This is a genomic window from Stappia sp. G46H5W (genome assembly GCF_058448995.1).
In genome coordinates, this window is sequence record NZ_JBZFLL010000004.1 from 453223 (window position 1) to 564199 (window position 110977).

A 110977-nucleotide genomic window follows, 5' to 3' on the forward strand; every position below is an offset into this window, starting at 1 on the left:
AGCGCTTCTCCTGGCGGGAAAAGCCGGAGATCGTCTGGCAACCCAAGGACTGAGCCTCGATGTCGCTGCCTGCCCTGCGATCCCTGATCGTGCCTTGCCTCGCCGCGCTGATCGCGGCCGGCACCCCTGCGCGCGCCTCCGAGCCCGTGCGGATCGAGGGGGCGGAGGAGATCGCCTTCACGGCGAAGGCGAGCGGCGAGCCGTTCCACCTGTTGCTGTTGCGCCCGGACGGAGAGGCGCCGGCCGGCGGCTGGCCGGTGCTCTACAGTTTCGACGGCGAGGACAGTTTCGCGCTTCTCGCCGACATTGCCCGCACGCTCAACGGGCTCGCGGCCCGCACCGGCCGTTCTCCGGTCGCGGTCGCCGCCATCGCCTGGCCGAGGGGCCGCGCCAGCGTCGCCCGGCGCGTTTACGACATGACCCCGCCGACCGCGCGGGCGGACGGTGTCCACGTCATGCCGGAGCGGCCCAATGGCCAGCCCTGGCCGAAGCTCGGCGGCGGCGATGCCTTCCTTGCCCTCATTGAGGACGAGGTGAAGCCGCTGGTGCGCGAGGCGCTGGGCGGTCGGACCGGGCCGCAGACCCTGTTCGGCCATTCGCTCGGCGGGCTGATGGTGCTGCACCGCCTCGCTACCCGCCCGGACAGCTTCTCCTGCTATGCGGCCAGCAGCCCGTCGATCTGGGTCGACGACCGTCAGGTGCTCGCTGATCTGGAGCGGGCTATTGCCCGCCCGCCGGCAGCTTCCGCCGATGCGCCCGTGCCGGGCCTGCGCGTCACCGTCGGAGGCGCGGAGGAAGAGTTCGGCCCACAGGACGCGCGCGCCGGCGAGGAGGTGGAGGCCCGCCGCCGCTGGGTCGCCAACAACGCGATGGTGACCAATGCCCGCGCGCTTGCAGGCCTTGTCGAAGAAAAGGGCGAGGGGCACCTGCGCTTTTCCTACGAGGAATACGAGGGCCGCACCCACCAGACGTCCCGCATCCTTGCCGCGCTCGATGCGGTGCAACTCGCCATCGATTGCACCGAGTGAGCCTGCTTCGCCCGCCGACCGTTTCCCACATCCAACGGATGGATGACATGTCAGTTGCTCCCCGCTTCCGCTTCTCCCTGCTGTCCGCCCTTGCGGCCTGCGCCTTGTTGTTCAGCGCGGCCGCGCCGCTGCACGCCGAGACGATCACGGTCGAACATGCGCAGGGCACTAGCGAGGTGCCGCTCGGTCCCAAGACGATCCTCGTCTTCGATCTTGCCGCGCTCGACATGCTGGATACGCTGGGCGTTCCCGTTGCCGGCGTGCCGGAGGGGGTGAAGCCGGCCTATCTCCGCAAATACGATGAGGCCGCCTATCCCAAGATCGGTTCGCTGTTCGAGCCGGATTTCGAGGCGGTGGCGGCCGCCGCGCCCGATCTCATCGTCACCGGCGGGCGCTCGGCCGCCAAATATGCCGAGCTTGCCAGCATTGCCCCGACCGTCGACGTCACGGTCGATGCCTCCCGCTATATCGAGGACGCCAAGGACAAGGTGCGGCTCCTGGCGCGCATCACCCAGCGCGAGGAGGAAGCCGAGCGCCGCATCGCCGCGCTCGATGCCTCCATCGCCGCGCTCAAGGGCAAGGCGAAGGGCGCCGGCACCGGCCTCATCATCATGACCACCGGCGGGCGCATGAGCGCCTATGGTCCCGGTTCGCGCTTCGGCATCATCCACACGGTGTTCGGCGTTGCGCCCGCCGCCGCCGACCTTGCGGTCGCGACCCACGGCCAGGCGGTCTCCTACGAATTCCTCCTCAAGACCGACCCGGACACGCTCTTCGTCATCGACCGCGATGCGGCCATCGGCCGGCGCGGGCAGGCGGCCAGCGTCCTGCTCGACAACGAGATCGTCCGCAGGACCAAGGCCTGGACCAACGGCCGGGTGGTGTATCTCGATCCCGACAGCTGGTATTTGAGCGGCACCGGCCTCACCGCCATGCAGGCGATGGTGGACGAGATCGCCGCCGCGCTCGACTGAGCGTCCTGCCACGCGGCCCCTTCGATGAACAGCGATACCTGACATGGCGACACGACGTTCCGGCTCCCCGACCGGCATGGTTGCGGGAGGCCTTGCCGCAGGGCTGCTTGCCTTGCTGGCGCTGGCGAGCGTCAGCCTCTTCGTCGGCGTCGCCGACCTCACCCCCGGCCGGCTGCTTGACCCGGCAACGCGCGAGGCGGCCCTGGTCGCACTTCTCGAGAGCCGGCTGCCGCGCACCGCCGCCTTGATGCTTGCCGGCTCGTGCCTGGCGATTGCCGGCGTCATCATGCAGATGCTGACGCGCAACCGCTTCGTCGAGCCGACCACCGCCGGTACCACGGAGGCGGCCGGCCTCGGCATGCTGGTGATGCTGCTGTTCTTTCCAGGTAGCCCGGTGGTGGTGAAGTCGCTGGTCTCTGCCGGCTTTGCCTGTGCCGGCACGGCGCTGTTCCTGCGCCTGCTGCGCGCGATACCGCCCGGCTCGCCGCTTCTCGTGCCGCTTACCGGCATCATGTTCGGCGGCATCATCGGCTCGCTCACCGCCTACATCGCCCATCATTACGGGCTGATCCAGTCGCTCGGCGCCTGGCGCAACGGCGACTTCTCGGTGGTGATCGCCGGCCGCTACGAACTGTTGTGGCTCACGCTCGCCTTGAGCGTCCTTGCCTATCTCGCTGCCGACCGTTTCACCATTGCCGGGCTCGGGCGCGACATGAGCCGCAATCTCGGCCTCGACCATGGGCGCACGCTCATTGTCGGCCTCGTCATCGTCTCGCTGATCTCGGCTCTGGTGGTGACGACCGTCGGCTCGATTCCCTTCCTCGGGCTGGTGGTGCCCAATCTCGTCAGCCTTGCCATGGGCGACAACCTGCGCCGCTCGCTGCCATGGATGGCGCTTTGCGGCGCCGGCCTGGTGCTCGCCTGCGACATTGCCGGCCGCCTCATTGTCGCGCCCTACGAGATCCCGGCCGGCACCGTGTTCGGCGTGCTCGGCAGCCTCGTCTTCCTCTACCTCCTGCTGGGACGTCCCTCCCGTGCCGCATGATCGCGCTCTCCCGGCCGGGCCCTTTCGCGGCGGCCTCAAGGACAGCTTGCGCCGGCCCGCCGTGGTCCTGTCCCTGCTGGCGCTGGCGGTTCTCGTCGTCGCGGTTGCCTTCATGACCGTCGGGGTCAAGGGCAACTGGGAGTTCGCGCTGGCCTTTCGCGGGCGCAAGCTGCTGGCGATCTGCGTGGTGGCGAGCGCCATCGCCATCTCGACGGTGATCTTCCAGACGATTGCCGGCAACCGCATCCTTACCCCGTCGATCATGGGGTTCGACGCGCTTTATGCGCTGCTGCAGACGTGCTTCGTCTTCTTCCTCGGCTCCGCGCGGCTCGCCAGCGTCGACACCCGGCTGCTCTTCGTCGTGGAAACGGCGGCGATGCTCGCGTTCTCGCTGGCGCTCTATCGCTGGCTGTTTCTCGGCGCGCGGCGAGGCTTGCAGGTGCTGCTGCTGGTCGGCGTCGTCTTTGGCCTGCTGTTCCGCGGCACCATGGTGCTGTTGCAGCGGATCATCGATCCGAACGAATTCGTCGTGCTGCAGGACCGCCTCTTCGCCAGCTTCAACGGCGTCGCGCCGGACCTTCTGGGTATCGCCACGCTGGCGATCGTCGCCGTGTCGGTGGTGCTGTGGCGCCTGCGCGGCCGGCTCGACGTGCTGCTGCTCGGCCGCGACCAGGCGATCAATCTGGGCATCGACTACCGGCGCACCGTCTCGCTGATCCTGATCCTCGTCTCGCTGCAGGTCTGCGTCGCTACCGCCCTTGTCGGCCCGCTCAACGGCTTCGAGCCGGTCAGCTTCTTCGGCCTGCTGGTCGCCAATGTCGCCTATCTCCTGGTGCCGGGCTTCCGCCATGCGCATGTGCTGGCCGGGGCGGCGCTCATCGGCATCCTGCTGCTGGCCGGCGGCCAGCTGGTGCTGGAACAGCTGCTGGGCTTCGGCTCGGCGGTCGGCATCGTCACCGAGTTCATCGGCGGCATCCTGTTCATCGTCATGCTGCTGAGGGGAATGGCGCGTTGATCGAGATCGAGGGACTGACCAAGGCCTATGACGGGCATGTCGTCGTCGACGGCGTCAGCCTGACCATCCCGCGCGGCGGGCTCACCGGCATCATCGGGCCGAACGGGGCGGGCAAGTCGACGCTGCTCGGCCTGATCGCGCGGCTGCTTGCCGCCGATCGCGGCACGGTCACCGTCGACGGGCTGGATGTCGCCGCCACGCCTGGGCAGGAGCTGTCGCGCCGCCTGTCCGTCCTGAAGCAGGACAACAGCATCGCCGCCCGGCTCACCGTGCGCGACCTGGTCGCCTTCGGCCGCTATCCGCATTCGCGCGGGAGGCTGGGGGAGGCGGACCATGCGATGATCGGCCGGGCGCTTTCCTATCTCGGGCTGGAGCCGATTGCGGGCCGCTTCCTGGACGAGCTGTCCGGCGGCCAGCGCCAGCGCGCCTATGTCGCTATGGTGCTGGCGCAGGACACGGACTACATGCTGTTCGACGAGCCGCTCGCCAGCCTCGACATCCGCCATGCGGTGTCGATGATGCACCTGTTGCGCGATGCCTCGCGGCGCTTCGGCAAGGCGGTGGTGGTGGTGCTGCACGACATCAACATCGCTGGCAATTTCTCCGACCGCGTCATCGGCATGAAACAGGGGCGGGTCCTGTGCCACGGCAGCGCCGAGGAGGTCATGACCGGCGCCAACCTGACGGCGATCTACGACATTCCCATCGCGGCGCACCGGCTGGAGGGCCAGTTCGTGACCACCTATGCGCTGCCGGAGGGGGCGGCCGGCGCCTGAGACGGGCCGGCGCTCGGCGGCGGTACGGCCACGCCGATGGGCGAGGCTTCGCTTTGCGCTGCGTCGGTCACCTCGTTCAGCGGCAGCATGTTGGTCAGCACCGTGTCGAGGATCAGCAGGCAGGGGACGGCGATGAAGCCGCCCACCGGTCCCCACAGCCAGATCCACAGGGCGATGGCCAGCAGCACCACGAAGGGGTTGAGCGTCATCGTGCGGCCCAGCACTGCCGGGGTCAGGAACTGCGCCTCCAGCAGGTTGAGGGACAGATAGACCAGCGGCGGGGCGAGGATGCCGAAGGTCGTGTCCGACGTGGCCAGGCCGACGCCGGTCAGCAGCAGGGCCATGACCGCCGGGCCGATATAGATCACGTAGTTGAGCACGCCGGCGAGCAGGCCCCACAGCATCGGCGAGGGCACGCCCAGCACCCACAGGGCCAGCGACACGGCGAGGCCGAGGATGATGTTGACCGCGGTGATCGACAGCAGATAGCGCGACACCCGGGTCTCGATGTCCTCGAAGATGCGCCTTGCGCTGGCGCGCAGGGCCGAGGTCGGGCAGAAGGCGAGCACCGCTTCGCGGAACTGTTTCCGCGTGGCGATGAAGAAATACATGCTGGCCAGGAAGAGCACGATCTGCGCCATCAGCGCCGGGGCGAAATAGGCGACGCTCTCCACCGCCGAGGTGTCGTCCACCTCCACCTTCATGCCGGTCGTCTGGCCGAGCGCGGACCGCAGCTCCTCCTGTATGCCGCCGAAGGAGGCGATGACGCCCTGCCAGCTGGTCAGCTGCGACTGCAGCTTCTCCCAGATGTCCGGAAGCTTGTCCATCCAGTCCGATAGCGGCACCGCGAAGGCCGTCCCGGTGATAGCGATGAGGGTGAGAAAAGCGGCAACGACGCCGAGCGCCGAGATCCAGGTGGGAATGCCGAACTGCTCGATCGTGTCGGAGAGCGGGCCGAACATCAGCCCGATGACCACGGCAAGGAAGATCGGGGCGAGGATCATCTGGGCGTAGTCGATGGCGGTAATAGCCACGAGCAGACCGATCACGATTACCGACAGGCGCGCCGCATTGGCCAGCACCGTTTCCCAATCCGTCGCGGACAAGAGCGTCTCCATCCCCCGGGGTTTCCGGACCGCCCCGCCGGGCTTGCCCGCGATGCGTCGGTCCGGCCGTTCGCGCTGTCCCGATAACGGCGGCAAACGGCTTGCCTGTATCAACGCGGCAGCCGGCAAAAGGTTCCCGGAAAGGCGGGGTGTGGAGGGCCCTGTTCAGGCGTCGTGCAGCGGGATCACCATGCGCACGCTCATCCCTTCGGGCCGCAGCTCGCGCTCCAGCTGGCCGCCCAGTTCGCCGCGGATATTGGCGTCGATCAGGCGTGTGCCGAAGCCGGAGCCGGTGTTGAACCCACCGGCGGTCTCGATCGGGACCGACGAGGTTTCCACCCAGTCGAGCCGCAGCTCCCGGTGCTTGCGCCGGCCGGTCACCGTCCAGGAGATGCGCAGGTCGCCTTCGCCGGAGGAGATGCCGCCGTATTTCAGGGCGTTGGTGGCCAGTTCGTGGAAGGTCAGGCCGAGCGCCTGGGTGGTGCGTTCGTCGAGCAGCACCTTCGGCCCGTCGATCCGCTCGTCGAAGTCGGATCCCAGGACCTGTTTCAGCTCGGTGGCCAGCAGCTCGCGCAGGTCCGCCTGGCGCCAGTGCGAGCGGGTCAGCATGTCCTGGGCGTTCGCCATGGCGGACAGGCGGGCGGAGAAGGACTGGGAGAAATCGTCGATGGTCTCGGAGACGGCGGCGGTCTGGCGGGCGATGGCCAGCACCCTTGCGATGGAGTTCTTGATCCGGTGCTTCATCTCCTGAAGCATCAGGTCCTTTTCCTGGACCGCTTTGTGCGAGGCGGCCTGCAGCGCGCGCGCCGCCTGCACGGACTTGATCTGGAAGCGCGTCGACATGGCCAGCGCGAGCGCCAGCAGCAGCGAGATCGCGCCCGTCACCATGGAATAGAGATGCTGGACCCGGCTGCGGAACTCCGGCGTTGCATGGACATTGAAGGTCCACTGGCGTCCGGCCACGTCCACCACGCTCTGGGTCTTCAGGTTCTTGTAGGCCTCGCTCTCGCCATAGCCTTGCGAGCGGTACAGCGGGACTGCCTCCTCGCCCGTCGTGTCCAGGGTCTGGAAGGTCAGCGGCAGGCGGTCCGGGCCGCCGAGGGCGGCGGCATGAAGGTCTCCGGCACGGAAGGGGGCATAGACGAAGCCGGCGGCCGGCCCGTCCGCACGCGGGCGGAAGGGGATGTAGACGAGGAAGCCGGCCTGCTTGTCCTCGGTGATCTCCTGGGCCAGCTCGACGGGCGCGCTGGCGCGCGGGGCACCGCTTTCCAGCGCCGCCAGCATCGCCTCGCGCCGGTGCTGCTCGGCGAACATGTCCAGGCCGAGAGCGGCCCGGTTCATCTCGTCCGGCGGTTCCAGCATCACGATGGGGGTGCGCCGGTCCAGCGTCGTCTCCGGCCAGATCCTGCGCTCGATGCCATAGGCGGCGGCGATGTCGCGCTCGGCCTCGGCCTCTTCGCCGGCGCGGACCAGCCGGGCATAGCCGATGCCGCGGATGCCTTCGTAATCCTTCTCCAGGCTCAGCGAGGCGGTGAAGCGCGCGAAGGCATCGCGCGAGACTTCGCTTTCGTGAGCGACGAAGAAGGCGTGGGTGGAAACGAGCAGGGCGATGTGCTGGCGGGTGCGGTTGACGACGCGGTCTGCGGCGGCATGCGCGATGGTTTCGAAACGGATCCGGTCGGCGGCGTTTTCGGCCCGGTAGACGACCATTGTCATCCCTGCGCCGGCCAGGGCGACTATTATCAGAATGCTCGCAGGCAGAAGCCGGATCACGTCATTTTTCCATAGTGCCGAAATCCCTCGCTTGCGCAGCCTCGCCTGCGCTCCGCCCCACTACGGCCCCTGCGGGAACGGCACGTCTTCAGGCCCGGTCGGGAACCTTTCGCCCGACCAAGGGTTGATTTGATGCGAGGTTGGCTCGCATCGAACTACAAGGAGAGTTTCATGAACTGGAACCAGATCGAAGGCAACTGGGAACAATTCAAGGGCAAGGTCCAGGAGCGCTGGGGACACCTCACCGGCGACGATGTGGACGTGATTGCCGGCAATCGCAAGCAGCTGGTCGGCAAGATCCAGGAGCGATACGGCATGGCCGAGGAGAAGGCCCAGCGCGAGGTCGACGACTGGCTGAGCCGTTCGTAAGCTTCCGGCGCTTTGCATGAAATGCCCCGCGCCACCGATGAGGTGGCGCGGGGCCGGATTTGGACGGGTAACACCAATCAGGCTGCGGCTTCGACCGTCTGGTCGAAGAACAGCGCCTGGCTGATCAGGGCCCGCACCATGTCGGGATTGAACGGCTTGGTGATCAGGAAGGCCGGCTCGGGGCGCTCGCCCGTCAGCAGACGCTCGGGGAAGGCGGTGATGAAGATGGCCGGCATCGGCTCGCTCTTCAGGATGTCGTTCACCGCGTCGATGCCCGAGCTGCCGTCGGCCAGCTGGATGTCGGCGAGAATCATCCGCGGCTTCTTGCGCGTGAACAGCTCGACCGCTTCCTTGTGGGTGCGGGCAACGCCGCAGACCCGGTGACCCAGCTCCGTCACGATATGCTCGATATCCATGGCGATCAGCGGCTCGTCCTCGATGATGAGGATGTCCGTCGCGATCTGCTGGGAGATGTTGCGGGCCGCATCCGACAGAAGCGCCTCGACCTCTTCGACCGTCGCGTCGAGGATCTTGCCCGTTTCCTCGGGCGTGAAGCCTTCCACGGAGGTCAGCAGAAACGCCTGCCGCTCGGGGGAGGGAAGCATGGCGAGATTCGCCGTGGCCCGGCGTTCCCAGGCGAAGGGCGAATCGAGGGCCGGAATGTCCATCTGGACGGATCCGAAGACGGCCGCGAAAACCTTGTACAGGGATACGCGATCACTGCCGGTCTCGGGGAACGAGGAGACATCCGCGATCAGCGTCTCCAGCGTGGTGGCGACATAGGCGTCGCCTGACTGCTGCGACCCGGTCACCGCTCTTGCGTATCGACGCAAGTAGGGGAGATGGGGCGCGATGCGGTTCGAAAGTGGCATGTGGAACTCCCTGTCTGCCCGTCCGGGCGCTCAACACTCACTCTAACGTGGGCCGGGGAGAAAAGTTCCCTCCCTCGCACCATTTTTTTTCATTGCCAGCTATAGTGGGCGAAACGGACAAACCGGGTGCTGTGGAATGAACGGAACAAAAAAGACGGGAGCGGGGGGCGCTGCTGCTGCAAGTCAGGAATATATCACGCAGCGGCTGCGTGAGCTTTACGACACCGTGCAGGACGAGGGCACGCCGGGGCGGTTCCTCGATCTTCTTGCGCAGCTCGACGAGGCAGAAAAGGCGGCCTCGGAGAAAAACGACAAATGACGACTGGGCCGGCGCTCTCCTCGGCGGATTTCAAGCGCGAGATGTTGGCACAGCTTCCGGCCCTGCGAGCTTTTGCCGTCTCGCTCTGCGGGCGCGCCGATCTTGCCGACGATCTTGTCCAGGACGCGATCCTCAATGCCTGGAAGGCGAGGCAGAGTTTCATTGCCGGCACCAACATGCGGGCCTGGCTGTTTCGCATCCTGCGCAACTGCTTCTACAGCCTGCTGCGCAAGTCCTCCCGAGAGGTCGAGGATGAGGATGAAAAGCTCGCCGGGCAGCTCGCGGTGGCGCCCAGCCAGCACGCCTCCCTTGCCATGAACGAATTCCGGGCTGCGCTCGACGCCCTGCCGAGCGACCAGCGCGAGGCGATCGTCCTCGTCGGCGCTTCCGGCTTTTCCTATGAGGAGGCGGCCGAGATCTGCGGCTGCGCCACCGGCACGCTGAAAAGCCGCGTGCACCGGGCGCGGGCGCGGCTGCGCGAGCTCATGGTCCTTCCCGAGGGAGAGGGGAACGAGCCGGTCGGCTCCACGACCTGAGGCCGCGCGTCACTCCGCGTCGCTGTCGCCGCCGCCGCGGGTCGCCAGGATCACCGCCAGTCCGGCCAGGGCGGCGAAGGCCAGCCCCTTGCGCGACTGCAGCATCGGCAGCGCGGCGGCGATCACCGCCGTCGTTGCCAGGGTGCGCTGGCTGTCGTTCTTTCTCCGGCGGCGTCGCTCCACCGCATTGCTGATCGCAAGGCCCAGAAGGGCGAGTGCGGCCAGGCCCAGCTGCGACAGGCAGACCATCAGCGCCGCGGTTGCGGGCGGATAGTGCGCTGCGAGCGCCAGGCCGGCGGAGACGAGCGCCGCTGCATAGGCGGCCAGGGCGAACAGCCCGGCCAGTGCCCAGAACAGGGCGGAGCGGCGGGCTCGGCGCAGGGCTGCGCCGAGGTCCACCGACAGCATCGATGCCAGGATCGGGGCAAGACGCAACATTGCGGTCAACGCCGCGACAGCAGGGCGATCAGGAAGCCGATGCCGGCGGCGATGCCGAGCGACTGCAGCGGCTTGCGGCGAACATGCGAGGTCAGCGACCGCTCCAGGCGGTTGAGCTCCTCGGTCAGGCTGTCGAGCGTCTGCTGCGAGACATCGGCAATGTCCTTGCCTGCCTTGCTGGCGCGCTCGGTATATTCGCCGGTCTTCTCGGTGCCGTAGCGCGAGATCGACTTGGCGAGGGAGGAGATGTCGCCGCGCAGGCGCTCGATATTCTCCTGGATGGTCGCGGCTTCGTCCTCGGCGCGGGCGGCCTTGGCAGCGGTCTTGGTGTCGGCGGTGGTCGGCATGGAAGTCTCCTTGATGGAAGAAGCGCGCCCGCCGTCATGCGGCGGGGGCACGGACAAAGGAGGCGCCGACTGCGCCGGCGCCTCCCTTGACTGCCTGTGTCGCTCGATTACTCGACCGGCGCGGCGTCGCGGACACCGTCAACGGCGTCAGCAGAGTATTCCGGCATCGCCTCCAGGGTCTCCTGGGTCTGCGTGGTGTAGATGCGCGGGTCACCGTTCTCGTCGCGGCGAACCTCCAGCGAGGAGAGCTCCACGGCAACCGGCTTGGCACCGATGCCCAGGAAGCCGCCGACGTCGATCACCATCGCCTCGATCTTGCCGGCGCTCGACACGACCACGTCGGAAACCTCGCCGATGTCGCTGTCGTCAGCGCTGTAGACGGTGCTGCCGATCAGCTCCTCGGCGGTGGTCACGCCGACCTCGGCGAGAATGTCGCGCTCTTCGACGGCCGGAGCGGTGGCGGTGTCGCCGGTGGTCGCCGGAGCGTCCATGCTCGGGGTCGCGGCGTCACCCGCCGGAGCCGGCTGGGTCGCGTTCATCTCGGGAGCCGCCGGGGTCATGCCGGCATCGTCGTTCAGTTTCTGGTCCTGAGCGAGGGCGCCGGTGGTCAGAGCGGCGGCAAGGGCGGTTGTCGTCAGAAGCGTGCGGATCATGTCTTTAGTCTCCTGATTTGTTGGCTTGTGACCCAACCTGCGTGCCGATCTTGGGTTCGGCTCAGGTTTCGTTCCGGTCACGGTAGAAGAACCCTCTCGCGGGAGAAAGGTTCCGGCCGCGTTCCCGATTTTTCGATTTTTACGTGTGCTTTTCTTTTTCGCCTGATGTCCTGGCGATGCCTTGCCGTCATCGTGGTTGCGCCGGCCTGTAAGAGGAACGCGCGCACGCGCGCGCGATACACGCGCGTATAGGGGGACCCGTCTCGCCCCCGTTCCGGCGGGATGTTTTTTGCGGCGATTTTTTTTTGAGATCGCCGTTTTCGGAAAAACGCCGGCGGCAAAAAAAATCCGATCAAGGAACCGGCGGGCCGGTATGCGAGGGCGAGGGCGAGCGGAGGCGAAAACGGGCGCCAGGAAAAATCCGCAAGGTCGAAAGCGCATGAAAGACGCTCGCGCCGTGCCTCGAAGGCCGGCTGTCCTGGGCGCGGAAAAACAGCGCTCTGCAAGACGGGAGCGGCGATCCTTCAAAAAAAGTTCAGATCAGATTGAACAAATTCGCCGCTGGTGGGTTGACTTCATGACCATGCACGATGGTGCAAGCGTAAGGCAAGTGGGGTTGCTTCAGTAATCGGCCCGTTCTTGCCACCGCATGGGACATGAGTACCGGTTCCGTCAAGAAAGTTCGCGGCAATCGGGAAGCTGTTCAAAGGAGAAATAACATGTTCGGTTGGGCTCTGACCTTCCTGGTTGTCGCGCTTATCGCGGCGGTGTTGGGCTTCGGCGGCATTGCCGGTACGGCCATGGGCATCGCCAAGCTGATTTTCGTCGTGGCGATCATCCTCTTCGTGATTTCGCTGGTCTATGGCCTGATCAGCGGCCGTCGTCCCCCGACGGTCTGATCGCGGCCGATCGACCTGTCGACGCAGGCGGCCTGCTCACTCCTCCCTCGTTTGTCCGTCTGCTTTCTGCGCCGCGGGGCCTCCCTCCCGCGGCGCCTTTTTGTGGCTGGTGCCAAGGAATCTGGCCCGTGCGATTCCTGCCGGCCGAAACGCTCGCAGCCGACGGGCTGTCCCAGCGGTTGCAAGCAAGGCGCGCTCGAGGGCACGCCGTATGGTTGTGGGGCATGGCTGAGAGGCAGGAGGGTGGGAAGCAGCGCGCGGCGTTCCCGGGTTGCCGCGCCGCGCAGCCGTAACCGCCCTGCGGTCAGTGCATGGAGGCAGACGCCTGCGGCCCGGGAACCGGGTGCAGCGGGATCTCCAGCCGCGCCATGGCGTCTTCCATGCCGCAGGTCGCGTCGAGCTGATGCAGATAGGCATGGACCAGGCGCGAGCGCAGCGAGGCGGGTGTGCCCGTCTCGTTGCCGTCCAGCGTGTCGTTGATCTGGCTGGCGCCGGAAATCACCATGGCGATCCTGTCGGCCCCAGTCAGCTCTATGGTGAGGACCTCTCCCGGCAGCAGGCAGTCGAACCGTGGCGGCAGCAGCTCGGCCAGGATGAAGGCGAGCGGAATCGCGCGGTCGAGATCGATCTCCGCCGCGTTGGCGCCCGCATTGGTCTGGATCCGGACCCGGCCCTGCGGCAGCAATGCCGGTCCGCGCAAGGCCTCCACCACTTCATGCACCAGGGCGGTCAGTGCCACGTTAGTGCCCTCGGTCGAGGCGTAGGAGACGCGATAGGCGGCGGAGATCGCCAGGATCCGTTCCAGCGTCACCCGCAGGGCCGCTTTTTCGCGCGGGCCCGTCGCATCGCGTCGCTGCATGCTCACCAGGCTGATGATCATCTGCAGCGTGTTCTTGATGCGGTGATGCAGTTCGCGGCTGAGGCGGCGCTGTTCGGCCAGCGCGGCCTCGGTGTCGTGGGTGCGCCGTTCGATGCGGTCGGCCATCATGTCGAAGGTCACGCCCAGGAGGTCGATCTCGGGCGGTGCGGCCGCCAGCTGGCCGACGCGCGCGCGCGTGTTGCCGGTGCCGTATTGGCGGAAGGTCGAATAGATGTGGCTGAGATAGCGCAGCAGGAACCGCTGGATGCCGTAGCGCAGAACCACGAAAACCACCGCCAGCAGGATGAGCGGCGGCAGCAGGGCGCGTAGCACCGTGAGCCACAGTTCCAGCCGGTGCTCCGATGGCCGGCTGGCGGTGACCACCCGGTACTCGGTGCCCGGCAGCACGCTGGAGCCGATGAACCAGCCGCTGTCGCTTTCGGAAAAATCCGCCCCGTCCGCGCGCGTCTCGCCGACCACCTGCAGGAAGCTGCCGATGTCGTTCTCCTCATAGACATGGGAGGCGAGCACCGCGCTGTTCTTGTCGACCAGGGCAAAGCCGATATTCGTCGCCGCGGTCGCGGTGATCGGGGCGATCAGCAGCGTCTGCGGCCGCAGGCCGATGTCGATGCGGGTTCCGTTGGCCTCGTTGGTGCGGGAGATGGTGATCGTCTTGGCGGCGGGTCCGGTGACGGCCTCGCTCGGCGCGTCGAGCTGGCGCTGGATCATCTTGCCGTCTTCGCCCAGGCCGATGGCGCAGATGGTCGCCTCGCCGCGGAAGATGGTGAGCTCCGTCGCCTCGATCAGGTCCTCGCGCATGGCGGAGAATACGCGCCGGCACTCTCCCAGGGCCTGCGGGTCCAGGGAGGTCAGGGCGCTTGCATAGCCTTCAGCACGCGCAATTGCCTTCGCGCTGGACTGTCCGATCAGGCGGGCATAGTCCAGGAAGCGTCGGTGTTCATCCTGGGAGCGTCGCTCGAGATCGGAGTAGGACAGCAGGAAGGCAAGAGCGGCAAGGGGGATCAGGGCTGCCGCGATATGGGCGAACAGCCGTCGATCGAGCCGGGTGCTGTTGGGCGGCAATTTACTCCATGGCACTGATCTTCACCGTCGAGGCGGGAGAGAGGGCGAGAACAGCTTCCACGGCTCGATCCGGTCCGAACTCGCTCGTCGACTCTGTCCCCATGATGTCGGCCAGCCGGGCACGGGCGCGGTTGACGCGACTTTTTACCGTGCCGATGGCACAACCGCAAATTTCAGCAGCTTCCTCATAAGAAAAGCCGGAAGCACCAATGAGGATCAGCGCTTCACGCTGGTCGTCGGGGAGCTGGTCGAGCGCCCGGCAGAAGTCGTCGAGGTCGAGATGACCCGTCTGATTCGGATGGGAGGCGAGCGTTGCCGAGTAGCGTCCGTCCACGTCCTGCACCTCGCGCTTGCGCTTGCGATGCGTCGAGTAGAGCGTGTTGCGCAGGATCGTGAACAACCAGGCCTTCATGTTGGTGCCCGGCTCGAAGCGGCCGAGGTTGGACCAGGCCTTCATCAGGGCTTCCTGGACCAGATCGTCGGCGCGGTCGCCCATCCCCACCAGCGACGCCGCGAAGGCGCGCAGGCTGGGAATGCAGGACACCATCTCGTCTTTCAGCTCGAGACTGTGCTCGTTCATGACCGGGCCTCCCCCTCGGAACCGCTCTGTTCGTCCAAACGTTTCAGCAGGTCCTCGAACCTTTGGGGCAGAGGCTGGGTCAGCACCTCGTTGTAGTAGGTTTGCAGCTGATTGCTGATGCGAGAGTGGACGTCGGTGTCCGAGGCTTTGGGCGGCTCTCCGTTCCGGGGTTTCTCGCTGTAATTTAGCATAGGCAGCAAATCCTTCTTCAGCTCCGCACCGACAACGCACCAGTGAGGATTTGGTTCCACCTGGCCTTGAACTTTTTGCCGATACGAATTGCGTGGGGCGGTGACAGGCCTGAATCAGGCCGTTGCCGGGCGCGACGGACCCGCCACGAGCCACACGAGGAAGCCAAGAACGGGCAGGGCCAGGATGAGCACGATCCAGATGACCTTAGCGAGCGTGGAGGCGCCCGAGCCGATGATCTTGACGATGGCGTAAACGTCCAGAACCAGAATGACGAGGCCGAGCAGGCCCCCCACCTCGATACCCATGTTCGCACTCCTTTCATGGCCGCCGGAGCGGCATGTACTCTTGTCCGCCGGGCGCCTGGCGGGCCGGAGGTTCGGCCCTGCGCTGCGGCGGCGTACTCGGTAGTCGGGAGGTGAACGTCCGTCGGGGTGATTTGGTTCCCCGGACGTAGGGGAAAGTTTGCAAGCCGTGTCAGCGGCTTCAGGGTGGGTCTGGATTTGCCGGTTAAAGATATTGCGAGGGGATGTTCTCGCGGAAGATCAGGTCCATCTTCAGCGGCGGGCGCAGCCCCGCGGCCTCGGCCGGACGGGCGAAGCGGGCCAGCGTCTCGCCGATCACCTGGTCCGGGTCGGAGTTGATCACCGCGTCCATCGTGCCCTCGATCAGGAGGCGGCGGGTGTCCTGGGTCAGGCCGTGGCCGATGAACACCACCCGCTCGCCCATGCCTTTTTCGGCGAGTGCCCTTGCGATGCCGTCGGACGAGCCGCCGACATTGTAGATTCCGACGAGATCCGGATTCTGCTCCAGCAGCGAGCGGGTGTGGTTGTAGTTCTCGTTGCGGTCGTCGTGGCCCTCGCGCATGCCGACGATCCTCAGGTCCGGATAGGCTTCTTCCAGCAGGCCGAGAAAGCCCATCTCGCGTTCCGCATGGGCGCGGTAGGTGCGGCTGCCGGCGACCAGCGCGACGCTGCCCTCGCGTGCGCCGCAGAACCGGCCGAGCAGCAGGGCGGCGGTGCGCCCGGCCGCCTGGTTGTCGAGCCCGACATAGGTCTCGCGCGCCGGGTGCGGCAGGTCGGAGACGATGGTGACGAGCCGGGTGCCGGCCGCGCTCACCTCTTCCGCCGCCTCGCGCACCAAGGGGTGGTCGATGGCCATGAAGGCGATGCCGTCGGCCCAGCGGGCGTGGTGGCGCAGCGCGGCGGCCAGCGCGCCGGCATCGAAACTGTCGATGAAGAAGCAGCGCAAGGGAGAGGCGTCGCGGGTCTGGGTGTCGGCGACAGCGCGCACCTTCTCGCCAAGCAGGCGCAGATAGGGGTTGGTGCCCATCGGCAGCAGGAAGGCGACATTGGGCGGGCGCTGCCCGTCCAGCTTCGCGCGCTCCTCCGCGCTCATGTAGCCGAGCTCCACGGCGGCGGCCAGCACCCGGGCGACCGTGCGCTCCTTCACCCCCTTGCGGCGGTTCAGCACCCGGTCGACGGTTGCCAGCGACACGCCTGCCGCTTCGGCCAGGTCCGCCATGGAGGGGATCTGGGAGGGGAACTGGATCTCTCCTGAGGGCACCTCAAAATACCTCAATATTTGATGTTTGACGTGATGCTCACGGCTTCGTAGCCTTTTGTCAAGAGATACGGATTTCGGCGATCTTCAGGGAGTGAAGGCCGTCAAAATACCTCATGGCTCACCGAAATAACGAGCCTTGAAACCATCTTGGGAGGATGCAATGACCAGACAGCTGTTTTCCGTCACGCGGCGCGGCGCCCTTGCGCTCGGTCTCGGCGCGGGTGCCTTCGCCATGGTGCCCGGCCTTGCCCGTGCCCAGTCCGTGACCCTGCGCTACGGCCACAACAACGAGCCGGCCAGCGTCGCCGGCGCCCAGGCCGACTGGTTCGCCGAAGCGGTGGGCAAGCATTCGGGCGGCGACATCGCCGTGCAGGTCTATCCCTCCTCCCAGCTCGGCAAGCTGCAGGAGCTGGCCGAGGCGGTCTCGCTCGGCACCATCGCCTTCTCGCACAACACCGCCGGCGGCATCGGTTCGCTCTACGAGCCCTTCGCCGCGCTCGACACGCCCTATCTCTACCGTGACGTCGACCACCTGATGAAGGTGATGGACATCAATTCGCCGGTGATGCAGGAGCTCAACCAGGGCCTGATCCAGGCGGCGAATGTCCGCGTGATCTACGCCCACTATTTCGGCCGCCGCAATCTCACCGCCAACAAGGCCGTGTACAAGCCGGCCGACCTTGCCGGCGAGAAGATCCGCGCCGTGCCTTTCCCGATCTACCAGGCCGCCATCGAGGGCATGGGCGCCGCGCCCGTTCCGGTCGACTGGTCCGAGGTGCCCACTGCGCTCGCCACCGGCGTCGTCGCCGGCCAGGAGAACCCGGTCAACGTCATCCTCAACGTCAAGCTCTACGAGGTGCAGTCGCATCTCATGCTGACCGGCCACATGTCCAATGCCGAGGTCGTCGTGATGAACGAGGACGCCTGGCAGGCCCTGTCGCCGGCCCAGAAGGAGGCGGTCGCCGCCGCCGCGCTGGAGATCCGCGAGCGCGCCACCAGGGCGATCCAGGACAACGAGGCCAAGGACACCCAGGCGTTGCGCGATGCCGGCATGACGGTGATCGGCCCCGAGGACGGTCTCGACGTCGAGGCCTTCCGCGCCTCGGTCAGCAAGGTCGTCGACGAGCGCTTCGGCGAAAAATACGGTGCCCTCTACGAGAAGATCCGGGCGATCTCCTGATCGCCCGAACAGTGAGCGAGAGGTGCGGCCATGACCGGCACGACTGAACCCGTCCCGCCGGGCGGCAGGCTCCTTGCGGGTGCGGCGGCATGCTGCCGCACTCTCGCCGTCCTGTTGCTGGCGGCGATGAGCGTGCTGGTGGTCGGCCAGGTGCTCGGCCGCAACCTTCTCGATCTCGGCATGCCCTGGGCGGACGAGCTCGCCCGCTTCTGCGGTGTCGCGCTGGTCTTTCTCTGCGTGCCGCTGCTGGCGCTGCAGGGCCGGCATGTTGCGGTGGAGCTGGTGCCGATGACGCTGCCGGCGCCCGCCCGCCGCTGGACCGGCGTGCTGGTCGAGCTCTGCGTGCTCGCCTTCTCGCTCTTCTTTCTCTATGGGCTCTACCGTTTTCTCGGCCGGGCGTGGAAATTCGCCACCCCGACCCTCGGCATCCCCAATTGGGTGTTCTACGCGCCCGCCATCGTCGCCATGGTGCTGCTGGCGCTTGTCACCCTTGCCCGTCTTCTCGCCCTCCTGCGCGGCGACACGCTCCCCGGTTCCGATCAGGCCCTGCCATGAGCCTCGTGCTTCTCCTCGTCTTCGCCGCCGCGCTGCTGCTCGGCGCGCCGATCGCCGTTGCCCTCGGCCTTGCCTCGGCGGTGGCCATCGTCGGCTTCGACCTGCCGGTGCATGTCTTGGCGCAGCGCGGCATCAACGCGCTCGATTCCACACCGCTGCTGGCCGTGCCGCTGTTCATCCTGGCCGCCAGCCTCCTCAACGCGATGGGCGTCACCACCCATATCTTCGACCTGGTGCGCCTCGTCGTCGGGCGCATCCGCGGCGCGGTCGCGCAGGTGTCGATCCTCGTCAGCCTGATCTTCTCCGGCGTCTCGGGCGCCGCGCTCGCCGATATCGGCGCGCTCGGCAAGATCCAGATCGACCAGATGTCGGGGCAGGGCTACCGGCGCGACTTTGCCGCCGGCATCACCATCGCCGCGGCCACCATCGGGCCGATCTTCCCGCCCTCGATCCCGCTGATCATCTATGCCAGCGTCACCAATGTCTCGGCGGTGCAACTGCTGGTCGCCGGCATCGTGCCGGCGCTGCTGATCACGCTCTTCCTGATGGTGCAGGTCGCCGTCATGGCGCGCATCTACAACCTGCCGCGCGACACGGTCAGCCCATCGCTTTCCGCCGTCGCCCGCAAGGCGGTGATCTCGCTGCCGGCGCTGGTCGCCCCGGTGATCCTGATCGGCGGCCTGCTCAGCGGCTATTTCGGTCCGACGGAGGTCGCCGGCGTAACGGTCGCCTATGCGCTGGCCATCGGCTTCCTCGTCTACCGCACGCTGACCTTCGCGGCCGTGTGGGAGAGCCTGCGCGAGACGGTGGAGGCGACCGCGGGCATCCTCTTCATCGTGTCGACGGCGGCCGTCTTCGCCTGGGTGCTCACGCTCGACCAGGTGCCGGCGATGGCCGGCCAGGTGCTGCTGGGCCTCTCCGACAATCCGCTGGTGCTGCTGCTTCTGGTCAACCTGCTGCTGCTCGTCGTCGGCATGTTCCTGGAATCCATCGCGGCGATCCTGATCATCGCGCCCATCGTCGCCCCGGCGCTGCACCAGGCCGGCGTCGATCCGCTGCAGCTCGGCATCGTCTTCGTGCTCAATCTGATGATCGGGCTGCTGACGCCGCCCATCGGCATGAGCCTCTACATGGTCTCCATCGTCGCCAAGATGCCGGTCCACTCGGTCATTCGCGGCGTGCTGCCCTTCTTCCTGCCCCTCGCGCTGTCGCTGCTGGTCGTCTCGGCCGTGCCGGCGGTGTCGACGTGGCTTCCCCGACTTCTCTCGCAATAGGGTTCTTCATGAGCAGGTTTCTCGGCGCAATCCGCCAGCTCGGCTACGTGGTCGACGACATCGAAGCGGCGATGGAGCATTGGTACAAGGTCATGGGCGTCGGCCCGTGGTACTACAATCCCAAGGTGCCCATCGAGGACTACCGCTATGACGGCCGGTCCTTCGAGGTCCACAATTCCGTCGCGCTGGCCAACAGCGGCCCGGTGCAGGTCGAGCTGATCCAGACCCGCAACGACGCCCCGTCGATGTATCGCGACTTCCGGCTTGCCGGCCATCGCGGGCTGCAGCACGTCGCCTACTGGACGCAAGATTACGACGCGGATCTCGCCCGCATGGAGGCCGAAGGCTTCCGCGTGAAGATGAGCGGCAAGGTCGGCGCCAACGGCCGTTTCGCTTATTTCGACCGCGAGGCCCATCCCGGCACGGTGATCGAGCTGTCCGAGGTGATGGGGCCGAAGGGCCGCATGTTCGACCTGATCCGCGCCGCCTCGGAAGGCTGGGACGGCAGCGATCCGGTCCGTCCCTTCCCCGACCTTTCCGCGATCTGAGGCGGGCGATGCAGGCGATCCCCCTCAAACCCGACAGCGTCGAGGCGACCTATCTGATCGAGACGCCGCTCGCGCCGGAAAAGGTCGCGGCGATCATGGCGGGCGAGCAGAGCTGCGGCACCTTCGTGCGCGTGGCCGGCGAGAGCGACGAATTGCGCGCCCGTGCCGGCGCCGAGGTGCTGTCCGTCGAGGACTTGGCGCCGGCGAGCGCCCCGAGCCTTGCCAGCGCCTGGCTCGAGCGTCAGGGCACGCCCGGCCCCTGGCGGCGCGCACGGGTGCGCATCGCCTATCCGCTCGCCAATATCGGCACCAACCTGCCGACCCTTGCCGCCACGGTCGCTGGCAATCTCTACGATCTCGGCGAGGTCACGGGGCTTCGCCTCGTCGATGTCGCCCTGCCGCAGGCCTGCCGCACCCGGTTCGACCTGCCGCTGCACGGCGTTGGCGGCACCCGCGCGGTGCTCGGCGTGGCTGGTCGGCCGCTCTTCGGCACGATCATCAAGCCGAATGTCGGCCTCAGCGCCGAAGAGATCGCCGCGCTGGTTGCGGACCTGTGCGAGGCCGGCGTCGATTTCATCAAGGACGACGAGATCTGCGCCGACCCGGACCATGCGCCGCTGGAGGCGCGGGTCCGTGCGGTGATGGCGCAGGTGCGGGCCTATCGCGAGCGCACCGGCCGCAACGTCATGGTCGCCTTCAACATCACCGACGAGCTCGACGCCATGCGCCGCCATGCGGATCTGGTGGAGCGCGAGGGCGGCTCCTGCGTCATGGCCAGCCTCAACTGGTGCGGACTGTCGGCGATGCAGTCGCTGCGCCGGTCCACGCCGCTCGTCGTGCACGGCCATCGCAACGGTTACGGCGCCTTCGCCCGCCATCCGCTGCTCGGCATCGGCTTCGACGCCTATCAGGCGCTCTATCGCCTTGCCGGCGTCGACCACATGCATGTGCACGGCATCGGCGGCAAGTTCTCCGACGCGCCGCGGGAAGTCGAGGAGGCGGCGCGCCGCTGCCTGCAGCCGCTCGCCCTTGATGCGCCGGATGCCTCCGACGCGGTGATGCCCGCGTTCTCCTCCGGCCAGTGGGCCGGCACCCTGCCAGTGACCGCGTGTGCGGCCGGGTCCAGCGACTTCCTGTTCATGGCGGGCGGGGGCATCCTCGCCCATCCTTCGGGCCCGGCGGCTGGTGTCGCCAGCCTGCGCCAGGCGTGGGAGGCGGTGGCCGCGAACGAGGATCTGGAACAGGCAGCAAGCTCGCGGCCGGAGCTCGCCGGGGCGCTCTCCTTCTTCGGGAAAAAGGCCGGGTAACGGGCATGAGCGGCTACGTCTTCATCGGAGACGATTTCACCGGTGCGTCCGACACGCTGGCGACGCTGGCCGAGGCGGGCATCGCCGCCCGCCTGTGCGTGGAAGGGCCCTCGCTGTCCCGCCTGCCCGAGACGCCGCGCGGGCAGGGGGCGTTTCCGGCCGTCGGCATCGCCACGGACTTTCGTGCCTGCGCGCCGTCCATCGTCGAGCCGCGCCTGCGCGCCCTGATGCCGCTGGTGCGCGCGCGCCAGCCCCGCTTCGTGCACTACAAGATCTGCTCCACCTTCGATTCCGCCCCGCATGTGGGCAATGTCGGCGCGGCTGTCGCCGTGCTGGAGGAGGAGCTGTCGCCGGCGCTCACCGTCATCCTCGGCGGCCAGCCCAGCCTGCAGCGCTTCTGCCTGTTCGGCACGCTGTTCGCGCGTGCGCCCGACGGGGCGGTGCATCGCATCGACCGCCACCCGGTGATGAGCCGGCATCCGGTCACGCCGATGGGGGAGGCGGACCTGCGCCGTCATCTCGCCGCGCAAGGGCTCGGCGATCTGGCGTTGCTGGCGCGGCCCGAGCTGGCGGATGCGGCGGCCAATCTTTCGGCCATGGCCGAGGGCGGCGGGCGCCGCGTGCTGGTCGATGCGGTCGACGATACGGATATCGAGATGCTGGGCCTTGCCCTGTCGCTGCTGGAAACCCACGGCCGGCCGCTGCTGCTGGTCGGGGCCAGCGGCGTTGCCGAGGCGGTTGCGGGCAAGGCAGCGGGAACGGGGTCCGGTGCCTCGGCGCTCGGACCGGTTGCCGGGTCGCGCCTTGCGCTTGCCGGCAGCCGTTCTGCGGCGACGGCGGCCCAGGTCGCGGCGGCAACACGCTACACGCGCCTCGTCTTGCGCGCCTCGGACATTGCGGGCGAGGGGCGGGAGATCTTTGCCGCGCGCTGCGCGCAAATGCTCGCCGCCGGCACCAACGTGCTCGCCCATCTCGATCCGGAGGCGGATTACGGTCTTGCGCCCGATGCGCTGTCCGAAAGCCTTGCCGAGCTTGCCGCGCGCATCCTGGCGCTGCATCCCGTTGGCGCGTTGGCGGTCGCCGGCGGCGATACCTCGGGTGCGGTGGTGCGCCGGCTCGGCTTCGACAGCCTCTCCTTCGAGGCGCGCGCCGGCTCCGGCGTTGCCGTATGCCGCGGCCATGCGCCGGGCACGCCGCTGGAGGGCATGCGCTTGCTGCTCAAGGGCGGGCAGGTCGGCCCGCTCGACCTCTTCGACCGGTTCGCCGCCTGACGTGACGCGCGCAGGCGCGCGTCACCGTGCAGGACATGAGGCGCGGCCCTATGCGCCGCGCGGCAGGTGGATCGAGTTGGCGACCTCGATCAGGTGCGGGGCCAGTTCCCCGCGCACCCTCTCCACACTCCATTTCATGCTGGAAACCGAGCATTGCACCGTGGCGACGGGCCGGCCGTCGCCGGACATGATCGGTGCGGCGATGCCGATCTCGTTCATGATGTTCTCGCTGTGGGTCAGCCCGTAGCCATAGGCGACCGCCTCCTCGATGGCCTCGGCGATCTTGCTCCGGTCCGTCGTCGTCTTCGGCGTCAGCGGCTTGATCGGCCAGGTCTCGACCGCCTCCTTGCGCTCGGCCTCGCTCAGCCTTGCGATCATCGCCCGCCCGCTCGAGGTGGTCAGCGCCGACAGCCGGCGTCCGGCCACCATCGCGCCGAAGGCGGTGAGCTGGGTCGGGATGCGGATCACGTAGACGATCTCCTGGCCGGCGAGCCGCGCCACGTTGACCCGTTCGCCGAGCGTGCGGCCGAGCTCGATAGCCTTGGGCATGGCGAGCTGCACCAGCGGGTCGGCCCATTGATAGGCGTTGCCCAGCTCCAGGAACTTGATGGAGGGGCTGTAGCGCCGCGATTCCGGGTCCTTGTTGAGGTAGCCCGTCTTGTGCAGCGTGTTGGTCAGCCGCTGCGCCGCGCTCTTGTCGAGGCCCGTCAGCTCGGCGATCTCGGTCAGGCCCAGCACCGTGTTGTGCTCGTTGAACAGGCTAAGCACCCGCAAGCCTTTGTCGAGCGAGCCGACGAACAAAGTGTCCTGCTTTCCCTTCGGCATAGACCTCCCCTGTTCCTTCGTTCCGTCTTTCGCGCAAGAATCTTGCGGATAGCGTGAGGTTTGGATTCTTGACACGTTCCAAACTGGACAATACGCTCAACCATAATACGGTCAAACGTATTATTATATAATAATCGAAAACCAGAGGGACCGGTGCCGCGCCGGTTGAATGAGCAGATGAAGACACGCCTCCTGATGAGCACCGTTGCCCTGGCCGTCGTCATGACTGCCGGCAGCGCCATGGCCGACAAGGCCAATGACACGCTGAACGCCGCCTTCACCAAGGAACTGGAATCGGTCGACAGCTACTTCAATTCCGCCCGCGAGGGCGTGATCCTGCAGCGGTCCATCTGGGACGGCCTGCTCTATCTCAACCAGGAAACCGGCGAGTACGAGGGCAACCTCGCGACCTCCTGGACCTGGGTCGACGACACCACGCTGGAGCTGAAGCTGCGCGAGGGCGTCAAGTTCCACAACGGTGAGGAGTTCGACGCCGACGACGTGGTCTACACGGTCGAGTTCGTCGCCAAGCCGGAGAACGGCGTCGTCGTCCAGCGCAACGTCAACTGGATGAAGGGCGCGGAAAAGGTCGACAAGTACACCGTCCGCATCTTCACCAATGGCCCGTTCCCGGCCGCGCTCGAGTATCTCGCCGGTCCGGTCTCGATCTATCCGAACGAGTATTACGCCGAGGCCGGTCCCGCCGGCATGGCGCTGAAGCCGGTCGGCACCGGTCCCTACCAGGTCGAGAGCGTCGAGCCCGGCAAGCATTTCGTGCTGAAGAAGTACGAGGGCTATCACGGCGGCCCGAAGGGCATGGCGAGCATCGGCACCATCGACATCCGCACCATTCCCGACGTCAACACCCAGCTCGCCGAGCTGTTCAGCGGCGGCCTCGACTTCATCTGGGGCGTCCCGGCCGATCAGGCCGAGAAGCTGGCGATGATGGACCGCGTCAACGTGGTCAACGAGAGCACCATGCGCGTCGGCTATCTGGAGCTCGACGCTGCGGGCCGCAGCGGCGCCGACAACCCGATGACCAAGACCAAGGTGCGTCAGGCCATCGCCCATGCGATCGACCGCCAGGCCATCGTCGACAACCTGCTCAAGGGCGCCTCGAAGGTCGTGCACTCGGCCTGCTTCCCGAGCCAGTTCGGCTGCGACGTGGACGTGACCAAGTACGAGTTCGACCCGGAGAAGGCCAAGGCCCTGCTCGCGGAAGCCGGCTATCCGGAAGGCTTCTCGGTCGACTTCTATGCCTATCGCGACCGTCCCTATGCCGAGGCGATGCTGTCCTACCTCGCCAATGTCGGCATCCAGGCCAACCTGAAGTTCCTGCAGTACTCGGCCCTGCGCGACATGCGCCACAAGGGCGAGACCAGCATGAGCTTCCAGACCTGGGGCTCTTACTCGGTCAACGACGCCTCGGCGATCACCAGCCAGTTCTTCAAGCACGGCAAGGAAGACTTCGCCCGTGACGACGAGGTCCTGGAGTGGCTCAACGTCGCCGACACCTCGGTCGATCCGGCAGTGCGCAAGGAGAACTACTCCAAGGCGCTGAACAAGATCGCCGACGAGGCCTACTGGGTGCCGCTGTTCTCCTACAACGCGAACTACGTGTTCACGAAGGAGGCCACCTTCACCCCGACCCCGGACGAGGTCGTGCGCTTCTTCCACGTTCGCTGGAACTAAGCGCCAAGCCGCGAACCGCGCCCGGCCTTCCTCTCGCCGGGCGCGGATCGTGCCTTTCGCAGCTTGCCGTGACCGGCCGTCCGCACCCCGCAAGGGAGCGCGGTCTTCCGGGTATTGGCGAGCCCGTTTCGCTCCGCCCCCCGCGTGCCGCGGCCGCCTGACGATCGGAACCCGAGATGCTTATGTTCACCCTGAAACGGCTGGGGCTCGCCATTCTGGTGACCTTCACCGTGTCGCTGCTGAGCTTCAGCCTGCTGTTCATGTCCGGCGATCCAGCCTCGGCCATTGCCGGCGAGAACGCCTCCGCCACCGACATCGAGGCGATCCGCGTCCTCTACGGCTTCGACCGGCCCTTCCTCGTGCAATATGCCGACTGGCTGTTCGGCGCGCTGTCGGGCGATTTCGGGCAGAGCTACTATTTCCGCGTGCCGGTCGCCCAACTGATCGGCGAGCGCCTGTCGACGACGATGCTGCTCGGCGTGTGCGGCATCTCCTTCGCGCTGGTCACCGCCATTCCGCTCGGCGTTGCCGCGGCGATGCGCCCGAACTCCCTGATCGACCGTACCGCGCTGTTCCTGTCGGTGATGGGTCAGGCGATGCCGAGCTTCTGGTTCGGCCTGGTGCTGATCGTCGTCTTCTCGATCCAGCTCGGCTGGCTGCCGCCGTCCGGCTCGGCGACCTGGAAGCACTTCATCATGCCGACCGTCGTGCTCGGCTATTACGCCATGCCGGCGATCATGCGCCTGACGCGCGCCGGCATGCTGGAGGTGCTGAACGCGGACTACATCCGCACCGCGCGGGCCAAGGGTGCCAGCGAGACGCGGGTGATGTTCAAGCATGCGCTGCGCAACGCGGTGGTGCCGGTGGTCAGCCTCGCCGCCGTGCAGATGGGCTTCATGCTGGGCGGTTCCATCGTGGTGGAGTCCATCTTCGCCCTGCATGGCGCCGGCTATCTCGCCTGGGAGTCGATCGCCCGCAACGACCTGCCGACCGTGCAGGCGCTGATCCTGATCTTCTCGCTGTTCTACATCGTCTTCACGTTCCTGTCGGATCTGGTCAATGCCTGGCTCGATCCGCGCATCCGGGTGGGCTGATCCGACATGGCACGCACCATCGAAACCGTCGCGGAAGACCTCCGCACCCCGAGCCCGGCCGCGATCCTGCGCAAGCGCATCTTCGGTCACTACGGTCTCGTCTTCGGCGTCGTCGTCCTTGCGATCATCGTCGCGCTGGCGCTGTTCGCCCCGCTGCTGACGCCGCACGATCCGTATGCCCAGGACCTCCTGGCGCGCATGAAGCCGCCGTTCTGGATGCCGGGCGCCGACCCCAACCATCTGCTGGGCACCGACTTCCTCGGCCGCGACTATCTCGCGCGGCTGCTCTACGGCGCCCGCATCTCGCTCGCCATCGGCCTGTTCGCGGCGCTGATCTCCGGCCTCATCGGCACGGCGATGGGCGTTGCCGCCGGCTATTTCGGCGGCCGGGTGGACCTCGTCGTCACCTTCCTGATCAACGTGCGCCTGGCCATGCCGGTGGTGCTGGTGGCGCTGGCCGTCGTCGCCATCCTCGGCGGCTCGCTGCAGGTGGTGGTCTGCGTCCTCGGCCTGCTGCTGTGGGACCGGTTCGCGGTGGTCATGCGTTCTTCCGTGCTGCAGGTGCGCGACCTCGAATACGTCAACGCCGCAAAGGCCATCGGCTGCTCGACCCGGCGCATCATCCTGCGCGAGATCATGCCGAACGTGGTCAACAACCTGATCGTCGTCGCGACGCTGGAAATGGCCCACGCCATCCTGCTGGAGGCCGCGCTCTCGTTCCTCGGCCTCGGCGTGCAGCCGCCCACCCCGTCCTGGGGCCTGATGATCTCGGAAGGCAAGCAGATGATGCTGTTCGAGCCCTGGCTGATCGCCATTCCGGGCGTCGCGCTGTTCATCCTGGTTCTGGCCATCAACCTTCTCGGCGACGGGCTTCGCGACGTCACCGCACCGGAAAACAGGGGCTGAGATCCATGAGCGAACCTGTCCTCAAGGTAGACAACCTCACCATCGACATCCCGATGGCGCAGGGCACCCTTCACGCGGTGCGCGGCATCGACTTCGAGCTGAAGCGCGGCGAGACCCTGTGCATCGTCGGCGAGAGCGGCAGCGGCAAGTCGCTGACCTCGCTCGCCATCATGGGCCTTCTGTCGAAGAAGATGCGCTGCAACGCGGCCGGGCTGAACTTTTCCGGCATCGACCTGCGCAAGCAGTCGCCGCGGGCCATGCGCGCCCTGCGCGGCGACCGCATGGCGATGATCTTCCAGGAGCCGATGACCTCGCTCAACCCGGCCTACACTATCGGCGACCAGCTGATGGAGGCGCTCCAGCTGCACCGTCCGGTCAGCCGCGCCGAGGCGCGGGCCCGGGCCATCGAGCTGCTCGGCAAGGTCGGCATCACGGCGGCGGAAAGCCGGCTCTCCCAGTATCCGCACCAGCTCTCCGGCGGCCTGCGCCAGCGCGTCATGATCGCCATGGCGCTGATGTGCGAGCCGGAGCTGATTATCGCGGATGAGCCGACCACCGCGCTCGACGTCACAATCCAGGCGCAGATCCTGCGCCTGCTCGCCGATCTCCAGCGCGAGATGAACATGGCGATGATCCTGGTCACCCACGATCTCGGCGTCGTCGCCCGCATCGCCGACAAGGTGGTGGTGATGTATGCCGGCGAGGTGGTGGAAAAGGGCAGCGCCCGCGAGATCTTCGAGAACCCGCGCCATCCCTACACCCGCGGCCTGCTGCGCTGCATCCCGGTTCCGGGCAAGACCAAGCCCGGCGAGCATCTCGGCTCGATCCCGGGCATCGTGCCCTCGCTGATCGGCCAGGTGGAAGGCTGCGCCTTCCGCTCGCGCTGCGACGTGGCGGAGGCCGTGTGTGCCTCGCAGGTGCCGGTGCGCCGGACCGGCGAGGATCACATGTATCGCTGCATCCACGAGGTCCAGGCAGGAGCGCCGTCATGAGCCCCACCACGACGACCGAAGCCGGCAAGAGCGAAGCCCTCACGCCGGAGGCCGGCGCCGTTCCGGTCCTGGAACTCGCCGGCGTCACCAAGACCTACCGGGTCAAGCAGGGCATGTTCTCCGCCCCCAAGCCGCTGCATGCGCTCGGCGGCGTCAACCTGAAGATCCACCGCAAGGACGTGCTCGGCCTCGTCGGCGAGAGCGGGTGCGGCAAGTCCACGCTCGCCAAGATCCTGCTGGGTCTGGAGGCGCCGACCTCCGGCAAGGTGCTGATCGACGGGCGCGAGGTCACCGCGCGCGAGCGCACCGTGCTTGCCCGGCGCATCCAGCCGATCTTCCAGGACCCGTACTCCTCGCTCAACCCGCGCAAGAGCATCGAGGACATCATCGCCCTGCCGCTGGTGGTCCACAAGATCGGCGACAGCGCCTCGCGGGCCAAGTCCGTTGCACGCATGCTCGATCTCGTCGGCCTGCCGCAGCGCGTGCTGCGCGGCTATCCCAACCAGCTGTCGGGCGGCCAGCGCCAGCGCGTCGCCATCGCCCGCGCGCTGGTGATGAACCCGGAAATCGTCATCTGCGACGAGCCGACCTCGGCGCTCGACGTGTCGGTGCAGTCGCAGATCCTCAACCTGCTCGGCGACCTGCGCGAGGAGCTGGGCCTCACCTATCTGTTCATCAGCCACAATCTGGCGGTGGTCGAGCATCTGGCGACGCGCGTTGCCGTCATGTATCTCGGCAAGATCGTCGAGGAGGCGCCGGCGTCCGAGCTCTTCGCCGGCCCGCGCCACCCTTATACGCAGGCGCTGCTGGAATCCGTGCTGACGCCGGACCCGAACCTTTCGGTGCCCGACACCCATCTCGGCGCGACCTATCCCAACCCCATCGACCCGCCGTCCGGCTGCCATTTCCATCCGCGCTGCGCGAAGGTCATGGACATCTGCAAGACCACCCCGCCCCCTCATGTCGCCGGGCCTCAGGGCCATGTCGACTGCCATCTGCACGCGGCGCCCGCCAGCTGATCATCGCCGCACCGTCGTCCCGTCTGTGGTGAGGAGCCGCCCATGAGCAATCTTTCGCGCACCCAGTCCGTGCGCAAGCATGTGATCGAGACCAGGGGCGGCGTCGTCGCCTCCCAGCACCGGGTGGCCGCCGAGACCGGCGCCGCCGTCCTGGCCGCCGGGGGCGATGCGGTGGATGCGGCCGTTGCCGTCTCCTTCGCCGTCGGCGTGCTGGAGCCGTGGATGAGCGGCCCTGCGGGGGGCGGCGCCATGGTCCTGTGGCGCGAGGACGAGCAGAAGGCGCACAGCATCAATTTCGGCATGCGCTCGCCCGCCGCCCTCGATCCGGCCGACTACCCGCTGTCGGGTGCGGGCAAGTCGAACGACCTCTTCCCCTGGCCGTCCGTGGTCGAGGACCGCAACGTCCAGGGCGCCACGGCGATCGCGGTTCCCGGCACCGTTGCCGGCATGGAACTGGCGCATGCCACCTGGGGCCGGATGGGGTGGAAGGACCTCGTCATGCCGGCGGCCGACCTTGCCGCCGAGGGCATGCTGGTCGACTGGTATGCCTCGCTGATCATCTCCTCCGTGGCGCGCGAGCTCGCCAAGGATCCCGATGCCGCGGCCATGTTCCTCGACGACGGGATCTGGCCGAAATCCTCCGGCTGGACCGCGGTTCCCAACCTGCGGCTCGACCAGACCCGGCTGGCCGGCACGCTGCGGCGTATTGCCGAGGCCGGCGCGCGCGACTTCTACGAGGGCGACATCGCCGCGGCGATGGCCGCCGACGTCCAGGCCAAGGGCGGTTCGCTGTCGCAGGCCGACCTTGCCGCCTACCGGGCGGTGCTCGCTCCCGCGCTGGAGACCTCCTATCGCGGCGGCACCATCCATGCCGCGCGCGGCCTGACGGCGGGCGCCAATCTCGTCGAATGCCTGGCGATGATGGAGGCCGCCTTCACGCCGTCCTCCGCGCCGGACGGCACCAGCTATTCCGAGATGGCCCGCGCCCTGTCGGCCAGTTACGAGCGGCGCCTGCGCGAAATGGGCGACACGGGCGAGGCGGAGGGCTCCGGCACCCCGTCCTGCACCACCCATTTCAGCGTCGTCGACCGGCACGGCAACATGTGCGCCGTCACCCAGACGCTGCTGGCGGTGTTCGGCTCGCGCGTCGTCTCGCCGTCCACGGGCCTCCTGATGAACAACGGCATCATGTGGTTCGATCCGGAGCCCGGCAAGCCGAACTCGCTGGCGCCCAACAAGGCCTGCCTGATGAACGTCTGCCCGGCCATCGGCGAGAAGGATGGCCGGCGTTTCGCCATCGGCGCGTCCGGCGGCCGCAAGATCCTGCCGGCCGTGCTCAACCTCACCTCCTTCCTGATGGACTTCGACATGTCCCTGGAAGGGGCCTTCCACCAGCCGCGCATCGACAACAGCGGCGGCGGGGCGATCCTCGCCGACGAGACGCTGCCGCAGTCGGTCGTGTCTGCGCTGTCCGCCGTCCATCCGGTGACGGCCACCCGCCGCACCGTCTTCCCGTATGCCTTCGCCTGCCCGGCGGGCGTGCTGCGGCAGGACGGCATCAACATGGGGTGCACGGAGATCATGTCGCCATGGGGCGACGCCGTGCCCGAAACCGAGGGAGCCTGACGTGGCAAACCGTGAGAGCGTCATCGCGCGCATCGACAATTTCCTTTCGAGCGGCGGCTACGAGACCGAGCTCGCCCGCATGCTCGCCTTCGAGACCGAGAGCCAGGATCCGTCCCGCCGCTCGGAGCTGATGCGCTACCTCGTCGAGGAGATGGAGCCGAAGCTCACCGGCCTCGGCTTCACTTGCCGCATCATGACCAACCCGGTTGACCCGTCCGTGCCCTTCCTCTTCGCCGAGCGCATCGAGGACCCGGCCTTCGAGACCGTGCTCACCTACGGCCATGGCGACGTCATCCGCGCCCAGACCGACCAGTGGCGCGAGGGGCTGCATCCCTTCCGCCTGGTGCGCGAGGGCGACAAGCTCTACGGGCGCGGCACCGCCGACAACAAGGGCCAGCACTGCATCAATATCGCGGCGCTGCGTACCATTCTCGAGGAGCGCGGCTCGCTCGGCTTCAACTGCAAGATCATCATCGAGATGGGCGAGGAATGCGGCTCGCCCGGTCTTGCCGAGCTGTTCTCGCAGAATCGCGAGACCTTCGCCGCCGACGTGCTGATCGCCTCCGACGGCCCGCGCCTGCATCCCGACCGTCCGACCCTGTTCATGGGCTCGCGCGGCGCGGTCAATTTCGACCTGCGCGTTGAGCTGCGCGAGGGCGCCCACCATTCGGGCAACTGGGGCGGGCTGCTGCGCGACCCGGCCATGGTGCTGGCCCATGCGCTCGCCTCCATCACCGACCGCCGCGGCCAGATCCAGGTGCCGGAGTGGCGCCCGACCAGCCTGACGCCGGCCGTGCGCGAGGCGCTGAAGGATTGCCCGGTCGGCGGTTTCGACGGACCCACCGTCGACACCGACTGGGGCGAGGAGAGCCTCACCCCGTCCGAGCGCGTCTTCGGCTGGAACAGCTTCGCCATTCTCGCCCAGACCAGCGGCGTGCCGTCCGCTCCGGTCAACGCCATCTCGGGCCGCGCCCATGCCCATTGCCAGCTGCGCTATGTGGTCGGCACCGATCCCGACGACATCCTGCCGGCGCTGCGTCGCCATCTCGATGCCAACGGCTTCCAGATGGTCGAGATCGTCCCGGCCGACCGCGGCTTCTTCCATGCAACGCGCCTCGACCCCGACCATCCCTGGGTCACGCGCGTCAAGACCTCCATCGAGGCGACTACGGGCAAGAAGCCGGCGATCCTGCCGAACCTCGCCGGCTCTCTGCCGAACGAGACCTTCGCCGACATTCTCGGCCTGCCGACCGTCTGGGTGCCGCATTCCTACCCCGGCTGCTCCCAGCACGCGCCGAACGAGCACGCGCTCCATTCCATGACCCGCGAAGCGCTGGCGATGATGGCCGGCCTCTTCTGGGACATCGGCGAGGCGAACGCGGCCCGCGCCGGCAAGACGGCCGAAGCGACCGCCTGAAAAGCGACCGCCTGAGACGCCGCCGCTTCAGTCGGCAAACCTGCTCGTCCGATCCGTCGCCATCATGCCACGGGTCGGACCGGCGGGGATTACTGGAAAACTGCTGGCGGGGATAAGCGTCAGATATCCCCGCACACGACAACGCCCGGACGGGGTCCCGTCCGGGCGTTGTTTTTTGAGACGATTGAGAGCGCTTGCGTCAAGATTTCTCGAGATTTTGCAAAATCCGTCTCGAAAATTCTCGAATTTCGACTACCCGTTGTTTTCGCTCATCTTTTTGGCGCGGCGGCGCTTCAGCGCCTTCATTACGGGCCACAGGATCATTGCCAGCGTCGCCGCGGCCAGCACCGCCGAGATCGGCCGCGTCAGCAGCTCCACCGGATCGCCCCGGCTGATCAGCAGCGCGCGGCGCACGCTCTGCTCGGCCATCGGTCCCAGGATCATGCCCAGGATGATCGGCGCCAGCGGTACGTTCAGCTTTTCGAGCAGGTAGCCGGCAGCACCCGCCGCCAGCATCACCCACAGGTCGACCGGCCGTCCGTTGATCACATAGACGCCGACGCACATCAGAACCAGGATCGAGGGCACCAGCAGCACGCCCGGAAGCCTTTGAATCTGCGCGAAAATTCGTGTCGCTGCGGCGCCGCCCACCAACAGGATCAACACCGAGGTCAGCAGCATCTCGATCATGAAGCCGCCGACCAGAACCGGGTTCTGGTGGAACAGCTGCGGCCCCGGCTGCAGCCCGTGGATCATCAGCGCGCTCAGCACCAACGCGGCGACCACATTGCCAGGAATGCCAAGGGTCAGCGCCGGAATCATCGAGGCGGCATTATCGGCGTTGTTGCCGCATTCGGCCGCCGCCACGCCTTGCGGGTTGCCCTGTCCGAAGCTTTCGGGCTTGGAACTGGCGTTCTTGGCGGCGTTGTAGCTCAGGAACGCGGCGATGTTGCCGCCCGCTCCCGGCAGGATGCCGACGAAGATGCCGATCAGCGACGAGCGGCCCCAGGTCGGCAGCAGGCCGCGCACCTCGCCCTTGCGGAACGGCACGCTGGAAAGCCGCAGCTGGGCGGCCGAAAGGCCTTTCAAGTCGCACTTTTCGGCCAGTTGCAGCACCGGCGGCAAGGCGTAGAGGCCGACCAGCACGACCACCAGGTCGAGCCCGCCGAGCAGCCAGGGCTGGTCGAACGTGTAGCGCGCCTGGCCCGACAGCTGGTCGATGCCGACCGTTCCGAGCAGCAGACCGAGCACCGCCGCCATGATGCCCTTGACTGGGTCGCTGCCGACCATGACGCCGACCGAGGCCATGCCGAAAATGGCGATCCAGAAATATTCGGCCGGGCCGAAATAGAGCGTCGCGCGGGCCAGCAGCGGCCCGACGGTCATCAGGGCCAGCGCGCTGGCGATGCCGCCGATGGCCGACGACCAGCAGGCGATCTTCAGCGCCTTGGCCGCTTCGCCCTTCTCGGCCATCGGGAAGCCGTCGAAGGTGGTGGCGATGGAGGCCGGGGTGCCCGGAATGCGCAGCAGGATCGCCGGGATCGCGCCGCCATACATCGAGCCGTTGTAGATGCCGGCGACCATCGCAAGGGCGACCAGCGGGTCCATCGAGTAGGTCAGCGGCAGCAAGAGGGCGATGGCCATGACCGGGTTGAGGCCAGGCAGGGCGCCGATCAGCACGCCGAGCAGCGTCGCGCCCAGCATGGCGACCAGTGGCCCGGTCGCCATCACGGCGGAGGCGGCGTTCAGGAAAAAGTCCATCTCAGCCTCCAAGGCGCGAGGCGGCCCACAGCTCGGGCGGCAGCGGCTTGTTGAGCACCAGCGAGAAGACGATCCAGACCAGCGCGACGAAGCTTGCCGCCACGATCGCCGTGTAGAGCGGGCGGCGGAAGCCCAGCACCGGCGGCAGCGCCAGCATCAGCAGCGCGGAGGCGGTGTAGAAGCCGAGCGGCAGGATCAGCGCCACGTAGATCACGCCGGCGGCCAGCGCCTTCACGAGGTTGGCCGGCACGTCGACGAGCCGCCGCGGCGCATCGGTTTTCGAACGGGCGGCGCGCAGCATCACCAGAGCGCCGCACAGCGCCAGGACCAGACCCAGCACCATCGGGTAGGTGCCGCCGGCTCCCTGATAGGAGCCGGCCTGCCACGCGGCCGCCAGGCCGAGGCCCGCGAAGAGCAGACCAAGGGCCAGGTCCTGGCTGCGCTCCATCTTACTTCGCCAGGCCCAGGTTCTTGGAGACGACGGCCAGCGCGTCGAACTCGGCCTTCAGCCGCTCGCCGAGCGCCTCGCCCTTGACCACGTTCGGGACCTCGCCCTTGGAGGCCAGGAACTCGACATAGGACGGATCGTTGACCGCCTCGTCGATGACGGCGGCGAGCTTGTCGACGATGGCCTGGTCGAGACCCTTCGGACCCAGGATCGCCCGCCACAGCAGGGTCTCCTTGTCGCCGAGGCCGAGGCTTTCGAGGCCGGCCGCCTGCGGCAGCGCCGGCACGTCCGCGGCCGAGGTCACGACGAGGCACTTGGCTTCCTTCGACTCAACGTAAGGCAGGACCGGCGAGATCGAGCCGCCATAGATGTCGACATGCTTGCCGAGGAAGTTCTGCAGCGTCTCGCCGGCGCCGCCGAACGGGATGGCGACCGCCTTGATGCCGCGGGCCTGGAAGATGCGTTCGGCCGCCAGCTGCATCGTGCCACCGATGCCGTCGTTGCCGTAGGTGTACTTGTCCGGATTGGCGGCGAGCTCGGCCAGGAACTCTTCGCCCGTCTCGGCCGGAAACTCCGGATGGACGCACAGCGTGTAGGCCGTCTCGGAGGTCGAGGCGATGGGCGTGAAGCTGTCGAGCGTGTAGGCGACGTTCTGGACCTGCGGCACGGTGGTCAGCGGGCTGTTCCAGGTGGCGAAGAGCGCGTAGCCGTCGGGCTTGGCCTGCATGAACTGCGAGGCGCCGACCGAGCCGCCGCCGCCGCCGACATTCAGCACGGCGATGGAGGTGCCGAGCTTCTCTTCCAGCAGCAGGGCCAGCTTGCGGGCGCTGGTGTCGGTGCCGCCGCCGGCACCGGCCGGGATGGTGAGTTCGATGGGGCGCTCGGGATAGTCGGCAAGAGCGGGCATGGAGGTGCAGCCGAGCAGGGCTGCTGCGACAATGATCTTGTTGATTTTCATGTTGTTTCTCTCCCGTGAGGCGGCTTTTGTCAGCCGATTTCGCTGCGGTAGTGGAACTGAGCGGCACTGCCGCGGGCGATGCGCCACTCGACGGGCGTTCCGTCGATGTCGAAGGCGGTTCGCCGGATGATCGCCAGCGGGTCGCCGGGTTTCAGCTTCAGCCGGGCGGCGACCTGCTCGTCGGCGCGGCCGAAGGACAGGTCGTCCGTCGCCCGCTTCACCAGCACGCCGAAGCGCTCGAAGTAGAGCGGATACAGCAACGGCCCGAAGGCGCTGTCGGGCAGGCTTTCGAAGCCGGCAAAGCGATCCGCGCGGATGTAGAGCTCTTCGAAGAGGACCGGCTCGTCCGACAGGGAGCGCAGACGGATGATGCCGATGACGTCACCGGTGCCGAGTGCCGCCTCGGCTTCCTTCGGCGCCGTGGTGCGGGCGCGCAGGATCAACTCGCTGGTCGGGATGGAGGAGGGGGCGCCGTCGGGGCCGCGCACCTGGAAGAACCGGAAGAGCGTCGCGTCGAAGGACGGGCGGCGCAGATAGGTGCCCGAGCCCTGGCGCCGTTCCAGCAGGCCTTCCGCCACCAGCCCGTCGACCGCCTTGCGGACCGTGCCGATGGAGATGCCGTACTCGCGCGCCAGGCGCGCCTCGGAAGGGATCGGGTGGTTCGGACCCCATTCGCCGCTGGCGATGCGGGAGGCAAGGGCGTCGCGCAGCCTCGCATAGGCCGGCAGCCGCTCGTCCGCGCTGGGTATCCTGTGGGCCATTCCGTCTCCTCCTGCGCATCTTCCTTAGCGGATGTTGACCCATTCAGTCAACTAGTCATATATATGAATTCTTCTCGGGAGTTGCGGATGATCCGGTTCGATTGCCACGTTCATGTCTATGAGGAAGTGACCGCGACGCGCGGTGCGCGCTACGTGCCGGCGGTGCCGGCGCCGCTCGCCGGCTGGCAGGCCGGCATGGCGCGGCACGGCCTTTCCGGCGGTGTCATCGTCCAGGTCAGCTTTCTCGGCTTCGACAATTCCCAGCTGCTGGATGCCCTGTCGCGGCTCGATCCGCAACGCTTTGCCGGCGTCGCTGTGGTGCCGGACGATGTCGAGGCGGGCGCGCTGGACGCGCTGGTCGCGGCCGGCATTCGCGGCATCCGCTGGAACTTGGTGCGCGGGGCGCCGCTCCCCGATCTGGAGAGCCCGGCCGTCGCCGGGCTGCTTCAGCACCTGCGCGAGCGCGGCCTGCATCTGGAGATCCAGCTGGAGGGGCCGCGCCTGCCGGCCATCGTCGGACCGCTGCTGTCGCGCGGCGTCACTGTCGTGGTCGATCATTTCGGCCTGCCGGAGGAGGCGGATCCGGCCCGCGATCCCTGGCTTTGCGCGCTGGCGCAGGCCGGCGACCTGTCGGGTCTCTTCGTGAAATTCTCCGCTCCCTACCGCTCGCCGGTCGATGTCGCCCCGCATGCCCGCGCGCTGCTTGAGCTGCTGCCGCCGGACCATGTGGTCTGGGGCACGGACTGGCCGCACACCCAGCACGAGGCCATCACCGACTACGACCGCGCGGCCGCCGGCCGCGAGGCCTTCGGTATCGGCGACGATGCTGCGGCGGTGAAGGCGCTCTACGGCCTTTCCCTCGCCTGAGGGGTCTTTGGCGAGCTGCCGCTTTCCAAGCGGCGGGCGCGGCTGTAGCCTTGCCCGCGCATGGCCAACGAGACCCCGCTGACGCTCCGCCAGATCGAAGTGCTACGCGCCGTCATGGTAGCGGGCTCGATTGCCGGTGCCGCGCGCATTCTCAACGTCGCCCAGCCCGGCATCAGCCGGACGATGAAGCATCTGGAAGCCTCGCTCGGCATCAAGCTGTTCACCCGCAGCGGCGGCCGCTACGTGCCGACGCCGGAATCGCAGCAGGTGTTCCTGCAGCTGCAGGAGGTCCACAAGAAGCTCGTCCACCTGCAGGTCTCCATCGGCCAGCTGGAACGCGGCCACGATGTCGAGATCTCGCTCGCCTCCGTGCCCAGCATCGCCAATGTGATGGTGCCGCTGGCGGCGGCCGGGCTGAAGGCCCGCTATCCCGACATCCGCATGAACATCGAGATCCTGAAGATCGAGGAGGCCATCGACTTCCTGCTGCTCGGCAAGGGCCAGTTCGTGTGCATGAGCCACCGCTTCGAGCATTCCTCGATCGTCTTCGAGCCGCTGGCGCAGGGGCACCTGTTCTGCGTCGCCCATCGCGACCACCCGCTTGCCGCGCGCGCTAGGGTCACCGCGGCGGAGATCGCCGCCTTCCCGCTGATCGGCATCGACCCGGCGGACCCTTACGGCGCGATCCTGGCCGAGATCTTCGCCCGCCAGGGTCTCGACTTCCACATCGAGATCCGCGCCCGCTTCGGCACGACGGTCCTGGGGCTGGTGCGGCAGAACCTCGGCGTTGCCGTTCTCGACAATTTCACGGTCGCCGATCTGCCGCGCGTCGAGCCGGACATCCGTCTGATCCCGATCTGTGAGCCGACGCCGTTCCGCACCTATGTGGCGCGGCGCTCGGACCTGGAGATCTCCGGCTTCGCCGAGGCTTTCATCGAGCTGCTGCGGGGCGAAATGGACGCGGCGACCCGGCGCACGGCGACATAACCACAGGTTATTGATCTCTGCATTATTGGTATTTGCGTTAAGTTTTTCGGCATGCGATTTTTGACATGCAATAGCGGCTGCCATCTCACGGTCTGGGAGGACCGGGCGGACCGCAACAACGATCCTGGGAGGAAATGATGATCCGCAGTCTTGCCGGAGCAGTCGCTGCTCTTGCCCTGTCCGCCGGCGTTGCCAGCGCCGACTTCCCCGAGCGCGAGATGCTGGGCGTGGTGATGTGGGGCGCGGGCGGTGCCACCGACGTCGTCGCCCGTGCGGTCAACCCGGCCGCGGAGGCCGCGCTCGGCAAGCCCATCGTGGTGCTGAACAAGTCCGGCGGCGCCGGCGCCATCTCCACCGCCTATGTGAACGCCGCGCCTGCCGACGGCTACACGTTCCTCTATGGCGCCGAGAACCCGCAGCTGCACCCGATCATGGGCGTCAGCAAGCTCGACTACTCGAACTTCTACCCGGTCAACATTCTGGGTCGCGGCGTTGCCGTGATCGTCGTGCCGCAGGCCTCCAAGTACCAGACGCTGGCTGAGCTGCTGGACGACATCAAGGCCAATCCGGGCCAGGTCAAGATGGGCTCCACCGGCCCCGGCGGCCTGCCTTCGACGGTCAGCGCGCTGCTCTCCAACTCCGCGCCCTTCGACGTCACCGCCATTCCCTTCGACGGCGAGGGCCCCGGCCTGACCGCGATGCTGGGCGGCGAGGTCGACTTCATGCCGTCGGGTCTGTCGGCGGCGGCCGAGCAGATCAAGGCCGGCACGATGCGCGCGCTGGCGGTCGTCAATGCCGAGCCGGTCGACACGCTGCCGGGCGTTCCGGCGGTCACCGACACGATCCCCGGCATGTCCGCCTACCTGCCCTGGGGCCCGTTCTACGGCGTCTTCGTGCGCAAGGACACGCCGGACGACGTCAAGGCCAAGCTGGTCGACGCCTTCGCAACGGCGGCCGGCAGCGACGAGTTCAAGACGCTGATGGCCAATCGCGGCAACGTCATGATGAACATCTCCGGCGAGGAGGCAGAGACCTTCCTTGCCAAGTGGCAGCAGGTCACGGCCTGGGCGCTGCAGGACACGGGCGCCGCCAAGGTCAGCCCGGAGAGCCTGGGCATCCCGCGCCCGTAACGCCTCAGCGCTGCGGCCGGGACGACGGGGTTCCGGCCGCAGCCCTCATGCTGCCAGGAGGGTCATGATGTCCTCGCGAGCCCAGCGGCGGCCGGGCGAGCTCGCCTTCGCCGTCGCCCTTCTCGCGCTCAGCCTGTGGCTGTTCAGCGAGGCCTACAAGATTTCCGGCTTTTCCGGCCTGTCGACCCCCGGCATCTTTCCGATGCTGGCGACCGGGCTGATGGTCGTCTGCTCGCTGGTGATCCTGTTGAAGGCGCTGGCGATGACCCCGGCCGGCGGCGGTCTGCGCCGGTTCCTCGCCGATATCACGCCGCTGCGCCAGACCGTGATGGTGGTGCTGGTCGGCCTCTACATCCTGGCGATGCCCTACCTCGGCTTCCTTGCCGCCTCGGGTGTCTTCCTGTTCGTGTCGATCCAGTTCCTGTGGCGGCGCAGCCCCTGGCTGACGGCTCTGGTCAGCCTTGCCGGACTGGCGGCGATCCACGTGGTGTTCAGCCTCGTCTTCCAGGTGGTGCTGCCCAAGGGAACCCTGCTGCAGGGGCTGTTCTGACATGCTCGAGTCCTTCGGATACCTGGCGATCTCCTGGCTCGACCCCTGGCTGCTGATGCTGACGGCGGCGGGCACCCTCGCCGGCATCTATGTCGGTGCGATCCCCGGCCTGTCGGTGACGATGGCCGTGTCGATCCTGATCTCCTTCACCTTCAAATGGAGCGTCAACGACGCGCTGGCGCTGATCGCCGGCGTCTATGTGGGCGGCGTCTACGGCGGGTCGCGCACCGCGATCCTGCTCAACATTCCCGGCGCGCCGAGCGCCATCGCCACCGCGCTCGACGGCTACCCGATGGCCAAGCGCGGCGAGGCCGGCGAGGCGGTCGGCCTGACCACCGTGATGTCGGTGTTCGGCGGCTTCGTCGGCATTGCGGCGCTCGCCCTGTTCGCGCCGATGCTCGCCGACTTCGCGCTGATGTTCACCTCGCGCGACTACCTGCTGCTGGCGATGATCGGCATCCTGCTCGTCGGCACCCTGTCCGGCGAAAGCTTCGCCAAGGGCGTCTTTGCCGGTGCGCTCGGTGTCTTGATCGGCATGGTCGGCCTCGACCCGATGACGGCGGAAGGGCGCTTCACCTTCGACACGATCACCCTGATGGGCGGCATCCCTTACGTGGTCGCGATGATCGGCTTCTTCGGCGTCGCCGAGGCCTTCGTGCAGCTGCACCAGCTCGACCTGCCGGCGGTGAAACAGAAGATCGACCGGGTGATCCCGCGCCTTGCCGATGTGCGCCGCTATTTCCGCGTTGCCATGCGCGCCTCGGGCATCGGCACGGTGATCGGCGCGCTGCCGGGCACCGGCGGCGACATTGCCGCCCTGCTGGCCTATGACGATGCCAAGCGGGCGACGAAGAACCCGGAAGTGCCCTTCGGCGAGGGCGCCAAGGAAGGCCTAGTGGCGCCGGAAGCGGCCAACAACGCGGCCGTGGGCGGCGCCTTCGTGCCGATGCTGACGCTCGGTATTCCGGGCGATGCGGTGACCGCCGTCATCATCGGCGCGCTTTTCATCCATGGGCTGAAGCCCGGCCCCCTGCTCCTGGTCGAGACCCCGCACCTGTTCTGGTTCACGGTCGGCAACCTGGCGCTCGCCAACATCTTCCTGCTGATTTTCGGCCTGACCGGCATCCGCATCTTCACCAAGATCGTCGAGTGCCCGAAGGCGATCCTGCTGCCGCTGATCATCATCCTGTCGGCGGTCGGCTCCTACGCCATCCAGAACAATCCGGTCGACATCTACTGGATGCTGCTGTTCGGCGTGTTCGGCTATTTCCTGAAGGTCTACGGCTTCCAGGTCGGGCCGGTGATCCTCGGCGTCATCCTGGGTCCGATGATGGATTCCAACTATCGGCGGGCGATGATCGGGGCGCGCAACGATCCGGCGACCTTCATCTGGGATTTCCTGTCGCATCCGATTTCCTGCGTGCTGCTGATCGCCTTCCTGGCGCTGCTGATCTCGCAGACGCCGCTCGGCCGCATGGCGCGCGAGGCGTGGCGGGGAAGGCGGGCGCAGGGGCGCGGGGCGGGATGACCGCCGGCAGGGCCGATCTGCCGGAGACCTGAGACCGCGCCCGGAAAGCGGCGGGCCTCATGGCGCGAAAGAGCGAAGAGATGAAGACGAAAGCCCGCATCGCCATTGTCGGGGCCGGCAAGATCGGCCGCGTGCACATGGCCCAGGCCGCCCGCGAGGGCGAGCTCGCCGGCGTCGCCGACCCGTCTGCGGACGGGCGCCAGGCGGCGGAGGCCTTTGGCGTGCCGTGGTTCGACAGCCTTGACGAGATGCTGGCCCGGTTGCGGCCAGACGGGGTGGTGCTGGCGACGCCGAACCGGCTGCATGCACCGCAGGCGCTCGCCTGTATCGCGGCCCGCGTGCCGGTGCTGGTGGAAAAGCCGCTGGCCGATACGGCGGAGGCGGCGCGCGAGGTGGTCGTCGCGGCGCGCGCTGCCGGCGTTGCGCTGCTGGTCGGTCATCACCGGCGGCACAATCCGCTGATCGCGGCGGCGCGGGCGGAGATCTCCAGCGGTGCCATCGGCCGGCTGGTCGCGGTCAACGCGCTGTGCTGGTTCCGCAAGCCGGACAGCTATTTCGAGGTACCCTGGCGCACCCAACCGGGCGGGGGGCCGATCCTCACCAACCTGATCCACGACATCGACCTGCTCCGCCACCTGTGCGGCGATGTCGCCAGCGTGCAGGCGCGCTCCTCCTCGCTGGCGCGCGGCCATGCGGTGGAGGACACGGCCGCCGTGCTCCTGCGCTTTGCCAATGGCGCGCTGGGCACCATGACCGTCTCCGATGCCGTCGCCGCGCCCTGGAGCTGGGAGCTGACGGCCGGCGAGAACCCGGATTACCCGGAAACCTCGGCCAGCTGCTACACGATCGGCGGCACGGCCGGATCGCTGTCGCTGCCTGATCTCGGGCTCTGGCACTACGAGGGGGCTGCCGACTGGGCGCAGCCGATCTCGCGCAAGGTGCTGACCCGGCAGGGCGGCGACCCCTTCGCGCTGCAAATGCGCCATTTCTGCGAGGTCGCGCTCGGCCGGGCCGTGCCGCTGGTCCCCGGCGAGGAAGGCCTTGCGACGCTCGACGTGCTCGCCGCCATCCGCCGGGCAGCGGAGACCGGCGGCGAGGTCGAGGTCCCGCCGCCGCTGGGCCTCGCCGTTCCGCCTGCCGCAGGCGTTTCCCTTTCCTCTCACAGCAAGGCCGGTGCCCCATGAAGACGTCCATCGCCACCGTCTCGATCAGCGGAGACCTTCGGGAAAAGCTGGCGGCGATCTCGGCCGCCGGCTTCGACGGAATCGAGATCTTCGAGAACGACTTTCTCGCCTTCGACGGCAGTCCGCGCGATGTCGGCGCGATGATCCGCGATGCCGGGCTGGAGATCACGCTGTTCCAGCCGTTCCGCGATTTCGAGGGCATGCCGGAGCCGCACCGGGCGCGCGCCTTCGACCGGGCGGAGCGCAAGTTCGACCTGATGCAGGAGCTGGGCACCGACCTGATGCTGGTCTGCTCCAACGTCTCGCCGGTCTCGCTCGGCGGCATCAACCGCGCGGCCGACGATTTCGCCGAGCTCGGCGCGCGCGCGGCGGCACGCGGCCTTCGCGTCGGCTACGAGGCGCTGGCCTGGGGCCGGCACGTCAACGACCATCGCGATGCCTGGGAGGTGGTGCGCCGTGCCGATCATCCCAATGTCGGCATCATCCTCGACAGCTTCCACACGCTGGCGCGCAAGACCGATGTCGACACGATCCGCGCGATACCCGGCGACCGGATCTTCATCGTCCAGCTGGCCGACGCGCCCTTGATCGACATGGACCTGCTCTACTGGAGCCGGCATTTCCGCAACATGCCGGGAGAGGGCGACCTTGCGGTCACCGACTTCATGCGGGCGGTCGCCGCGACCGGCTATGACGGGGTGCTGTCGCTGGAGATCTTCAACGACCAGTTTCGCGGGGGCTCGCCGAAATCCATCGCCGTCGACGGTCACCGCTCGCTCGTCTACCTGATGGACCAGGTTCGCCGCCGCGAGCCGGACGTGCGCATCTCGCTGCCCGAAATGCCCGACCGGATCGAGGCGCAGGGCATCGAGTTCGTCGAGTTCGCTGCCGACGAGGCGGAGGCGGAGGAACTGGCGCGCATGTTCGCCAGCCTCGGCTTCGTCGAGGCCGGCCGCCACGTTTCCAAGGACGTCACCTTGTGGCGGCAGGGCGGGATCAACCTGCTCATCAACACCGAGCGGGAGGGCTTTGCCCATTCCTCCTACCTGGTGCACGGCACGTCGGTCTGCGCCATCGGCCTCAAGGTCGCCGATGCCGCGGCCACAGTGGCGCGCGCGAGAGCGCTGGGCGCCGACACGTTCGACCAGCCGGTCGGGCCGGGCGAGCTCGCCATTCCCGCGATCCGGGGCGTCGGCGGCGGCGTGATGCACTTCATCGACGAGAAGCTCGCAGGGCTCTGGGAGACCGATTTCCGCCTAGTCGAGGGCGGCAAGGCGTCCGCTGCCGCCGGGCTCGTCTCCATCGACCATCTGGCACAGACGATGAACTACGAGGAGATGCTGACCTGGACGCTGTTCTACACCTCGATCTTCGCGACGGCGAAGACGCCGATGGTGGATGTGGTCGACCCGGCCGGACTGGTGCGCAGCCAGGCCATCGAAACGGCGGACGGGGCCTTGCGGATCACGCTGAACGGGGCGGAGAACCGGCGCACGCTCGCCGGCCGTTTCATCGCCGAAAGTTTCGGCTCGGCGGTCCAGCATGTCGCCTTCGAAAGCCGCGACATCTTCGCGACCGCCGCCGCGCTGAAGGCCTGCGGCTTCACGTCGTTGGAGATCTCGCGCAACTACTATGACGACCTGGAGGCGCGCTTCGGCCTCGATCCGGACTTCGCCGACAGGCTGAGGGCCGAGAACATCCTCTACGACCGGGACGGGGAGGGCGAATATTTGCAGCTCTATGGCCCGAACTACGGCGAAGGCTTCTTCTTCGAAATCGTCGAGCGGCGCGGCGGCTATCGCGGCTATGGCGCGGCCAATGCGCAGTTCCGCATCGCCGCGCAGAAGCGCCACCTGCGACCCGAGACCGTGCCGCGCCGCTGAGCGCGCGTCACGCCGGCCCGGCGATCTCCATGTCGAGGATCGCCGAGCTCAGGCACTTGCCATGCGCGTCCAGCGCCAGCGAGCGGGTGACGCCGCCCTTCAGCGCGCCGTGCAGCACGAAGTTGAGCGCGCCGAGCCGGGGCAGGGTGAAGCGCTCGATCTCGCCGATCTCCAGCCAGGCAAGATGGGCGCGCAGCCGCTCGGGCGTCACCGCCGCCTCGATCAGCGGCCAGTTCGCCATCTCGTAGGCGATGACCGAGACGTTGGAGATGTTGCCCTTGTCGCCGGTCCGCGAGTGGGCGATGTCGCGCAGCAGCATGGTCAGCTTTCCATAAGGGTCAGGCCAGGGGAGACCTCGGTCTCCGGGATCAGCGTGGAGAGAATGCCGACGATCTCGCGCACCTGGCGCGTCACGCCGCCGCCGGCCGCCGGGCCGTTGAGATAAAGGCTCTCCACCTCGTCGGCGACCAGCCGGGCGTCCTCGGCCGTGCTTGCGCGCGCGGCAAAGCGCACCCGCACCTCGCGCGCCTCATGGGCGGCGGAGCTCGATCCGCCCAGGATCGCGTCGACGCCGATCAGCTCGCCGCGCGTCTCCATATAGGGCACGGGGCCTTTCGCGATCCGCTCGCGCAGGATCTCCAGCGCCAGCCGCCCGCGCGCTACCGCGCCCGGCCCGGCATAGGAGATCTGTCCCTCGCCGACATGGCTGTCGACATAGCCGAGCGAGACCTTCAGCGTGCCGGTGCGCGCGCGGCCCGAGCCGCCGCAGATGCGTACCCGGTCGGGGCCTTGCGCCGCGATCTCGACGCCGGAAAAGTCGGCGATGACGTCGGGCTGCAGATAGGCGGCCGGATCGTGCACCTCGTAGAGCAGCTGCTCCTTGCAGGTCGCCTCGGTGACCGCGCCGCCGGTGCCGGCAAGCTTGGTGATTATCGCGGTGCCGTCCGCCTCGACCTCGGCAATGGGAAAGCCGAGGCGGGCAAGGCCGGCAACGTCCTTGAAGCCGGGGTCGGCGAAATAGCCGCCGGTGATCTGGCCGCCGCATTCCATCAGGTGGCCGACCAGGGTGCCGCGCCCGAGCAGCGGCCAGTCGTCCATCGCCCAGCCGAAGGCATGGACCAGCGGCGCGAGATAGAGCGCCGGGTCGGCGGCGCGGCCGGTGAGCACGATGTCGGCGCCCGCTTCCAGCGCGGCGACGATGGGCGCGGCGCCGATATAGGCATTGGCGGAGAGCAGCGGCCGGCCGAGATCGCGCACCGTGCCGCCGGTTTCCAGCAGCTCCAGCTGCGATCCCTCGACGGCAGCGAGCACGTCGTCGCCGGTGACGGCGGCGATCTTGAGGCCCTTGAGCCCCAGCTCGCGGGCGATCTCCTGCGTCTTGCGGGCGGCGGCCAGCGGATTGGCGGCGCCCATGTTGGAGACGATGCGCGGGCCGTTTGTCCCGCGCGCCGGCAGCACCGCGCGCATGCGCCGCTCCAGCAGCGGGTCGTAGCCGAACTCCGGGTCGGCGCGCCGCGCCTGCTGGGCCAGCGCGATAGTGCGCTCGGCCAGGCATTCGAAGACGAGATAGTCGAGCTCGCCCCGCGCGGTGAGGTCCACCGCCGGCTCGATGCGGTCGCCGGAAAAGCCGGCGCCGGTTCCGATCCTCAGGCTTTTCATCCTGCCGCTCCCCTCAGGGGCCGGCGCGCCTTGCCGAAATGCCAGGACAGGGCGAGCAGCAGGCCGGCGATCAGCGGTGCGGCCGGGTGCGGCCAGATGGCGAGGGCGATGGAGGTGGCGAACACGGCGATGTCCAGGGCGCGAATGGCGAAGAGTTTCTGCCCGCTCAGCACGGCGGGAATGGCGATCACCAGCACCAGCCCCGACAGGAGCGCGTTGCCGATGGCCATCCAGTCGCCCTGTGCCGTCATGCCGGGATAGAGCAGCAGCATGAAGGGCACCACATAGGTGACCGCGCCGAGGCGCACGGCCTCCATCGCCGCCGGCAGCCAGTTGGTCTGGGCGATGCCGGCACCGACGAAGACGGCGACGCAGACGGGCGGGGTGATCACCGAGATGGTGGCGAAGTAGAAGACGAAGAGATGGGCCGCCAGCGGGTCGATGCCGACGGCGGTCATGGCCGGCGCCAGCACGGCGGCGACCAGCACATAGGCCGCCGTCGTCGGCAGGCCCATGCCCATGATCAGGCAGACGCCGCCGACGATCAGCGCCACCAGCAGGGCGGAGTCGCCGGCCAGCGAGACGATCATCGAGCTCAAGGTGACGCCGATGCCGGTGAGGTTGATCATCGAGACGAGGATCTGCGCGCCGGCCAGCAGCACGCCGATGATCACCATGCCCTTGCCGGCGTCCTTGATGCCGGCGACGACGAGGCTCGCCATCTTCGAAGCAGGCATCTGGCCGATCGAGGTGGCGACGAAGGCGATCATCAGCCCGGTGATGCCGTAGAAGGCGGTGGTGGCGACCGAGCGGCCGAGATAGACGCCGATGGCCAGTCCGCCGATGGCGGCCAGGATCGGCAACACCCGGCGCGGGGCGAGGATGGTCGACCAAGCCGGCAACTCGTCCTCGGGCACCAGCGTCAGGTTCTTGCGCACCGAAACGATGTGCACCGTGACGAAGACGGAGAGATAGAACAGCAGCGCCGGGATGATCGCGGCGGTGATGATCTGGATGTAGGAGACGCCTAGGATCTCGGCCATGACGAAGGCGGCCGCGCCCATGATCGGTGGGGCCAGCTGGCCGCCGGTGGAGGCGACGGCCTCGACGGCGGCGGCGAAGGCCGGCGGGTAGCCGAGGCGCTTCATCATCGGGATGGTGAAGTTGCCGGTGGTCGCCACATTGGCCACCGCCGATCCGGAGATCATGCCGAACAGGCCGCTGGCGATGGTGGCGATCTTGGCCGCGCCGCCTGCCTGGCGGCCGCCGATGCGCATGGCAAGATCCATGAAGCTCTGGCCGCCGCCGGTATGCAGCAGCAGCGAGCCGAACAGGACGAAGGCGGCGATGACGGTGGCGGCGACGCCCGTCAGCATGCCCCAGATGCCGAGGTCGCCGAGGAAGATGGTCTCGGTTACGAAGGCGCTGTCGAAGCCGCGATGGGCCAGCGTTCCCGGAAGCATGTCGCCGAACAGCGCATAGGCGAGGCCGACGAGAACGAGGGCGGGGAAGATGATGCCGACGGCCCGGCGGCCGATCTCCAGAACCGAGGCGACGAGGCCGAGGGTCAGCGCCATGTCCAGCGTCGTCGCCCAGGGCAGGGTGGTCATGATCCGGTCGTAGTTGACGACGATGTAGCCGCAGGCGGCGATTGAGATGCCGGCGGCCGCAAGGTCGACGGCAAGGCCGAGCGGGCGCCAGCGCCGGCCATGGCCCAGCGGATAGACCGCAAGGCCGAGGCAGACGACGAGCGCCAGGAAGATCGCGCGCTGGATCAGGCTCTCGAACGGACCTGTCGCTGCCGTGTAGAAGACGAAGATGCCCGTCAGCAGCGCCAGGGCGTCGCGGGTCCGGTTCAGCACGGCGATCCTCCCGAGGCTCGAACGTCAGTTGGCGGTGGGCTGCAGGCGGGCCGGGATCTCGATGCCCTGCTCGCGGTACCAGCGGGCGGCGCCCGGATGCAGCGGGATCGTGGCGTATTGCAGGGTCAGCTGGGCCAGATCCGCGCCCTTGACCGAAGCCAGCGCCGCGCCCTGGGCCTCCTTGTCCTCCATCACCGCCTTGACGATCTTGTAGGCCGCCTCTTCCGACAGGGCGGGACCGGCGGCCGCGCCGACGCCGAAGCTCCAGGTCGAGTAGGCCGGAATGCCGTCGGCAGCGCCGGCGGGCACGTCGACGATGGAAACGTCCGGCATCTTCTCGGCGAGCACCGCCTTCTGCTCGTCGGTGAGGCCGAGCACCTTGATCGGGGTGAAGGTGGCGATGTCGAGGGTCGAGCCGTCGAGCTTGGTGCCGGCGCCCGACTTCACGTAGCCGGCGACGCGGTTGTCCTTGATCATGTCGACGACGTCGGTGGTCGAGCCGCGCACATAGTCGGCCGACAGGCCGAGAGCCTCGAACACCGCCTCGGTGGTGCTCTCGGTCGCCGAGCCCTTGATGCCCGGGTTGAAGCGCACGTCCTTCAGCTCGGCGAGGCTGCCGACCTCGGCGTCCTGGCGCACGATGACGTTCTGCGGCGCGCCGGTATAGACCCACAGCAGGCCGAGCTTCATCGGCCGGCCGTCGAACTCGTTGGTGCCGGCATGGGCGTGCTGGGCGACATTGGTGGTGACGAGGCCGAGGTCGACCTGGCCGCGCTCGATGCGGCGCAGGTTGTCGAGCGTCGCTCCGGTCTCCACGACGGAAGCCTCCAGGCCCCCCGCCTTCTCGTTCACCAGCTTGGCGACGGAAACGAAATAGCCGTAATGGCTGGACGAGGCCGAGGTGGAGCCGACCAGCAGCTTCTCCTGGGCGCTGGCGGGCTGGGCGAGCGCAAGCGCAAGCGCGCCCGCCATGGCGAGATGTGAAAGTCGCATCGTGATTTCCTCCCATGTGCCCTTGGCGGGCAGCGATCTCGGGTCGGCCGTTTCGGCAGGACGCCGCTCCTCCGGCGCCCACACTGCCGCGGACCTGTACCCGCCTGCAAGAGTGTCCCAGGTTCTTTGTTGTCAGAAGTGCTTATTTTGCGATAATTGATGCATGGATCGCAACAAATTCGATCTGGAGGATCTGCGGGTCTTTTCCAGCCTCGCCACCGGCGGGCGGTTTCGCGCCGTCGCCGACGAGATCGGCATGTCCGCCTCGGCGCTCAGCCGGCAGATCGCCCGGCTGGAGGAGCGGCTCGGCACCCGCCTGTTCAACCGCGACACCCGCAATGTCTCCCTGACCCCGCAGGGGCACACCTTGTTGCGCCTGGCGCAGCAGGTGCTCAACACCGCCGCCAATGCGGGAGCGGAGTTCGACGCCTATCTCGCCGCGCGGCGCGGCCGGCTGACGATTGCCGGCCTGCCCTCGGTGACCGCCGGTCTGCTGCCCTCGCTGGTCGCGCGGTTTCTCGCCCGCCATCCCGATATCGACGTGCAGATCAACGACGCCCTCTCCGACAGCGTCATCCGCTCGGTCGAGCAGGGCGAGTCCGATCTCGGTTTCACGGCCGGAGCGGTGGAAAGCTCGGACCGGATCTCGTTCCGCACCCTCTTGTCGGACCCGTTCGTGGCAGTGGGGGCCGCCGGCGGCATTCTGGAGGATCGCGACAGCTGCACCTGGCGGGAGCTGGTCGAGATGCCGCTGGTTGCCATGGCGAAGGGCACCAGCGTGCGGCTTTTGATCGATGCGGCCTGCTCGCAGCAGAACCTGCCGTTCCGCCCGCGTTTCGAGGTGGCGCATCTGGCCACCGCCGGGGCCTTCGTGTCGCAGGGGCTGGGCGTGACCGCCCTGCCGGTGCTGACGCTGCCGGTGCTGAGCTCGGGAAATCTGATCTACCGCCGGCTGGTGGAGCCGGAGGTGCTGCGCCATGTCGGCATCATCTGGCGGGCCGGCCATGTGCTCTCGCCGGCCGCCACTGCCTTTCTGGATCTGGTGCGAAATTCCGACCTCTCCAGCGAGGTTCCGGACCCGTTCGGCACCGGCTGAGCCTCAGCGTGCCGGCCGGGCATCTCGGGCGCGGCCGCACACGAGAACCGCCTCGCGGGCAACGTTCAGCACGCCGCCGGCCTCGTCCAGCCGCGCGGCGACGAGCCGGCGCAGTGCCGTGATCTCCGCTTCGCCGGCCCGGTTTCCGGGCGGGTAGGACGTCAGATACTGGACGATGTCGTCGGCGTCGGCGATGACATAGACGTCCTGGAAGCGGTGGAGGGCGACATCATCGAACCGCTCGCCGAACAACTCGAGCGCCCGGCCGGGGCCGAAGATGCGGGCGGCGGGGTCGCGCGGGGCATCGCCGAAGGCGCGGCTGCCGAGATCGAACAGCGCGCCGAGATTGTCCTCGCCATTGGTGGTGACGGCGGCAAGGCCCCCCGGGCGTAACACGCGGGCCATCTCGTCGAGCGCCCGTCCGGCATCCTCCACGTGATAGAGCATGTGCATTGCGATGGCCGCGTCGAAGCTGGCGTCGGCGAAGGGCAGGTCGGCCGCGTCGCAGGTCTTGCCTGCGAGCGACGGGATGCGGTCGTCTCGCTCCAGATTGGCGATCGCTTCCGACACCATCCCGGCGGAATTGTCGGTGAGCGTAAGCCGCAGGCCGGAGGGGCAGGAGTTGCCGGCGGAGAGCCAGAACCAGCCGGCGCCGCATCCGATATCGAGCACGTCGCTGTCCGGCGTCAGCTCCAGCTGCGCGCCCACCCAGTCGAACCAGTTTCGGTTGGCGTAGCGCGCGTGCAACCCGCCGCGCGCCCTGAGATTGCCGCTCGTGCGGTACTGGTCGGCAACCGGGGTCTCCGGCATGGAGCGCTCCTGCATGGCTTGGGAGTGGCCGGCCCGATACGGACCGGCCCCTGGGTGGGCCTTGCGAGTTAAGCACCGCACCGCAAAGCGGGCAAGCTGGCGAGACTTGCAAGGGGCGGGCGTCAGCCGGCGGCCGGGTGCAGCTCGTAGAGCGTGAGCGGCTGGATCAGGCGAAAGCCCTTCTCGCTCGCCGTTGCATTGGCCTTGAACAGCGCGTCCAGCTCGCCGCGGCGCTCTTGCGCCACCGTCTTGCGCGCCGGGTCGACGGCCACGAGATAGTCGATGAACTCCTCCAGCGCGGCGAAGTCCGACAGGCGGTCGTAGGTGTCGTGCCGGGCGACGTGCCAGTTTCCGCTGGCGATGTCGGCATCGAGCGCGCGCAGGGCCGCGGCCCGGATCTCCGTCTCGTCCTCGACCGGGCGCATCACCTCGAAGAAGGTGCCGCGGGCGAGCGGCTCCACGACGATCAGTGCGCCGCCGTCCTTCAGTACGCGCCGGGTCTCGGCAAGTGCCTGGCGCATCACCGTTTCGGGCACGTGGTGCAGGGCGTTGAGGAAGATCGCGGCATCGAAGCTCCCGTCCGCGAAAGGCAGGGCCTCGGCGGTCGCTTGCTCGAAGCGTGCATTCGGCACCGCCTTGCGGGCAGCAACGACGGCCGCCTCGTCCGGGTCGATGCCGGTCATCGCAAAGCCCTTGGCGGCCAGCGAGCGCGACAGCGCGCCGTGGCCGCAGCCGATGTCCAGTACGTTGCGGGCCTTGCGGTCCTTCAGGATCTCCAGCAGCCGCTCGCCGGTCTGCGGGACGGGAAGCGCCTCAGGCGTCGACACGGGAGAACTCCGCGCGGACCCTGTCGGTATCGGCGCCGAGCGCCGGCACCGGGCCGAACTCCGGTGACTTGCCGTTGACCAGCGCGCCGGGGGCGAGCAGGCGCACCGGGCCGGTCGGCGTGTCGGTCTCCACATGGCGGTTTTGCGGGTGGCGGACCAGGTCGTCCATCGTGCTCACCCGGCCGAAGGCAATGCGGGCATCGCGCAGCCGGTCGGCCAGCGCATCGCGCGGATGGCCGGAGAACACCTCGTTGATGATGGCGTCCAGCTCGGCGCGGTGGGCGACACGGCGGGAATTGCTGGTGAAGCGGCTGTCGGTCGCAACCTCGGGACGCTCCAGCACGTCGCGGCAGAAGTTCGCCCACTCGCGCTCGTTCTGGATCGAGAACAGCACGTCCTTGCCGTCGCTTCCCGAATAGGCGCCATACGGGGCGATGGTCGGGTGGTTGAGGCCGTTGCGCTCCGGCTCCTTGCCGCCATAGGCGAACTGCAGGTAGGGCACGTTCATCCAGTCAGAGAGAGCATGGAACAGCGATACGGCGATATGCCGACCCTCGCCGGTGCGCTCGCGGGCGAAGAGCGCCTGCAGCACGGCCTGATGCGCAGTCATGCCGGCGGCGATGTCGCAGACCGAGACGCCGACGCGCGCCGGGCCTTCCGCATTGCCGGTGATTGCCGACAGCCCGCTTTCCGCCTGCACCAGCAGGTCGTAGGCCTTCAGGTCGCGGAACGGGCCCTCGTCGCCATAGCCGGAGATCGATACGGTGATCAGCCGCGGGTTCTCCTGGCGCAGCCGGTCGGGCGCGAAGCCGAGGCGGTCGATGGCGCCGGGCGCAAGGTTCTGGATGAAGACGTCGGCCTTGGCGATCATCGCGGCCAGGAGGGCGCGGTCGTCATCGTCGCGAAGGTCGAGGCAGACGGATTCCTTGCCGCGGTTGAGCCAGACGAAATAGGCGCTCTCGCCATGCACCAGATGATCGTAGGCGCGGGCGAAATCGCCCTCGGGCCGCTCCACCTTGATGACGCGCGCGCCGGCTTCCGCCAGCCGCCCGGACAGATAGGGCGCGGCCACCGCCTGTTCGACGGACACCACGAAGAGACCGGAAAGATCACCCTGCATTTTCAAAGCTTCTCCCTGTAAGTGGCGCCAGTATGCCCGAAGCGCGGCATCGGGAGTAATAGAGGGGAGCGCCCGCAGCTATTGCCGCAATCTATGCCCCGGCACTCATTCTGGCCCTGCCGCCCGCCTCCGCCATAGCCGCAATCAATGAGGGCGGGCGCAATTCGCTATTGGCACGCGGGCGCCGCTCGGGTTCTTTTGGGCGCCTGCACTTCTGACCAACCCATCTGGCGGACCCCATCATGACACATCCCAACGAGACGACCGAGAAGGTCGACCGCATCACCCTGCCGCTCTTCGTGCCCGGCGACCGGCCGGAGCGTTTCGCCAAGGCGGTCGCCGCCGGTGCCGATGCGGTTTTCGTCGATCTGGAGGACGCGGTGGCGCCGGACGCCAAGGAGGCCGCGCGCGCCGGTCTCGCCGAGGCGCTGGCCCCGCTGGTCGGCGCGGCGAGCATCCTGGTGCGCGTCAATGCCAGCGGCACGCCCTGGCACGCGGCGGACCTTGCCGCCTGCGCCGGCATTGCCGGCCTTGCCGGCGTCGTCCTGCCCAAGGCGGAGACGGCGGCCGATTGCGCCGGCGTTGCGCAGGCGACCGGCCTGCCGGTGATCGCCTTGGTGGAAAGCGCCCGCGGCCTTGCCAATGCCGGGGAGGTCGCCGGTGCCAGCGCCCGGATGGCCTTCGGCTCCATCGATCTTGCCGCCGATCTCGGCATGGCGCATGAGCGCGAGGTGCTGCGCCCGGCCCGCTTCGCCCTGGCGATGGCCGCGCGCCTTGCCGGCCAGTCCGGCCCCATCGACGGGGTGACCACCGCGCTCAAGGACGAGGACCTGATCTCCTCCGACTGCCGCCATGCGGTGGAAATGGGATTTGCCGGCAAGCTGATCATCCATCCCGCGCAGATCGCTCCGGCGCGGCGGGGCTTTGCGCCGTCTCAGGCCGAGTGCGAGTGGGCGCAGCGGGTGCTTGCTGCCGTGGAAGGGGGCGCTGCGGCGGTCGCCGTCGATGGCGCGATGGTCGATGCGCCGGTGATCATCAAGGCCCGGCAGATCCTGGCGCGGGCCGGGTCCGCCGCCGGCTGATCCGGCCGGCTGTCCCTCGATTCTTGCACAAAAAAAGACGCCCGTGCCAATGGCACGGGCGTTTTCAGTGGTTGGGGCAGGGGACCCCGGCTGCTCAGTATGGCTGCTCGGTCAGGCTGACTGCCTAGATGGTGCGGCCGCCATCGACCTCGAGGATGACGCCGGTGATGAAGTCGGCTTCGTCCGAGGCGAGGTAGAGCGCGGCATTGGCGATGTCGCGCGGCTGCGACAGGCGGCCGAGCGGGATGGTCGCCAGGAACTTCGCGCGGTTCTCCGGCGTGTCCGGCATGCCCATGAACTGCTCCAGCAGGCCGGTGACGCCCATCACCGGGGCGATGCCGTTGACGCGGATCTTGTCGGGCGCCAGCTCCACGGCAAGGCTGCGGGTCATCAGGTTCACCGCGCCCTTCGACGAATTGTACCAGGTCAGGCCCGGGCGCGGACGGATGCCGGCGGTCGAGCCGACATTGATCATCACGCCGGCGCCCTGCTCGCGCCACACCGGCACGCAGGTCTTGGTCATGTGGAAGATCGACAGCACGTTGATGTCGTAGATCTTGCGGAAGGTCGCCTCGTCCGTCTCCATCAGGGGACGGTTCGGGTTGGTCCAGCCGGCATTGTTGACGACGATGTCGAGCGAGCCGAAGGCATCGCAGGTCTTCGCCACGGCCGCCGCCACGTCCTCGGCCTTGGAGACGTCGCACTTGATGGCGATGGCTGCATCGCCGAGCTCGGCGGCCACGGCCTTGGCGCCGTCCTCGTTCAGGTCGACGATCGCCACCTTGGCGCCTTCGCGCACATAGGTCTCGGCGATGCCCTTGCCGAAGCCGGAGGCAGCGCCCGTGACGAGAGTGGTCTTTCCTTGAAGTCGCATGTCTTTGCTGTCCTCAGCCGTGATTGTGGACGACGGTCTTGATGTGGGAGAACTCGTGCAGCGCCGCGAAGCCCTTCTCGCGGCCGTGGCCGGACTTGCGAATGCCGCCGAAGGGCAGCTCGATGCCGCCGCCCGCGCCGTAGCCGTTGATGAAGACCTGGCCGCAATGCATCGCCTTGGCGACGCGCTGCTGGCGGCCGCCGTCGCGGGTCCAGATGCCGGCGACGAGGCCGTACTCTGTGCCGTTGGCGATGCGGATCGCCTCCGCCTCGTCCTCGAAGGGAATGGCGCACAGCACGGGGCCGAACACTTCCTCCTGGGCGATTCTGGAGTTCGGGTCGCAGGGGCCGAACAGGGCCGCGGCGACGTAGTAGCCGCCTTCCGGCGAGCCCTTGGCCACCGTGCCGCGGGCGACCAGCGGCGCATCGGCCTCGGCGATATAGGTCTCCACCCGCTTCTTCTGGCGTGCGGAGATCAGCGGTCCGAGCACGGCATCCTCGCCGGAATCGGAGGCCGCGACCGCCTCGAAGCGGGTCTTCAGCTCGGCCATCACCTTGTCGTAGATGCCGCGCTGCAGCAGCACGCGCGAGCCGGCCGAGCAGGTCTGGCCGCCGTTCTGGATGATGGCGTTGACCAGCACCGGATAGACCGCGTCGAGATCGGCATCGTCGAAGATGATCTGCGGCGACTTGCCGCCGAGCTCCAGCGTGCAGCCGATGAAGTTGCGCGCCGCTGCCGTCTGGATCAGCACGCCGACTTCCGGCGAGCCGGTGAAGGACAGGAAGTCGACCTTGCGATGCTCGGACAGGGCCTTGCCGGCGACTTCGCCGCGGCCGGTGACGATGTTGATGGCGCCGGCCGGGAAGCCGACCTCCATCGCCAGCTCGCCGATGCGCAGCGCCGTCAGGCAGGCATCCTCGGCCGGCTTCAGCACGGTGGCATTGCCCATGGCCAGCGCCGGGGCGATCGAGCGGCCGAACATCTGCGCCGGGTAGTTCCACGGGATGATGTGGCCGGTGACGCCGTGCGGCTCGCGGAAGACCTGCACGTTGTAGCCGTTGAGGAAGGGAATGACCTCGCCATGCACCTTGTCGGCCGCGCCGCCGTAATATTCGAAGTAGCGGGCGGTGGCGATCATGTCGGCGCGCGACTGCTTGATCGGCTTGCCGTTGTCCATGGTCTCGAGCCGGGCAAGCGCCTCGGCTTCTTCCAGGATGCGGTTGCCGAGGCGGACCATCAGCCGGCCGCGCTCGGCCGCCGTCAGCTTCGACCAGGGGCCGCCGTCGAAGGCGGCTCGGGCGGCCATGACCGCGGCATCGACATCCTCGGGGCCGCTGTCGGCGATCTTCGTGAACACCTCGCCGTCGATCGGCGAGCGCACGTCCATCTCCTTGCCGGAAGCCGCCGGCACCCATTTCCCGTCGATCAGGTTGAGGGCGCGGGGCAGGGGGACGTTTGTGGCAGTCATCAGTGGGTCCTTTCGTGCTCGAGCGAGCTTTCGGAGACTTCTCCGCGCTCGATCAGGAGCGTGCGGCCGGCAAAGCCGCGCAGCAGGGAGGGGTTGGATTCGGTGATGATCAGGGTCACCGTCCGGTCGGCGTCGCGCAGCGCCTTCAGCGCCTCGGCGTAGCGCAGCGCAAGTGCCGGGGCGAGGCCCTGGAACGGCTCGTCCAGCATGACGAGGCGCGTGCCCAGCATCAGGGCGCGGCCAAGCGCGACCATCTTGCCCTGACCGCCGGAGACGTTGCCGGCCGGGCGGCCGGCCATGGTCTTCAGCTCCGGCAGGATGTCGTAGACCCGGTCGAGCCGACGCTTGGTCTCGGTCGCATCCAGCTTGGCGACCTGCGCCGGCAGCAGGATGTTCTCCTCCACCGTGAAGGCGGAGAACAGGCGCCGGTCCTCCGGCGCGTAGCCGATGCCCAGGCCCGGACGCTTCGCCGGCAACAGGCCGGTGATGTCCTCACCCTCGAAGCGGATCGATCCGGTCACCGTGGTGAAGCCCATGATCGAGCGCAGGAAGGTGGTCTTTCCGGCGCCGTTGCGGCCGATCAGGGCCACGGTCTCGGCGGCGCCGACGGTGACGTCGAGATTGCGCAGGATCGGGATGATGCCGATCGAGGCGCCGACATTGTTCAGCTCCAGCATCACACGGCCTCCCCGATAACGTCGCGGATCACGTCGGGATGGCGCAGGATTTCCTCCGGCGATCCCTGCATCTGCAGCCGGCCGGCGGCCCACACGGCCACCTCGTCGGCGTAGCGCGAGACGATGCCCATGTCGTGCTCGACGAAGACGCTCGTCACCTTCGCCTCGGACAGGGCCTTGACCAGGATTTCCATGATCTTGAACTTCTCCGACGAGGCGACGCCAGAGGTCGGCTCGTCCATCAGCAGCAGTTTCGGCCGCAGGGCCAGCGCCACGGCGATGTCGACCAGCTTGCGCTGGCCTTCCGAGAGCTCCACCACCAGCCGGTCGGCGACATCGGCGCAGCCGACCATGTCGAGCAGGTGCAGCATCTCGGCCCGCTCGCGGATGCGGTGCAGGTCCTGCAGCGGATGGCGCAGCTGCTCGCGGGCGGCGGCCGAGATCAGCAGGTTCTCCAGCGCGGTGTGCTCGGTGAACAGCTGCGGGATCTGGAAGGCACGGGCAACGCCGAGCCGCACGATGCGGCGCGGCGGCAGCGGCGTGACGTCCTGGCCCTCGAAATAGACCTTGCCCTTGGTCGGCTTGATCCAGCCGGTGCAGATGTTCAGGAACGTCGTCTTGCCGGCGCCGTTCGGGCCGATGATCGCAAGGTTCTTGCCCCGCTCGATGGCGAGCGACACGTCGTCGGCAGCGACCACGCCGCCGAAGCTGATCTGCAGGTTGCGGGCTTCGAGAAGGATCTCGCTCATTCCGACCTCCCTTTGCCGGTCAGGCGGGCAAGCGCCGCGTCGTAGATGCCGATCACGCCCTTGGGTGCGAACAGGATGATGACGAGCAGGAAGCCGCCGAGCACCATCTGCCATACGTCGCCGGCAAAGGCCGAGGCGTAGGTGCGGATGGTCTCGTAGATGACCGCGCCGACGAAGGCGCCGGCGACCGAGCCCGCGCCGCCGAGCACGGCGATGAAGACCATCTCGCCCGAACGGATCCACCAGGCGAATTCCGGCGTCACGACACCCTGGACGATGCCCATGATGACGCCGCCGGTGCCGCACAGGGCCGCCGACAGGATGTAGCCGGACAGCAGCGCGCGCTGCGGCGAGACGCCGAGATATTGCAGGCGGGTCTCGTTGGTCTTGATGGTCTGGAAGATCTGGCCGGCGGGCGAGGCGAACCAGCGCATGGTGAACCAGCCGAGCAGGAGCACCAGGGCCACCGACAGGTAGAACATGATCAGTTCGAACGGACCGCGCTCCAGCGCCATGCCGAACACGGTCGGGCGCGGCAGGCGGATGCCGTCGGCGCCGCCCGTGTAGTGGTAGAACTTCTCCAGGATCGACCAGAAGATCATCGAGAAGGCAAGGTTCAGCATGCCGAAGAAGATGCCGCGGTAGCGCACCACGAACAGGCCGACGATGACGCCGGACAGCACCGCGCCGGCGACCGCGACGACGAGCACCAGGATGAGATCCGCGCCGGGCATGGAGGCCGACAGGAAGGCGGCGGCATAGGCGGCGATGGCGAAGTAGAGCGCGTGGCCGAAGGACACCTGGCCGGCGCGCAGCAGCACCGTCACGCCGACGACGGCGATGCCCTTGGCGAGCGCCAGGTTCATCAGGAGCTGGAGCTGCGGCGCGGCGAAGGGGATCGCGGCGATGGCGAGCAGGAGCAGGGCCGGAATGGCCAGACGAAAGGTCATCCGTTCCTCCTCAGATCTTGCGCGCGGTCGGGCTGCCGAACAGCCCTTCCGGGCGCACCAGCAGGACGATCAGCATGATGAGATAGGGGACGAGCACCGCCGTCTCCGGCCAGACATAGACCGCGAAGGAGCGGCCGAGGCCGATCAGCAGCGCGGTGAAGGCCGCACCTTCGATCTGGCCGAGGCCGGCGGTCGCCACCACGGCGAAGGACAGCACGATCATGTCCGCGCCCATGCCCGGCAGGATCGAGGTGGTCGGGGAGGCCAGCGCGCCGCCGAGCCCGGCAAGGGCCGCGCCGACGATGAAGGTCACCAGGAACACCTTGTCGGCATCGATGCCGATGGACTGGGCCGCCTCGCGGTCCTCGGTGGTCGCCAGGATCAGCTTGCCGAGGATGGTGTGGCGCAGGAAGAAGCGCAGGCCCACCAGCAGCGTCAGCGCCAGCAGCGGCAGCAGGATCAGCTGGTAGACGGTGTAGTTGACGCCGAACACCTTCACCATGCCGAGCGCCTGCAGCGCCGAGGCCTGGAAATAGGGTTGGGTGCCCCAGACCAGCCGTTGCACGTCCTCCAGGATCATGAAGACGGCGAAGGTGACCAGCAGCTGGAGCACTTCCGGCTTGTTGTAGATCCGTCGCAGCAGCAGCCATTCGATCGGGCCGCCGAGCAGCACGCCGACCAGGACCGCCGAGACGATCATCAGCGGGAAGGCCAGCAGCGGCGCGAAACCGAGCGCCAGCACGTAGCCGGTGAGCGTGGCCGTCAGATACGCGCCGACCGCATAGAGCGAGCCGTGCGCGACGTTGAGGATGCGCATCACGCCGAAGATCAGCGTGAGCCCCACGGCGACACTGAAGACGAGGGCCGCATAGGCGATGCCGTCGAACAGGGCCAGAAGGAAGATGGTGAGGTTCATGGTCGTCCATTCGGTCGATGGGCGGAACAGTCCGCAGGCTTGCCGCGGCGGCGTCGTTGGCAACCGCCCCGGACGGGGTGCCGTCCGGGGCGGGCCGGGAGGAAGGCCGGGGAGGGCGGACCCGGGCACGCCTGCCCTGGTCCGCCCGTTCTGTCCCGGCGCTTCTTATTTCTCGTAGGTGTCGACCTTGACGCCCTCGACATATTCGGGCGTGAGCTTGCTGACCCACTCGACGGATTCCTGGCCGACCGGGGTGGTCAGCGCGGCGCCGTCGAAGATCATGATGTTTTCCAGCGTGGCGAAGGGATACTCGCCGCTCTGGACGCTCATGCCGAGGAGCTGGGCCTCGATGCCCTGGTTGTCCTCGCGGATCGTGATCTCACGGCCGAGACCCTGGAAGGTCAGGCCCTCGAAGGCCGCGATGACCTCGTCCTCTTCCGGCCATTCGCCGCCCTTGGCCGCGATCGCCTTCTCGTAGGCCGCCTTCAGCGCGGCGAGCGCCTGCGACATGTGGAAGACCGGGTAGATGGCATGGGCGCCGGTCTTTTCCTCGAAGGCTGCCATGAACTCCTTGAAGTCCGCGTCGTCGCGACGGTCCGGATGCAGGAAGTAGTGGTCGCCGCGCGCGCCGACGATATGGCCGGCCGGCAGGGTCGAGCCGAGACGCTCCAGGGAGCTTTCGGCCAGCGGGATGACGAAGGTCGAGGTGTTCATCAGGCCGCGCTGGGCCGCCTGCTGGATGAACGTGTCGAGGTCGCCGCCCCAGGAGGTCGACAGGATGACGTCGGGCTGCATCGCCTGCAGGCGGGAGATCTCGGTCGAGAAGTCGGCGGCGCCGAACTTCGGGAAGAACTCGCCGACCACCTCGACGTCCGGCTTCAGGGCCTTCAGCGCGGCGGAGAAGATCTGCCAGCTGTCGCGGCCCCAGGCGTAGTCCTGGTTGACGACGGCGATGGTCTTGAAGTCCGGCTTCACCTTCAGCAGGTAGAGCACGGTGGCGAGCATCTCCGGCGTGGCGTTCGCCTGGGTGCGGAAGACGTACTTGTAGTCGTTCTTCTCGAAGATCTGCTGGGTGCCGCAGTCCCACATCAGGTTCAGGACCTTGAGGTCCTCGGCCAGCGGGGCGAGCGTCTGGCAGTTGCCGGAGGAGATCGCGCCCATCATGGCATGCGCGCCGCCCTCGACCTGGCGACGGAACTCGGTGGTCAGCGCCTCGGCGCCGGCGCCCTCGTCGATGAAGGACAGGGCGACCGGCACGCCGCCGATGCCGCCTTCGGCGTTCAGCTTGCCGACGATGATCTCGGCCGCATCGCGCGCCGGTACGCCGAACACGGAGGCCGGCCCGGTGAGGAACGTGGTGACGCCGACCTTGAGCTCGGCCGGCTTTTCCGCCGCCAGAGCGGCGATCGGGGCAGCGAGGATCGCCGCCGTTGTGAGCAGGAATTTCCGCATGGTTTCACTCCCTTCGAGTAGCCGCGGGCGATTGCGTGCCGCCCGCGTGTCCGTTTGCCCGATCAGCGGATCGCGATCGGGTTGATGATCATCTGCACCGCGCCCTTCAGGCGGGCCTGGCCGAGAACGAAGAGGAACTCGTATGCCTCGTCCTTTGCCAGTTCGCGGGTATCCATGTTCTCCAGGATGTAGATGCCGTTCTGCGGCTGCAGGATCTGGTGGGCGCGGAATGCCTCGCCCTCGACCTCGGCCGGAACGACCTCCATGCCCCAGGTGTCGGCGCCCACCGCCATCACGCCCAGCTCGGCGAGATATTCGGCGCCGCTGACGCCGAGGCCCGGTTCCGCCGCGCCGAAGCGCTTGGGATCCGCGTTCGGCCCGTCGAGCAGGTTCATCCAGTTGGAGTTGAACAGCACGACGTCGCCCTCGCGCAGCTCGACGCCCTGCTGGGCGGCGGCGGCCTTGACGTCGTCGGCCGTGTAGGCCTTGCCTTCCTCGACCATCTCGACGCCGTAGAACTTGGCCATGTCGAGCAGCACGCCGCGGCCGACGAGGCCGGGCAGGTTGTGCAGGCCGAGTTCGGTCAGGCCCGCGGCCTTGGCGAAGTCGCCGGCCTTGTGGCCGTTGTAGTAGACGTGGTCGATGCCGGCATGGCCGAGACCGTCGATCTGCGGGCCGATGCCGAGCCAGCCCATGAAGATGTCGTCGTTGTAGGTGAAGGCGTTTTCGCCCAGCCCGCTATTGGTGATCTGGTTGGGCTGGAGCACCGTCACGGACAGGCTGCGCGGCGGAAAGGCCGGCGTGTCGCTGCCCACGATCATGCCGAGGCTGTAGACCTTGCCGGTGGTGACGAGTTCGGCCGCGAGCTTGACCCGCTCCGGCGTCATCAGGTTCGCCGACCCGATCTGGTCGTCCTTGCCCCAGCGCGATTCCGTCCATTCGTGATTATGATTGTCGGCCTGGGCAAGGCTGGTGGCGGCGACGAGCGCGAGCCCGGCGAGCGCCGCAGTGCAGTTGAAGACCCTCATGGCTTTCCTCCCAAAGCATGTGAGATGAAGAAGCCTAGGTATTGCCGACAGGGCGCACCAATAATTTGCTTGGTGCTCGGCTATTGCAAAAACCTATGACCGAAGACGAGAAGCCATTTAGGGTCTGTCTTCGGGCCTGTTTGCCGCTAGCATCCGCCCGACAGCGGGGTGCGATCCGCCGGCCGGGAGGGCCTTCAGGGTGCACCATCGCACGGAAACGGGCAATGCCGCGCTTCGGCCGCGGCGACAGGCCGACTAGCAAGAGGGTGGAGACATGAAGATCACGGCGGCGGTGCTGGAGCGGGGCGAGGTCAAGGGCAACTACGCTGCGGAGAAGCCGCTGACCGTGCGCGAGGTCGAGCTGGCGCCGCCCGGTCCCGGCGAGGTGCTGATCCGCATCGCGGCCGCGGGCGTCTGCCATTCCGATCTCTCGGTGATCAACGGCACCCGGCCGCGCCCGCTGCCGATGGTGCTCGGCCACGAGGCCTCCGGCTATGTCGAGGAGGTCGGCGCGGGCGTCGACGATCTCGCGCCCGGCGATCATGTCGTGTGCATCTTCGCGCCCGGCTGCGGCCGCTGCACCCCGTGTGCGGAAGGCCGGCCGGCCCTTTGCGAGAAGGCGGCCAAGCATCACGGCGTCGGCGAGCTGATGACCGGCCACCGCCGGCTGTCGATGGACGGGCGGCCCGTGCATCATCACGTCGGCATTTCCGCCTTCGCCAGCCATGCGGTCGTCGCGCGCCAGTCGCTGGTCAAGGTCGACCAGGACATCGCCCCGCACATCTCGACGCTGTTTTCCTGCGCCATGCTGACGGGCGCGGGCGCGGTGTTCAACACCGCCCATATCAAGCCGGGCGCCAAGGTGGCGGTGGTCGGCATCGGCGGTGTCGGCATGGCCGCGATCCTGGGCGCTGCGGCCGCCGGAGCCGGGCAGATCGTCGCCATCGACTCGTTCGAGAACAAGCTGGAGGTCGCCCGCCAGATGGGCGCGACCGACGCCGTGAAGGCGGGCGAGGGCGTCGTCGAGGCGGTGCGCGATCTCACCAATGGCGGCGTCGACTACGCGTTCGAGCTGGCCGGCTCGGTGCGGGCGCTGGAGACCGCCTACGACATCACCCGGCGCGGCGGCACCACAGTCACCGCCGGCCTGCCGCATCCGGATTCGCGCATGGCGCTCAACGCGCTCAAGCTGGTTGCCGAGGAGCGCTCGCTGAAGGGCAGCTATATCGGCTCCTGCGTGCCGCAACGCGACCTGCCGCGCATGTTCGCGCTGCATCGCCGCGGGTTGCTGCCGGTGGAGAAGATGCTGAGCCACCGCTTGCCGCTGGCTGACATCAACCTTGCCATGGACCGGCTGGAGGACGGATCGGCGATCCGTCAGGTGGTGGAGATCGGCTGAAAACCGGCTAATCTGCCCTCCATGGACATTCGTCACCTTCGCTACTTCATCGCCATTTCCGAGGCGCCGTCGCTCTCCGCGGCGGCGCAGGTGCTGGGCGTCGCCCAGCCGTCCCTGTCGCAATACGTCCAGCGCATGGAGCAGGAGCTCGGCGTGCAGCTGGTCGAGCGCTCGCCGCGCGGCACGGTGCTGACCGAGGAAGGGCACCTCCTGGTGCGCCATGCGCGCGAGATCTGCGCCAGCATGGAGCACTGCATCTCGGAGATGCGCGACCTTGGCGGCGGCATTCGCGGCAAGGTCGGCTTCGGCATGCCGCCGTCGGTGTCGATGGTGATGTCGGTGCCGCTGGCCGAGACCGTGCGGGTGGAGCTGCCGGATGTGCGGCTGCGCGCCATCGAGGCGATGAGCGGCTACATCAAGAGCTGGATCGAGGACGAGACGGTCGATATCGGCTTCATCTACGACCTGGAGAAGGTCGAGCATTTCCGCATCATCCACGTGCTGGACGAGCAGCTGTTCTTCTTCTCCGCGCCCGATACCTGGCCGCTCGACACCCCGCCCGGCGCGCCGGTGCCGATGCATGCGCTGGAAAAGCTGGAGATGATCCTGCCCGGCGTCTCGCACGGGCTGCGCAAGACCATCGAGCGGCACGCGGCCGCCTGCGACGTCAATCTCAACGTCGTCATCGAGATGGACGCGATGACCCAGATCAAGGAGCTGGTGGCGCGCGGCTCCGGCCACACGATCTTCGCCCCCGCCGCCGTGCACGATTTCGTCGCCCGCGGAGAGCTGCTCAAGGCGCCCATCGTCGAGCCGACGATCTCGCGCCCGGTCTATCTGGTCAGCAAGCCTTCCCGCTCGACGAGCCGGGCCTGCCGCGCCGTCGAGCAGATCACGCTGGAGGTCGCCCGCGACCTCGTGCGCCGCGGCATCTGGGAAGGCAACCTGATCGAGAGCTAGCCTCGCCGTGAAGTTCTACAACTCGCTCCGGCGCGCCGGATGGCCGCCGGGTTAGAGTTGCCTAGGCTTTCGCGGTGGCCTGCATGGTGACAACTCCATCCTCCTCGCGCCGCACGCGCAGCTCCAGGGCGCCGTCCTCGCCCTCACGGGCTTCGACGCTTACCGGTCGGCCGCAGGTCAGCGGCGACAGCCCGCGATAGGTGAAGGCGCCCGGCAACTTGCCGAGCAGCGAGGCGGCAAGGTTCTGCATCCAGATCGACTGCAGCGGCCCGTGCACCACCAGCCCGTCATAGCCTTCCACGCCGGTGGCGTAGGGCTGGTCGTAGTGGATGCGGTGGCCGTTGAAGGTCAGCGCCGAATAGCGGAACAGCATCGTTGGCGTCGGCGTCACCTGCCAGCGCGCCAGCGCCTGCCAGTCTTCTCCCGGCTGCGGCGCGGTACCGGCGCCGGGCTTCGGATCCTCGCGATAGACGATGTCGTGGCGCTCGACGACATGGGCCTCGCCCGCCACCTCGTAGACATGATCCAGCGTGACGAAGCCGAGCGGGCCGCTGCGGCCCTGCTTGAAGGTCACGTCGCGGATCGTCGTCACGCGGGTCACCTCGTCGCCGGGCGAAAACGCCTTGCGGTATTCCAGGTGACCGCCCGCCCACATGCGCCGGGGCAGGGGGAGCGCCGGCAGGAAGATGCCGGTGCGCGGATGGCCGTCGCGTCCGAGATCCGCCGGTTCGACCACGTCGGGCGCCAGGCACCAGTGCACGCCGGCCGGCACGTCGGTCTGCCACAGCATGCCCGACAGGGTCGCCCGGTAGCGCTCCAGCAGCTCGCGGTCGAGCGCCTCGCTCACCCGCCTTTGCTTGCCGATCCAGTCCGCATAGTCGCTCATGCCCGTGCTCCCACCAGGGTGCCAAGGTCGGCGGCCGTAAGCCGGTCGAGCTTTTCGACCGCCTGCCGCAGTTGTTCGCCTTCCTCGCCGAGCAGCGCCTTCGCCTTGGCGGTGAGCCCGGCGGCAAGCTCCGCCTCGCCGAGCCGGCGGGCAAGATCGTGCGAGAAGGCGATGCTGCGTCCGTCCTTCAGCCGGAGCAGGCCCTTGGCCTGCATGTCGCTCAAGGCCGGGTCGCCGTCCACGGTGATGCGCGGGGCGAATGCGGCAAGACCGGCGTCGGTCGCCAGCGCGTCGGTATAGGTGTCGTCGCGCGCGGTATCGCGGTCCTCCAGCACCATGCCGGCCAGCCAGTTGTAGCTGAACTTGACCTCCAGCCCGGTGCGCGGCGCCTTGATGTCGCAGACCGACAGCCAGCGCGGGTTGGTGTGCAGCACCATCGCCTCGACATCGCCGATGCCGAGGCCTTCCTGCCCACGCACCGTGCGCAGCGCCTCGATCATCGCATGGGTGCCGTGGCAGCAGGCATGCAGCTTGTACTTGATGTCCTCGAACAGGAACGTCTCCGGCGGCGGCGACTGCCAGGCAGCGTCCGGATCGGGCTTGTCGGAATGGGTGGGGATGAAGCCTTGCGTGTTCATCAACCCGTCGTCGGCGGAGGTGAAGCCGAGGGCCGCGAGCCTTGCGCATTCCACGCCATTGGCGGCGGCGATGCCCGCATTGTACGGCTTGCCCATCGTGCCGAACTGCGACTTGAGGCCGGAGGCGCGGGTAGCGCACAGGCCGATGGCGACGCGCATCTGGTCGCGGGTCAGGCCGAAGAGTCGCCCGGCGGCGATGGCAGCGCCGAAGGCGCCGGCTGTCGCCGTCTGGTGGAAGCCGCGATTGTAGTGGACGGACCCCAGCGCCATGCCGATGCGCACCGAGGCTTCCGCGCCGACGAGGAAGGCCTCGACCACGGCGCGGGCGCTGGCGCCGACCGTCTCGCCGGCGGCAAGGGCGGCCGGATAGATGCCGACAGAGGTGTGGCCGATATGGCCGAAATGGGTGTCGTCGTAGTCGAGCGCGTGGCTCGTCGCGCCGTTGACCAGCGCGGCCATGCGCGCCGGGGCGGGCGCGCCGCCGAACACCGAGGCCGTGCCGCGGCCGCCTTCCTCGTCCGCAAGCTGGCGCAGCTTGCCCGCCAGCGGCTCATCGATGCCGGCCCGCCCGCAGACCAGCCAGTCGAACAGCGAGAAGCGGGCCATGGCGAGCGCCGGAGCCGGCAACTCGCCGGCGGGCATCATGGCAAGGTCGAGGATGCGGTCGATCAGCGTCATGCCTTCGGGGCCCCGTAGGATTTCGGCAAGCCGAGCACCTGCTCGGCGATGAAGCACAGGATCAGGTTGGTGGAGATCGGCGCCACCTGGTACAGCCGCGCCTCGCGGAACTTGCGCTCCACGTCGTATTCCTCGGCGAAGCCGAAGCCGCCATGGGTCTGCAGGCAGGCCTCGGCTGCTTCCCAGCTGGCGTCGGCGGCCAGCATCTTGGCGCTGTTGGCCTCCACGCCCGGATTGTGGCCGGCATCGTACATGGCGGCGGCGCGGTAGACGATGGCCTCGGCCGCCATCATGTGCGCATAGGCGCGGGCGAGCGGGAACTGCACGCCCTGGTTCTGGCCGATCGGGGCGCCGAAGATCACCCGCTCCTTGGCGTAGTTGGAGCCCTTCTCGATGAACCACTTGGCATCGCCGATGCACTCGGCGGCGATCAGGATGCGCTCGGAATTCATGCCGGACAGAATGTAGCGGAAGCCCTTGCCTTCCTCGCCGATCAGGCTGGAGGCGGGGATGCGCGCGTTGTCGAAGAAGATCTCCGTCGTCGCGTGGTTGATCATCGTGCGGATCGGGCGGATCTCGACGCCGTTGCCCTTGAGCTCGCGCAGGTCGATGAGGAACACCGACAGGCCGTCGGTCTTCGACTTCACCTGGTCGCGCGGCGTCGTGCGGGCCAGCAGCACCATCAGGTCGGAGTGCTCGGCGCGGGAGATCCAGATCTTCTGGCCGTTGACGATGTAGTCGTCGCCGTCGCGCCGCGCGGTGGTCTTCAGCGCCAGCGTGTCGGTGCCGCTGGTCGGCTCGGTCACGCCGAAGGCCTGCAGGCGCAGCGTGCCGTCGGCGATGCCGGGCAGGTATTTCTGCTTCTGCTCGGGGCTGCCGTGCCGCAGCACCGTGCCCATCGTGTACATCTGCGCGTGGCAGGCGGCGGCGTTGCAGCCGTTGCGGTGGATCTCTTCCAGGATCACGGCGGAGGCCGACAGATTCAGGCCCGACCCGCCGTATTCCTCCGGGATCATCGCGGCGAGATAGCCCTCGCGGATCAGGGCGTCGACGAAGTCCTTGGGATAGGCGCGGCGCGCGTCGAGGTCGCGCCAGTACTCGCCGGGGAACTCGGCGCAGACCTTGGCGACACCGTCGCGAATGGCACTGTATTCGGCTGTCGGATCGAAGGCGTTCATGGTTTTCCCTGAGAACTCGAGCGGGCCGCGGCACGCGGGCCGGCCCCTGAAATTGGCTGGCCGCAAAATCGCAGGTCCGGCGGCCGGCTGGAAATATCTTTGCATGCACGGAGCTATTGCGCAGCCCTATAGCCCGTGCGGCGCCGTGGCGGCCGGGGCGTGGGGATGGACGCCTGCCATCCGCCGGTCATGTCGCGGGCGCGGCGGGGTTTTTCGCCGCGCCTGCGGATCGGGCGGAGTCGGTCCGGCTATTGCGGAATGACCGCGATGCCGTGCCCCTTGGGCAGCAGGCGCACCGCGGCGCCCACCCCGACCTCGTCGCCATCGGCAGGGGCGGTGATGAAGAGCTCGCCGAGCGGCGTCTTGATCTCGTATTCCATGTGCTTGCCGAGATAGCTTGCGGTCCTGACCGTTCCGGTCAGCCCGCCGGCATCGCCCGCCTGAAGCGGCGCCAGGCGCAGTGCGTCGGGCCGCACGGCGATCTTCACCGGGCCGGGCTCCAGCCCGCGCGCGGGCGCCTCGACGCTGGCGCCGGCCATGTCGAGCACCGCCGTCTCGCCGGCAATGCTGGTGATGGTGCCGTCGACCACATTGGCATCGCCGATGAAGTCGGCGACGAACAGGTTCGCCGGAGCGTTCCACAGATCGCGCGGGGTCGCCTTCTGGGCGATGCGGGCATTGGACATGACGATGACCTCGTCGGAGACGGCCAGCGCCTCCTCCTGGTCGTGGGTGACATAGACCACCGTCAGGCCAAGATCCTTCTGCAGCGCGCGGATGTCCTCGCGCACCTGGCGGCGCAGCCGCGCGTCGAGGTTCGACAGCGGTTCGTCGAACAGCAGGATCGAGGGTTCGAGCACCAGCGCGCGGGCGACGGCGACGCGCTGCTGCTGGCCGCCGGACAGCTCCGACGGCAGCCGGCTCTCGAAGCCGGACAGGCCAAGGAGCTTCAGCTTCTTGTGCGCCATCTCGGCCGCCTGCGCCTTGCCGATGCCGGACGAGCGCGGGCCGTACATGACATTGTCCAGCACGTTCATATGCGGGAACAGCGCATAGGACTGGAACACCATGGTGACGTCGCGCTCGGCCGCCGACAGATGCGTCACGTCCTTGTCGTCGATCAGGATCTTCCCCTCGCTCGCCAGCTCCAGCCCGGCGATCATGCGCAAGGTGGTGGTCTTGCCGCAGCCGGAGGGGCCGAGCAGCGTGGTCAGCGATCCGGCCTCGCAGCGGAACGAGACGTCGTCGACGGCGGTCACCGCGCCGTAGCGCTTGGTGACGCCGATGAAGTCGAGGCTTGCCGGTCCCATCAGTGTCCCCCTGCGGCGATGGTTTCGCTGCCGCGCCGGCCCAGCCGTGCCTCGCCGACGAGGAGGCGGATTATCGCGATGGCAGCGATCATGAAGACGATCATGAAGGCGCAGTAGGAGATGGCGAGCGAGTACTCGCCGGCCTCCACCCGGCCGACGATATAGGCGGTCGCCATGTTGTAGCGCGCCGTGACGAGGAAGATGATCGCCGAGACCGCCGTCATCGCATGGACGAAGGAGAAGATCAGCGTCGCGACGATGGCCGGCTTCATCAAGGGCAGTACCACGGTCATCAGCGTGCGCCCCGTGCTGGCGCGCAGGGTGGCCGAGGCCTCGTCGAGCGAGGGATCGATCTGCGACAGCGCGGCGATGCCCGCCCGCACGCCGACCGGCATGTTGCGGAAGACGAAGCAGGCGATGAGGATGAAGCCGGTGCCGGTGATCTCCACCGGCGGCACGTTGAAGGCGAGGATATAGGCGACGCCGATCACCGTGCCGGGAATGGCGAAGGACAGCATGGTCAGGAATTCCAGCGACCTGCGGCCGCGGAACTTCTGGCGCGCCAGCACATAGGCGGTCAGGAGGCCGATGATCGCCGTCAGCGGGGCGGCGGCCGCCGAGACCAGCACCGTGGTCCAGAAGCTGTCCCAGGCCGAGCCTGCCCAGAACAGGCCGTTGTCGGTCCATTCCACCAGGAAGCCGGTGCGCAGGTGATCGAGCGTCGGCGTCATGTCGAAGCGGCCGATATCCTTCACGAAGCCGCCGATCAGCACGATCGAGTAGACCGCGATGGTCAGGCCGATCCACGGAATGATGATGCTCCACAGGCCGGCGGGCAGGCCCTTGGGCAGGGCGGCCGGCACGCCGCTGTCGCCCTTGCCCGACACGGTGACGAAGGAGGCGTTGGCGAGCAGGCGCATCTGCACCAGGAAGGCGGCGAGCGTGAAGGCGAGCAGCACCATGGCCAGCACCGCGGCGCGGCCAGGCTCGTGCTGGGCGCCGACGACGGCGAAGAAGATCTTGGTCGACAGCACCTCGAAATTGCCGCCGAGCACGAGCGGGTTGCCGAAGTCGGCAAGGCTCTCGACGAAGGCGAGCAGATAGGTGTTGGCGATGGCCGGCAGCAGCAGCGGCAGCGTCACGGTCAGGAGAATGCGGGTGCGGGTGGCGCGCAGGGTTTGCGCGGCCTCTTCCAGCGTCGGCGACAGGGCCTTCAGCGAGCCGACCAGGATCAGGAAGGACAGCGGCACCTGCGACAGGACCTGCGCCAGCAGCACGCCGGGCAGGCCGTAGAGCCAGCGCGAGCGGGGAATGCCGAACCAGTCCCACAGGGCGGTGGTGATGAGGCCGGTGCGCCCGAACAGCACGATCAGCGCAAGGCCGATGACGAAGGGCGGCGTGATGATCGGCAGGATGGCGAGCGCGTCGAAGGCGCGGGGGAAGCGCACATTGGTGCGCACGGCGATCAGGGCAAGGCCGAGCGCCAGCGTGGTGGAGAAGAAGGCGGCGAGAACGCCGAGAATGACGGTGTTGGGCGCGACGCCGCAGCGGGCCGTCGACCACAGGCAGGCGAGCGACCAGATGTCGCCCTGCAGCAGCCGGTCGAGGAAGACGGCGGCGCGTGCCTCGCTCTCCCCGTGAAAGGCCTCGGACAGCATCCGCAGCACCGGCCAGAACACGAACATCACTACCAGCGCGCCGATGGTGATGACGCTGACCGAGACGAAGCGGTCGTTCCTGAAGGCGCCGAAGCGGGCGATGGCGCCGGCGACGAGCGCGACCAGGGCAAGGGCGAGAATGCCCGCGCCCGGACCGATGGCGCGGCCGACCTCCGTCTCGGCGAAGCCGATTCCGACGGCCAAGGCCGGGAAGAAGCCGGCGAGGATCATCGCGAGGAGCGCCAGCGTGCCGCCGATCGCCCCTGCAAGGGCGCTGGCGCGCTGGGCCCCGGCAAGGCTCGCGCCGGCCGCAAGGACCAGCGCCAGACAGCCGAGCGCGGGCGCCACGTGGCCGGAGGCAAGCGCTCCGGCCAGGCGGGTTCCGTCGTCGGCATGGTAGGCCAGCACCGCCGGGCCGATCAGCCCGGCAGCGGCCAGGATCACCGGAAAACGGTCGATCATCGCGATGCTGTCGCTGTCGGGGACGGTGCGCGCCTTACTTCGGCGCGGCACCGACCTCCGCATCCCACTTGGTCAGCAGGCGGGTGCGTTCGGCCGACGAGCCGTATTTGGCGAAGTCGTAGTCGATCAGCTTGACCGACGACAGGTCCGGGGCCTGCTCGGGAGCCTTGGCGCCCTTGTTGGACGGCACCTGGAACGAGTTCGCCGACGCGCCGATTTCCTGCGCGGCCGGGGTCAGCGCCCAGTCGTACCACTTCTTGGCGTTGTCCATGTTCGGGGCGCCCTTGATGATCGACATGGAGCCGATCTCGTAGCCGGTGCCCTCGCACGGGGACACCACCTTGATCGGGGCACCCTGGACGACCTGGGTGACGCCGTCGTGCTGGAAGGTGATGCCGATCAGCGTCTCGCCGGTGGCGGCGGCACGCGCCGGCGCGGCGCCCGACTTGGTGTACTGATTGATGTTCTTGTGCAGGGCCTTCATGTACTCGAAGGCCTTGTCCTCGCCCATCAGCTGCACCAAGGTCGCGACCATCGTGTAGGACGTGCCGGACGAATTCGGGTTGGCGACCTGCACCTCGTCGCGGAATTCCTCGCGCAGGAGATCCGACCAGCAGCTCGGCTCCGGCGCGCCGGTGGAGGCCAGCATCTCGGTGTTGAACGAGTAGCCGAGCGCGCCGGCATAGATGCCGACGGTCTTGTGGCCCGACTGCTCGGCCTGGGACACGGCCCAGGGCTGCAGCTGGTCCAGCATCGGCGACTTGTATTCGACCGTCAGGCCCTCCTCGGCGGCCTGCAGATGCGGATCGCCGGTGCCGCCCCACCACACGTCGCCGCGCGGGTTGGCCGCTTCCGCCTTGACCTGCGCCAGCGTCTCGCCGGACGACTTGCGGGTCATGTTGACCTTGATGCCGGTCTCGCGCTCGAAGGCCTGGACCATCGGGCGGCACCACTCCTCCTGGACGGAGCAGTAGACGGTGAGCTCGCCGGAGGCCGATGCGGGCACCGCCCACATCAGTCCGGACAGGCCAAGGGCGGCGCTTGACGCAAGCACCTGCAGGCTGACGTTGATCTTCATGGTTCTCCTCCCATTACGATGCATCATTGCAAAGCTGTGCATTCGTTGGCTCAGCTTGAACGGCGCAGGGCCGGTCGTCAATCTCCTGTCTTAGCGGAAGGTTACAGGGGCAGGCCGGTGACGCGGGCTGCCTCGTCGGCAACGCCGGGGGCCGCGACGACGATCGGATTGCCGCGCGTCCAGTCGCCGCTGAAGAAGTTGCTGACGCGGGCGCCCGCCTCGCTGGCGATGACCACGCCGGCGGCCACGTCCCAGGAGTTGATGTGGCCTTCCAGATAGCCGTCGCTGCGTCCGCAGGCGACGGAGGCAAGGCCCATCGCGCCGGAAGCGGAGCGCTTGACGTTGGCGCCGGCCTCGAACAGGGCGCGGACATTGTCGATATAGCCGGCGACCGGCAGGCGCGGCGACCAGCCGTGCTCCAGCGTGGCACGGGTGATCGTGTCGGTGGCGGCGACCTGGATCGGCTTGCCGTTCAGCGTGGCGCCGTGGCCGCGGCGGGCAAGGAAGGTCTCGCCGAGCGCGGGCGCGGCGATGCAGCCGAGTTCCGGCGTGCCGTCGAGCAGGAAGCCGATGGAAATGCACCAGGTGTTGTCGCCATGGGCGAAATTGGCGGTGCCGTCGATGGGGTCGACGATCCACATGCGCTCGCTCACCTCGCCGCCGCCTTCCTCGCCCAGCACGCTGTCCTGCGGGAAGACCTCGGTGATGCGCGAGCGGATCAGCGCCTCGACGGCCCCATCGGCCTCGGTGAGCCAGTCCTGGGCGCCTTTCAGGGAGATCGCCATGGCGTCGCGGTTCTCGAAATACCGCATTGCCAGGGCCGCGGCTTCCGCGGCAAGTCCCTGAAGAGCAAGAAAACGCAACGTCACTTCCGGGTTGGCGGATCCGCTCATGCTTTCCTCTTACTTAGCCGACAAATATCTGTCATCATTGTTTTTCCACGTATTCGGCCGATGGAAAAGCGATTTCCTCGGCACGTTGCCGCCATTTTTCCCTGTCAGAATCACCAATCTGGCCGGAAAATTGGAGGCAGGACACCGGATCATGGCGCCGGCGCCAATAGCAATCGGCGATTGCTGCTCCCGGGACAAGAGCCCGAAAAGCGGCATCGGCCATTGCGACGAGAGCCGGCGCGACTAGAGGACGACAGAACGATGATGAGTGCGAGTGCGGTCTTCGTGCAGCTGATCGGCGGCGTGGCGCTGCTGATCTGGGCCGTGCGGATGGTACGCACCGGGGTGGTGCGGGCGTTCGGCTCCTCCCTCAGGGCGGTTCTTGCGTCGGCGACGCGCAACCGGGCGATGGCCGCGATGGCCGGCGCCGGCGTCACCGTGTTGATGCAGAGCGCGACGGCGACGGCGATGCTGCTGACCTCCTTCTCGCGCAGCGGCCTGGTGCCGCTCGCCATGGCGCTGGCCGTGGTGCTGGGCGCGGATGTCGGCTCGGCCATCGCCGCGCAGATCCTGTCGCTCGACGTCTCCTATCTCTGGCCGGTCTTCGTCACCGCCGGCGTCTTCACCTTCCTGTCGATGGAGGCCGACCGGGCCCAGTGCATCGGCCGGGCGCTGATCGGCCTCGGCCTGCTCACCCTGTCGCTGCAGACCCTGCGGCTGACCGTGGTGCCGCTGACCGAATCCGAGACCTTCGGCCTCGTCCTCGCCGCCCTCGGCAGCGAACCGATCCTGGCCGCGATCCTTGCCGCCGGCATCACCTGGGCCGCGCATTCCTCGCTTGCCGTCGTCCTTGTCATCGCCACCCTGGCGCTCACCGGGGCGGTGACGCCGACGCTGGCGATCGCCGCCGTGCTCGGCGCCAATGTCGGCGCGGCTGCCGCGCCGCTCTCCGCCAACTGGGGCGGGGCGCCGGAGACCAAGCGCGTGCCGCTCGGCAACATGCTGATGCGCGGTGCGGTGGCGGCGGTGCTGGTGCCGTTTTCCGGCGTGCTCGCCGACATCGCCACCAGCCACGGGCTGGTCGGCGCGCGGCTGACCGTCGATGCGCACCTTGCCTTCAACATCGTTGTCGCGCTGATCTTCATTCCGCTGGTCGGCCCTGTGTCGCGCCTGCTGGAGCGGCTGGTTCCCGCCGCGGCCCAGCCGGCCGATCCCAAGCGCCCGCGCTATCTCGGCAGCGCCGCCACCGACATGTCGTCCGAGGCGCTGGCCGCCGCCCATCGCGAGGCGCTGGCGCTGGGGGACCGGGTCGAGGCGATGCTGGTCAAGTCGATGGAGGCGCTGGAGACCGGCGATCCGAAGCTAATCCGCGAGATCCGCACGTCCGACGATGCGGTCGATGCGGTCAACGAGGCGATCAAGCTGCACCTGGTGCGCATGTCCCGCAAGGGCATGTCGGAGGAGGATTCTCGCCGCTTCATGGAGATCCTCTCCTTCACCACCAACCTGGAGCATATCGGCGACGTCATCGACAAGCAGCTGCTGGAACTGGCGGAGAAGAAGGGGCGCGGCAACCTCGCCTTCTCGTCGGAGGGCCTTGCGGACCTTCGCGCCTTCCATGCCCGGATCGCGTCGAACTTCGCCACCGCGCTCAATGTCTTCGCCACTGGCGATGCGGATCTGGCGCGTCGGCTCTTCGCCGAAAAGACCACTATCCGCGATCTGGAGCGCCACTATGCCGAGCGCCACTACGCCCGGCTGCGCGACGGGGTGAAGCTGTCGATGGAGACGACCTCGATCCACATGGACGTGCTGCGCGACCTGAAGCGCATCCATGGCCATTTCGTTGTCGTCGCCCAGCCGATCCTGGAGGCCTGCGGCGAGCTTTCGGACACGCGCCTGCGCGCCTCGGCGCCTGCGCCGACGCCGGGTAGTCGCGAGACAAAGCCCGAAGAGTTCCGCGACACGAGCACCAGCGGCGCCCAGCCCGCCTGACGGCTCCGCTTTTCCCGAATTTCGGCCAGGACGGCCGCGCGGTTCCTCGCGCGGCCGTTTTGCATTCATGCCTCGCGCCATTGCCGACCTTGACGAGTCTAATATATCTAGTATTCTCGAAATATGGAAAAGAACGATGCCCTTTCGGCCTTCGCGGCCCTGTCGCAGGAAACCCGTCTCGACGTCCTGCGCCTGCTGATCCGCGCAGGGAGCGAGGGCATGACGGCCGGCGACATCGCCGCTGCCCTGGAGGTTCGGCAGAACACGCTTTCCACCAATCTTGCGATCCTCACCCGTGCCGGCCTGCTGCACAGTCGCCGGCAGGGGCGGTCGATCCGCTATTTCGCCGACATGGGCGGACTGACGGCGCTGCTTGCCTTCCTGATGGAAGATTGCTGCGGCGGCGCGCCCGATGTCTGCCGTCCCGTCCTGGCGGCGCTGCCGGCCTGTTGCGCGCCGGGACCTGCCATATGCGAAGGAAGCTCATGACCATCGTCATTCACCACAATCCCGCCTGCGGTACCTCGCGCAACGTGCTGGAGATGATCCGCGCCTCCGGCGAGGAGCCCGTCGTCATCGAATACCTCAAGACCGGCTGGACCCGGCCGCAGCTTCAGGCCCTGTTCGCCGGCGCCGGGCTGACGCCGCGCACCGCCTTGCGCGTTGCCAAGTCGCCGGCCGAGGAACTCGGTCTCACCGATCCGTCCGTCGACGACGAGACGATCCTCGCCGCCATGCTGGAGCATCCGGTTCTGGTCAACCGGCCCATCGTCGTCACGGAAAAGGGCATTCGCCTGTGCCGTCCGTCGGAGACGGTTCTGGAGATCCTGCCCAATGCGGCGATCGGCACGTTCCGCAAGGAAGACGGCGAGGTCGTCGTGGCCGGCTCCGCTTCCAGTGGAGCTGCCGGGGCAGGGGAGACGGCTTCGTGAGTTCCGTCGCCGATCTTGCCGCCGCCGACCTGCCGAACATCGATTTCTCGCAGATGCGCCGGGTCGACCCGGCCGACTACGCCCTGCCGGGCGAGGCCTTCCATGCCCCGCGCATCCTGCTGCTCTACGGGTCGCTGCGGCAGCGCTCCTTCTCGCGTCTGGTTGCGGAGGAGTCCCGCCGCCTGCTCGACTGGCACGGCTGCGAGACGCGGATGTTCGATCCGCACGACCTGCCCCTCGTCGACGGGGCCGATCCCGGGCATCCCAAGGTGCAGGAGCTGCGCGAGCTCGCCATGTGGTCGGAAGGCATGGTCTGGGTCTCGCCGGAGCGGCACGGGGCGATGACCGGCCTGATGAAGACGCAGATCGACTGGCTGCCTCTGTCGCTCGGCGGCATCCGCCCGACCCAGGGCAAGACGCTGGCGGTGATGCAGGTCTGCGGCGGCTCGCAGAGCTTCAACGCGGTCAACCAGATGCGCATTCTCGGCCGCTGGATGCGCATGGTCACCATTCCCAACCAGTCTTCCGTGGCCCGCGCCTTTGCCGAGTTCGGCGAGGACGACCGGATGAAGCCGTCCTCCTATTACAACCGGATCGTCGACGTCACCGAGGAACTGGTGAAGTTTACGCTGATGGTGCGCGGGCGCTCTGGCGCTCTGGTCGACCGCTATTCGGAGCGGGTCGAGACGGCAGCGGAGGTCTCGGCGCGGGTCAACCAGCGCTCGATCTGACGCGCTTTCCACTGTCCTTGCCGTCCGCACCCTCCACCCCGGTCGTGCCCGTGCTATCGTCCGGCGCAATCGCGACGGTCGCCTGAGGGCAGATCGTCGATAAGGGAGAAAACGGGTGCGGCGGGAATGATCGACAAGCTGGAAATGTTCATTGCGCTGGTGCGCGAGCGCCACTTCGGGCGTGCGGCGGAAAGCATCGGCGTCACCCAGCCGACGTTGTCCTCGGCCATCCGGCAGCTGGAGGACCAGCTCAACGTCCAGCTCGTGCATCGCGGTTCGCGCTTCCAGGGGCTGACGCCGGAGGGCGAGCGGGTGCATGTGCTGGCGCTGCGGATCGTCGGCGACATGCGGGCCCTGCGCGACGAGATGCGCGCCGTGCGTTCCGATCTCGAGGGCACCTTGCGCATCGGCGTCATCCCGACGGCGCTGCCGATGGTCGCCGATCTCGTCTCTCCTTACGCGCTGCGCCATCCGCAGGTGCGGTTCCAGATCTTCTCACGCACCTCGGCCGAAATTCTCGAGCAGATGGACCGGCTCGATCTCGACGCCGGCATCACCTACCTGGATGCCGACGCGCGGCGCCGGCGTACCGTGCTGCCGCTCTACCGCGAGCGCTACCGACTGCTGGTCGCCGTCTCCGACCCGTTGGCCGCCCGCGACCGGGTCGGCTGGCACGAGCTCGGCGGCGAGCAGCTCTGCCTTCTTACCCCCGACATGCAGAACCGGGCCATCGTCGACCGCCATCTGGAAGCGGCCGGCGTCACGCCGAAGGCGCGGATCGAGTCCAACTCGATCATCGCGCTCGTCGGTCATGTCATGACCGGCAAGTGGGCGTCGGTCGTGCCGGAAAAGCTCGCCGGCATGTTCGTCTCCGCCGGCTCCATCGCCGCCGTGCCGATTTCCTCCGAGCGGAGCGGGGGTAAGTCGCCCGCCCGGGACGAGGACGAGGGCGAGCCCGTCGGCTTGGTCATGGTCCAGCGCGAGCCGCTGACGCCGCTTCTGGCCACTTTGTCGGACGTTGCCCGCCAATACGCCGCCTGACGCCGGTTTTGAGACGGCAAACTGCAATTCCGGGGCGTTTCGAGACGGAATTTCGCAAAATCCGTCTCAATTTCTCGTTGCGCTCAAAACATTGAAATCATGAGCGTATTTGCATTTCTTGAGCCTTTTCCGCGCTGGGTCTCTCAAAACCGCGTGGGCCGCCGGATGCGGGTTATCCCCGCGCGGTTCTGCCACCGGCAGCAGGTTATTCCCGGTCGCCGCCGGATTTATTTTGCCCCCCTTGAGAATGCGGCCTTGTTTTGAACACCGTTGCCGTCCATATGTGTGTCATCGATCTTGGCTGTTGAACTTTGTTCCTGAGCGCGCTTGGCGCGCGACCGGCGATCTTCCTCTCTCAAAATCGATCTGAACCGTTTGCCATGCGTTCTGCGCGCGGCAGGCACATACCCGTTCGCGATCTGAAAAGGAAATCGCCATGAACACCGGTACCGTTAAGTTCTTCAATTCCACCAAGGGCTTTGGCTTCATCGAGCAGGGCGGCGGTCAGCCCGACGTCTTCGTTCACATCTCCGCGGTCGAGCGCGCTGGCATGACCAGCCTCGTCGAGGGCCAGAAGGTCAGCTTCGAGATCGTCACCGATCGCCGCAGCGGCAAGGCTGCTGCTGACAACCTGCAGGTCGCGTAACGACCCGCAGGGTCGGGCAGCGCGCTCCTGAAGCGCGCAGCCTGACAACGCAATTGTGCTTCTGAGCGCTGACCACGGATGTACTGGCAGCACTCATCGAGGCACTTGGGAAAGGCCGGGTTCGCCCGGCCTTTTTTGCGTCTGGAGACAGGCGCCAGGGCCGATCCCTACAGCACCGCGCCGATCTGCCAGGGTACGAACTCGTGGTCGCCAAGGCCCAGGGCCTCCGACTTCGTCTGTTCGCCAGAGGCGGCGGCGATCAGCCGGTCGTGGATCTCGCGGCCCTTCTCGGCCAGCGAAACGCCCGTTTCCAGCACGTCTCCGGCATTGACGTCCATGTCCTCGCGCATCGCGCGGTAGAGCCGGTCGCTGGTGGCGATCTTCAAGGTCGGGGCGGGCTTGGAGCCGAAGGCGGAGCCGCGCCCGGTGGTGAAGGCGACGAGCTGGCAGCCGCCGGCGATCTGTCCCGTCGCCGAGACCGGATCGTAGCCCGGCGTGTCCATGAAGACGAGGCCCGGCCCCTTCACCTGTTCGCCATACCCGACCACCTCGTTCAGCGGCGTGGCGCCGGCCTTGGCAACAGCCCCCAGCGACTTTTCCAGGATGGTGGTGAGGCCTCCGGCCTTGTTGCCGGGGCTGGGGTTCTGGTCGAGCGAGGCGCCGTTTTTTGCCGCATAGTCCTCCCACCAGCGGATGCGCTCGATCAGGCGGTCGGCGACCTCTTGTGAGGCCGCGCGCGACAGAAGCAGCTGTTCGGCGCCGAAGATTTCCGGGGTCTCCGACAGGACGACCGTTGCGCCCTGCGCCACCAAGAGGTCGCAGGCGATGCCGAGCGCCGGATTTGCGGTTATCCCCGACCAGCCGTCTGACCCGCCGCATTGCAGACCGAGCTTCAGCGCCGAAACCGGCGTCGGCCGGCGGGCGGTGCGGTTCACCTCCGGCAACAGCTCGCGCACGGTCTCGACGATCCGCTCGATGGTGGCACGGGTGCCGCCGTTTTCCTGGATCGCAAGGCCGTGAAAGCGGGTCTCCGCGCCATCCGAGTAGAGCGCCTTCATCCGCGCCACCTGCATCACCTCGCAGCCGAGGCCGACGAAAACCGCAGCGCCGACATTGGGATGGGTCGCATGGCCCCACAGCACGCGCTGGAGAATCTCCCAGCCCGGGCCGCTCGACGACATGCCGCAACCGGTGCCGTGGGCGAAAGCGACGACGCCGTCGATGTTCGGCCAGTCGTCCAGCATGCCGGAGGCGTTGAGGATGTCGGCGGCCCGCCGCACCACTGTCGCCGAGCAGTTCACCGTGGCGACCAGCGCGATCATGTTGCGCGTGCCGGCGCGCCCGTCGGCGCGCTGGTAGCCGAGGAAGCTGCCCGCGATATCCCCGTCGTTGAGGCGCGGGATCGCGGCGCGCGCCTCGGCCAGCTTGTCGGAGATGCGGTAGGCGCGCTCGTGCTCGCCGATCTCGCAATTGTGCGAATGGATATGCTCGCCGGCGGCGATTGCGGCCGTGGCATAGCCGATCACCTGCCCGTATTTGACGACCGGCTCGCCCGCCCCGATCGGGCGGCGGGCGATCTTGTGCCCCGGCGCGACGGCGGCCGAAAGCGGCGCTCCCAACTCCAGCGGATCGCTGCCGGCCTCCGCGCGGGCGGCAAGCACCGCGACATTGTCGCGTTCCGAAAGGACGAGCGGCGGGCGGTCGGCAAGGCCGGTTGCGTTGTCAGGCATGACGGGTTCCAGGATGGGAGAGGGCCGTGATGACGCCGCGCAGTTCGGCAAGGCCGCGCATGCGTCCGATCAGAGGATAACCTGGATGGGTGTCGCGGTCGAAGTCCGACAACAGCGCGTGTCCATGGTCGGGGCGGAAGGGGATTTCCGCGTCCGCCCGGCCCTCGTCCCGGCGCCGGCGCTCCTCGGCCAGCAGCACGGCGGCGAGCGCCACCATGTCGGTGTCGCCGGCAAGGTGGGCGGCTTCCTCGAAGCTGCCGTCGGGCTCCTTCGCGACATTGCGCAGATGCGCGAAGTGGATGCGCGGGGCAAAACGCCGGGCAATCGCCGGCACGTCGTTTTCCGGATTGGCGCCGAGCGAGCCGGAGCACAGGGTCAGGCCGTTCGCCGTCGCCTCGTCCTGGTCGAGGATCCAGGCGATATCCTCCGCGTTCGAGACGATGCGCGGCAGGCCGAGGATGTCGCGCGGCGGGTCGTCCGGGTGGACGCACAGGCGCATGCCGAGTTCTGTCGCGGCCGGAACCACCTCCTTGAGAAAGCGGGCGAAATTCGCTCGCAGAGCGTTGGCGTCGATGCCGTCATACAGTGTCAGCGCCTGGCGCAGGGCCGGGATGTCGTAGCGGTCGTAGGCGCCGGGAAGCCCCGCCATGATCGATGCGACGAGGTCCTCGTGGGCGGCCGTATCGCTTGCCTGGAACCACTGGCGGGCGCGGTGGCGCACCTCCTCCGGGTAGTCGTCCTCGGCGCCTTCGCGCTCCAGCATGAACATTTCCAGCGCGCACATGCGCGCGGCATCGAAGCGCAGGCAGGTGCCGCCGCCCCGGACCGGGCTGGCAAGGTCGGTCCGCGTCCAGTCCAGCAGCGGCATGAAGTTGTAGCAGACGGTGAAGATGCCCTCGGCCGCAAGGTTCGCCAGCGACTGGCGGTAGTTGGCAAAGAGCGGGGCGAGGTCGCCCTCGCCGCGCTTGATGCGCTCGTGTACCGGCAGGCTCTCCACCACCTGCCATGAGAGGTCGAGGCCGCTGGCGGCGATCATCGCCTTGCGGGCGGCGATGGCCTTGCGGCTCCAGATCTCTCCGTAAGCGATCTCGTGCAGCGCGGTGACGATGCCCCGCGCGCCGGTCTGCGAAATCTCGTGAAGCCCGATGCGGTCGAGCGGTCCGTACCAGCGCCAGCTCTCAAGCATGACAGGCCTCGACCATTGCGCGGGCGCCCCGCTCGGCAAGACCCGCATGGGCCTCGGTGAGACTGGTTCGGAACGCGGTGTTGCCGGCAAGGCTTGCCGGAAAGATCTCGCGCAGCGCCAAGAGGGCGGCCACCTTCGCCGCCGAGCCTTCGGCCGCATCGCACAGGGCGCGCAGGCGCTCGGACATGGGATCGCGCACGTCGATGGATTTCCCCGAAAGATCGGTGCCGCCGACATAGGTCATCCAGGCGGCGACCGCGAGGATGAGGCCGGACATCGGCCGTCCGGCGGCAAGCCCTTCCTCCAGCTGTCCGAGGATGCGCTGCGGCAGTTTTTGCGAGCCGTCCATGGCGATTTGCCAGGTGCGGTGGCGGATCGCCGGATTGGCGTAGCGCTCCTTCAGCCGGGCGGCATAAGCAGCAAGGTCGACGCCTGGAGGTGGGGTGAGGCCCGGCAGGATTTCCTCGGCCCACAGGTGATCCAGAAAGGCCGAGAAGGCCGGATCCGCGACGGTGTCGGCGATGGTCTCGTGCCCGGCGAGATAGCCGAGATAGGCGAGCGAGCTGTGCGTGCCGTTGAGGCAGCGCAGCTTCATCAGCTCGTACGGGGCGACGTCCGCGACGAGTTCCGCACCGCTGGCGCCAAGGTCCGGCCGGTCGCCGTCGACGAAGTCGTCCTCGATCACCCACTGGCGGAACGGTTCGTGCAGGACCGGGCTCTCGTCGCGGCAGCCGATCAGGCGGGCGACATGGTCGAGATCGGCCGGGCTTGTCGCCGGCACGATGCGGTCGACCATGGTGGAGGGGAACCGCCCCTCGGCCGCGATCCACCGGGAAAGGGTCGGGTCGATCCGCTCGGCCAGCTCCAGCACCAGGCCGCGCAGCATCGCGCCGTTGTGGGGAAGGTTGTCGCAGGTCAGCACGGTGAAGGGCTTGATCCCCGCCGCGCGGCGGCGGGCGAGCGCGCGCACCAGGAAGCCGAGCGCCGAGGCGGGCCGTGCCGGATCGGCAAGATCGGCCGCGATGTCGGGATGCGTGAGCGACAGCCGGCCCGTCGCCGGCTCGTGGCAATAGCCCTTTTCGGTGACGGTGAGGGTGACGATCCGGGTGGCGGGGGCGGCCATCAGCGCGACCACCGCTTCCGGGTCTTCCGGCGCGACGAGGACGCCGGCCAGCACGTCGACGATGCGCGGCACCTCGCCGCCGGGGGCGAGCTCCAGCGCGGTATAGGCGAAGTCCTGCGGCGCCAGCCGGTCGCGCTGGTCGGGCCGCTTCAGCGAGACGCCGACAATTCCCCAGTCGCCGCCGGATGCGGCCATTGCCTCGGCGACATAGAGGGCGCCATGGGCGCGGAAGAAGGCGCCGAGGCCGAGATGGACGATGCCGGTGCCGGGGCGGGGGCCTTCGCGGCGCGGTTTCAGGCGGGGCAGGTCAGCGGGCAAGCCAGCCTCCATCGACAGGGATCACCGCGCCGTGCACGTAGCGGGCGGCCGGGGAGCAGAGAAAGACGGCGGTCCCGGCGATATCCTCGGGCGCACCCCAGTGGCCGGCCGGGATGCGGTCGAGGATCGCGGCGGAGCGGTCCGGATCCTCGCGCAGCGCCTTGGTGTTGTTGGTGGCGATGTAGCCCGGCGCGACGGCGTTGACGTTGATGCCTTTTGCCGCCCACTCGTTGGCGAGGATCTTGGTTATCCCCGCAACCCCGTGCTTGGCGGCGGTGTAGGACGGCACGCGGATGCCGCCCTGAAAGGACAGCATGGAGGCGATGTTGACGACCGCGCCGCCCTCGCCGCGCGCCAGCAGGTCGCGGGCGAAGGCCTGGGTGGTGAAGAACAGCGCCTTGAGATTGACGTCCATTACCGCGTCCCAGTCGTCTTCGGTGAAGTCGACGCTGTCCCCGCGGCGGATGATGCCGGCATTGTTGACGAGGATCGAATGGCCCGTGCCGGCGAAGACGTCGCGCGCCGCCATCGGATCGGCAAGATCGAGGGTCAGCGAGGAGGCGCTGCCGCCGGCAGCCTCGATCGCGGCGACGGTCTCAAGGCAGGAGCGGCGGCCGGCGCAGGTCACTTCGGCGCCGGCGGCGGCCAGCGCGAGGGCGATGGCCTGGCCGATGCCGGTATTGGCGCCGGTCACCAGCGCCTTGCGGCCGGAGAGCGAGAAGGAGGTGCTCATTTCATCTCCGCCATGCTGACGAAATCCATGTCCGTGTAGTCGACATTGTCCCCGGCCATCGCCCAGATGAACGTGTAGCTGCCGGTGCCCGCGCCCGAGTGGATCGACCAGGGCGGCGAGATGGCGGCTTCCTCATTGGCGACGATGAGGTGGCGGGTCTGCTGCGGCTCGCCCATCAGGTGCAGGACGCGCTGATCCTCCGTCATGTCGAAGTAGAGATAGGCTTCCATCCGCCGGTCGTGGACGTGGGCCGGCATGGTGTTCCAGACCGAGCCGTCCTCCAGCGTGGTGTAGCCGAGCACGAGCTGGCAGCTTTCCATCACCAGCGGATGGACGAACTGGTTGATGGTCCGCTTGTTGGAGGTCTCGGTGGCGCCGAGCTTCAGGCTGTTGGCCTCCGACAGGCGGATCAGCCGCGCGGGCAGGGTGCGGTGGGCCGGGGCGGAGGTGATGTAGAACCGCCCGCCGCCGGAGAAGGTGACCGGTCCCGCACCCATGCCGAGATAGAGCACGTCGCCGCGCTCCAGCGTCCAGCCTCCCTCTTGCGTGGACACCTCGCCGGTGGCGCCGATATTGACCACGGCCATCTCGCGCCGCTCCAGGAAGGTGGCGGTGCGGGTCTCCTCGACCTTGTCGAGGGTGAGGGTGCCGGTGCCCGGCACCGCGCCGCCCAGCACGAAGCGGTCGTAATGGGTGTAGACGAGGCGGATCTCGCCGTCGCGGAACAGGCCTCCGGCATGGAAGTGGCGGCGCAGCTCGTCCGTGTCCATGCCCTTGGCATGGTCCTGGTGGACGGCGTGGCGGGTCTCGACGCTCAGCATGGCGGCTCCTTGAAGGGGTGGGTTTCGGGATCAGAGGAAATCGTCGCGGCGCGGCGTGAAGCCGTCGATCAGGCGCCCTGCCTCAAGGCAGCGGCAGCCGTGCACCGCGTTGGAGGGGATGACGAAACTGTCCCCGGGGCCGACCTCGAACTCCTCCCCGTCCAGCGAGAAGACGAAGCGGCCGCTTTCCACATAGGTCGACTGGATGTGCGGATGGTTATGCAGCGGGCCTTCCGCGCCGGCTTCGAAGGTGAAGGCGACGACCATCAGCTGCGGACTGTCGGCGACGACGCGGCGGGTGACGCCGGGGCCGGTGGCGACTTCCGGAAAGGCGGCAAGGGGAGACATGGACGGGCTCCGATGTGATCAGTGGAACAGCGAGGGCAGCCAGAGCGACAGCGCCGGCACATAGGTGACGAGCAGCAGGGTCCCGACGGCGGCGAAGTAGAAGGGCCAGATCGTGCGGACGGCATCCCAGACGGTGATCCGCCCGACGGCGCAGCCGACGAAGAGCACCGCGCCGACCGGCGGGGTACAAAGGCCGATGCCGAGGTTGAGGATCAGGATGACGCCGAAATGGACCGGGTCGACGCCGAACGCCTGGGCAACGGGCAGGAAGATCGGCGTGGTGATGACGATCAGCGGCGACATGTCCATGAACGTGCCGAGGATCAGCAGGATCACGTTGATCAGCAAGAGCACCAGAAGCGGGTTCTGCGAGACGTCCTGCATGACGGCGACGAGCGTCGCGGGTACGCGCAGAACGGCGAGCAGCCAGCCGAACGAGGCGGCACAGCCGATCACAAGCAGCACCATGGCGGTGGTGCGCACCGCGGCGGTCGTCGCCAGCACGAAGTTCTGCCAGTGCATGGTGCGGTAGGCGACGGCGGTGATGAAGAGCGCGTAGACGACCGCGATGCAGGAGCTTTCCGAGGCGGTGAAGATGCCGGAGCGCACGCCGCCGAAGATGATGGCGATCAGCAGGATGCCGGGGGTCGCGTTGATCAGCAGGTGGCCGACAATGCCCCAGCCCTGGAACGGATCGATGGGGTAGTTGCGCTTCTTGGCGACGTACCAGGCCGCGAACATGAGCGACAGCGCCAGCAGCAGCCCCGGCAGGATGCCGGCGGTGAACAGGTCGGCGATGGAGATGCGCCCGCCAGCGGAGATCGAATAGATGATCATGTTGTGCGAGGGCGGCAGCATCAACGCGATGATCGAGGAGACGACCGTGACGTTGACGCCGTAGTCGACGTCGTAGCCGCGCGCCTTCATCTGCGGGATCATCAGGCCGCCGATCGCAGAGGCGTCGGCCGCGGCGGAGCCCGAAATGCCGCCGAAAAGCACTGAGGCGGTGATGTTGACCTGGCCGAGGCCGCCGCGCAGGTGGCCGACCAGGGCGCCGGCGAGCGCCACCAGCCGGCGGGCGATATCCCCGCGCACCATCAGCTCGCCGGCATAGATGAAGAAGGGGATCGCCATCAGCGCGAAGACCGAGACGCCGGAGTTCAACCGCTGGAACACGACCACCGGCGGCAGGCCCATATAGGCGATGGTGGCGAAGGACGAGACGCCGAGGCAGAAGGCGACGGGCGTGCCGATCAGCAGCAGGACGGTGAAGGTGCCGAAGAGGATCAACAGTTCCATCTCTCAATCCTCCAGTTCGGTTTCGCCGAAGCGGGCGGTCGGCAGGCCGGCGGCGCGGCGGGCGAGGCGCTCAAGCGAGAAGAGGACGATGAGGATCCCGCCGCCGACGAGGGGCAGGAAGTCGAACGCACCGGAAATGCCGAGCGAGGGCAGCTTGTTGCCGGCGGTCTTGGCGGCGAGTTCGGCCCCGTACCAGACCATGCCCGCGCCGAAGGCGATGACCACGGCGTCCGAGATCGAATGCAGCGCCAGCTTGACCTTCAGCGGCAGCACGTAGAGCAGCACGTCGAAGGACAGGTGATAGCCCTCGCGGATGCCGACGGCAGCGCCCAGGAAGATGAACCAGCCCATCAGCATCACCGAGGCGGGCTCCGTCCAGGACTGGCTGTCGTTGAGCGCGTAGCGCCAGAAGACCTGGACCGAAATGAATGCGGTCATCAGCACGAGGCCCGTGCCCGACAGCCACAGGGCGATGCGGCCCAGGGTGCCCGTGATCCGCGCGATGTCGCGCATTGTCCCTTGCAAGATGCGTCCTCCCGGCAAGAAGAAACCCGCGGCGGACCGGCCGCCGCGGGTTCGAGGTCAGGCAGGGATCACTCGGTCGCCTGGATGCGGGCGACGAGGTCCTTCAGCTTGTCGGAGGTCACGTATTTCTCGTAGACCGGCTTCATCGCCTCGATGAAGGGCGTCTTGTCGATCTCGCTGACGATCTTGACGCCGGCCTCGCGGACCTTGGCCTCGGAGGCGGCCTCGCGCTCGGCCCACAGCTTGCGCATGTGCGGGACGGAGTCCTTGGCAGCCTGACGGATCAAGGCCTGGTCCTCGGCCGAGAGCTTGTCCCAGCTCTTCTTCGACATGACCAGGACTTCCGGCACGATCAGGTGCTCGTCGAGCGTGTAGTAGCCGGCGACCTCGAAGTGGCCGGAGCTCTCGAAGGACGGCCAGTTGTTCTCGGCGCCGTCGATGACGCCGGTCTGGATCGAGGAATAGACCTCGCCATAGGGCATCGGCGTCGCGTTGGCGCCGAGCGCGTTGACCATGTCGACGAACAGGTCCGACTGCATCACGCGGAACTTCATGCCCGACAGGTCGGCCATGTTCTCGACCGGCTTCTGGCGGTTGTAGAAGGAGCGCGAGCCGGCGTCGTAGAAGACCAGGCCGACGAGATCATGGTCGGAGAACGCGTCGAGGATCTCCTGGCCGATCGGACCGTCCATCACCTTGTGCATGTGGTCGACGGAGCGGAAGATGTAGGGCAGCGAGGGAACCTGGGTCTCCTCGATGATGTTGTTGAACGGCCCGAGCGAGACGCGGTTCATGTCGATCACGCCGAACTGCGTCTGCTCGATCGTGTCCTTCTCCTGGCCGAGCTGGGCCGAGTGGAACACCTCGATCTCGATGCGGCCGTTGGAGCGCTCCTTGACGAGCTCGCCGAGATACTTGACCGCCTCGACAGTCGGATACCCGTCCGGATGGGTGTCCGAGGATCGCAGGACGATGTCGGCCGCCTGCACCGTCATGGCGGAGGCGGCGAGCAGCCCGAAGGCTGCCGTCATGGTCTTCCAGTGTTTCATGTTCAGTTCCTCCCTAGAGCAGTTTCGGCCCGGTCACAGCCTGTAGGCGGCCTTGACCAGGGTGTAGGTGAGGTCGCGTGCGACCTCGTATGCCTCGCCCTCGCCGAGCCTCCCTGTGGCGACGAGTGTGGCAAGGAATGCCGCATCCGACCGCCGGGCCACGTCGTGGCGGGCGGGGATGGAACAGAAGGCGCGGGTGTCGTCGTTGAACCCCACGGTGTTGTAGAAACCGGCGGTTTCCGTCGCCATCTCGCGGAAACGGCGCATGCCCTCCGCGCTGTCGTGGAACCACCAGGGCGGACCGAGGCGCAGCACCGGATAGGCGCCGGCAAGGGGCGCCAGCTCGCGGGCGTAGGAGGTCTCGTCCAGGGTGAAGAGAATGATGGTGAGGCCGGGCTCGTGTCCGACCGCGTCGAGCAGCGGCTTGAGCGCGCGCACGTAGTCGGTGCGCGTCGGGACGTCGAAGCCCTTGTCGCGGCCGTGCCGGGCCATCACGGCAGGGGAATGGTTGCGGAAGGCGCCGGGGTGGATCTGCATCACCAGCCCGTCGTCGAGGCTCATGCGCGCCATCTCGGTCAGCATGTGGCCGCGGAACCGGTCGGCTTCCTCCGCCGTGCAGCGCCCGGCCAGCGCCTTGTCGAAGAGGCCTGCGGCCTCAGTCGGCGAAAGGTCCTCGGTGCGGGCGCTGGGCGCGCCGTGATCGGTCGAGGTGGCGCCGTGCTGCTTGAAGAAGGCCCGGCGGGCCCGGTGGGCGGCGAGATAGCCGTGCCAGCTCGTCGTGTCCTCGCCGGTGATCTCGCCGAGACGAGCGACGTTGGCGGCAAAGCCCTCGAACTCGGGATCGATGACCGCGTCCGGCCGATAAGCGGTGATGACCCGGCCGCCCCAGCCGCTGTCGCGGATCGTGCGGTGATGCTCCAGCGGGTCCAGCGCCGATTCCGTCGTGGCGATGACCTCGAGGTTGAACCGGTCGAACAGGGTACGCGGTCGGAATTCGGGGCGAGCGAGACAGTCGGCAATATGGTCGTAGATGCGCGTCGCGGTCTGCGGACCCAGCGGCTCGTCGATGCCGAAGACCTCCTGGAAGGCGTGGTTCAGCCAGAGCGCGGAGGGCGTGCCGCGGAACAGGTGGAAATTGTCGGCGAAGAGCTGCCAGATGCGGCGCGGATCGCGCTCGCTTGTCCCGCCGTCGACGCGGGGAACGCCGAGATCGGTCAGCGCGATGCCCTGCGAGCACAGCATGCGGAAGACGTAGTGATCCGGCACCACGAAAAGCTCGGCCGGGTCGGGGAACGGTTCGTTCAGCGCGAACCAGGCCGGGTCCGTATGGCCGTGGGGGCTGACGATCGGCAGGTCGCGGATGGTCCGGTAAATGTCGCGGGCAAGGCCGCGCGTGCGCGGCTCCACCGGAAACAGCCGGTCCTCGTCCAGTAGCGCCATTCGGATCCTCCCTGCCGGCCCTGTCGCGTTTGTCCGCGTCTCGTTCTTGGGGCTGGCGAACTAACTAGTAATCTAATATGTTAGTCTGCAAGTTGAGTCAACGCCCGCCGAAACGGGGGCGGCGAATTGTCAAACCGGGCGGCAGTCGCTAGGACGAGCCTCCCGGCAAATGCCGGAAAACCGGCGCGGACGGCACGTCCGGCAGCGCGGCGCCAAGGCCTCGTCCGATCTTGCGGGCGGGCTGCGGTGGTCGCAGGGAGGGCAGGTGGATGACGGAACAGATCAAGCTCAGGACGCTCGACATGTCGCGCGTGCCGTCCGTGACCGATCTGGTGTTTGCCGAACTCTACAATCGGGTGGTTGGCCTCGATCTTCTGCCCGGCACAAAGCTGTCGGAGGCGGAAGTCGCCAAGCAGATGGGGGTCAGCCGGCAGCCGGTGCGCGATGCCTTCTACCGGCTGTCGCAGCAGGGCTTCCTGCTGATTCGTCCGCAGCGCGCCACGGTGGTGACGCCGATCTCGGTGGAGGCGGTGCACCGTGCCCGCTTCATCCGCACCGCGCTCGAACTGGAGACGATGCGCGCGGCCATGGCCAACATGACCGAGGCGGAGATGGGCGAGCTGGAAGACATGATCGGCGAGCAGGAAAAGGCGGTGGATCGCGACGACCGGGCCGGCTTCCATGCGCTCGACGACAGTTTTCACAACCGCATCTGCGAGATCGCCGGGCAGGGGCACGTGTGGGCGCTGATCCGCGACCACAAGGCCCATATGGACCGGGTCCGCTACCTGTCGCTGGAGAACGGCGCCCGGCTGGCGCTGAACGACCACATCTCGATCTTGGCGGCGGTGCGTGACGGCGACCAGGACGGGGCGATCACGCGGATGCGGTCGCATCTGGCCCGTATCGCCGGCATCATCGACGATATTCGGGCCGCCCACGCAGACTATTTTGATCCCGACGAGGCCTGAGGAGAGGGTCGCGCCGGTCAGTCCGTCAGGTCATGCGGCCGCGCGCGGCGATATCGATCTGCTGAACGCTGCCGTCGGCGCCGAGCAGCCAGGCGCTGTCGAACAGGTTTGTCACCACGCAGCAATGGTTCGGCACGATGCGGACGCGGTCGCCGACGGCAAGGCTGCCGGCGGGGATATCGACCACCGCATGTTCCTCGCTGAGCGCTGCGATATGCGCATCCGGATGGCCGATGATGGTGCCGTGTCCGGTGAGGCCGAGCAGGTCTGAGGACAGCGCCTTGGAGCCGGCATCCAGCACCGCACGCGTCGGTGTCGGGCGGCTGACGACAGTGGCGTGCACGGTCAGGGCGCAGTCGTCGAGGGCGCAGGCGCCGCGCTCGACCAGCGAGCGGTCGTTGTAGATGTAGGTGCCGGCCCGGTACTCGGTGACGAGGTTGCGGGACCCGCCTTCCGCTTCCCCCGCATGCCACATGTCGGGCGAGCCGCCGCTGGAGATTTCCGGGCACTCGATGCCCCGCGCGGCGAGCAGGCCGAGCGCCTCGCCCATGAAACGCTCGACATTGCCGGCCTTGCCGGGGGCGGGGTAGGTCATCAGTCCGGCGAAGACGAGGCCGGGCGCAGCCGCGATGCGGGCGGCGAGATCTGCCGCTTCTTCGGGCGTCTGGACGCCGCAGCGTCCGGCGCCGGTATCGCATTCCACCATCACATGCAGCGTTGCCGCACCGTCCGCGAAGGCGGCGGCGAGGCCGTCCACCGTCGTCTGGCTGTCGGCGACGACGGCAAGGCGGGCGATGCGCCCGGCAAGCGCCTTCAGCCGCGCAAGCTTGGCCTCGCCAAGGATGTTGAAGGTGATGAGGATGTCGTCGATGCCGGCATCGGCCATGACCTCGGCTTCGCCGATCTTCTGGCAGGTGATGCCGCGCGCGCCGGCCTCGATCTGCGCCTTGGCGAAGCGCGGCAGCTTGTGCGTCTTGATATGCGGCCGGCTCTTGAGACCGAGCCGGTCGCAATGGGCCTGGAAGCGGGCGATGTTGGCGAGCGCAACCGCCTCGTCCAGCACGAGGGCGGGCGTTTCGGGCTGGAAGGGCGCGTCGGCGGTCATGGAGTGGTCCGTTCGTCTCAGGCGGCGTGGGGATCCTCGACGCGGGGCCAGATGGCGCGCGTGAGGGTGTGGTAGGTGTTGGTCGCCGGATCGTTCGGGTAGGGCCCGTCGACCGCCGCATAGAGGATGTCGAAGGCGATCCGCGAGAAGGCATCGTGGAAGTGATTGGTCGACTTCACAACCAGGATCTTCATTGCCGTCGGGTCGATCCCCATGTTGGCGAAGGCGTCCGGGCTGAAGATCTGCGAGCGCACCGTGTTGAGCACCACGCGCAGCCCCTTGATGCGGATTGTCACCGAATCGCCCAGCGGCACGACGCTGGTGCCGAAGCTCTGCACCGCATTGCGCACCACCTTCTCCACCGTGACCTCGGCATCGATGGGCTCGCCGGCTGCGGCCGACATCTTGCCGCCGAAGCGCAAGGGGAGCGTCGCGCCCTCGCCGGCGGAAATGCAGGTGCGTACCGCAACCGGATCCCAGATGGAGGCGAGGGCGGCATCCGTGAGATCGCGTGCGATCATCTCGCGCAGCACGATGGTGGAATCGCCCGGCACGCCGCCGCCGGGATTGTCCCAGACATCGGCGATGACGACCGGATGGCCGTCGGTCTCGGCCGCCTTGTCGAGCGCCTGCGCCGGGGTGAGGAAATCCGGCCGGGTGCGGCCGCGATAGGAAAAGAGCTCCATGCCGAGTTCGCGCGCCAGCTGGTCGCCCTTCGGCCGGTCGCCGTCGGTGATGACGACGAGGCGGGAGCCGAGGTCCGGCACGTCGGCGGCCATGAAGCCATGGATCACCGAAACCGACAGGACGCCGTCATGTCCTTCCAGCGCCTTGAGCTTGTCGACGAAGCCGCGCATCGGCTGGCGGCTGGTCGGCAACACCTCGATCATCCGGCAGTCGAAGACGGAGATTTCCGGCTTCACCTCGCCAACCGAGGTGCGGTGGGCGAGATCTATGAGGCTTTCGGCGGCGATGACGAAATCGGTGTGCGGGAATTCCTTGAAGGCGACCAGCAAGTCGGCATTGGCGGTGCGCTTTGCCGACAGGTGGCTGTGCGGATCGAAGGTGGCGCCGACGATCGTGTCCGGCCCGACGATGGCGCGCACCGCCTCCAGGATCTCTCCTTCGCAGTCGAGGCAGCCGTCGGCGACCATCGCGCCATGCAGGCCGAGCAGCACGATGTCGAGCGGCAGCGCGGCGCGGATCTCGGCCAGCATCTGGTCGCGCAGGAGCTCCCAGGTGCGGGCGTTGACGAGGCCGCCCGGCTCCGCCCAGGTCGCGGTGCCCTCGATCACGTGCCAGCCGTATTGCCGCGCGCGGTCGCGGGCGACCGGGAAGACCGCGCTGCACAGGGTCGGCGTTGCCGGATGCTCGCCGGGGCCGGCATAGAAGCTGTCGCGGAAGTCCTGCAGGTCCGTGCGCAGGGGCGAGAAGGTGTTGGTCTCCGTTGCCAGGGACCCGACGAATACGCGTTTCATTTCGGCCATCAGGCGGCCTCCCCGAGAAGCTGGCCGGCATGGTGGCAGGCACTGGAACGTCCGTTGCCGAGGTCCACCGGATCGGGCCGCGTCGAGCGGCAGATATCGGTGGCCAGCGGGCAACGCGGATGGAAGGCGCAGCCGGAGGGCGGCGAGGCGGCGCTTGCCGGTTCGCCGAGATCGGCGACCGGCTGCCGTCCCGGCCGGATGCGCGGGATGGAGGCGAGCAGCAGGCGCGTGTAGGGATGCGCCGGCTTTTCGAAGATGGCGGCCTTGGGGGCCGTCTCGACGATGCGGCCGAGATACATGACGGCGACACGGTCGGAGATGTGCCGCACGACACCGAGGTCGTGGGAAATGAACAGCATCGAGATGCCGCTGTCGCGCTGCAGGTCCTTGATGAGGTTGAGCACCTGCGCCTGGATCGACACGTCGAGCGCGGAGACCGCCTCGTCGGCGATGACGAGGCGCGGTTCGACGATCATCACCCTTGCGATGCCGATGCGCTGGCGCTGGCCGCCGGAGAACTCGTGCGGGTAGCGGGTCATCACCTTCGGATCGAGGCCGACCTTCACCAGCGTGTCGGCGATGCGGGCGCGCACCTCCTCGCGGGTACGGGCAAGGCCGTGGATGCGGACCGGCTCGGCCAGCGTCTGCTCGATGGTGAGGCGCGGATTGAGCGAGGCGAAGGGGTCCTGGAAGATCATCTGAATCTCGCGGCGCAGCGGCCGGAAGGCGCCCGCTGAAAGCCCCAGAATGTCGCGGCCGCGGAACCGCGCCTCGCCGCTCGTCGCCGGCTCGAGCTTCGTCAGCGTGCGCCCGACCGTGGACTTGCCGCAGCCGCTCTCGCCGACGATGCCGAGCACCTCGCCCTCGGCAAGGTCGAAGGAGACGCCGTCGACCGCCTTGAGGATGCGCTTGGGGCCCGGCAACACGCCGGTTGAGGGCGCGCGGAAGGTGAAGTGGGTCTTCAGGTCGCGGACCTGGAGGAGGGGGGCTGCGTCGGTCATGCGTCCGGCTCCAGCGGGTAGTGGCAGCGGGCGAAATGGGTGGGCGCGAAGGCGGCGAGCGCCGGCTGGTCGCTGTCGCAACCGGCGCCCGCCCGCGCGCAACGCGGATGGAAGGCGCAGCCGGTGATGGTCTCGTCGAGCGTCGGGACGCGTCCGGGAATGGCGGACAGCCGATCGACGTCCTCGTCGGCCTCGGGAATCGAGTCCAGCAGGCCGCGCGTGTAGGGATGGCGCATGTCCTGGAAGAGCTCGCGCGCACCCGCCGTCTCGACCACGCGGCCGCGATACATCACGGCGATGCGGTCGCAGGTCTCGGCGATGACGCCGAGGTCATGGGAGATCAGCATGACCCCCATGCCGGTTTCCTTCTGCAGCTCGACGATGAGCTTGAGGATCTGCGCCTGCACCGTGACGTCGAGGGCGGTGGTCGGCTCGTCGGCGATCAGGAGGCGCGGCGAGCCGGCGAGCGCCATGGCGATCATCACGCGCTGACGCTGGCCGCCGGACAGCTGGTGCGGGAAGCTGTCGATGCGCCCCGCCGGGTCGGGGATGCGGACCATGGTCAGCAGCTCCAGCGCCCGGTCGCGGGCGGCGCGGCGCGACATCGGCTGATGCTCGCGGATCGCCTCGATGATCTGGTCGCCGATCCGGTAGACCGGATTGAGCGAGGTCATCGGCTCCTGGAAGATCATCGACATCTCGTTGCCCATGACCGCGCGGCGCTCGCGCGGCGACAGGCGCAGGAGATCGCGGCCGCGGAAGAAGATCTCGCCTGCAAGAACGCGCACGGGCGTTCCCTCCAGCAGCCCCATGATGGCGAGCGAGGTAAGGCTCTTGCCGCAGCCGCTCTCGCCGACGATGCCGAGCGTCTCGCCGGTCGACAGGCTGAGCGAGAGGTCCTGCACCACCGGCAGGATGCCGTCGGGCGTGGCGACGCCGAGCGTCAGGCCGCGCATGTCGAGCAACAGGTCGCTGGTGTCTGAATTCGGGCGTGTCATCTCACACCCCCTTGATGTCGTTGCGGAACCGCGGGTCGATGCTGTCGCGCAGGGCGTCGCCGACCAGGTTCATGGAAAAGACCGACAGGATGATCAGCGCGCCGGGGAACAGCAGCAGCCAGGAGGCGCGGGTGACGTAGATGCGCGATTCCGACAGCATGTTGCCCCAGCTCGGAACCTCCGGCGGCAGGCCGAGGCCGAGGAAGTCGAGCGCCGCGGCCTGCAGCTGCGCGAAGGCGAAGATGAAGCTTGCCTGCACCAGGAGCGGCGAGACGAGGTTCGGCAGGATGTGTCGGAACAGGATGCTGGCATGGCCGGCACCCGAACAGGTCGCGGCATCGACGAAGACCTCGCCCTTGAGCTTCAAGGTCATGCCGAAGAGGATGCGGGCGGTGGTGGTGGCGTAGACGATGCCGATCACGATCACCGTGTTGACGACGCTGCGCTCCAGCAGGGTCATCAGAACGAGGGCGAGCAGCAGCGCCGGGAAGGCCATCAGCACGTCGACGACACGCATGATCACATGGCCGAGGCGGTTGAAATAGGCCGAGACCATGCCGGCAAGGCCGCCGGCGACCAGCGCGACGACGACGCTGCCGATGCCGATGATGATGGCCATGCGGGCGCCGTAGAGGCTGCGCGAGAAGCTGTCGCGACCATAGTGGTCGGTGCCGAACAGGTGCTCGAGGCTCGGCGGCGACAGACGCACGAGCGGGTCGAGCTCGAGCGGGTCGTAGGGCGCGACGAGCGGGGCGAAGATCGCGGCCAGCGCGACCAGTATCAGCCAGCACAGTCCGGCGGTGGCGAGCCAGCGCCCGCGGAAGATGCGGCCCATGGTGAGGATCGCGGTCATGCCTCAGCTCCCTGGCTTTGCGGCTTGAGAGAACGGGTCCGGGTCATTTCAGCGACACCCTGGGGTCGAGGCGCGCATAGGCGAGGTCGACCAGGAGGTTGATGACCATGTAGAGGACGACGATCACCAGGATGACGCCCTGGATGACGGGGTAGTCGCGGCGCAGGATCGACTGCACCACGAGGCGGCCGATGCCGGGCAGCGAGAAGACGGTTTCGGTCACCACCGCCTCGGAGACGAGGGCGGCGAAGGTGAAGCCGAAGGCGGCGGCAACGGCGATCAGCGCGTTGCGGAAGACGTGCTTCACCGAGACCTTCCACGGGGCGAGGCCCTTGGCGCGGGCGGTGCGTACATGATCCTCGCGCTGCACGTCGAGCATGGAGGCACGCACCAGACGGATGATCAGCGCGGCGTTGGGCGCGGCGAGCGTGAAACTCGGCAGCAGCAGATAGCGCAGGTTCGCGAGCCCGCCGTCGTCGGTCACTGACGGGAAGCCGGACGAGGGCAGCCAGCCGAGCGTCACCGAGAAGATCAGGATCAGGTAGAGGCCGAGCCAGAAGGTCGGCACGGAGGCAAAGAGCATGGCGCCGCCGGAGGTGACTTGGTCGACCCAGGTGCCGCGATAGCTGGCGGCGACGACGCCGATGGGCACGCCGAGGATGACGATCCAGACCATCGTCATCAGGGCGAGAAGGATCGAGGTTTCCGCACCGTCGGCGATCACCGAGGTGACGGGAACGCGGAAGAAGATCGAGGTGCCGAAGTCGCCCTGCAACACGTTGCCGAGCCATAGCAGGTACTGCGTGTAGAGCGGCTGGTCGAGACCGAGCTCGCGCGTCAGGCTGGCGATTTCCTCGGGCGTGGCGCTATCGCCGAGCAGGACGGCAGCCGGATCGCCGGGGATCAGGTGCACGAAAAGGAAGACCAGCAGCGAGGCGGCGAGCAGCGTCGGCACGTGCGTCAGCAGTCTCCGCAGGGCATATCCGAGCATGAGCGTGACTTTCCGCGAAATGTCGGGAGGCGGCCAGCCCGCCCCCGGCCTGTTGCGAGTGTTGTCCGTCGGACGTTGTTTCGCAAAGGCCGGAGGGGGACGACGGGATCGTGCGTTACTTCGAGACGTTCCAGAAGTGCGGCCAGATCAGGGTTGCTTCGCCGAGGCCCTTAAGCGCCGGGGAGGCAATGTTGTAGGTGTAGATGTCGCCCGTCTTCATGGTCGGGACCTGCTCGTAGACGAGCGCCTGCAGCTCGCCCCACAGCTTCTGCCGCTCCGCCGGATCGGCCGAGGCGGTGAACTTCTCCGACAGCGCGGTCTTTTCCGGGGTGGCCCACCAGCCGGGGTAGTTGGGGTTCATCACCGAGATCAGGATCGGATCCGGCACGAAGCCGTGATGGGTGAAGAACAGGTCCCACTGGTCCGGCTCGCCGCGCTTCTTGATGAGCGTTGCCCAGTCGTAGACCTGCAGGTCGATGTTGAAGCCGGCCTGGGCGAGCTGCTTGGTGTAGACGATCGCCGTGTCGTAGTGGAACGGGTAGTTGGTCGACACCATGAACTTGATCGGCTCGCCGTTGTAGCCGGCTTCCTTGGCCAGCTCCTTCGCCGCGGCCGCATCGCCCTTGCTGAAGTTATCAGCGCCGGATTCGGTGTACCAGACATTGCCCTGCGGCATGAAAGAGCCGTTGGCACGCCACAGCTTTTCCGGGCCGATCGAGACCTGGAGCGCCGGCGTCTTGTTGATGGCCGTCTGGATGGCGCGGCGCAGGGCGAAATTCTCCTTCAGCGGGCCTTCCTTGGAGTTCATGAAGACCAGGCCGAAGATCGGGCCGCCGTTCAGGATCGTCGTGACGTCCGGGCTGGAATCGAGGGCATCGAAGAGGTCGCCCGGGATGTTCTCGGCATAGTCGTAGTCGCCGGCCTGCAGGCCGCTGACGCGGGTGCCGACGTCGGGGACCGGGATGAAGCGCAGCGCATCGAACTCGGCCTTGCGGGTGCCGCCATAGCCATTCGGCTCGCCTTCCGGCGAATCGTAGTCGTCGAAGCGGACGAGCTCGACATGGCGGTTGGGCTGCCACTCGCCGAAGCGGTAGGGGCCGGTGCCGATGTAGTTTTCCGGTGCGATAGGCTCCTTGCCGGCGCCTTCCATGACGGAGGCGGGATAGATCGCCGGGCCGCCGTTGATGAAGGCCAGCAGGTTCTTCCAGGGGCCGAACGGCTGCTTCAGGCGCAGCGTGACCTCATGGTCGCCGGTCGCCTCGATGCTGTCGACATTCGAGAACAGCAGGCTGCCGCGCGAACCGAACTCGCCCCAGCGCTTCAGCGAGGCAACCACGTCGGCCGAGGTCATGTCGGTGCCGTTGTGGAAGGTCACGTCCTTGCGCAGGGTGATGACGATGGTGCGTCCGTCATCCTCCAGCCGGTCGCTCTCGGCCAGAAGCGGCACCGGCGAATTGCTGGCGTCGAAGGTGTAGAGACCCTCGAACATGTGGTGGGCGATGGTCGTCGACAGGTCCGAGGTGACGACGTGCTGGTCGAGGCTGGGCGGCTCGCCGACCGTGGCGTAGCGCAGGGTGCCGGCCGCGAAGGCGGTACTGGCCATGGATGTCGCGATCGCCGCGGCGAACACGGTTTTCCAGCGGGTGTTCCGAAACATTCCACTCCTCCAAATACAGGGTCCTCTGGGTAGCCCGAATGGGCTACACGGGCAGGCGACGTACATTCGCCGGCCGTGCAGCCATCCCACGATCTGCCGTGTCTGCGCCGGCTGTTCGTTGTGTAAAAAATTTTCATAATCTGCCTAAACTGTCAAACGGGAATTTGAGTTTCCCGCCAAACCGCGGTAGATAATGAAAGAAACTTTCATACGGAGCTGAGAATTTCCATGACCAAGGGCATCACCCGTCACGACACCGCCGACCTCGCAGCCGGTGGACAGAAGCGCCCGTTCGCCAAGGCGGTCACCGCCGGAGGGTTCGTCTATGTCTCCGGCCAGGTGCCGGTGGAAGGGGGGGAGATCATCACCGGCGGCATCGTCGCGCAGACCGAAAAGGTGATCGAGAACATCAAGTCGGTGCTGGCGCTGGCCGGTTGCGGACTGGAGCATGTGGTCAAGGTCAATGTCTGGCTGGATGATGCGCGCGACTTCTCCAGCTTCAACGCCGTGTTCGAGCGGCATTTCGGGGCCCACCCTCCGGCACGTTCCACGGTGCAGTCGCCGTTGATGGTGGATGCGAAGGTCGAGATGGATGTCATCGCCTACAAAGCCGATTAATCTCGCCCCGCAGACCGGGGCGGATGGCAGGGAAGGGGCCGGGGGCGTGGCCAAGGTGATCGACATCATCGCGCAGCTCAGGCGGCTCGACGGCGCCTTCCCCAAGCGCGAGCAGCGTGTCGCCGACTATGTGCTGGCGAACCTGGAGACCATCGCCTACCAGCGCCAGAGCGAGATCGCCCAGGGCGCCGGTGTCTCCGATGCGACGGTCAACCGCTTCTGCCAGACGCTCGGCTGCGACGGGTTCAAGGACTTCAAGATCCGCCTCGCCCAGAGCGTGGCCGTCTCGCTGCAATACATGGACGTGCATGCGCCCGACAGCGGATCCCTGTCCGATGCGCTGGTGTCTCAGGTGTTCGGCGCGCTGATGGACACGCTCAACCGGGCGCGGGCGCAGCTCGACCCGATTGCGGTGGAGGCGGCGATAGACCTCTTGGCCGGGGCGCGACGGATCGTCTTCTTCGGCGTCGGCGGCGGTTCGGCCAATGTCGCTCGCGAGGGGGCGAACCGCTTCTTCCGCCTGGGCGTGCCGGCGGAGGCGCATTCGGACGGCTATCTGCAGCGGATGATCGCCTCGACGCTGGAGCGCGGCGACGTGGTCTTCGCGATCTCGGCCAGCGGCACGCCGGCCGAACTGCTCGACAGCGTCGCCATCGCCCGCCAGTACGGGGCGCAGTCGCTGAGCCTGACCAAGGCCGGATCGGATCTTGCCGGCGCCACCGACATCGCGCTTGGCCTCGATCTGCCGGAGGACCAGGACATCTACAAGCCGAGCGCCTCGCGGCTTGCCTATGTGGCGATCATCGACGTGCTGGCTGCCGGCGCCGCGCGCAAGCGGCCCGAGCGCGTGCGCGAGTATCTGCGCCGTATCCGCACCTCGCTGGTACCGCTGTCCAAGGATGTGGGCCCCAAGCCCATCGGCGACTGACCAGCCCTTCCGGCGATATACCGCTGCTGCAAGGCGTGCCTCGTGCGGTGCTGCCGGGCCTTGTGCGCAAACGGACGCGACGCCAGGCTCGGATATCCGGTTTCGTTATATCTGCTTCGAATATTGGTATTTGATTGACATACCACTCTGCCGTCTCCTTGGCTGAGAAAAACGTGCGGACGACCGTGGGGCGGGGGCCCTGAAAACAAGCGGCGCCGTGCGCGAGCCAGCCAGTGCGGGGAGCCATAGATGTCGAGACTTGCGGCCTTCAACTTCCAGAAATGGATCGACGAGCACAAGCACCTGCTGAAGCCGCCGGTCGGCAACCAGCAGGTCTTCAAGGACGCGGATCTCATGGTGACCGTGGTCGGCGGGCCCAACAAGCGTACCGACTATCACGACGATCCGGTCGAGGAGTTCTTCTACCAGCTCAAGGGCGACATGGTCCTGAAGCTCTACGACGGCAAGGAGTTCTACGACGTGCCGATCCGGGAGGGCGAGATCTTCCTGCTGCCGCCGCATGTGCGCCATTCGCCGCAGCGCCCGCAGGAGGGATCGGTCGGTCTCGTCATCGAGCCGTCCCGTCCGGAAGGCGCGCTCGATGCCATCGAGTGGTACTGCTTCGAATGCCAGCACCTGGTGCACCGCGCCGAGCTCGACCTTGAGTCGATCGTCGACGACCTGCCGCCGGTCTACAAGGCGTTCTACGCCTCCGAGGAAGACCGCACCTGCCCGAACTGCGGCACGCTGCATCCCGGCAAGGAGCCGCCGGAAGGCTGGGTCGTTCTCTGAACGAACCGGATACCGCGTCCCGACCATTCCAAAGACTGAAGAAGACGGCCGGCCCGCCCGCCGGGGCAGCGCCGTGCCGGGAGGAGCATGACATGACCAAAGCCAAGCATCTTGCCCGTCTCTTGCCCGCAGCCATCGCCATGGCGACATTGGGCGCCGGCCTTGCGGAGGCGAAGGAATTCCGCCTCGGCCTGATCACCCCGCCGCCGCATATCTGGACGGTTGCAGCGAACTCGTTCGCGGACGAGCTGAAGTCGGCCTCCGGCGGCGAGCACAGCGTCACCGTGTTTCCCTCGCAGCAACTCGGCAACGAGGCGCAGATGATGCAGCAGCTGCAGACGGGCGCGCTCGACATGGCCTTCCTGACCATCGCCGAAGTGTCGAACCGGGTGCCCGATTTCGGCGCCTTCTACGCGCCGTATCTCGCCGACGATGTCGGCCATGCGGCCCGCATCCTGCGCTCGGACGTCGCCACCGGCCTGCTCCAGGGCCTGCCGCAGAAAGCCGGCGTCGTCGGCATCGGCTACTCGATGGGCGGGTTGCGCCAGATCGTCAGCCGGTCGCCGGTGACGACGGCGGCGGACCTTTCGGGCAAGAAGCTGCGCATCACCCCGTTCGAACCGATCAAGGACTTCTACAACGCGCTGGGCGCCGCCTCGACGCCGATGCCGCTGCCGGCGGTCTACGATGCGCTCGCCAACGGCCAGGTCGATGCCATCGACATGGACGCGGAGCTGATCTGGGGGCTCAAGTACTACGAGCACGCCGACACGATCCTGCTGTCCAACCACATGATGTTCCCGATGGTCGGGCTGGTCTCGGCCAAGGTCTGGCAGGGCCTGTCCGAGGGCGACCGCAAGACGGTGGCCGAGCTGATGAAGCGCCATCTCGACGGGGCCATCGACACCTACGTCCAGAAGGAAGGCGAGTGGCTTTTGTCCATCGAAGGCACGGGCAAGACGGTCGTGGAGGCGGATGCCGCGTTCTTCGCCGATGCCATCGCCAAGTGGGAGGCGATCTGGACCGAGAAGGCCCCGGCGCTTGCCGATCTGCGCAAGGTGGCCGAAGAAACCCGCTGAGGAGGAATGCGCCGGGCGGCAGTCGTGTCGCCCGGACGATCCGCCGAGATTGCCGGCGCGGGATGGCGGACATCGCCGCCCGCGCTGTTTCGGGCCAGAGGGAGGGAGGTCCCGCGATGCTCTACCGCCTGTCGGCCTTGTGGGCGCGCTGCGAAATCGCCGTGGCCGCCGTGCTTGCGGGGGCGATCACCGTCCTGATCCTGATCAACGTCGCCACGCGTACCGCCCGCATGGCGATCTACTGGATCGACGAGGCGGCGATCTACACGATGATCTGGATGACCTTCCTCGCCGCTTCCGCTGCCGTGCACGACCGCAGCGCCGTGGCGGTGACGCTGGTCGGCGACATGCTGTCGGACCGGGCGAAGGCCCGCCTTGTCGCCGTGCTCGACCTGGTGGCGCTGGGCTTCGGCGTCGCGCTCGGCTGGTTCTGCTGGCTGTGGTTCGATCCCGCAGGCCTTGCGGCCGCCGGCTTCGACATCGAGGCCTTCCAGGGCAACACCTTCAACTTCATCTATGCGGAGCCGACCACCACGCTGGGGATCCGCAAGGCCTGGGTCTGGCTGATCATGATCCTCTTCACCTTCGGTTTCCTGCTGCACGCGGCGGCCAACCTGTCGCGTTCGCTTACCGCGCTCGCTGCTCCCGGCAGGAGCGGCGAATGACCGGCGTCGTCTTTCTCGTCCTGCTTTTCGCGGGCGTCCCGATCAGCCTGGTGCTGTGCCTGTCGGCGGTCTGGTACATCCAGGCGAGCGGCAACACGGTGCTGTATTCCAGCTTCGCGCAGCAGCTTTTCGCCGGCGTCGAGAGCTATGGATTGCTTGCGATCCCGCTGTTCATGCTCACCGGCGAGCTGATGAACGAGGGCGGTCTGACCCAGCGGCTGATCCAGGCGGCGCGGGTCTTCGTCGGCGGCTTTCGCGGCGGCCTTGCCTATATCAACCTGCTCGCCAACATGTTCATGGCAGCGATCATCGGCTCCGCAGCCTCGCAGATCGCGGTAATGTCGCGGGCCATGGTGCCGGCGATGGAGGAGGAGGGATACCGCCGGGAATTCGCCGCCGCGACGACGGCGGCCGGCGGGCTGCTGTCGCCGATCATTCCGCCGTCCATGCTGTTCGTCATCTATGGCGTGCTGGCGCAGATCCCCATCGGCGACATGTTCATGGCCGGCATCCTGCCGGGCCTGCTCCTCTCCGCGAGCTTTTTCGTCATCGTCGCGCTGGTCGGCCTCAAGGAGCAGTTCCCGAAGGGCGAGTGGATGTCGCCGGGAGTGGCGCTTGCCGCGATCCGCGACTGCCTGCCGGCCGCGCTCATTCCGCTGGCCATTGTCGGGGGTATCCTTCTGGGTATCGCGACGCCGACGGAATCGGCGGCGGTCGCCTCGCTGGTGGCTTTCGTGATCGGTCGCTTCGTCTATGGCGAGCTGAAGATCACCCGCCTCGGCGCGCTGTTCGTGCGCACCGCCGCCAATTCCAGCCTCGTGATCTTCCTGATCGCCTCGGCCAATGTCTTCGGCTGGGTGATCATCTACGAGGCGATCCCGCAGAAGCTGGCCGCGCAGATCACCACACTGACCTCCGATCCCTTCGTTTTCCTGCTGATCGTCAATCTGGCGCTGTTCCTGATCGGCATGGTGATCGACGGCATCGCCGCGGTGATCCTGGTGGTGCCGATCCTGCTGCCGATCGCGCAGACCCACTATGCCATCGATCCGTTCCAGTTCGGGGTGATCGTCTGCCTCAACCTGGTGCTGGGGCTTCTGACGCCGCCGGTGGGAGCAGGGCTCTACATCGCCTCGGCGATGAGCGGGGCGAAGCCGATGGCGATCTTCCGTGCGCTCTATCCGTTCCTGGCGGCGGTCGCTGCGGTGTTGCTGCTGCTGAGTTGGGCGCCGTCGATTTCGACCGTGCTGATCCGCTGAAACCCGTTCAGAAGCTCGCGGCGACCTGGCGCAACTGCTCCAGGAAGAAGCTGGCCGCCGGCGTCAGGCTGCGGCCCTTGCGGTAGGAGACCCCGACCGGGCCGATGGGAATCGGTACGTCCCAGGCGACGCGGGCGAGGATGCCTGCGGCGATGTCCTGCTCGGCGACGTGGCTCGGCAGGACGCCGATCATGCTGGAATTGACCAGCAGGCTGCGATTGGCGAGGAACGACACCGATTCCACCGCATTGATCGGCGAGGACAGGCCGTGGTCGAGGAAGACCATGTCGATCTGCCGTCGCAGGGTCGTTTCCGGCGGCGGCAGGATCCAGCCGTACTCCATCATATCGGCGAAGGTGACCTTCTTGCGCTCTTGCAGCGGGTGCCCGACGCGGGTGACGGCGATGACCTTCTCCTCGTAGAGCCGTTCCTGAAGCAACTCGTCGCGGTGCCGGTGCGTGGGCAGGCGCCCGACCACCAGATCGAGCTCGCCGGAGCGCAGAGCCGGCATCAGCACCTCGTTGGTGCCTTCCTGGATCTTGATCGACAGGTTGGGCTTTTCGGCGAGGACCCGGGCGATGGTGCGGGGCAGAAGCAAGGCGGAGGCGGCCAGCAGGGTGCCGACGACGATCCGGCCGCTGGAGCCTTCCGACAGGTCGTCGAGTTCCTGTGCGGCGTGCGAGATCTGCGCGAAGATGAGCTTGCCGTGGCGGGCCAGCGCCTCGCCGTAGATAGTCGGGACGACGCCCCGGTTGGTCCGCTCGAAGAGCATGACGCCGAAGTCGGTCTCCAGATCCTTGATCAGCTTGGTTGCGGCCGGCTGCGACAGGTTCAGCTCGCGTGCGGCATGCAGGATCGAATTGTGCCGCTCGACCGCCACCAGCAGGCGAAGCTGCTTGAGCTTCAGCCGGGTCAGGATCCGCTCGACGATGCGGAAATGCTTCGGTGTCGGTTCGCTCATCGGCCGTCCTTGCGCGAGGGGCGCGCCCTCAGCCGGTACCTGATCGACCGGGCTCACGCAACCAGGATCGGCTCTTCGAGCGAGAGCGCGGCGTTGATCATGCTCATGGCGGTGAGGGCCGACGACTTCGGATTGTCGGCCAACTGGTACCCGTTGAGGCGCAGCGAGAAATTGCCGAAGGCGCCTTCCGCCTCCAGTTCGTGGCAGTTGTAGGTGCAGGTCGGGTCGGCGACGAGTTCCACCTCGGTCGCATCGAAACCGATGCCGGCAAGGGCGACGCTGGCGGTGACGTTGGCGTTCTTCGGATAAAGGCGCGCGGCCTCGCGTGCCGTGCCGCGAAAATGGATCCGGGCATCCATGAGAGTGTCGAGATCGAGCACGGTTTCCGCCGGCGTGCCGCGCCAACTGGCGACCGGCTTGCGGCCGCGATAGGTCACCCGGTCGAGCCCGCCGCGCCGCGCCGCCGAGAGCACGTCGAGCCCGCCGATGGCGCCGGAGGCGATGCGAAGGTGGGCGCCGGAGGCGGAGGCCGCGCGCGCCAGCGTTTCGTAAAGCGCCGCGTCGGCCAGTGCTCCGGCGGAGACGCTGACGAGGTCGATGCCGCGTTCCAGGATGACGGCACCATGGGCGATCAGGCCCGGATGGCCGGCGCAGTCCAGTACAAGGTCGGGACGTGCCGCGAGACCGTCGATGCTCTCGACCACGGCAACGTTCGGTCCGACCGCTTCCCGTGCCGCCGCGAGGCGCTCGGCACGACCGATCACGCCGCCGAGCCGTACGGCGGAGGATGAGGAAATGGCACGGATGACATGGCTGGCGATGGCACCGTAGCCGATGATCGCGACGTGTTTCATGCAAGGCTCCGAAGGATATCCTGCCTTCCATCCTGCGCGAACAGCAGGTGATTTGCTATCCAATATCCAGATAGCAGATTTGAAACATGGTATTTGCTGCGATACCTGAACGACGCCACTCTCCGCCCAACAGACGCCGGCCCGCTGTCAGGGCAGGACGCGGGAGGACGGGTGGCCGCTGTGACGATCAAGACCGGGCATGCTTCGCAGACGGTGCGGGACGAGGGCGTAGCCGACGCCAATGCGCTTGTCGGACGTGCCGTGCGTCGCCGCGAGGACGATGCACTGGTGACCGGGCAGGGCTGCTACGTTTCCGACATTCCGCTGCACGATGCGCTGCATCTCGCCTTCGTCCGCAGTCCCTTGCCGCGCGGCACCATTCTTGGCTGCGATGTAGAGGTTGCACGGGAGATGGCCGGCGTCGCCCATGTGGTGACAGGGAACGATCTCTCGGGCTTCGGCGCGCGCGATGGCCAGGCCCTTGGCCGGCTCGCCGTCAATCCGGTCCTGCCGTTCGAGGGCGAGGCCGAGTTCCCCGTCCTTGCATGCGGCTCTGTCGCGGCCGTCGGCCAGCCTGTCGCGGCGGTGCTGGCAGGCGAAAGGGCCACCGCGCAGGATGCGGCGGACCTGATCGGCGTCGACATCGACGAGGACGGTGCGGCACCGGATTATTCCAACGGGGATGCGCCCGGCTTTCGCGGGGACTGGTCCTGCGGAGACGTGGCCGCCGGCTTCGCCGCTGCGCACCTCGTGGTCGAGGTGGAGGTGGAGCACCCGCGCCTTGCCCCATCCCCGCTCGAGCCGCGTGCCATTGCCGTCGACTACGACGCGGAGCGGGATCGTGCGCTGGTCTGGTACTCGACCCAGACGCCGCACCGGGCGCGGCGTGAGCTTTGCCGGATACTCGGTATCGAAGAGGCGCGCATCGCGGTCCGGGCGCCGGATGTCGGCGGTGCCTTCGGCATGAAGGCCTCGCTGTACCCGGAAGAGGTGTTCGCCGTCTGGGCCGCCTTCCGCTTTCGCCGTTCCGTTCGCTGGGCGTCGAGCCGCAGCGAGGACCTGATTTCCGCAACGCATGGGCGCGGCGCGCGCAGCCGGGGACGGCTGGCGCTCGACGCCGAGGGGCGCTTCCTGGCGCTCGAGGCCGCCGTCGACTGTCCGCTTGGCCACTGGCTGCCCAACAGCGCCGGCATTCCGGCCTGGAATGCCGGGCGTATCCTGCCGGGCGGCTACGACATTCCGGCGGTCGACATCCGTTCGCGGGCGCGCCTGTCGCACAGCGCGGCGGTCGGCATCTATCGCGGTGCGGGGCGGCCGGAGGCCAACTGCCTGATGGAGCGGCTCGTCGACGAGGCCGCCAGCGCCAGCGGTATCGATCCGCTGGAGATCCGCCGGCGCAACCTTCTATCCCCCGACCGACTGCCCCACACAGGGCCGACCGGTACAAAGCTCGATTCCGGCCGCTATGCCGAGTTGCTCGACAAGCTGGCGCGGGACGCGGACTACGATCGGTTGAAAACGGCGCGAGACAGTATGCGGGCCGAGGGTGGTGTCGCCGGTCTTGGCCTCGCCTTCTATGTCGAGCCCTGCGGAACGGGCTGGGAGAGTGCACGGGTGACGCTGCATCCGGACGGGAGTGCGGATGTGGCGACCGGCGGTAGCAGCCAGGGTCATGGCCGCGAGACGGCCTTCGCCCAGATTGCGGCCGACCGTCTGTCCCTGCCGCTGGAGCGGGTGCGCGTGCTGCACGGGTCCACCGACGACTGTCCGACCGGCATCGGCGCCCTGGCCAGCCGCAGCACGCCGATCGGCGGAAGCGCGCTTGCCGAGGCCTGCGACGCTTTGCTGGCGAAGCTCGAAGACGGCGCAGATCGCGGCAAGCCGGTGAGCGCCGAGGTGGTCTACGAGGCCAAGGGCGAAGCCTGGGGCTATGGCGCCTATCTCGTCCTTCTGACCATCGATCCGGACACCGGCACGCCGACCATCGAGGAGGCGCATTGCTGCGACGACATCGGCACGGTGATCAATCCCATGATGGTCGAGGGCCAGATCCGGGGCGGCTTCGCGCAAGGGATCGGCGAGGCCTTGATGGAGCGCATCGTCTACGACGCCGACGGTCAGCTCCTGACCGGCTCGCTGATGGATTACGCGCTGCCGCGCGCGTCCGACATGCCGAGCCTTTCCATCGGCAAGATGTCGACCCCTTCGCCCGCCAACACGCTGGGTGCCAAGGGGGTCGGCGAGGCCGGCACCATCGGCGCCCCGGCCGCAATCCTCAATGCCGCCAATGACGCGCTGCGCCCCCATGGCGCCGCGATCCTGTCCATGCCGCTGACCGCCGAGGCGCTGTGGCGCGCCCTGCGCTCGGCTCCAACGAGGTGACCGAAATGAACTATTCGAGGCTCGACGCCAAGGCCTATGCCCGCGCCAACATGAAGGGGATCTGGGCAGCGGCGCTCAATCCCTTCCGCGAGGATTTCTCCTTCGACGAGGCAGGCTTGCGGTCGAACATCCGTCACTGGGTGGACGATCTCGCCATCGCCGGGCTGTTCATCGCCGGCAAGCAGGGCGAGTTCTTCTCCATGTCGCTCGCCGAGCGCAAGCGCAACTTCGAGATCGCGGTGGAGGAGACGGCGGGCAAGGCCGGGACGATCATGTCCTGTTCGGACCAGAACTTCGACACGGTGATCGAGCTCGCCCGCCACGCGGAAGCGGTGGGTGCCGACTACATCGTGGTGCATGCGCCGGTCCTGCATTTCATCAGCGATCAGGACGACACGGTCTACGAGTATTACAAGGCGATCTGCGAGCGGGTGAACATCGGCATCGCCATGTGGAGCCACCCGGATTCGGGCTATCTGATGAGCCCGGAGCTGTGCGCTCGGGTAGCGGAACTGCCGAACATCGTCGCCATCAAGTACAGCGTGCCGCGGCCGATGTATGTGCAGCTGACGGAGATGGTCGGCGACAAGATCCTGGTCTCCACCGCTTCCGAAGAAGAGTGGCTCGACAACATCCTCGAGCTCGGCTGGCAGCTCTACCTGTGTTCCTCACCTCCCTACCTGCTGCAGACGGCGAAGGATCGTCGCATGCACGACTACACGCAGGCCGCCTTTGCCGGCGATGCCGAGCGGGCAAAGGCGATCAGCGCCAGCCTCGATCCGGTGCGCAAGGCGTTGCGCGGCACACGGCCGGGCGGCAAGCCGCAGGCGCACCAGAAATACTGGCAGGAACTCTTGGGCCAGGTCGGCGGGCCTGTGCGCCCGCCGCTGCTGCAGCTGACCGATGCGGAGCGCGAGGCGACCCGCGCCGCGTTCGAGGCATGCGGCCTCGCGCTCTGAGGCTGCGTCTCAGCCCTGGGGCAGGTCGGTGTTTTCCGCATCCGGCGTCAGGGTCTGTTCCGCTTCCGCCGTCGGCTGCCGGGTGAAGCCGGAAACGCCGGCCGTTTCCTCGTAGTCCCGGGGAATTTCCACCGGGCTCGCTGCATAGGCAGTGATCAGCTCGGCCAGCGAGCGCAGCGCATGCATGTGGATGCGCTCGTAGCCGTGCGAGCTGTCGATGCCGAAGGTGATCAGGGCGGTGCGCACGTCTGCGCCCGCCTCGATGGCGGATGCGGAGTCCGAGCGGTAGTAGCGGAAGACGTCCTTCTGGTAGCGGATGTCGTGCTCCTGGCACAGGTCCACGAGCTTCTTCGTCAGGTGATAGTCGAAGGGGCCCGTCTGGTCGGCCATCGAGAAGGTGACGCCAAACTCGCTCGAATTCTGCCCCGGCGCCGTGGTGCCGTTGTCGACCGCGACCAGCGAGGCGACGTCGTGGGTGATGATCGAGGAGGCGCCGACACCGACTTCCTCGGCGATGGTGAAGAGCCAGTGGATGTCGACCGGCGTTTCTGCCTTGGCCTCGGTCATCGCCTTCAGCGCCGCCAGCATGACCGCGACGCCGGCCTTGTTGTCGAGGTGGCGGGAGATGATGAAGCCGTTTTCGAGAAACTCCGGCTGCGGGTCGATGGCGATGATGTCGCCGACCTCGATACCGAGGCGGTCGAGATCCGCCCGGCCGAAGGCGAGGGCATCGACGCGCAGCTCCACATGGTCCCAGCCGATGGGAGAGGTGTCGATCTCCTCGTTGAAGGTGTGGCCCGACGATTTGAGCGGCAGGATGGTGCCGCGATAGGCGCCCGAATGGGAGAACAGGGTGGCGCGCGCGCCTTCCGCAAAGCGTGCCGACCAGTTGCCGATGGGAACCAGAGCCAGCCGGCCGTTCTCCTTGAGGAATTTCACCTGCGCGCCGAGCGTGTCCAGATGCGAGACGAGCGCGCGCGCGCCGCGGGCCTGATGGCCGCGCCAGATCGCGCGGATGGCGCCGCGACGGGTCAGCTCGACCGGAAGGCCGAGGCGTTCCAGCTCGGTCGAGACATAGCGAACCACGGTGTCGGTGTAGCCCGTGGGGCTGGGGATCGCGAGCAGCGCCTTCAGGGTGTCGGCGAGATAGTCCGTGTCGATGTTCAGTCGTGTCATGTGGCCCCCTGGTTGGCGTGCTGGTCGACGACGACCTGACGGGCTGTCGACGGCATGGACAGCGGGAACAGCAGGTCGACGAAGCGTTCGGCGGTCGGCTGCGGTTCGTGGTTCGCCAGGCCCGGCCGTTCGTTGGCCTCGATGAAGCGGTAATCGGCCTCGGTCGGGGAGGCGACCATCAGGTCGATGCCGGTCACCGGGATATCGATGGCGCGCGCGGAGCGGACCGCCGCTTCCACCAGCACGGGATGGACGATGTCGGTGACGTCGTGGATCGTGCCGCCGGTATGCAGGTTTGCGGTCCGGCGCACCTGCAGCTGCGTCCCGCTCTCCAGAACATCGTCCAGCGTATAGCCGGCCTGGGCAATGGTGCGCCCGGTCTCTGCGTCGAGCGGAATATGGGACTCGCCGCCCGTTGCCGCGCCGCGGCGGCGGCTCTGCGCCTCGATCAACTCGCGAATGGTGCTGCGGCCGTTGCCCACGATTGTCGGCGGCCGGCGGATGGCGGCGGCAACCAGCCGGTAGTTGATGACGATCAGGCGCAGGTCCTGGCCTTCGACGCATTCTTCCACCAGCACCGTGTCGCAGAGCTGGCGGGCCTCATCGATGGCGGCGCGCATGTCGTCCATGGAGGTGAGGCCGACGGAGACGCCGCGCCCCTGCTCGCCGCGTGCGGGCTTGACGACGACCTTGCCGTGCTCCCGCAGGAAGGTCTCCAGCGCGTCGTCGCCGGCGCTGGCAAGGATCTGCGCAGGCACATGCACGCCGGCACCCTCGACCACCTTTCGCGTTGCGGTCTTGTCGTCGCAGATCGACATGGCGACGGCGCTGGTCAGTTCGCTGAGGCTTTCGCGGCAGCGGATCGTGCGGCCGCCCTGGGACAGCGAGAAGAAGCCGTGTTCGGCATCGGTGACCTCGACCCGGATGCCCCGGCGGCGCGCCTCGCGCACGATGATCGTGGCGTAAGGGTTCAGCGCATCGTCGACATCGGGGCCGGTATAGAGGGTCTCGTTGATCAGGTTCTTCCGCTTGACGGTGAAATACGGCACCCGGTGGAAGCCGAGCTTTTCGTAGAGCGCGATGGCCTGGTCGTTGTCGTGCATGACGGAAAGGTCGAGATAGGCGAGGCCGCGTGCCGCGAAATACTCCGCAAGGTGCCGCACCAGGGCCTGGCCAACGCCGGGATGGCGCGCCTGCGGATCGACCGCAAGGCACCAGAGCGAGCCGCCGCGCTCGGGATCATTGAAGGCGCGGAAGTGGTCGACGCCGGTGACGGTGCCGAGGATCTCGCCGCTGACCTCGTCCTCGGCCACGAAGTAGCAGATCGAGCGGGCATCGCGCTTGGACCAGAAGAAGTCCGGCGGCACGGGGACCATGCCGCGTCCGGCATAGATGCGGTTGATCTCCTCGGCATCGGCCTGCGAGGTCAGG

Annotated in this window: 109 protein-coding genes (2 of these 109 running past the window's edge); 50 read left to right on the forward strand and 59 right to left on the reverse strand. The window is 67.7% G+C overall.

All coding sequences use genetic code 11. From position 1 onward, the window contains the following. The 6 genes from ACVJ6E_RS14920 to ACVJ6E_RS14945 form a co-directional block, all read left to right on the forward strand. A protein-coding gene (locus tag ACVJ6E_RS14920) for a DUF2218 domain-containing protein (protein ID WP_067219570.1) crosses the window boundary here: on the forward strand, positions 1-53 show its 3' portion. It extends 235 nt beyond the left edge of the window; 53 of the gene's 288 nt are visible here — the last part of the coding sequence; its start codon lies off the left edge, out of view; it ends in the stop codon at positions 51-53. Positions 54-59: 6 nt separating this feature from the next. Then, the gene (locus ACVJ6E_RS14925; RefSeq protein ID WP_120269399.1) at positions 60-1028 is read left to right on the forward strand and encodes an alpha/beta hydrolase-fold protein; all 969 of its coding nucleotides are present in this window, start codon (positions 60-62) and stop codon (positions 1026-1028) included. 47 nt (positions 1029-1075) lie between these two features. Beyond that, positions 1076-2002, forward strand: coding sequence for a siderophore ABC transporter substrate-binding protein (locus ACVJ6E_RS14930; protein WP_120269398.1), 927 nt, complete (start codon positions 1076-1078; stop codon positions 2000-2002). 76 nt (positions 2003-2078) lie between these two features. Then, positions 2079-3047 carry an iron chelate uptake ABC transporter family permease subunit gene (locus ACVJ6E_RS14935; RefSeq protein WP_120269397.1) on the forward strand — a complete coding sequence of 323 codons (969 nt, stop codon included), beginning with the start codon at positions 2079-2081 and terminating at the stop codon, positions 3045-3047. A 46-nt stretch (positions 3048-3093) separates the two neighbouring features. Next, on the forward strand, positions 3094-4062 hold the full coding sequence (locus ACVJ6E_RS14940) for an iron chelate uptake ABC transporter family permease subunit (RefSeq protein WP_491676482.1): 969 nt from the start codon (positions 3094-3096) through the stop codon (positions 4060-4062). Beyond that, positions 4059-4838, forward strand: a complete 780-nt coding sequence (locus ACVJ6E_RS14945) for an ATP-binding cassette domain-containing protein (RefSeq protein ID WP_120269396.1) — start codon at positions 4059-4061, stop codon at positions 4836-4838. The genes ACVJ6E_RS14940 and ACVJ6E_RS14945 overlap by 4 nt, the downstream gene beginning before the upstream one ends. Here ACVJ6E_RS14945 and ACVJ6E_RS14950 read toward each other — a convergent pair. Then, positions 4805-5944 (reverse strand): AI-2E family transporter, encoded by a 1140-nt coding sequence (locus ACVJ6E_RS14950; protein WP_208996731.1) that lies wholly within the window; start codon positions 5942-5944, stop codon positions 4805-4807. The genes ACVJ6E_RS14945 and ACVJ6E_RS14950 overlap by 34 nt on opposite strands. A 165-nt stretch (positions 5945-6109) precedes the next feature. Beyond that, on the reverse strand, positions 6110-7717 hold the full coding sequence (locus tag ACVJ6E_RS14955) for a CHASE domain-containing protein (RefSeq protein WP_208996730.1): 1608 nt from the start codon (positions 7715-7717) through the stop codon (positions 6110-6112). 171 nt (positions 7718-7888) lie between these two features. Between ACVJ6E_RS14955 and ACVJ6E_RS14960 the strand changes: the two genes are divergently transcribed. Further along, positions 7889-8086 (forward strand): CsbD family protein, encoded by a 198-nt coding sequence (locus ACVJ6E_RS14960; RefSeq protein ID WP_120269394.1) that lies wholly within the window; start codon positions 7889-7891, stop codon positions 8084-8086. Between the two features lie 77 nt (positions 8087-8163). Here ACVJ6E_RS14960 and ACVJ6E_RS14965 read toward each other — a convergent pair whose 3' ends face one another. Next, the gene (locus ACVJ6E_RS14965; protein WP_120269393.1) at positions 8164-8958 is read right to left on the reverse strand and encodes a response regulator; all 795 of its coding nucleotides are present in this window, start codon (positions 8956-8958) and stop codon (positions 8164-8166) included. A gap of 136 nt (positions 8959-9094) precedes the next feature. On the opposite strand from ACVJ6E_RS14965, the gene ACVJ6E_RS14970 reads away from it, so the two are divergent. Further along, positions 9095-9277, forward strand: a complete 183-nt coding sequence (locus ACVJ6E_RS14970) for a NepR family anti-sigma factor (RefSeq protein WP_120269392.1) — start codon at positions 9095-9097, stop codon at positions 9275-9277. Further along, the gene (locus ACVJ6E_RS14975; protein WP_120269391.1) at positions 9274-9813 is read left to right on the forward strand and encodes a sigma-70 family RNA polymerase sigma factor; all 540 of its coding nucleotides are present in this window, start codon (positions 9274-9276) and stop codon (positions 9811-9813) included. The genes ACVJ6E_RS14970 and ACVJ6E_RS14975 overlap by 4 nt, the downstream gene beginning before the upstream one ends. Positions 9814-9822: 9 nt before the next feature. On the opposite strand, the gene ACVJ6E_RS14980 is transcribed toward ACVJ6E_RS14975, so the two are convergent. The 3 genes from ACVJ6E_RS14980 to ACVJ6E_RS14990 form a co-directional block, all read right to left on the reverse strand. Further along, positions 9823-10251 (reverse strand): hypothetical protein, encoded by a 429-nt coding sequence (locus ACVJ6E_RS14980; protein ID WP_120269390.1) that lies wholly within the window; start codon positions 10249-10251, stop codon positions 9823-9825. Between the two features lie 5 nt (positions 10252-10256). Then, complete coding sequence (locus ACVJ6E_RS14985; RefSeq protein ID WP_120269389.1) at positions 10257-10598, reverse strand: ElaB/YgaM/YqjD family protein; 342 nt, start codon at positions 10596-10598, stop codon at positions 10257-10259. 107 nt (positions 10599-10705) lie between these two features. After that, positions 10706-11251 carry a PRC-barrel domain-containing protein gene (locus ACVJ6E_RS14990; protein ID WP_158592702.1) on the reverse strand — a complete coding sequence of 182 codons (546 nt, stop codon included), beginning with the start codon at positions 11249-11251 and terminating at the stop codon, positions 10706-10708. A 719-nt stretch (positions 11252-11970) separates the two neighbouring features. Between ACVJ6E_RS14990 and ACVJ6E_RS14995 the strand changes: the two genes are divergently transcribed. After that, positions 11971-12150, forward strand: coding sequence for a DUF1328 domain-containing protein (locus ACVJ6E_RS14995; RefSeq protein WP_067219609.1), 180 nt, complete (start codon positions 11971-11973; stop codon positions 12148-12150). A 304-nt stretch (positions 12151-12454) separates the two neighbouring features. On the opposite strand, the gene ACVJ6E_RS15000 is transcribed toward ACVJ6E_RS14995, so the two are convergent. The 5 genes from ACVJ6E_RS15000 to ACVJ6E_RS15020 all read right to left on the reverse strand — a co-directional run bounded on the left by ACVJ6E_RS15000 (position 12455) and on the right by ACVJ6E_RS15020 (position 16385). Then, positions 12455-14092: a sensor histidine kinase gene (locus tag ACVJ6E_RS15000; protein WP_120269387.1), complete on the reverse strand. Its 1638-nt coding sequence runs from the start codon at positions 14090-14092 to the stop codon at positions 12455-12457. A gap of 1 nt (position 14093) precedes the next feature. Then, positions 14094-14672 (reverse strand): sigma-70 family RNA polymerase sigma factor, encoded by a 579-nt coding sequence (locus tag ACVJ6E_RS15005; RefSeq protein ID WP_120269386.1) that lies wholly within the window; start codon positions 14670-14672, stop codon positions 14094-14096. Then, a complete protein-coding gene (locus ACVJ6E_RS15010; RefSeq protein WP_120269385.1) occupies positions 14669-14863 on the reverse strand; it encodes a NepR family anti-sigma factor in 195 nt (64 codons plus the stop codon). Before ACVJ6E_RS15010 ends, ACVJ6E_RS15005 begins: the two co-directional genes overlap by 4 nt. Before the next feature lie 114 nt (positions 14864-14977). Continuing rightward, on the reverse strand, positions 14978-15169 hold the full coding sequence (locus tag ACVJ6E_RS15015) for a PLD nuclease N-terminal domain-containing protein (RefSeq protein WP_120269384.1): 192 nt from the start codon (positions 15167-15169) through the stop codon (positions 14978-14980). A gap of 202 nt (positions 15170-15371) precedes the next feature. Next, positions 15372-16385 (reverse strand): LacI family DNA-binding transcriptional regulator, encoded by a 1014-nt coding sequence (locus tag ACVJ6E_RS15020; protein ID WP_120269383.1) that lies wholly within the window; start codon positions 16383-16385, stop codon positions 15372-15374. A 202-nt stretch (positions 16386-16587) separates the two neighbouring features. Here ACVJ6E_RS15020 and ACVJ6E_RS15025 point away from each other — a divergent pair, with 202 nt between their 5' ends. From ACVJ6E_RS15025 to ACVJ6E_RS15050, 6 genes are read left to right on the forward strand one after another with little or no spacing between them, the layout of a single operon-like run. Then, entirely contained in the window at positions 16588-17607 is a 1020-nt protein-coding gene (locus tag ACVJ6E_RS15025) for a TRAP transporter substrate-binding protein (RefSeq protein ID WP_120269382.1), read from the forward strand. A gap of 30 nt (positions 17608-17637) precedes the next feature. Continuing rightward, positions 17638-18162, forward strand: a complete 525-nt coding sequence (locus ACVJ6E_RS15030; protein WP_120269381.1) for a TRAP transporter small permease — start codon at positions 17638-17640, stop codon at positions 18160-18162. Next, positions 18159-19436, forward strand: a complete 1278-nt coding sequence (locus ACVJ6E_RS15035) for a TRAP transporter large permease (RefSeq protein ID WP_120269380.1) — start codon at positions 18159-18161, stop codon at positions 19434-19436. Before ACVJ6E_RS15030 ends, ACVJ6E_RS15035 begins: the two co-directional genes overlap by 4 nt. A gap of 8 nt (positions 19437-19444) precedes the next feature. Next, positions 19445-19984 (forward strand): VOC family protein, encoded by a 540-nt coding sequence (locus ACVJ6E_RS15040; RefSeq protein ID WP_120269379.1) that lies wholly within the window; start codon positions 19445-19447, stop codon positions 19982-19984. Positions 19985-19992: 8 nt separating this feature from the next. Continuing rightward, complete coding sequence (locus tag ACVJ6E_RS15045) at positions 19993-21291, forward strand: ribulose-bisphosphate carboxylase large subunit family protein (RefSeq protein ID WP_120269378.1); 1299 nt, start codon at positions 19993-19995, stop codon at positions 21289-21291. A gap of 5 nt (positions 21292-21296) precedes the next feature. Continuing rightward, entirely contained in the window at positions 21297-22562 is a 1266-nt protein-coding gene (locus ACVJ6E_RS15050) for a four-carbon acid sugar kinase family protein (RefSeq protein ID WP_120269377.1), read from the forward strand. Positions 22563-22610: 48 nt separating this feature from the next. Here the strand turns inward: ACVJ6E_RS15050 and ACVJ6E_RS15055 are convergent, their stop codons facing one another. Beyond that, entirely contained in the window at positions 22611-23387 is a 777-nt protein-coding gene (locus tag ACVJ6E_RS15055; protein ID WP_120269376.1) for an IclR family transcriptional regulator, read from the reverse strand. Between the two features lie 195 nt (positions 23388-23582). Between ACVJ6E_RS15055 and ACVJ6E_RS15060 the strand changes: the two genes are divergently transcribed. The 7 genes from ACVJ6E_RS15060 (at position 23583) to ACVJ6E_RS15090 (ending at position 32133) form a co-directional block, all read left to right on the forward strand. Next, the gene (locus ACVJ6E_RS15060; protein WP_245165111.1) at positions 23583-25079 is read left to right on the forward strand and encodes an ABC transporter substrate-binding protein; all 1497 of its coding nucleotides are present in this window, start codon (positions 23583-23585) and stop codon (positions 25077-25079) included. Positions 25080-25255: 176 nt separating this feature from the next. Beyond that, the gene (locus tag ACVJ6E_RS15065; RefSeq protein WP_067219642.1) at positions 25256-26173 is read left to right on the forward strand and encodes an ABC transporter permease; all 918 of its coding nucleotides are present in this window, start codon (positions 25256-25258) and stop codon (positions 26171-26173) included. Between the two features lie 6 nt (positions 26174-26179). After that, a complete protein-coding gene (locus ACVJ6E_RS15070) occupies positions 26180-27079 on the forward strand; it encodes an ABC transporter permease (protein WP_120269374.1) in 900 nt (299 codons plus the stop codon). A gap of 5 nt (positions 27080-27084) precedes the next feature. After that, a complete protein-coding gene (locus ACVJ6E_RS15075) occupies positions 27085-28071 on the forward strand; it encodes an ABC transporter ATP-binding protein (RefSeq protein WP_120269373.1) in 987 nt (328 codons plus the stop codon). A 113-nt stretch (positions 28072-28184) separates the two neighbouring features. Continuing rightward, entirely contained in the window at positions 28185-29090 is a 906-nt protein-coding gene (locus ACVJ6E_RS15080; RefSeq protein ID WP_245165474.1) for an ABC transporter ATP-binding protein, read from the forward strand. A gap of 42 nt (positions 29091-29132) precedes the next feature. Beyond that, positions 29133-30716 carry a gamma-glutamyltransferase gene (locus ACVJ6E_RS15085; protein ID WP_120269371.1) on the forward strand — a complete coding sequence of 528 codons (1584 nt, stop codon included), beginning with the start codon at positions 29133-29135 and terminating at the stop codon, positions 30714-30716. 1 nt (position 30717) lies between these two features. Continuing rightward, a complete protein-coding gene (locus ACVJ6E_RS15090; protein WP_491676478.1) occupies positions 30718-32133 on the forward strand; it encodes a M20 family metallopeptidase in 1416 nt (471 codons plus the stop codon). 252 nt (positions 32134-32385) lie between these two features. On the opposite strand, the gene ACVJ6E_RS15095 is transcribed toward ACVJ6E_RS15090, so the two are convergent. From ACVJ6E_RS15095 to ACVJ6E_RS15110, 4 genes are read right to left on the reverse strand one after another with little or no spacing between them, the layout of a single operon-like run. Next, positions 32386-33894 (reverse strand): tripartite tricarboxylate transporter permease, encoded by a 1509-nt coding sequence (locus ACVJ6E_RS15095; protein WP_120269369.1) that lies wholly within the window; start codon positions 33892-33894, stop codon positions 32386-32388. A gap of 1 nt (position 33895) precedes the next feature. Next, positions 33896-34342 (reverse strand): tripartite tricarboxylate transporter TctB family protein, encoded by a 447-nt coding sequence (locus ACVJ6E_RS15100; RefSeq protein WP_120269368.1) that lies wholly within the window; start codon positions 34340-34342, stop codon positions 33896-33898. Between the two features lies 1 nt (position 34343). Then, positions 34344-35300, reverse strand: coding sequence for a tripartite tricarboxylate transporter substrate binding protein (locus tag ACVJ6E_RS15105; RefSeq protein WP_185925932.1), 957 nt, complete (start codon positions 35298-35300; stop codon positions 34344-34346). Positions 35301-35329: 29 nt separating this feature from the next. After that, complete coding sequence (locus ACVJ6E_RS15110; protein WP_120269367.1) at positions 35330-36061, reverse strand: GntR family transcriptional regulator; 732 nt, start codon at positions 36059-36061, stop codon at positions 35330-35332. Positions 36062-36148: 87 nt separating this feature from the next. Between ACVJ6E_RS15110 and ACVJ6E_RS15115 the strand changes: the two genes are divergently transcribed. The 7 genes from ACVJ6E_RS15115 to ACVJ6E_RS15145 all read left to right on the forward strand — a co-directional run bounded on the left by ACVJ6E_RS15115 (position 36149) and on the right by ACVJ6E_RS15145 (position 44190). Beyond that, entirely contained in the window at positions 36149-36928 is a 780-nt protein-coding gene (locus ACVJ6E_RS15115; RefSeq protein ID WP_120269366.1) for an amidohydrolase family protein, read from the forward strand. Positions 36929-36988: 60 nt separating this feature from the next. Further along, entirely contained in the window at positions 36989-37915 is a 927-nt protein-coding gene (locus ACVJ6E_RS15120; RefSeq protein WP_120269365.1) for a LysR family transcriptional regulator, read from the forward strand. A 137-nt stretch (positions 37916-38052) separates the two neighbouring features. After that, the gene (locus ACVJ6E_RS15125) at positions 38053-39045 is read left to right on the forward strand and encodes a tripartite tricarboxylate transporter substrate binding protein (RefSeq protein WP_185925928.1); all 993 of its coding nucleotides are present in this window, start codon (positions 38053-38055) and stop codon (positions 39043-39045) included. A 67-nt stretch (positions 39046-39112) separates the two neighbouring features. Beyond that, positions 39113-39595: a tripartite tricarboxylate transporter TctB family protein gene (locus ACVJ6E_RS15130; RefSeq protein ID WP_158592700.1), complete on the forward strand. Its 483-nt coding sequence runs from the start codon at positions 39113-39115 to the stop codon at positions 39593-39595. Position 39596: 1 nt separating this feature from the next. Next, entirely contained in the window at positions 39597-41123 is a 1527-nt protein-coding gene (locus tag ACVJ6E_RS15135; RefSeq protein ID WP_120269363.1) for a tripartite tricarboxylate transporter permease, read from the forward strand. 80 nt (positions 41124-41203) lie between these two features. Beyond that, the gene (locus ACVJ6E_RS15140; RefSeq protein ID WP_120269362.1) at positions 41204-42307 is read left to right on the forward strand and encodes a Gfo/Idh/MocA family protein; all 1104 of its coding nucleotides are present in this window, start codon (positions 41204-41206) and stop codon (positions 42305-42307) included. Beyond that, on the forward strand, positions 42304-44190 hold the full coding sequence (locus tag ACVJ6E_RS15145; RefSeq protein ID WP_120269361.1) for a sugar phosphate isomerase/epimerase and 4-hydroxyphenylpyruvate domain-containing protein: 1887 nt from the start codon (positions 42304-42306) through the stop codon (positions 44188-44190). Before ACVJ6E_RS15140 ends, ACVJ6E_RS15145 begins: the two co-directional genes overlap by 4 nt. Positions 44191-44197: 7 nt before the next feature. On the opposite strand, the gene ACVJ6E_RS15150 is transcribed toward ACVJ6E_RS15145, so the two are convergent. The 4 genes from ACVJ6E_RS15150 to ACVJ6E_RS15165 are packed head-to-tail and all read right to left on the reverse strand — an operon-like array spanning position 44198 to position 48704. Continuing rightward, positions 44198-44509, reverse strand: coding sequence for an AtuA-related protein (locus ACVJ6E_RS15150; protein WP_120269360.1), 312 nt, complete (start codon positions 44507-44509; stop codon positions 44198-44200). A 2-nt stretch (positions 44510-44511) separates the two neighbouring features. After that, positions 44512-45849, reverse strand: a complete 1338-nt coding sequence (locus ACVJ6E_RS15155; protein ID WP_120269359.1) for an acyclic terpene utilization AtuA family protein — start codon at positions 45847-45849, stop codon at positions 44512-44514. After that, entirely contained in the window at positions 45846-47711 is a 1866-nt protein-coding gene (locus ACVJ6E_RS15160; RefSeq protein ID WP_120269358.1) for a TRAP transporter fused permease subunit, read from the reverse strand. The genes ACVJ6E_RS15155 and ACVJ6E_RS15160 overlap by 4 nt, the downstream gene beginning before the upstream one ends. A gap of 24 nt (positions 47712-47735) precedes the next feature. Then, on the reverse strand, positions 47736-48704 hold the full coding sequence (locus ACVJ6E_RS15165) for a TAXI family TRAP transporter solute-binding subunit (RefSeq protein ID WP_120269357.1): 969 nt from the start codon (positions 48702-48704) through the stop codon (positions 47736-47738). Positions 48705-48867: 163 nt separating this feature from the next. Here ACVJ6E_RS15165 and ACVJ6E_RS15170 point away from each other — a divergent pair, with 163 nt between their 5' ends. Further along, the gene (locus tag ACVJ6E_RS15170) at positions 48868-49800 is read left to right on the forward strand and encodes a LysR family transcriptional regulator (RefSeq protein ID WP_120269356.1); all 933 of its coding nucleotides are present in this window, start codon (positions 48868-48870) and stop codon (positions 49798-49800) included. 3 nt (positions 49801-49803) lie between these two features. Here the strand turns inward: ACVJ6E_RS15170 and ACVJ6E_RS15175 are convergent, their stop codons facing one another. From ACVJ6E_RS15175 to ACVJ6E_RS15185, 3 genes are all read right to left on the reverse strand, one after another. After that, complete coding sequence (locus tag ACVJ6E_RS15175) at positions 49804-50610, reverse strand: class I SAM-dependent methyltransferase (RefSeq protein ID WP_158592699.1); 807 nt, start codon at positions 50608-50610, stop codon at positions 49804-49806. 122 nt (positions 50611-50732) lie between these two features. Continuing rightward, positions 50733-51437 carry a class I SAM-dependent methyltransferase gene (locus ACVJ6E_RS15180; protein ID WP_120269354.1) on the reverse strand — a complete coding sequence of 235 codons (705 nt, stop codon included), beginning with the start codon at positions 51435-51437 and terminating at the stop codon, positions 50733-50735. After that, positions 51424-52557 carry a CaiB/BaiF CoA transferase family protein gene (locus tag ACVJ6E_RS15185; RefSeq protein ID WP_120269353.1) on the reverse strand — a complete coding sequence of 378 codons (1134 nt, stop codon included), beginning with the start codon at positions 52555-52557 and terminating at the stop codon, positions 51424-51426. Before ACVJ6E_RS15185 ends, ACVJ6E_RS15180 begins: the two co-directional genes overlap by 14 nt. 242 nt (positions 52558-52799) lie before the next feature. Between ACVJ6E_RS15185 and ACVJ6E_RS15190 the strand changes: the two genes are divergently transcribed. Continuing rightward, positions 52800-53639 carry an HpcH/HpaI aldolase/citrate lyase family protein gene (locus tag ACVJ6E_RS15190; RefSeq protein ID WP_120269352.1) on the forward strand — a complete coding sequence of 280 codons (840 nt, stop codon included), beginning with the start codon at positions 52800-52802 and terminating at the stop codon, positions 53637-53639. A gap of 124 nt (positions 53640-53763) precedes the next feature. On the opposite strand, the gene ACVJ6E_RS15195 is transcribed toward ACVJ6E_RS15190, so the two are convergent. The 8 genes from ACVJ6E_RS15195 to ACVJ6E_RS15230 all read right to left on the reverse strand — a co-directional run bounded on the left by ACVJ6E_RS15195 (position 53764) and on the right by ACVJ6E_RS15230 (position 61753). Further along, positions 53764-54513 (reverse strand): SDR family oxidoreductase, encoded by a 750-nt coding sequence (locus tag ACVJ6E_RS15195; protein WP_097174792.1) that lies wholly within the window; start codon positions 54511-54513, stop codon positions 53764-53766. Between the two features lie 13 nt (positions 54514-54526). Continuing rightward, positions 54527-55981 (reverse strand): aldehyde dehydrogenase family protein, encoded by a 1455-nt coding sequence (locus ACVJ6E_RS15200; RefSeq protein WP_120269351.1) that lies wholly within the window; start codon positions 55979-55981, stop codon positions 54527-54529. Then, a complete protein-coding gene (locus ACVJ6E_RS15205) occupies positions 55981-56658 on the reverse strand; it encodes an ABC transporter ATP-binding protein (protein WP_097174790.1) in 678 nt (225 codons plus the stop codon). The genes ACVJ6E_RS15200 and ACVJ6E_RS15205 overlap by 1 nt, the downstream gene beginning before the upstream one ends. Next, entirely contained in the window at positions 56658-57407 is a 750-nt protein-coding gene (locus ACVJ6E_RS15210; protein WP_067219696.1) for an ABC transporter ATP-binding protein, read from the reverse strand. The genes ACVJ6E_RS15205 and ACVJ6E_RS15210 overlap by 1 nt, the downstream gene beginning before the upstream one ends. After that, positions 57404-58357, reverse strand: coding sequence for a branched-chain amino acid ABC transporter permease (locus tag ACVJ6E_RS15215; protein ID WP_120269350.1), 954 nt, complete (start codon positions 58355-58357; stop codon positions 57404-57406). Before ACVJ6E_RS15215 ends, ACVJ6E_RS15210 begins: the two co-directional genes overlap by 4 nt. Positions 58358-58367: 10 nt before the next feature. Continuing rightward, positions 58368-59273, reverse strand: a complete 906-nt coding sequence (locus ACVJ6E_RS15220) for a branched-chain amino acid ABC transporter permease (RefSeq protein ID WP_067219993.1) — start codon at positions 59271-59273, stop codon at positions 58368-58370. Between the two features lie 165 nt (positions 59274-59438). Continuing rightward, positions 59439-60725, reverse strand: a complete 1287-nt coding sequence (locus ACVJ6E_RS15225; RefSeq protein WP_120269349.1) for an ABC transporter substrate-binding protein — start codon at positions 60723-60725, stop codon at positions 59439-59441. A 62-nt stretch (positions 60726-60787) separates the two neighbouring features. Further along, the gene (locus ACVJ6E_RS15230; RefSeq protein ID WP_120269348.1) at positions 60788-61753 is read right to left on the reverse strand and encodes a cyclase family protein; all 966 of its coding nucleotides are present in this window, start codon (positions 61751-61753) and stop codon (positions 60788-60790) included. 274 nt (positions 61754-62027) lie between these two features. Between ACVJ6E_RS15230 and ACVJ6E_RS15235 the strand changes: the two genes are divergently transcribed. Then, positions 62028-63152 (forward strand): zinc-binding dehydrogenase, encoded by a 1125-nt coding sequence (locus ACVJ6E_RS15235; protein WP_120269347.1) that lies wholly within the window; start codon positions 62028-62030, stop codon positions 63150-63152. 21 nt (positions 63153-63173) lie between these two features. Then, on the forward strand, positions 63174-64112 hold the full coding sequence (locus ACVJ6E_RS15240) for a LysR family transcriptional regulator (protein WP_067335821.1): 939 nt from the start codon (positions 63174-63176) through the stop codon (positions 64110-64112). 61 nt (positions 64113-64173) lie between these two features. Here the strand turns inward: ACVJ6E_RS15240 and ACVJ6E_RS15245 are convergent, their stop codons facing one another. The 7 genes from ACVJ6E_RS15245 to ACVJ6E_RS15275 all read right to left on the reverse strand — a co-directional run bounded on the left by ACVJ6E_RS15245 (position 64174) and on the right by ACVJ6E_RS15275 (position 72893). Further along, the gene (locus tag ACVJ6E_RS15245) at positions 64174-64998 is read right to left on the reverse strand and encodes an FAS1-like dehydratase domain-containing protein (RefSeq protein WP_120269346.1); all 825 of its coding nucleotides are present in this window, start codon (positions 64996-64998) and stop codon (positions 64174-64176) included. After that, positions 64995-66314, reverse strand: a complete 1320-nt coding sequence (locus ACVJ6E_RS15250; protein WP_120269345.1) for an MmgE/PrpD family protein — start codon at positions 66312-66314, stop codon at positions 64995-64997. Before ACVJ6E_RS15250 ends, ACVJ6E_RS15245 begins: the two co-directional genes overlap by 4 nt. Further along, a complete protein-coding gene (locus tag ACVJ6E_RS15255; protein WP_067335814.1) occupies positions 66311-67492 on the reverse strand; it encodes an acyl-CoA dehydrogenase family protein in 1182 nt (393 codons plus the stop codon). Before ACVJ6E_RS15255 ends, ACVJ6E_RS15250 begins: the two co-directional genes overlap by 4 nt. Positions 67493-67740: 248 nt before the next feature. Then, a complete protein-coding gene (locus tag ACVJ6E_RS15260; RefSeq protein ID WP_120269344.1) occupies positions 67741-68802 on the reverse strand; it encodes an ABC transporter ATP-binding protein in 1062 nt (353 codons plus the stop codon). Continuing rightward, a complete protein-coding gene (locus tag ACVJ6E_RS15265) occupies positions 68802-70973 on the reverse strand; it encodes an ABC transporter permease (protein ID WP_491676479.1) in 2172 nt (723 codons plus the stop codon). The genes ACVJ6E_RS15260 and ACVJ6E_RS15265 overlap by 1 nt, the downstream gene beginning before the upstream one ends. Further along, positions 70957-72000, reverse strand: a complete 1044-nt coding sequence (locus tag ACVJ6E_RS15270; protein ID WP_120269343.1) for an ABC transporter substrate-binding protein — start codon at positions 71998-72000, stop codon at positions 70957-70959. The genes ACVJ6E_RS15265 and ACVJ6E_RS15270 overlap by 17 nt, the downstream gene beginning before the upstream one ends. Positions 72001-72101: 101 nt before the next feature. Next, positions 72102-72893, reverse strand: coding sequence for an inositol monophosphatase family protein (locus ACVJ6E_RS15275; protein WP_120269342.1), 792 nt, complete (start codon positions 72891-72893; stop codon positions 72102-72104). Between ACVJ6E_RS15275 and ACVJ6E_RS15280 the strand changes: the two genes are divergently transcribed. The 7 genes from ACVJ6E_RS15280 (at position 72892) to ACVJ6E_RS15310 (ending at position 78238) form a co-directional block, all read left to right on the forward strand. After that, positions 72892-73140 (forward strand): hypothetical protein, encoded by a 249-nt coding sequence (locus tag ACVJ6E_RS15280; protein ID WP_158592698.1) that lies wholly within the window; start codon positions 72892-72894, stop codon positions 73138-73140. The two genes, ACVJ6E_RS15275 and ACVJ6E_RS15280, sit on opposite strands and share 2 nt — an antisense overlap. A gap of 14 nt (positions 73141-73154) precedes the next feature. Further along, the gene (locus tag ACVJ6E_RS15285) at positions 73155-74888 is read left to right on the forward strand and encodes a Na/Pi cotransporter family protein (RefSeq protein WP_158592697.1); all 1734 of its coding nucleotides are present in this window, start codon (positions 73155-73157) and stop codon (positions 74886-74888) included. 123 nt (positions 74889-75011) lie between these two features. Continuing rightward, complete coding sequence (locus tag ACVJ6E_RS15290) at positions 75012-75377, forward strand: metalloregulator ArsR/SmtB family transcription factor (protein WP_120269340.1); 366 nt, start codon at positions 75012-75014, stop codon at positions 75375-75377. Continuing rightward, a complete protein-coding gene (gene arsC / locus ACVJ6E_RS15295; RefSeq protein ID WP_120269339.1) occupies positions 75374-75820 on the forward strand; it encodes an arsenate reductase (glutaredoxin) in 447 nt (148 codons plus the stop codon). Before ACVJ6E_RS15290 ends, arsC begins: the two co-directional genes overlap by 4 nt. Further along, complete coding sequence (arsH, locus tag ACVJ6E_RS15300; RefSeq protein WP_120269338.1) at positions 75817-76551, forward strand: arsenical resistance protein ArsH; 735 nt, start codon at positions 75817-75819, stop codon at positions 76549-76551. The genes arsC and arsH overlap by 4 nt, the downstream gene beginning before the upstream one ends. A 126-nt stretch (positions 76552-76677) precedes the next feature. Further along, complete coding sequence (locus ACVJ6E_RS15305; RefSeq protein ID WP_120269337.1) at positions 76678-77592, forward strand: LysR family transcriptional regulator; 915 nt, start codon at positions 76678-76680, stop codon at positions 77590-77592. 436 nt (positions 77593-78028) lie between these two features. After that, positions 78029-78238 (forward strand): cold-shock protein, encoded by a 210-nt coding sequence (locus tag ACVJ6E_RS15310; RefSeq protein ID WP_120269336.1) that lies wholly within the window; start codon positions 78029-78031, stop codon positions 78236-78238. 167 nt (positions 78239-78405) lie between these two features. On the opposite strand, the gene ACVJ6E_RS15315 is transcribed toward ACVJ6E_RS15310, so the two are convergent. The 10 genes from ACVJ6E_RS15315 to uxaC all read right to left on the reverse strand — a co-directional run bounded on the left by ACVJ6E_RS15315 (position 78406) and on the right by uxaC (position 88810). Further along, the gene (locus ACVJ6E_RS15315; RefSeq protein WP_120269335.1) at positions 78406-79968 is read right to left on the reverse strand and encodes an altronate dehydratase family protein; all 1563 of its coding nucleotides are present in this window, start codon (positions 79966-79968) and stop codon (positions 78406-78408) included. After that, positions 79961-81154 (reverse strand): mannonate dehydratase, encoded by a 1194-nt coding sequence (gene uxuA / locus ACVJ6E_RS15320; protein ID WP_120269334.1) that lies wholly within the window; start codon positions 81152-81154, stop codon positions 79961-79963. Before uxuA ends, ACVJ6E_RS15315 begins: the two co-directional genes overlap by 8 nt. Continuing rightward, positions 81147-82595, reverse strand: a complete 1449-nt coding sequence (locus ACVJ6E_RS15325) for a mannitol dehydrogenase family protein (RefSeq protein ID WP_491676480.1) — start codon at positions 82593-82595, stop codon at positions 81147-81149. The genes uxuA and ACVJ6E_RS15325 overlap by 8 nt, the downstream gene beginning before the upstream one ends. Beyond that, positions 82585-83328, reverse strand: a complete 744-nt coding sequence (gene kduD / locus ACVJ6E_RS15330) for a 2-dehydro-3-deoxy-D-gluconate 5-dehydrogenase KduD (protein WP_120269332.1) — start codon at positions 83326-83328, stop codon at positions 82585-82587. The genes ACVJ6E_RS15325 and kduD overlap by 11 nt, the downstream gene beginning before the upstream one ends. Beyond that, entirely contained in the window at positions 83325-84149 is an 825-nt protein-coding gene (gene kduI, locus ACVJ6E_RS15335; protein ID WP_120269331.1) for a 5-dehydro-4-deoxy-D-glucuronate isomerase, read from the reverse strand. The genes kduD and kduI overlap by 4 nt, the downstream gene beginning before the upstream one ends. Before the next feature lie 30 nt (positions 84150-84179). Then, positions 84180-84497, reverse strand: a complete 318-nt coding sequence (locus tag ACVJ6E_RS15340; protein WP_120269330.1) for a cupin domain-containing protein — start codon at positions 84495-84497, stop codon at positions 84180-84182. An 18-nt stretch (positions 84498-84515) separates the two neighbouring features. Then, positions 84516-85796, reverse strand: a complete 1281-nt coding sequence (locus tag ACVJ6E_RS15345) for a TRAP transporter large permease (protein WP_120269329.1) — start codon at positions 85794-85796, stop codon at positions 84516-84518. A gap of 3 nt (positions 85797-85799) precedes the next feature. Continuing rightward, positions 85800-86309, reverse strand: coding sequence for a TRAP transporter small permease (locus ACVJ6E_RS15350; protein WP_120269328.1), 510 nt, complete (start codon positions 86307-86309; stop codon positions 85800-85802). 80 nt (positions 86310-86389) lie between these two features. After that, entirely contained in the window at positions 86390-87370 is a 981-nt protein-coding gene (locus ACVJ6E_RS15355; RefSeq protein WP_120269327.1) for a TRAP transporter substrate-binding protein, read from the reverse strand. Between the two features lie 33 nt (positions 87371-87403). After that, positions 87404-88810 carry a glucuronate isomerase gene (gene uxaC, locus ACVJ6E_RS15360; RefSeq protein ID WP_120269326.1) on the reverse strand — a complete coding sequence of 469 codons (1407 nt, stop codon included), beginning with the start codon at positions 88808-88810 and terminating at the stop codon, positions 87404-87406. 269 nt (positions 88811-89079) lie between these two features. On the opposite strand from uxaC, the gene ACVJ6E_RS15365 reads away from it, so the two are divergent. Next, positions 89080-89781 (forward strand): GntR family transcriptional regulator, encoded by a 702-nt coding sequence (locus ACVJ6E_RS15365; protein ID WP_067335758.1) that lies wholly within the window; start codon positions 89080-89082, stop codon positions 89779-89781. Between the two features lie 25 nt (positions 89782-89806). On the opposite strand, the gene ACVJ6E_RS15370 is transcribed toward ACVJ6E_RS15365, so the two are convergent. From ACVJ6E_RS15370 to ACVJ6E_RS15400, 7 genes are all read right to left on the reverse strand, one after another. Next, the gene (locus ACVJ6E_RS15370; RefSeq protein ID WP_120269325.1) at positions 89807-90886 is read right to left on the reverse strand and encodes an alanine racemase; all 1080 of its coding nucleotides are present in this window, start codon (positions 90884-90886) and stop codon (positions 89807-89809) included. A gap of 17 nt (positions 90887-90903) precedes the next feature. Beyond that, entirely contained in the window at positions 90904-92373 is a 1470-nt protein-coding gene (locus ACVJ6E_RS15375; RefSeq protein ID WP_244271609.1) for a M81 family metallopeptidase, read from the reverse strand. After that, positions 92373-93374 carry an ABC transporter ATP-binding protein gene (locus tag ACVJ6E_RS15380; protein WP_067219769.1) on the reverse strand — a complete coding sequence of 334 codons (1002 nt, stop codon included), beginning with the start codon at positions 93372-93374 and terminating at the stop codon, positions 92373-92375. The genes ACVJ6E_RS15375 and ACVJ6E_RS15380 overlap by 1 nt, the downstream gene beginning before the upstream one ends. Continuing rightward, positions 93371-94372 (reverse strand): ABC transporter ATP-binding protein, encoded by a 1002-nt coding sequence (locus ACVJ6E_RS15385; protein WP_120269324.1) that lies wholly within the window; start codon positions 94370-94372, stop codon positions 93371-93373. Before ACVJ6E_RS15385 ends, ACVJ6E_RS15380 begins: the two co-directional genes overlap by 4 nt. Position 94373: 1 nt before the next feature. Continuing rightward, positions 94374-95225, reverse strand: a complete 852-nt coding sequence (locus tag ACVJ6E_RS15390; RefSeq protein ID WP_067335749.1) for an ABC transporter permease — start codon at positions 95223-95225, stop codon at positions 94374-94376. A gap of 43 nt (positions 95226-95268) precedes the next feature. Continuing rightward, positions 95269-96216 (reverse strand): ABC transporter permease, encoded by a 948-nt coding sequence (locus ACVJ6E_RS15395; RefSeq protein WP_120269323.1) that lies wholly within the window; start codon positions 96214-96216, stop codon positions 95269-95271. Positions 96217-96331: 115 nt separating this feature from the next. Beyond that, on the reverse strand, positions 96332-97873 hold the full coding sequence (locus ACVJ6E_RS15400; RefSeq protein ID WP_120269322.1) for an ABC transporter substrate-binding protein: 1542 nt from the start codon (positions 97871-97873) through the stop codon (positions 96332-96334). Positions 97874-98101: 228 nt separating this feature from the next. Between ACVJ6E_RS15400 and ACVJ6E_RS15405 the strand changes: the two genes are divergently transcribed. The 6 genes from ACVJ6E_RS15405 to ACVJ6E_RS15430 all read left to right on the forward strand — a co-directional run bounded on the left by ACVJ6E_RS15405 (position 98102) and on the right by ACVJ6E_RS15430 (position 103214). Further along, positions 98102-98491 (forward strand): Rid family hydrolase, encoded by a 390-nt coding sequence (locus ACVJ6E_RS15405; RefSeq protein WP_067335743.1) that lies wholly within the window; start codon positions 98102-98104, stop codon positions 98489-98491. Then, positions 98466-99419 carry a MurR/RpiR family transcriptional regulator gene (locus ACVJ6E_RS15410; RefSeq protein ID WP_120269321.1) on the forward strand — a complete coding sequence of 318 codons (954 nt, stop codon included), beginning with the start codon at positions 98466-98468 and terminating at the stop codon, positions 99417-99419. Before ACVJ6E_RS15405 ends, ACVJ6E_RS15410 begins: the two co-directional genes overlap by 26 nt. 249 nt (positions 99420-99668) lie before the next feature. Next, on the forward strand, positions 99669-100211 hold the full coding sequence (locus tag ACVJ6E_RS15415) for a 3-hydroxyanthranilate 3,4-dioxygenase (protein WP_120269320.1): 543 nt from the start codon (positions 99669-99671) through the stop codon (positions 100209-100211). A gap of 92 nt (positions 100212-100303) precedes the next feature. After that, a complete protein-coding gene (locus tag ACVJ6E_RS15420; protein ID WP_199681252.1) occupies positions 100304-101290 on the forward strand; it encodes a TRAP transporter substrate-binding protein in 987 nt (328 codons plus the stop codon). 116 nt (positions 101291-101406) lie between these two features. Next, positions 101407-101955, forward strand: coding sequence for a TRAP transporter small permease subunit (locus tag ACVJ6E_RS15425; protein ID WP_120269319.1), 549 nt, complete (start codon positions 101407-101409; stop codon positions 101953-101955). Next, positions 101952-103214 (forward strand): TRAP transporter large permease, encoded by a 1263-nt coding sequence (locus ACVJ6E_RS15430; protein ID WP_067219794.1) that lies wholly within the window; start codon positions 101952-101954, stop codon positions 103212-103214. The genes ACVJ6E_RS15425 and ACVJ6E_RS15430 overlap by 4 nt, the downstream gene beginning before the upstream one ends. A 7-nt stretch (positions 103215-103221) precedes the next feature. On the opposite strand, the gene ACVJ6E_RS15435 is transcribed toward ACVJ6E_RS15430, so the two are convergent. Next, the gene (locus tag ACVJ6E_RS15435) at positions 103222-104175 is read right to left on the reverse strand and encodes a LysR family transcriptional regulator (RefSeq protein ID WP_120269318.1); all 954 of its coding nucleotides are present in this window, start codon (positions 104173-104175) and stop codon (positions 103222-103224) included. A 53-nt stretch (positions 104176-104228) separates the two neighbouring features. Next, positions 104229-105029: an aspartate dehydrogenase gene (locus ACVJ6E_RS15440; RefSeq protein ID WP_120269317.1), complete on the reverse strand. Its 801-nt coding sequence runs from the start codon at positions 105027-105029 to the stop codon at positions 104229-104231. A gap of 180 nt (positions 105030-105209) precedes the next feature. Between ACVJ6E_RS15440 and ACVJ6E_RS15445 the strand changes: the two genes are divergently transcribed. Both ACVJ6E_RS15445 and ACVJ6E_RS15450 read left to right on the forward strand, forming a co-directional pair. Then, positions 105210-107411: a xanthine dehydrogenase family protein molybdopterin-binding subunit gene (locus tag ACVJ6E_RS15445; RefSeq protein ID WP_199681250.1), complete on the forward strand. Its 2202-nt coding sequence runs from the start codon at positions 105210-105212 to the stop codon at positions 107409-107411. 5 nt (positions 107412-107416) lie between these two features. Then, complete coding sequence (locus tag ACVJ6E_RS15450; protein WP_120269728.1) at positions 107417-108370, forward strand: dihydrodipicolinate synthase family protein; 954 nt, start codon at positions 107417-107419, stop codon at positions 108368-108370. A 9-nt stretch (positions 108371-108379) separates the two neighbouring features. On the opposite strand, the gene ACVJ6E_RS15455 is transcribed toward ACVJ6E_RS15450, so the two are convergent. Continuing rightward, on the reverse strand, positions 108380-109546 hold the full coding sequence (locus ACVJ6E_RS15455; RefSeq protein WP_120269316.1) for an osmoprotectant NAGGN system M42 family peptidase: 1167 nt from the start codon (positions 109544-109546) through the stop codon (positions 108380-108382). Continuing rightward, on the reverse strand, positions 109543-110977 hold the 3' portion of the coding sequence (gene ngg / locus ACVJ6E_RS15460) for an N-acetylglutaminylglutamine synthetase (RefSeq protein ID WP_491676483.1). The gene runs 317 nt beyond the window's last position; 1435 of the gene's 1752 nt are visible here — the last part of the coding sequence; its start codon lies off the right edge, out of view; the stop codon is at positions 109543-109545. The genes ACVJ6E_RS15455 and ngg overlap by 4 nt, the downstream gene beginning before the upstream one ends.

Coding starts and splice junctions, on each gene's coding strand:
- ACVJ6E_RS14925 (WP_120269399.1), top strand. CDS start 60: ATGTCGCTGCCTGCCCTGCGATCCCTGATCGTGCCTTGCCTCGCCGCG.
- ACVJ6E_RS14930 (WP_120269398.1), top strand. CDS start 1,076: ATGTCAGTTGCTCCCCGCTTCCGCTTCTCCCTGCTGTCCGCCCTTGCG.
- ACVJ6E_RS14935 (WP_120269397.1), top strand. CDS start 2,079: ATGGTTGCGGGAGGCCTTGCCGCAGGGCTGCTTGCCTTGCTGGCGCTG.
- ACVJ6E_RS14960 (WP_120269394.1), top strand. CDS start 7,889: ATGAACTGGAACCAGATCGAAGGCAACTGGGAACAATTCAAGGGCAAG.
- ACVJ6E_RS14965 (WP_120269393.1), bottom strand. CDS start 8,958: ATGCCACTTTCGAACCGCATCGCGCCCCATCTCCCCTACTTGCGTCGA.
- ACVJ6E_RS14970 (WP_120269392.1), top strand. CDS start 9,095: ATGAACGGAACAAAAAAGACGGGAGCGGGGGGCGCTGCTGCTGCAAGT.
- ACVJ6E_RS14975 (WP_120269391.1), top strand. CDS start 9,274: ATGACGACTGGGCCGGCGCTCTCCTCGGCGGATTTCAAGCGCGAGATG.
- ACVJ6E_RS14980 (WP_120269390.1), bottom strand. CDS start 10,251: ATGTTGCGTCTTGCCCCGATCCTGGCATCGATGCTGTCGGTGGACCTC.
- ACVJ6E_RS14985 (WP_120269389.1), bottom strand. CDS start 10,598: ATGCCGACCACCGCCGACACCAAGACCGCTGCCAAGGCCGCCCGCGCC.
- ACVJ6E_RS14990 (WP_158592702.1), bottom strand. CDS start 11,251: ATGATCCGCACGCTTCTGACGACAACCGCCCTTGCCGCCGCTCTGACC.
- ACVJ6E_RS14995 (WP_067219609.1), top strand. CDS start 11,971: ATGTTCGGTTGGGCTCTGACCTTCCTGGTTGTCGCGCTTATCGCGGCG.
- ACVJ6E_RS15005 (WP_120269386.1), bottom strand. CDS start 14,672: ATGAACGAGCACAGTCTCGAGCTGAAAGACGAGATGGTGTCCTGCATT.
- ACVJ6E_RS15010 (WP_120269385.1), bottom strand. CDS start 14,863: ATGCTAAATTACAGCGAGAAACCCCGGAACGGAGAGCCGCCCAAAGCC.
- ACVJ6E_RS15015 (WP_120269384.1), bottom strand. CDS start 15,169: ATGGGTATCGAGGTGGGGGGCCTGCTCGGCCTCGTCATTCTGGTTCTG.
- ACVJ6E_RS15020 (WP_120269383.1), bottom strand. CDS start 16,385: ATGGCGGACCTGGCCGAAGCGGCAGGCGTGTCGCTGGCAACCGTCGAC.
- ACVJ6E_RS15025 (WP_120269382.1), top strand. CDS start 16,588: ATGACCAGACAGCTGTTTTCCGTCACGCGGCGCGGCGCCCTTGCGCTC.
- ACVJ6E_RS15030 (WP_120269381.1), top strand. CDS start 17,638: ATGACCGGCACGACTGAACCCGTCCCGCCGGGCGGCAGGCTCCTTGCG.
- ACVJ6E_RS15035 (WP_120269380.1), top strand. CDS start 18,159: ATGAGCCTCGTGCTTCTCCTCGTCTTCGCCGCCGCGCTGCTGCTCGGC.
- ACVJ6E_RS15040 (WP_120269379.1), top strand. CDS start 19,445: ATGAGCAGGTTTCTCGGCGCAATCCGCCAGCTCGGCTACGTGGTCGAC.
- ACVJ6E_RS15045 (WP_120269378.1), top strand. CDS start 19,993: ATGCAGGCGATCCCCCTCAAACCCGACAGCGTCGAGGCGACCTATCTG.
- ACVJ6E_RS15050 (WP_120269377.1), top strand. CDS start 21,297: ATGAGCGGCTACGTCTTCATCGGAGACGATTTCACCGGTGCGTCCGAC.
- ACVJ6E_RS15055 (WP_120269376.1), bottom strand. CDS start 23,387: ATGCCGAAGGGAAAGCAGGACACTTTGTTCGTCGGCTCGCTCGACAAA.
- ACVJ6E_RS15060 (WP_245165111.1), top strand. CDS start 23,583: ATGAGCACCGTTGCCCTGGCCGTCGTCATGACTGCCGGCAGCGCCATG.
- ACVJ6E_RS15065 (WP_067219642.1), top strand. CDS start 25,256: ATGCTTATGTTCACCCTGAAACGGCTGGGGCTCGCCATTCTGGTGACC.
- ACVJ6E_RS15070 (WP_120269374.1), top strand. CDS start 26,180: ATGGCACGCACCATCGAAACCGTCGCGGAAGACCTCCGCACCCCGAGC.
- ACVJ6E_RS15075 (WP_120269373.1), top strand. CDS start 27,085: ATGAGCGAACCTGTCCTCAAGGTAGACAACCTCACCATCGACATCCCG.
- ACVJ6E_RS15080 (WP_245165474.1), top strand. CDS start 28,185: ATGTTCTCCGCCCCCAAGCCGCTGCATGCGCTCGGCGGCGTCAACCTG.
- ACVJ6E_RS15085 (WP_120269371.1), top strand. CDS start 29,133: ATGAGCAATCTTTCGCGCACCCAGTCCGTGCGCAAGCATGTGATCGAG.
- ACVJ6E_RS15095 (WP_120269369.1), bottom strand. CDS start 33,894: ATGGACTTTTTCCTGAACGCCGCCTCCGCCGTGATGGCGACCGGGCCA.
- ACVJ6E_RS15100 (WP_120269368.1), bottom strand. CDS start 34,342: ATGGAGCGCAGCCAGGACCTGGCCCTTGGTCTGCTCTTCGCGGGCCTC.
- ACVJ6E_RS15105 (WP_185925932.1), bottom strand. CDS start 35,300: ATGAAAATCAACAAGATCATTGTCGCAGCAGCCCTGCTCGGCTGCACC.
- ACVJ6E_RS15110 (WP_120269367.1), bottom strand. CDS start 36,061: ATGGCCCACAGGATACCCAGCGCGGACGAGCGGCTGCCGGCCTATGCG.
- ACVJ6E_RS15115 (WP_120269366.1), top strand. CDS start 36,149: ATGATCCGGTTCGATTGCCACGTTCATGTCTATGAGGAAGTGACCGCG.
- ACVJ6E_RS15120 (WP_120269365.1), top strand. CDS start 36,989: ATGGCCAACGAGACCCCGCTGACGCTCCGCCAGATCGAAGTGCTACGC.
- ACVJ6E_RS15125 (WP_185925928.1), top strand. CDS start 38,053: ATGATCCGCAGTCTTGCCGGAGCAGTCGCTGCTCTTGCCCTGTCCGCC.
- ACVJ6E_RS15130 (WP_158592700.1), top strand. CDS start 39,113: ATGTCCTCGCGAGCCCAGCGGCGGCCGGGCGAGCTCGCCTTCGCCGTC.
- ACVJ6E_RS15135 (WP_120269363.1), top strand. CDS start 39,597: ATGCTCGAGTCCTTCGGATACCTGGCGATCTCCTGGCTCGACCCCTGG.
- ACVJ6E_RS15140 (WP_120269362.1), top strand. CDS start 41,204: ATGAAGACGAAAGCCCGCATCGCCATTGTCGGGGCCGGCAAGATCGGC.
- ACVJ6E_RS15145 (WP_120269361.1), top strand. CDS start 42,304: ATGAAGACGTCCATCGCCACCGTCTCGATCAGCGGAGACCTTCGGGAA.
- ACVJ6E_RS15150 (WP_120269360.1), bottom strand. CDS start 44,509: ATGCTGCTGCGCGACATCGCCCACTCGCGGACCGGCGACAAGGGCAAC.
- ACVJ6E_RS15155 (WP_120269359.1), bottom strand. CDS start 45,849: ATGAAAAGCCTGAGGATCGGAACCGGCGCCGGCTTTTCCGGCGACCGC.
- ACVJ6E_RS15165 (WP_120269357.1), bottom strand. CDS start 48,704: ATGCGACTTTCACATCTCGCCATGGCGGGCGCGCTTGCGCTTGCGCTC.
- ACVJ6E_RS15170 (WP_120269356.1), top strand. CDS start 48,868: ATGGATCGCAACAAATTCGATCTGGAGGATCTGCGGGTCTTTTCCAGC.
- ACVJ6E_RS15175 (WP_158592699.1), bottom strand. CDS start 50,610: ATGCCGGAGACCCCGGTTGCCGACCAGTACCGCACGAGCGGCAATCTC.
- ACVJ6E_RS15185 (WP_120269353.1), bottom strand. CDS start 52,557: ATGCAGGGTGATCTTTCCGGTCTCTTCGTGGTGTCCGTCGAACAGGCG.
- ACVJ6E_RS15190 (WP_120269352.1), top strand. CDS start 52,800: ATGACACATCCCAACGAGACGACCGAGAAGGTCGACCGCATCACCCTG.
- ACVJ6E_RS15195 (WP_097174792.1), bottom strand. CDS start 54,513: ATGCGACTTCAAGGAAAGACCACTCTCGTCACGGGCGCTGCCTCCGGC.
- ACVJ6E_RS15200 (WP_120269351.1), bottom strand. CDS start 55,981: ATGACTGCCACAAACGTCCCCCTGCCCCGCGCCCTCAACCTGATCGAC.
- ACVJ6E_RS15205 (WP_097174790.1), bottom strand. CDS start 56,658: ATGCTGGAGCTGAACAATGTCGGCGCCTCGATCGGCATCATCCCGATC.
- ACVJ6E_RS15210 (WP_067219696.1), bottom strand. CDS start 57,407: ATGAGCGAGATCCTTCTCGAAGCCCGCAACCTGCAGATCAGCTTCGGC.
- ACVJ6E_RS15215 (WP_120269350.1), bottom strand. CDS start 58,357: ATGACCTTTCGTCTGGCCATTCCGGCCCTGCTCCTGCTCGCCATCGCC.
- ACVJ6E_RS15220 (WP_067219993.1), bottom strand. CDS start 59,273: ATGAACCTCACCATCTTCCTTCTGGCCCTGTTCGACGGCATCGCCTAT.
- ACVJ6E_RS15225 (WP_120269349.1), bottom strand. CDS start 60,725: ATGCGGAAATTCCTGCTCACAACGGCGGCGATCCTCGCTGCCCCGATC.
- ACVJ6E_RS15230 (WP_120269348.1), bottom strand. CDS start 61,753: ATGAGGGTCTTCAACTGCACTGCGGCGCTCGCCGGGCTCGCGCTCGTC.
- ACVJ6E_RS15235 (WP_120269347.1), top strand. CDS start 62,028: ATGAAGATCACGGCGGCGGTGCTGGAGCGGGGCGAGGTCAAGGGCAAC.
- ACVJ6E_RS15240 (WP_067335821.1), top strand. CDS start 63,174: ATGGACATTCGTCACCTTCGCTACTTCATCGCCATTTCCGAGGCGCCG.
- ACVJ6E_RS15245 (WP_120269346.1), bottom strand. CDS start 64,998: ATGAGCGACTATGCGGACTGGATCGGCAAGCAAAGGCGGGTGAGCGAG.
- ACVJ6E_RS15250 (WP_120269345.1), bottom strand. CDS start 66,314: ATGACGCTGATCGACCGCATCCTCGACCTTGCCATGATGCCCGCCGGC.
- ACVJ6E_RS15255 (WP_067335814.1), bottom strand. CDS start 67,492: ATGAACGCCTTCGATCCGACAGCCGAATACAGTGCCATTCGCGACGGT.
- ACVJ6E_RS15260 (WP_120269344.1), bottom strand. CDS start 68,802: ATGGGACCGGCAAGCCTCGACTTCATCGGCGTCACCAAGCGCTACGGC.
- ACVJ6E_RS15270 (WP_120269343.1), bottom strand. CDS start 72,000: ATGAAGATCAACGTCAGCCTGCAGGTGCTTGCGTCAAGCGCCGCCCTT.
- ACVJ6E_RS15280 (WP_158592698.1), top strand. CDS start 72,892: ATGCTTTCCTCTTACTTAGCCGACAAATATCTGTCATCATTGTTTTTC.
- ACVJ6E_RS15275 (WP_120269342.1), bottom strand. CDS start 72,893: ATGAGCGGATCCGCCAACCCGGAAGTGACGTTGCGTTTTCTTGCTCTT.
- ACVJ6E_RS15285 (WP_158592697.1), top strand. CDS start 73,155: ATGATGAGTGCGAGTGCGGTCTTCGTGCAGCTGATCGGCGGCGTGGCG.
- ACVJ6E_RS15290 (WP_120269340.1), top strand. CDS start 75,012: ATGGAAAAGAACGATGCCCTTTCGGCCTTCGCGGCCCTGTCGCAGGAA.
- arsC (WP_120269339.1), top strand. CDS start 75,374: ATGACCATCGTCATTCACCACAATCCCGCCTGCGGTACCTCGCGCAAC.
- ACVJ6E_RS15305 (WP_120269337.1), top strand. CDS start 76,678: ATGATCGACAAGCTGGAAATGTTCATTGCGCTGGTGCGCGAGCGCCAC.
- ACVJ6E_RS15310 (WP_120269336.1), top strand. CDS start 78,029: ATGAACACCGGTACCGTTAAGTTCTTCAATTCCACCAAGGGCTTTGGC.
- ACVJ6E_RS15315 (WP_120269335.1), bottom strand. CDS start 79,968: ATGCCTGACAACGCAACCGGCCTTGCCGACCGCCCGCCGCTCGTCCTT.
- uxuA (WP_120269334.1), bottom strand. CDS start 81,154: ATGCTTGAGAGCTGGCGCTGGTACGGACCGCTCGACCGCATCGGGCTT.
- kduD (WP_120269332.1), bottom strand. CDS start 83,328: ATGAGCACCTCCTTCTCGCTCTCCGGCCGCAAGGCGCTGGTGACCGGC.
- kduI (WP_120269331.1), bottom strand. CDS start 84,149: ATGCTGAGCGTCGAGACCCGCCACGCCGTCCACCAGGACCATGCCAAG.
- ACVJ6E_RS15340 (WP_120269330.1), bottom strand. CDS start 84,497: ATGTCTCCCCTTGCCGCCTTTCCGGAAGTCGCCACCGGCCCCGGCGTC.
- ACVJ6E_RS15345 (WP_120269329.1), bottom strand. CDS start 85,796: ATGGAACTGTTGATCCTCTTCGGCACCTTCACCGTCCTGCTGCTGATC.
- ACVJ6E_RS15350 (WP_120269328.1), bottom strand. CDS start 86,309: ATGCGCGACATCGCGCGGATCACGGGCACCCTGGGCCGCATCGCCCTG.
- ACVJ6E_RS15355 (WP_120269327.1), bottom strand. CDS start 87,370: ATGAAACACTGGAAGACCATGACGGCAGCCTTCGGGCTGCTCGCCGCC.
- uxaC (WP_120269326.1), bottom strand. CDS start 88,810: ATGGCGCTACTGGACGAGGACCGGCTGTTTCCGGTGGAGCCGCGCACG.
- ACVJ6E_RS15365 (WP_067335758.1), top strand. CDS start 89,080: ATGACGGAACAGATCAAGCTCAGGACGCTCGACATGTCGCGCGTGCCG.
- ACVJ6E_RS15370 (WP_120269325.1), bottom strand. CDS start 90,886: ATGACCGCCGACGCGCCCTTCCAGCCCGAAACGCCCGCCCTCGTGCTG.
- ACVJ6E_RS15375 (WP_244271609.1), bottom strand. CDS start 92,373: ATGGCCGAAATGAAACGCGTATTCGTCGGGTCCCTGGCAACGGAGACC.
- ACVJ6E_RS15380 (WP_067219769.1), bottom strand. CDS start 93,374: ATGACCGACGCAGCCCCCCTCCTCCAGGTCCGCGACCTGAAGACCCAC.
- ACVJ6E_RS15385 (WP_120269324.1), bottom strand. CDS start 94,372: ATGACACGCCCGAATTCAGACACCAGCGACCTGTTGCTCGACATGCGC.
- ACVJ6E_RS15390 (WP_067335749.1), bottom strand. CDS start 95,225: ATGACCGCGATCCTCACCATGGGCCGCATCTTCCGCGGGCGCTGGCTC.
- ACVJ6E_RS15395 (WP_120269323.1), bottom strand. CDS start 96,216: ATGCTCGGATATGCCCTGCGGAGACTGCTGACGCACGTGCCGACGCTG.
- ACVJ6E_RS15400 (WP_120269322.1), bottom strand. CDS start 97,873: ATGTTTCGGAACACCCGCTGGAAAACCGTGTTCGCCGCGGCGATCGCG.
- ACVJ6E_RS15405 (WP_067335743.1), top strand. CDS start 98,102: ATGACCAAGGGCATCACCCGTCACGACACCGCCGACCTCGCAGCCGGT.
- ACVJ6E_RS15410 (WP_120269321.1), top strand. CDS start 98,466: ATGTCATCGCCTACAAAGCCGATTAATCTCGCCCCGCAGACCGGGGCG.
- ACVJ6E_RS15415 (WP_120269320.1), top strand. CDS start 99,669: ATGTCGAGACTTGCGGCCTTCAACTTCCAGAAATGGATCGACGAGCAC.
- ACVJ6E_RS15420 (WP_199681252.1), top strand. CDS start 100,304: ATGACCAAAGCCAAGCATCTTGCCCGTCTCTTGCCCGCAGCCATCGCC.
- ACVJ6E_RS15425 (WP_120269319.1), top strand. CDS start 101,407: ATGCTCTACCGCCTGTCGGCCTTGTGGGCGCGCTGCGAAATCGCCGTG.
- ACVJ6E_RS15430 (WP_067219794.1), top strand. CDS start 101,952: ATGACCGGCGTCGTCTTTCTCGTCCTGCTTTTCGCGGGCGTCCCGATC.
- ACVJ6E_RS15435 (WP_120269318.1), bottom strand. CDS start 104,175: ATGAGCGAACCGACACCGAAGCATTTCCGCATCGTCGAGCGGATCCTG.
- ACVJ6E_RS15440 (WP_120269317.1), bottom strand. CDS start 105,029: ATGAAACACGTCGCGATCATCGGCTACGGTGCCATCGCCAGCCATGTC.
- ACVJ6E_RS15450 (WP_120269728.1), top strand. CDS start 107,417: ATGAACTATTCGAGGCTCGACGCCAAGGCCTATGCCCGCGCCAACATG.
- ACVJ6E_RS15455 (WP_120269316.1), bottom strand. CDS start 109,546: ATGACACGACTGAACATCGACACGGACTATCTCGCCGACACCCTGAAG.